Source organism: Leisingera sp. SA32 (assembly GCF_056033425.1).
In genome coordinates this window covers 1-113,608 of the sequence record NZ_JBVYHB010000004.1, presented here as the reverse complement: position 1 = coordinate 113,608, position 113,608 = coordinate 1, and the positions used below count along the sequence as shown (strand labels likewise).

The following is a 113,608-nucleotide window of genomic DNA, read 5'->3' as shown; positions in this document are numbered from 1 at the left end:
CATCCCGATACGTTCGGCGAGCTTCGCATTGGTCATTCGACCGTCGTCTTGCAGCAGGGTCAGAAGCTCGGCATTGACGCCGTCAATCGCGGGCATGGGGAGGATTCCTTCTGGCTTCGGGCCGTAAATGGGTGGTCCTGCCCCAATTATTGCCAAAGCGAAGTAGAATGGCGAAGATGTTTCACCGGCCGCGGGTATTCTTTCCACCAAATCGCCCCAAGCTGAAAGGCCCTGCGATGAAAGCCGTGCTTTTCGAGAAGTTCCAGGAAGCCCCCAAGCTCGTTACCATCGACGATCCGACCCCCGAGCCGCATGGCGTGGTGCTCAAGGTCGCCGCGACCGGGGTCTGCCGCAGCGACTGGCACGGCTGGATGGGGCATGACAGCGACATCGCGTTGCCGCATGTACCAGGGCATGAGCTGGCGGGCGTGGTCGAAGCCGTGGGCAAGGACGTGAAGAACTGGAAAAAGGGCGACAAGGTCACGGTGCCCTTCATCTGCGGCTGCGGCAGCTGCTCGGAATGTCACTCCGGCAACCAGCAGGTCTGCCTGCATCAGGAACAGCCCGGGTTCACCCACTGGGGGTCGTTTGCCGAATACGTGCCGATCCACCAGGCCGATCTGAATCTTGTCGCACTTCCCGAGATAATGGATTTTGCCACCGCCGCCAGCCTCGGCTGCCGCTTTGCCACCTCATTCCGGGCAGTCATCGACCAGGGCCGCGTCAGCGCGGGCCAGTGGGTGGCGGTGCAGGGCTGCGGCGGCGTGGGCCTCTCGGCGGTGATGATCGCGGCGGCTGCGGGGGCGAACGTGATCGGCGTCGACCTTGACCCGGCGAAGCTGGCAATGGCGAAGGAACTTGGTGCCGTGGCGGTCATAGACGGCAAGGAAGCCGACGTGCCCGCCGCCATTCATGAGATCACCAAGGGCGGTGCGCATGTCTCGCTCGACGGGTTGGGGCACCCCGTGACCATGACCAACTCGATCCTCTGCCTGCGGCCGCGTGGCAAGCACGTGCAGGTGGGGCTGATGCTGGGTGAGCACGCCGCCCCCGCGATCCCTATGCCGAAGATCGTCGGGCAGGAGATCGAACTGCTTGGTTCGCACGGGATGCAGGCACACCGCTACGGCGCGATGCTGGACATGGTGGCGCGCGGGCAGCTCGATCCGGCGCGGCTGGTGGGGCAGCAGATCAGCCTTGCGCAGGCCCCGCAGGCCCTGATGGAGATGGATAAATTCCAGTCGGTCGGCGCCACCGTCATCACCCGGTTCTGAGCCATGGAGACCATCGCATCCATCGGCGGCGGCAATATGGCCTCCGCTATTACCTCGATGCAGTAGGATGGCTTGGCGGACTTGAACTCACGCGCCATGCCGACGATCAGCAGTTCTCGGATATATCGATCCCCCCTTACTTGGGGATGCGGCCGAGCTGTTTTTTGCCACCACCGGATTTGTTCAGCAGTGTCCGTCCCAGCCGCGCGGCGAGATCATGCCCTGCTTCAGATTGTTTTGCGTCGCAGATGGTGCAGTCGAAGTCTACTGCACTTTGGCACGTTCGATGCCGGTGGAGGAGGAGCCATCCACCTCATCCGCAAAGGGCCGAAAGCGTTCGTATCTGCAAGAGGGCACAGCGGCTGCGGCTATCCGTGTGGTAGCGAGGTGGAACGGTTGCAACCATTCGCCCAGGTCCACAATTGCTCGCCTCGTAGGTCGAAAGTACACGGGGCCAAGCTGGGAGGACACCGCGCGGCGGGGTTCTCACATGCTCGCGTCTACGGGCACTGAGTTTACTCGCTCATGTCTCTCCGTGCCCCAGGTCTCGCCACTCGCGCGGTGAACCCGAAAGGTGACATAGGTGTCATTCAAGGGGGGGAGCATGGTCGGCGCTGTCGGAACGCAGGTAAGCATCATTGTATGGTGCTTGCTATTGGCGCGACGGAGCCATGACGCAAGCACACTATACCCGGCAAATTGTTCTTTATGCAGTGAATTTAGGGGAATAGTGGCGGAGAGACAGGGATTCGAACCCTGGGTGGGCTTGCACCCACAACGGTTTTCGAGACCGCCCCGTTCGACCACTCCGGCACCTCTCCGCGGGGGGTGAGGGGCGGTTTAATGTTGATTCCGACAGCGTGCAAGACAGAAATTGCGCTTTGACAAAAAAAGCCGGGATTCCCTTTGCCTGCCACAGGTTTTTGCCTAAGTTCCCTGTATGTCGAGGATCCTGCACTTTTCCGCCGCACCCCGCCTGATGCTTGCCGGGCTTCTGACTCTGCTCAGCCTTTTGGCCAATCCGGTGGGGGCTGCGGACCGGCAGCGGGTGGCGGCTTTTCTGAACGTCACTGGATTTGACGTGGCGCTGGACAGCATTGCCCTGTCGGCCGCCTCCGCGCCGGAAATGCTGGGGCTGGATGCCGGCGCCTTTGGCACCAACTGGCGCCGCATGTCCGAGGAGGTTTTCGACACGACCCTGATGCGCGGCATGGCGGAGGAGATCCTTGTCGAAACGCTGGATGATGCAGCGCTGGACCATGCCGCAGGCTTTTACGCCAGTGACCTGGGGCAGCGGCTGGTGCAGGCGGAGAACGCCGCCCACATGATTGCCGATGAGACGGTCAAGCAGGAGGCCGGCAGCCGTATTATCGCTGATCTGGTAAAATCCGGCAGTGAGAGGGTGGCGCTGTTTCAGCGGATGGGCAGTGCCATCGATAGCGCGGATACGGGCGTCCAGGCACTGCAACAGATCCAATTCCGTTTCCTGATGGCCGCGGCGGCGGCCGGGGTAATTGATCTGGGGCTCGACGCTGAGGACCTGCGTGCCTTGCTGAAAGAGCAGGAGGGCACGCTGCGGCTGAACCTGCAAATCGCCGGCATGGCGGCCTCTGCTTATACGTATCAGGGGTTCGATGATGCGGAGCTCGAACGGTATGTCGTGGCGCTGGAGCAGGAACCAATGCAACAGGTGTACGAGCTGCTGAATGCGGTGCAGTATGAAATCACCGCCAATCGGTTTGAAGAGCTCGCCCGGCGCATGGCAGAGCTCAAGCCCGGACAGGATATCTGAGGCCGCGTAGGCGCTGGTATTGGACCGCGCCGCTTTGGCCGCGGGAAAACCGGTTGACAGACTCACCAATCCACCGCATAAGCCCGCAATCCCGGCTCGGACTCTCTGTGCCGGGATTGCTTTTGTAATACGTCCGCACCGCGGGCGCGCTGTCCGAGGCGGCATTTGCCGAAACACCCGAACGGGGGCCGAAGGACGCGGTTGAAAAAGGAAAGACGCATATGTTTGCGGTCCTCAAGACTGGCGGCAAGCAGTACAAGGTTCAGGCGGGCGACGTGCTCCGCGTTGAAAAATTGGCTGCTGATGCTGGCGAAACCATCCAATTCGACGAAGTTCTGATGCTGGGCGGCGACGCACCGGTTGTTGGCGCTCCGCTGATCGAAGGCGCGGCCGTCAAGGCCGAGGTCATCGACCAGATCAAGGGCGACAAGGTCATCAACTTCGTCAAACGCCGCCGGAAGCACTCCTCCAAGCGCACTGTCGGCCACCGTCAGAAACTGACCCTGGTGCGGATCACCGAGATCCTGGCATCGGGCGCTACCAAAGCTGCGCCGAAAGCCGCTGCCAAAACCGCGCCTGCCGCGGACGCATCGGACGACCTGACCCAGCTGACCGGTGTCGGCCCTGCCGCTGCCAAGAAGCTGAACGAAGCCGGTCTCACCAGCTTTGCCCAGATCGCAGCCTTGTCCGAAGACGACATTGCTGGTATCGAAGCAATCAAAGTGAAGCCCGAGTGGGTTGAGCAAGCCAAAGATCTGGCTAAAGGCTAAGGAGAGACAGAATGGCACATAAAAAAGCTGGCGGTTCCTCCCGTAACGGCCGCGACTCCGCGGGTCGCCGCCTTGGCGTGAAACTCTTCGGTGGCCAGGCGGCCATCGCGGGCAACATCATCATCCGTCAGCGCGGCACCAAGTTTTGGCCGGGCGAAGGCGTGGGCATCGGCAAGGATCACACCCTGTTTGCCACCACCGATGGTGCTGTAAACTTCCGCAAGGGCCTGAAAGGCCGCACCTTCGTATCGGTTCTGCCAGTGGCGGAGGCCGCTGAGTAAGCCGACCCGAACGGTTCTAAAATCATTGGGGGATCGGCTGCACAGCCGATCCCCTATTTGTTTCCAGATGCGAGTTCGCAATGACTTTTTCATCTTGGCCACACGCCAGAGCGGCGCTGTGGTGCATTGCAGTATATCCCGGTGGAGCCACTTGCCGCCACGGCAGGGCGATCACATCTGAGGAGGGCGGCACCCCCCTGCGGGGCCAGCGCCGCCGCAGGACGTTGCGCAGAGGAGGATGACACCCATGAACCTGGAACAGATCGTGTGCCAGCAGGTAATCGAAACTGATCGGTTTGTGCTGCGCCCGCTGCGAAAATCGGACGCCGGACTGATTGAACATTACGTAAGCGACGAACGGGTTGCACGGATGACGCGCTCCGTGCCGCACCCGCTGCCGCCCGGCGCCGCGGAGGCTTTTGTCGCGCGGGCCATGGCCGAAGAGCGCGACGAGGATGTCTGGGTGATCGACGGCACCGTCGAGGGGGACGCCGAGCTGAAGGGCGTAATCGGCCTGAAACGGATGGACCGCAACCAGTCCGAGGTGTCGTTCTGGACTGCGCCGCCATTTTGGAACACCGGCCTGGCCTCTGCCGCGCTGAAAGCCTTGGTGGACGCCAATCCGCAGCGTAACGCGGCGATGTTTGCGGCGGTGTTTCAGGACAACCCGGCCTCCGCCAGGGTGCTGACACACTGCGAGTTCACCTACCTGGGCGATGCCGAAAGCTATTCGGTCGCCCGTGACGCCACCGTACCAACCTGGACTTACAGCCGAAAACTGTGATTGGCGCGGCGCGCGCTTTGCGGTAAGGCAATCTCAACATTCTCGCAGGCGCATCCGGCGCTTGCGGGAATATCTGTAGTGGGCGGACGCGGCGCAGAACCGGTCCGCATTAAGGAGCTGTCATGAAATTCCTCGATCTGGCCAAGGTCTATATTCGCTCGGGCGCAGGCGGGAACGGCTGTGTTAGCTTTCGCCGCGAGAAATACATCGAATACGGCGGCCCCGACGGCGGTGACGGCGGCAAGGGTGGCTCCGTTTGGGCAGAAGTCACCGACGGGCTGAACACGCTGATCGATTTCCGCTATCAGCAGCATTTCTTTGCCAAGAACGGCCAGTCCGGCATGGGGCGCCAGCGCACCGGCAAGGACGGCGACGACATCGTGCTGCGGGTGCCGGTGGGCACTGAGATTCTGGACGAGGACGAGGAAACCGTGCTGGCGGATCTGACCGAGGTTGGACAGCGGGTGCTGCTGGCCAAGGGCGGCAATGGCGGCTTTGGCAACCTGCACTTCAAATCGGCCACCAACCAGGCGCCCCGCCGCGCCAACTCCGGCCAGGAAGGTGTTGAACGCACCATCTGGCTGCGGCTGAAACTGATCGCCGACGCCGGCCTGCTGGGCCTTCCGAATGCGGGCAAGTCGACCTTCTTGTCCGCGACCTCCAACGCGCGGCCCAAAATTGCTGACTACCCTTTTACAACGTTGCATCCGAACCTCGGCGTGGTGGGAATCGACAACACAGAATTTGTGGTGGCGGATATTCCCGGCCTGATTGAAGGCGCCCATGAGGGAAAGGGCATTGGCGACCGTTTCCTGGGCCATGTGGAACGCTGCGCGGTGCTGCTGCATCTGGTTGATGGCACATCGGACACCGTGGTGGAGGATTACGAGACCATCATCGGCGAGTTAGAGGCTTATGGCGGCGTGCTGGCCACCAAGACGCGCATCACCGCGCTGAACAAGGTTGATGCGCTCGACCCGGAAGAGCGAGACGAGAAGCGCGCCGCCCTGGAGGCGGCCGTGGGTGGACCCGTTTTGATGATGTCCGGCGTCAGCCGCGAAGGTTTGAACGAGGTTCTGCGCGCGGTGCGGGCGGAGATCGACGATGACCGGGTGCGCCTGAAACCCGTCGAGGAGGAAGAGACGTGGCGGCCCTGAGTTCTGCCCGGCGGATTGTCGTCAAGATCGGCTCTGCGCTGCTGGTGGACCGCATCAGCGGCGAGCTGCGGGCCGGTTGGCTGCATTCCCTGGCGAATGACGTGGCCTGGCTGAAGTCGCAGGGCACCGATGTGGTACTGGTGTCCTCCGGCTCAATCGCGCTGGGGCGCGGTGTACTGGACCTGCCGCGCGCCGATCTGCCGCTGGAGCAGTCCCAGGCCGCCGCCGCGGTCGGCCAGATTCGCCTTGCGCGCGCCTATGAGGAAGCGCTGGCGCCGCACCGGATCACCACTGCGCAGGTGCTGGTGACGTTGGAGGACAGCGAAAACCGCCGTCGCTACCTGAACTCGCGCGCGACGCTGGAAACGCTGCTGGGTCTGGGCGCGGTGCCGATCGTCAACGAAAACGACACCATTGCCACCGACGAGATCCGCTATGGCGACAATGACCGGCTGGCGGCACAGGTGGCCGTCACGGTTGGCGCGGACGCATTGATCTTGCTGTCGGACGTCGATGGCTTCTACAGCGCCAATCCGGCCTTGGATCCGACGGCGCAGCGGTACGACCGGATTGAGACGATCACGCCAGAGATTGAAGCGATGGCGGGCGACGGGGTGTCCGGCCTGTCCAAGGGCGGCATGATTACCAAACTGCTGGCAGCCAAGATGGCGACCGCGGCGGGTTGCGCCATGGCAATCACAGAAGGTTCGCCTCTCAACCCATTAAAAACGCTGGAGGGTGGCGCGCCCTGCACCTGGTTTGCCGCGCAGGGTGATCCGCAAGCAGCGCGTAAGCGCTGGATTGCGGCGATGAAGACCCGCGGTGTTCTCACCATCGATGACGGCGCCGCCCGCGCGCTGATGTCCGGCAAAAGCCTGCTGCCCGCAGGTGTGCGTCATGTGGAGGGTGACTTTGGCCGCGGCGATCCGCTGGCCATCCTCGGCCCGGACGGGCGCAAACTGGGGCAGGGGCTGTCACGCTATACCGCAGACGAAGCCCGCGCCATTCAGGGGCGCCGATCGCAGGAGATCGAGGCGACGCTGGGCTACCCTGGTCGCGCCGCGCTGATCCACCGCGATGATATGGCGCTTTGACCCGACCTACTGATAGTTTATTTCAGCCGGCAGGCATGCAGTGCCAGACAGGGACCGGCAAGGGCACGGAACACTATGAACGATACTGACAACATTCCCGCCATGATGGCGGAGCTTGGCAAACGTGCAAAGCAAGCGGCGCAAACTCTGGCTACGGCCAGCGCGGAACGCAAACACGCGGCGCTGATTGGCGCCGCAGAGGCGGTTTGGAGCCGCCGCGCCGAGATCATCGCCGCCAATGCCAAGGATCTTGAGTTTGGCCGCGGCAAAGGCCTGTCCGATGCGATGATGGACCGGCTGATGCTGGACGAGCCCCGGATTCAGGGCATCGTCGATGGCTTGCGCGCAGTGGCGGAGCAGGCAGATCCGATCGGCGAAATCATGGAAGACTGGCGGCAGCCCAGTGGCCTGCATATCCAGCGCGTGCGCACGCCGCTGGGCGTCATCGGCGTGATCTATGAAAGCCGCCCGAACGTGACCGCGGACGCGGGCGCGCTGTGCCTGAAATCCGGCAATGCGGTGATCCTGCGCGGCGGCTCTGAAAGCTTTCACTCATCCCAGGCGATCCACGCCTGTCTGGCGGAGGGGCTGGAAACCGCGGGCCTGCCGGCGGACGCAGTGCAGCTGGTGCCGACCCGCGACCGTGCGGCAGTCCAGGAACTGCTGACTATGACCGACTATGTCGACGTCATCGTGCCGCGCGGCGGCAAGGGTCTGGTCGGTCTGGTCCAGCGCGAGGCGCGGGTGCCGGTCTTTGCCCACCTGGAAGGCATCGTCCACATCTATCTGGACAAAACGGCGGATCCGCAAAAGGCGCTGGATGTGGTGCTGAACGCCAAGACTCGCCGCACCGGAATCTGCGGCGCTGCTGAATGCCTGCTGATCCATCAGGACATTGCCGACACGCTGGGCAAGACCGTGCTGGAGGCGCTCGCGGCCGCCGGCGTTGAAATCCGCGCCGAGGCAGGCCTGCCGGGACCGGAGGGCATGGCACTTGCCAGCGCCGAAGATTGGGGCAAGGAATACCTGGATGCGATCATCGCGGCCAAGCCGGTTGCGGACATCGACGAAGCGCTTGCCCATATCCGCAGACACCATTCTCAGCACACCGATTGTATCATAGCCGAGGACGAGGCCGCGGTTCAGACGTTCTTTGCCGAGCTGGACAGTGCGATCCTGATGCACAACGCCTCGACCCAGTTTGCCGATGGCGGCGAATTTGGCATGGGCGCGGAGATCGGTATCGCCACCGGCAAGATGCACGCGCGTGGGCCGGTGGGCGCCAAGCAGCTGACCAGCTTCAAATACTTGGTGCGCGGCAGTGGCACCATCCGCGCCTGAGATCACGACAAACGCGAAACGCCGGGCAAACAGCCCGGCGTATTCAGATGGTTACAGTGCGATCTAAACTCTGCGATTTAGAATTGAAGGGTGATCTTCTGCAAATTCTGTTCCAGTCGCACGGTGCGCTCCGCCTCACGGGCGGCCTCGGGCAACAGCGCAAATTGCACCAGCGCGGGAGTGATCTCCGCATTGGACGTGCCACCGCTGACCCGTGCCCATAGTTCGTCATCCACGTTCAGCTTGCTGCCTTCACCCATCACGGTCCATTTGCCTTCGGCGCAGAAGATCTTGACCGTTCCGCCATAGGGCAGGGCGCTTTCGAGGCACAGCGCACACAGGAGCGCCAAACGCGCCTCGCTGCGGGTGCAGCCCTCCAACGGAGACCACTGGTATTTCACCCGGCCAGCCTTGCTGATGTCCTCCAGCACGGACACCACCTCGGCCCGCCCCATCTGCTGGTCCCCGGCCGAGCCGAATGCAATGCGGAAGAACCGGATACGTGCATTGGCATTGGAAACACTGTCGGAGATAAGCTCCAGTTCCGGGCCGGACATGCTGCCTGCCATGCCAAGCAGTTCCAAGCCGTTGTTGATGGCGCCGACCGGACTGATCAGATCGTGACAGATCCGTGACCCTACCAATGCAGCGAGATTGGCGTTATCTACAGCCATAACTTTTACTTCCTCCGAAATGGGCCACCCGCCAATGAATGACCTGAACGCTATTTTGGCCCCCGGCATGTTCGTCCGCCACCCCGACCACCCGGAATGGGGGCTGGGACAGGTGCAGTCAAACGCGGGCGGCAAGATCACGGTGAACTTCCCCGATCAGGGGAAACTTGTCATCGATGGGGCACGCATCGCACTTATCCCCGTCTTTGAGCCATAACCGTTTATGAAGGGTTAACAAACTCCCTCAAATGCACTCTAATCCTTGCGCTTTCTTTGCCGCATAAGTTAGGTGCGCTCAAGCCTGAAACACGCAAGGGATGGCAATGCTACAACATGCCCCTGAATTTTCAGTGAAACTGGCCTGTTGCGAGGAGGACCTGAAGGCCGCGCAGCGGCTGCGGTATGAGGTTTTCATACGCGAGTTGGGCGGTTCTGGCGACATGGTGGATCATGCCGCCGGGTTGGAACGCGATCGGTTCGACCCCTATTTTGACCACATGCTGGTCACTGATGAAAGCTGCGGCAAGCTGGTTGGTGTCTACCGTTTGCTGCGCGACGATCAGGCGGCCGCCATCGGTCAGTTCTACTCCGAGGATGAATATGATCTCTCGGCGCTGCGCTCCTCTGGTCGTCGCCTGCTGGAGTTGGGGCGCTCTTGCCTGCACGCGGATTATCGCGGTGGCACGGCGATGTATCACCTGTGGTCAGGGCTGGCCGCCTATGTCGCGGATCACGGTATCGAGGTGCTGTTTGGTGTTGCCAGTTTCCATGGAACGGATCCGGCGCGGCTGGCGCAGCCATTGTCCTTGTTGCACCACCGCCACCTGGCCCCAGACGGGTTGCGGACCCGGTCAAAATCGTTTCAAACCATGAACCTGGTCGACGAGGCTGAACTTGATCGGAAGGCTGCGATGACGGCGGTCCCGTCGCTGATCAAAGCCTATCTGAGGCTCGGCGGCTTTGTCGGCGAAGGCGCTTTCATTGATCGGTCCTTCAATACCACCGATGTCTGCCTGATCCTCGACACCGCCCGCATGAACGACCGTCAGCGCCGGATTTACACCGGAGCGCGTGGCCCGGCATGAGCATCAGCTGGCAGAGCAAGGAGCCGCCGGAGCGGATGCGGATCGGAACGTTTGGTTGGGCGCTGGTGCTGCTGCGGGGACCGGCCCTGGCGGGATTGGTCTTTGGCGGACTGTTGCTTCTTATGACACTGCGCCTGCTGGAGCGGCCGCTGTTCGGGCTGCACCGACCGCTGTCCCCGCATCTGACGCAGTTTGTCTGCCGGGGTGCCCTATATATTCTGGGACTCCGGCTCACCATTTGTGGTGAGGTGATGCAGCATCGCGGCGCACTGGTGGCCAATCACGCGTCCTGGCTGGACATCTTTGCCCTGAACGCGTTGGCGCGGATCTATTTTGTGTCCAAGGCCGAGGTGGCTGGTTGGCCTGGCATTGGCTGGCTGGCACGCGCCACCGGCACCCTTTTCATTGAGCGAAACCGGCGTCACGCGCGCCAGCAGGCGCAGCTTTTGCAGTCCCGCTTGCTGGCCGGACATAGACTGCTGTTCTTTCCTGAGGGAACCTCGACGGACGGGTTGCGCGTTTTGCCTTTCAAGCCAACGCTTTTTGCGGCGTTCTTCGCAGATCAGCTGCGGGATGTGTTGCATGTGCAGCCCATCACGGTGGTGTATCACGCGCCATCAGCCGCGCCTGCACGTCATTACGGCTGGTGGGGGGATATGGATTTTGGCAGCCATTTGCTGAAGATTCTGGCCACCCCTCGCCGGGGCCAAGTCGAGGTGATTTGCCATGCGCCGTTGCGCGTTGCGGATTTTAGCTGCCGCAAGGCCCTCGCGGCCCACAGCGCGCAGATCGTCAAGGCGGGGCATGACGAGGCCCGACGCGGCCGGGTGGCCGTCTAACTGACCTGCCTGACTGGCTGAGGGTGCAAGAGGAGCGCAGATTTTCCACCCTGTGCACTTGCCAGCACAGGCATTCTGATCTATTAGCGCGCCTACGAACCCGCAGGCGGGGTTTGGTCCGATCAGGGGAGACATCCCTGGTGGACCGCCGGTTGGAGCATCCGCTCTATAAGACCCCCGCCGAGGATTGAAACCGGAAAAGGATATTATAGCATGGCTCTTCCCGAGTTCTCCATGCGTCAGCTGCTGGAAGCTGGCGTTCACTTTGGTCACCAGACTCAGCGCTGGAACCCGCGCATGTCGCCGTTCATTTATGGCGCGCGCAACGGCATCCACATCATGGATCTGACCCAGACCGTGCCGATGCTGGACCAGGCGCTGCAAGTGGTGCGTGACACCGTTGCCAAGGGCGGTCGCGTGCTGTTCGTCGGCACCAAGCGTCAGGCCGCGGGCCCGATCGCTGAAGCCGCCGAGAAATCCGCGCAGTACTACATGAACCACCGCTGGCTGGGCGGCACCCTGACCAACTGGAAAACCGTTTCCCAGTCGATCAACCGCCTGAAGGAAATCGACGAGAAGATGTCCTCCGGCGCCGAAGGCCTGACCAAGAAAGAGCGTCTGGGCATGGAACGCGACCAGGAGAAGCTGGAAGCCTCCCTCGGCGGTATCCGCGAAATGGGCGGCGTGCCGGACCTGCTGTTCGTCATCGACGTGAAAAAAGAAGCGCTGGCAATCGCCGAAGCCAAGAAACTGGGTATCCCGGTTGTGGCCGTGGTTGACACCAACTGCTCGCCCGACGGCATCGACTACATCATCCCCGGCAACGACGACGCCTCGCGCGCCATCTCGCTGTATTGCGACCTGGTTGCCCGCGCAGCGCTGGACGGCATGTCGGCGCAGCTGGGTGCCGCAGGTGTCGACCTGGGCGCTCTGGAAGAAGCCCCGGCAGAAGAAGCCGTTGCTGAAGAAGCCGCCGCTGACGCCTGATCCGTACCGTCACGGATTTGACATGCGGGGCAGGGTATCACCTGCCCCAAATCTGTTTTGAATTGAGGAGAGCCAAAGATGGCAATCACTGCAGCAATGGTGAAAGAACTGCGCGAATCCACCGGCGCAGGCATGATGGACGCGAAGAAGGCACTGGTTGAAAACGACGGCAACATGGAAGCGGCCGTTGACTGGCTGCGCACCAAGGGTCTGGCCAAAGCGGCCAAGAAATCCGGCCGTACCGCCGCCGAAGGCCTGGTCGCCGTGGTCGTCGAAGGCAACAAAGGTGTTGCGGTTGAGGTGAACTCCGAGACCGACTTTGTCGCCAAGAACGGCGAATTCCAGGACATGGTTGCCGCCATTGCCAAGGCCGCGCTGAACGCAGACGATGTCGAGGCACTGGCTGCGGCGGACCTGGGTGGCAAATCCGTTGCCGACACCCTGACCGACAAGATCGCAACCATCGGTGAGAACATGTCGCTGCGCCGCATGGAGAAGCTGGAAGGCGAGACCGTTGTGTCCTACGTTCACAATGCCGCAACTGCGGGCATGGGCAAGATCGGCGTTCTGGTCGCGATGACCGGTGGCGACGAAGCCATCGGCAAGCAGATCGCCATGCACATCGCCGCTGTCAACCCCGCCGCCCTGTCCGAAGCGGACCTGGACGCCTCCGTGGTTGAGAAAGAAAAGCAGGTCCAGATGGACATCGCTCGCGAATCCGGTAAGCCGGAGCAGGTGATCGAAAAGATGATCGTCGGCCGGATGAAGAAATTCGTCGCCGAGTCCACGCTGCTGAACCAGCAGTTCGTGGTGAACCCGGACCTGACCGTCGAAGCGGCCGCCAAGGAAGCTGGCGCCACCATCACCGGCTTTGTCCGTGTCGAGGTTGGCGAAGGCATCGAAGTCGAGAAAGAAGACTTTGCAGCTGAGGTTGCAAAAGCCGCACAAGGCTAAGCTGACCAACAGACTGCGAGATGACTGCGGCGGGCCACCTTGGTCCGCCGCATTTTTTTTTACCCGACAACACGTGGGACCGAATGCGGAACGGCCCCACGGTGCGCTCCCCAATGATATCGGCGAGGCGCGATCTATGTACGCTCATAGATTGATGCAGCAGAGCCGTAGTGCAGTGAGAAAGAGGCGTTTCAGAGAGAGAAGGCGAGGGGCCCCACTGATGGGGATGGGTGAGACCCCTCTGATATCCGAAACCGACAACGGAAGAATACGTGCCCGTCTCTGATCAGGTATGAGAGCCCTGAAATTGCAAGGGTCGTTACCTGCAGTTCCTTGGCTAAAGCCACCACTCACGGAACATGTGAAAGATGCAGTGAATTATACTTTTGCGGTAGTATAGTATTCCATACCTTCCGTCGCATTCCGAGGTCATACCGAGGGTTTGCGGCATCGCCGCCTAGGCGTCGGTCAGATACATCTGATTGTGTAGTGCGGCCTTCAAAACTGCCTGTGCGGTGGTTTCCACGGACAGGGATTCCCGGGCCAGACGCAGATGTTTTTCGATCGTGGCCGGTGTCAGCCCCATCAAAAGTGCGATGTCCTGTGTGGTCTTTCCATCGCCAACCCATTGCAATACCTCGCGCTGGCGTTTTGTCAGGCTGCGGTTGGGTCCGGCATAGGGCAGGGTGAGGATCTTAAGGTGAACCACGTTGTTCATCAACAGGATCTCTTGTCCGTGATCCTGCCAAACGGCGTCTACCTCATCCTGGGTCAGCCCGGACCTGGCCGCCAGGGAGATCGCGCCCTTATAGCGGCTGCTGGCAGACGGAAAGCTGACCGTGTAGCCGGCCGTCAGGCCCAGCAAGTCATTGAACTCCAGAACCTTTTGTCCCTCAGCAGACAGTTTGCCGGAACTTGCCAGATCCCGGGCAATCCGCCAGCTCCCTGCGCCTTCGTTATCGAGCGCCCAGCGAAGCATCGGCGCGTGGAAATACAGCCCTCCGTGCAGATAGCCGTCCAGATAGGCGTCTTCGTGGTTCGTCAAGACGACGAAGTCATCCGGATCCCCGAGGGAATTGTCCGTAATGCATCGGGTGTAGCCGTAAATCAACTTGTCGAAACCAAACTTCTGCATCTGCGCGACATGACCGGCCCACAGATCGTCCAGATTTTGCGCGGTGCAGACAAAATCCAGATAACTCTTTAAACTCATCCTGTTTCAGCCTCTTTCAAATGTTGTGCCAGCGCCTCAATCGCCAGAATGTATCCCTTGGGGCCGAAACCGCAGATTTGCCCCAACGCCGCCTTGGCAATAAATGAGCCATGACGGAAGCTTTCACGGGCATGAATGTTGGACAGATGCACTTCGACGGTCGGGATTTCGACCGAGATCACCGCATCCATCAGCGCGATCGAGGTGTGCGTATAGGCGCCTGCATTCAGGACAATCCCGTGATACACGCCTTTGGCGGCGTGGATCGCATCAATCATAGCGCCTTCATGGTTCGATTGCAGGCAGCTGGCTTCCAGACCCAACGCCTTGGCATGGCTTTCGCAAGACTGTTCGATCATCGCAAGCGTCACCGACCCATAAACCTCGGGCTGGCGGGTTCCCAGAAGGTTGAGGTTGGGACCATTCAAAACCAGAATACGCTGTGTCATCGGCAGTCGTTCCTTGAGAAATCGCTTTGTGGACAGGAGGTCCCAGATGTACGCCACAGGGAATATGGCAAATGCCGCGCTTGTGCGAAAGCTGCAATTGCGGTCCAATCCGCAGACACGGCTCGCCCTAGCGGAGACCGTGGTTTTCTTTGCCGTCGCCATCGCTTAGTTGTCGCTGCGGCTGATGCGCCTTGCCGAAAGTTGACCAGATGACCGACACCGCCCAGACCCTTCTTGACCTTCTCGACCTTGAAACCCTAGATCGTCATCTTTTCCGAGGGTCAGGATCCGGCGGTGAAACACCAATTCGTATCTATGGTGGGCAAGTGATCGCACAGGCGCTAGCCGCGGCATATGCTACGGTTTCCAATCGTTTGTGTCATTCACTTCATGCGTATTTCATCCGCCCGGGAGACCCGTCCAGACCGGTGATCTATGAGGTTGATCCGGCCCGAGACGGCCGCAGTTTCACAACACGCCGGGTCGTTGCAATGCAAAACGGCAAGCAGATCCTGAATCTGGCCGCATCGTTTCACACGCCGGAGCCCGGTTGGAACCACCAACACGATATGCCGGATGTACCGCCGCCCGCCGGTCTTGAGCCGCGGCATGAAATCCTGCTGCGCAATGCTTTTCGTGTGCCACAGGACAAGCGCCAGGAATTTATCCGCGAACGCCCGTTCGAACTGCGGGAGGTCGAACCCCGCGATCCTTTGACACCCGAAAAGGCAAGCGACGTCAACCATATGTGGGTTCGAATGGAAGCGGCCAAGGGCGCCGGGCCGGCCTTGCAGCACATTCTGATGGCCTATGTGTCCGACTTCGGACTGCTTGGGTCGTCCATGCGGCCGCATGGGCTGACGTTTCACAGGCCCGACGCAATGACCGCAAGCCTGGACCACGCCATGTGGTTCCACGCTCCGGTGCATCTGGACAACTGGCATCTTTATACGATGGACGCGCCATTTACCGGCAACGGCCGTGGCTTCAATCGGGGGGCCATCTACACCGAGGATGGTCAGCTGGTCGCCAGTGTTGCACAGGAAGGTTTGTTGCGACCACTAAATCCCCAAGGCGGCAGTTAATCTGGCCTGCTACCTTGGTGTAATTAACATAATTCTGATTATAGGAGGTCTGTGTGTACGCGCAAAGCAGTAATGTCACCCATTGGCAAAGCAGAAGTGTCACTCTCCTTGCATAAAGCAGCGAGGGCGAGCGGAGATGGGATGGGTGATTATGAGCGAGCGCGAGCTGAATCGCGTGGAGGTTCTGGCGCAGGTCGACGATGGCCGGCTGACGGTTGATAATGCGGCGAACCTTCTGGATCTGACACGGCGCCAGGTATTCCGGCTGCTGAAGCGATACCGCCAGGACGGCGCATCCGCGATCCGTCATAAGGCGCGCGGCAAGCCTCCGAACAACCAGATTCACAAGGCGAAGCGCGACTACGCCTTGGCGTTGATAAAAGAAAACTATGTGGATTTCGGACCGACCCTGGCGGCCGAGATGCTCGGAGAACATCACGGGTTCAAAGTGTCCCGCGAGACGCTGCGCAAATGGATGATCGACGACGGCATCTGGCTCTCGCGCAAACAGCGCCGGACGTTCCACCAACCGCGTCTGCGCCGGGAATGTTATGGTGAGCTGATCCAGATTGACGGCTCCGACCACCGCTGGTTTGAGGATCGCGCGCCGCCCTGCACTCTTCTCGTGTTCATTGATGACGCGACAAGCACCTTGATGGAGCTGCGGTTTGTGAAGTCGGAAAGCACCTTCAGCTATTTCGAAGCGCTGGACAGCTATCTGGTTCAGCACGGCCGCCCGGTGGCCTTTTACAGCGACAAGCATTCGGTGTTCCGGATTGGCAAGGAAGACGCCAGAAATGGCGCAGGCATAACCCAGTTCGGGCGCGCGCTGAATGAGCTGAACATCGAGATCCTGTGCGCCAACAGTTCTTAGGCCAAAGGCCGGGTTGAACGGGCTAACCGGACGCTTCAGGACCGGCTTGTCAAAGAGCTGAGGCTGGCGGGGATTTCCGACATGGATGGCGGAAACTCCTTTCTCGAAGGCTTCAAGAACCGCTTCAATGCCAAGTTTGCGAAGGCCCCGGCCAAACCGGACAACCTGCACCGGGCGTTGAATGTGGAGCCGGACCGGTTGGCGGAAGTTCTGTGCTGGCGCGAGAACCGCTATGTCGGCAAGCAGCTCACATTCTCCTATGACCGCAAGCGGATCATGCTGGAAGAGACCGCGCTGTCACGCGCCCTTATCGGCAAATACGTTGATACCTATGCCTTTGCAGATGGGGGCTTCGAGGTGCGCTGGAAGGGCCAGGCCCTGCCCTACAGGATCTTTGATATGGACCAGCGTGTCACTCATGCGGCCATCACCGAGAACAAGCGGCTCAGCGCGGTCCTTGCCTATGTCAAAGAGATGCAGGAGAAGGCGCCACCAAAACCCAAGGTGCGGACCAACTCCGAGAAGATGGGGTATCAGCCCGGGCCTCACAAGCTGGGTATGCCAGAGGTGCCGGTCATCGATGATTGACCGGTTTGCGGTGGGCAAGTTACCAATAAAGGCGGCTCATAGTTCATTAAAAAAGAGGCGAGCAATCTGTAATGCTCAAGCGAGCGACATTCCTAACAGGTGCCATGTTGATCGCACTGATGGGATACCTGCCTTTCGAACTCTCGGAATGCAACGAGTTGATCGCGAGACATGGCGCAGTGTATTTCTGCGCGCTGATCATTGAGCTCGCAAGGTCAAAATCGCTATAGGCATCCCCTTTACCCACAAGGCTTTCCAGCCCTTCGATATTTGAGGTCTACGGGCTGCCAAGCCTTGTTCCTGTTGCGCTATGCGGTGACACGTCTGCTTTGCGCAGCCAGTGACATTTCTGGATGGGGTTTACACTATGCTGGGCGGGTCCACCCCCAGCCCAGTATCGCTCATCGACGCATCTAGATAACGGAGAACCTGTACAGAGCCAGACCCATCGGCGACCGGGGTTTGCGAGAAGATCCATAAGTGTCATTGGCTTGAGGCGTATGCCTCAGGCATCCAGCTCCGTGTCCCAATACAGAAAGTCCATCCAGCTTTCATGCAGATGGTTGGGTGGGAATTTGCGCCCGGTATTGCGTAGCTCCTCCGCGCCGGGGCGCCGTGGTGGTTTGCGCAGCGACATGCCCGCGCGGTGTAGCGACTTGGAGCCCTTTTTCAAGTTGCACGGGCTGCAGGCGGCGACCACATTTTCCCAACTGGTGACCCCGCCAGCGGCACGTGGCACCACATGGTCGAACGTCAGATCCCCTTTGCTGCCGCAGTACTGACAACGGAACTCGTCCCGCAAGAACAAATTAAAGCGCGTGAAGGCCACGCGCTTTTGGGGTTTCACATAGTCTTTCAGCACCACCACCGACGGTATTCGGATCGCGGTACTGGGGCTGTGAACAACCTCGTCATATTCGGCCACGATGGCCACCCGGTCCAGCCAGGCCGCCTTGACCGCATCCTGCCAGGACCACAGTGACAAGGGATAATAAGATAACGGCCGGTAATCCGCATTCAGTACCAGTGCCGGGTGCTGCTTGAGCGCGCCCGGAGATCTGACAAACTCTGCCCTGAAATCGCCATCCATGGTGAACGTCTTCCTCGCCCTGACTTTCCGTTTCCCGGAACCAGAGCGGGGAACCCGCCCCAGCTTAAGTTTGACTATATATCGTGGTTGGCAGCTGGCAAGCCCCAACGATCCACAATATGTCGCGAGCTGTGTGACGTGATTCCGTGACAGGCTCGTGACAGTTATCCACAGGCAAGGGTCTTGCCCCCACGCCTTTGCGCAACTATTGCCGCACCATGACCCGATTGATCCGCTTCAACAAGCCCTATGACGTGCTGCCGCAGTTTACCGACCGTGGCAGCCAGGATAGTCCGCGGCCCACGCTCAGCCGCTATATAGAGTGTCCTGGCGTCTATCCGGCCGGGCGGTTGGACCGCGACAGCGAAGGGCTGATGCTGCTAACCGACAGCGGCCGCCTGCAGGCCTGGATCAGCGACCCAAAGCACAAGATGGACAAGACCTACTGGGTTCAGGTCGAAGGCAATCCAGATGACGCAGCGCTTGCCGCCCTCGCTGACGGTGTTCAGCTGAAAGACGGCATAACCCGCCCAGCCAAGGTCAGCCGCATGGCAGAGCCGCCGGGGCTTTGGGCGCGCACGCCGCCGGTGCGGCAGCGCAAAACGGTGCCCGACAGCTGGCTTTGCCTGACCCTCCGAGAAGGCCGCAACCGCCAGGTGCGGCGCATGACAGCAGCGGTGGGCCACCCGACTCTGCGGCTGATCCGGTATTCCATCGGCGCTTGGACACTGGATGGCCTGCCCCAGGGCGCTTGGGCCGATCTGGAGCCGCCCCGTGTGCCCGGCCCACCAAAACCCTCGCAAAAGCCACCAAGGCGCGCCAAGAGTGCGAAGACCGCGAAACCTTCGGATAGCGCCACCCCAGGCAGCGGCCCGTCCCGCCGAAAACCGCTGAGTGACAGGCCGCGTCGCCGCTGATAGCCTGCGGTCATGCTGCCGAAAGCCCCTGCCCTGCACGCTATTCTCGAATCCGCCCTGTATGTCGATGACCTGGACGCAGCGGAGGACTTCTATGGCCGCATCCTGGGGTTGGAGCAGATTCAGCGGGTGCAAGGTCGGCATGTGTTCTACCGGTGCGGCAGCGCTGTTCTGTTGCTGTTCAACCCAGCTGAGACCACCAAGCCGCCCGGCAATCCGCAGCTCCCGGTGCCGCCGCATGGCGCGCGGGGATCGGGACATTTGTGCTTTGCACAGCCACGCGCGGCGCTGCTGCAAACGCGGGCGCGGTTGCAGGAGGCCGGGGTCGCCATCGAGGCAGAGTTCGACTGGCCCAGCGGCGCACGGTCGATCTACTTTCGCGACCCGGCAGGAAACTCCCTGGAAATCGCCGAGCCGCATCTCTGGGTCGGTTGATCCGGGGTGCAGACGCGCCCCGACGAGCTGGGCTTAGAGGCCCAGCTTGTCACGCATGAACGCCAGCGCCACGCTCAGCCCGTCGGGTGCGATGCCATGAGCAGTGCCTTTCTGGATGTGGGCAAAGACATCCTGAAAACCGGCTTCCTGCAGTGCCTCTGCGGCCTCTGGCAGCGATTGCACTGGCACCACGTCATCCTGATCGCCATGCACCAGAAGAATGGGCATTTTCGATTGCAACTCATCCTTCAGCAGTTCGGGCGACAACAACCGCCCCGAGAAGCCGACCACACCCGCAACGGCGTCTTCTCGGCGGGGCGCTACGTGCAGGCTCATCATCGTGCCCTGGCTGAACCCAAAGAGCACCACCTGTTCCGGCAGCACGTCCTCATCCACCATCAGCGCATCGAGAAAAGCGTTCAGGTCTTCAATCGCGGCCTGCATGCTGCGCATGCTTTCCTCCTCTGAGGAGCCATCGATCCAGGGAATCGGGAACCACTGAAAGCCCATCGGCGCCCCTGGGCAGGCCTCGGGCGCGTCGGGTGCCACAAACAGCGTATCCGGCAGGTGTTCTGCGAGCGGATCGGCAAGCCCCATGAGATCGGCGCCATTTGCGCCATAGCCGTGGAGGAACACCACAACCGAACGGGTTACGCCGGAGACCGGCTCTTTGCGGCCGGCATTGAGTACGCGAGTCATCGGATCCCTTCCCTGTCCTTTGCCACGTGGTAATAGGCCCACAGCAACCGCGCTGCAACCGACCGCCACGGGGACCAGGCCTCTGCCATCTGTCGCAGCGCGCGTTCTTTGGGTCGCTCGGACAGGTCGAACAGCACTCGCGCGGCTTCTTGCAGGGCCAGATCGCCAGGCGCAAAAACATCGGCGCGTCCCAGCGAGAACATCGCATAGATCTCTGCTGTCCAGACCCCGATGCCCGGCACCTGCACCAGTTCAGCCACCACCTCCGCATCAGGAAGATCACGCAACGCTTTGAAATCGATACGTGCCTCCGCTAAGGCACGGGCATAACGGATTTTCTGGCGGCTCAGCCCCGCGGAGCGCAATTCGTCATCGCTGGCCCAGAGAATCTTGCGCGGGCCGGTCAGCTGTGCGGCCTTCAGTCGGGCCCAGATCGCATTGGCCGAGGCGACGCTGACCTGCTGGCTGACGATGGCGCTCAGCAATTGCGCAAACCCGTCCGGCTTGCGCCGCAACGGCAATGGCCCGACTTGGTCAAGCGCCGCCGCAAACCGCGGCTCCTGTCTCGCCAACCAGTCTGCACCCTCCGCCACACAGGCGCCGCTGGTGATGATACGCCCAGGCGCACCCATCAAACGCAGCCCAACAAGGCGATTGAAAGAAACCGTGATCGAAGAACGGACAGCACTGGCTTGCTCCTTAACATATTCAAGGTTACGCATCCCACATGACCATGAGCATGACCACCCCCGGCGACGGCGTCGCCAAGAAGAACGTTGCCATCCTGGTGCTGGCCCAGGCAATCCTCGGCGCGCAGATGCCGATGATTTTCACCATTGGCGGGCTGGCCGGGCAATCGCTCGCTTCCAACCCCTGTTTCGCGACCTTGCCGATTTCTTTGATCGTCGGCGGTTCGATGCTGGCTGCGACACCCATTTCTGCAATCATGCAGCGCTGGGGACGCCGCGCGGGCTTCTTTGTAGGGGCAGGCTTTGGCGCGCTTGGCGGGCTGGTCGGCGCCTACGGGCTGTATCTGGGGTCGTTCCCTATCTTTCTGCTCGGCAGCCTGTTGACCGGCGTCTACATGAGCGCTCACGGCTTCTATCGTTTCGCCGCCGCGGATACGGCGTCTGAGTCCTTTCGGCCCAAGGCGATCTCCTATGTGATGGCAGGCGGTCTGGCCGCTGCGATCATCGGTCCGCAACTGGTCAAACTGACCAGCCAAGCTTTCGTTGTTCCCTTTCTCGGCACCTATATGGCGGTGATCGCGGTCAATGTATTGGGCGCATCCCTATTTTTATTCCTCGATATTCCCAAGCCGCCTGCGCCCAGCCAAGACAGTCCGCGCGGCCGCAGCCGGACGGAGTTGCTGAAGACACCGACAATCGCCGTCGCCGTGATCTGTGCCATGGTGTCCTATGCCCTGATGAACCTGGTGATGACCTCAACGCCGCTGGCGGTGGTTGGCTGCGGCTTTACCGAGGGCAACGCTGCCGACGTGGTTACCTGGCATGTTCTGGCGATGTATGTGCCGTCGTTCTTCACCGGCCATCTCATCTCACGCTTCGGGGTTGAGAAAATCGTGGCAGCAGGGCTGGTGATCTTGGCGAGCGCAGGCGCAGTGGCGCTGCAAGGCGTTGATCTGGCGAACTTCTTTATTGCGCTGGTTCTGCTTGGCCTTGGCTGGAACTTCGGCTTTATCGGCGCGACAACGATGTTGGCCGGCGCACATGACAGTCATGAACGTGGCCGGATGCAGGGACTGAACGACCTTTTGGTCTTTGGCGGTGTCACCGTGGCTTCGCTGGCGTCCGGCGGACTGATGAATTGCTCTGGTGGCAGTCCTGTCGATGGCTGGAACGCCGTCAACATGGCCATGGCGCCCTTTCTGGTTCTCGCCGGCGGTGCCCTGCTGTGGCTGGCGCTGCGCCCCAGAACTGCCTGAGCGATCGCCGCCACACCCGACCAGCCCAAAGAAAAGAGGCACCCGGTTGGGTGCCTCTTTTTCGTTTCCGTCCAACCTCTTGAAGCAATGCGCTGACGCGATTACCAGCGACCGGTTGCGCTTCGGTACATCAATGTTCCGCGCCTGCGGAACTCACTCAGCCCCAGTGCACCCTGCGCCACGCGTTCTGGCTCGCGGATGGCCTGTTTCAAAAGCTCCGCTGCTTGCCATCCCGGCATCAGAGCCGGCGCGGCCGCCGCCGGAATCTCAGCCCTCTGAGATCTGGCTTTATAGATACTTTCCAATCCTTTGCGCGCCAAACCTTGCACGCCTTCCAAGGTTCCATCCAGCAGCGGAACACGTTTTTGAGCTTCCAGCTGCGGGATCGCGCGCAACCAATTGGCAACCCCCGCCCCATAGGCAAAATCACGTACCACACGTTCCTGCTGCGCCCCCAACGAGGCTGCCGCCATCCACATCAGCGCACCGCTAGTGCGGTCGATGTATCTGTCAAAATCTGCCTCGTTTTCAAAGGCATCTCGGTAGATGTCCCAACGGCGCGCCTCTGCCATGCCGTCGATGCAGGTTGCCAGCTCCGCTCGCAGCAGGCGCGCCAAGGGGGTCACGACAAAATGCCGACGGGCAGGCCTGCGCTCGACAATCTCCGCCGCCACATCCCGCCACCACTGGACCCGCATTTCGGCGATCATGCTCTCCTGACTGGCCCAGGGCGCCCGCGCCAGTTCTGCGTTGAGCGCATATAGCGCAAACAGCAGTGGCCGCGCGGCAACCGGTGCCGCCATCGCGGCCAAGAACCGGTCCGGGTCGCTCTTCTGCACCAGCTCGGCGCACGCGGTCAGATCATCGTCGAATTGCATGCGCCTCGCCGTCGTGGATCAGTTTCCAGCGGATCGCATCCAGAAGCGCTTCAAACGACGCATCTATTATGTTCGCACTGACCCCGACGGTGGACCACCGGTGCCCCTGGCTGTCTTCGCTGTCGATGATGACGCGGGTCACCGCTTCGGTGCCACCCTGGGTGATCCGCACCTTGAAGTCCACCAGCCGCATGTCCGCCAACTGTGCGGAATAGCGACCCAGGTCTTTGCTCAAGGCCTTGGCCAGCGCGTTGACCGGACCGCGGTCGCTGCCAACTTCGTCCAGTGACTCACTGACAGACAAGCGTTTTTCGCCGTCGACCTTGACCACGACGACCGCCTCGGACAGGCTGATCATCTGGTTGTACTTATTCTTGCGCCGCTCCACCGTGACCTTGAACCGTTTTACCTCAAAGAACTCCGGCAGCTGGTTCAGCTCGGCACGCGCCAGCAGCTCGAACGACGCCTGGGCGGTGTCATAGGAATAGCCTTCCGCCTCACGCTGTTTGATCGCCTCCAGGATCCGCGCCAATGCCGGATTTCCTGGCTGAACTGTCAGCCCGGCATCTGTCAGCCGTTTTCTCAGGTTGGACTGGCCCGCCTGGTTCGACATCGGAATGACCCGCGCATTGCCGACCTGGGCCGGATCAATATGCTCATAGGTCGCGGGGTCCTTGAGGATCGCACTGGCATGCAAGCCTGCCTTATGCGCAAAGGCGGAGGCGCCGACATAGGCTGCCTGGCGCATGGGCACCCGGTTCAGAATGTCGTCCAGCGTCCGGCTGATCCGGGTCAGACCGGCAAGTGCGTCTTTGCTGATGCCGGTTTCATACGCGCTGGAATAGGGTTCTTTCAACAGCAGCGTCGGAATCAGCGCGGTCAGGTTCGCATTTCCGCAGCGTTCGCCCAGACCGTTCAACGTGCCTTGGATCTGCCGCGCCCCGGCATCTACCGCCGCCAAGGAACATGCAACGGCATTTTCCGTGTCGTTGTGGGTATGTATGCCCAGTTTCTCACCCGGAATACCGGCCGCGATAACGGCGCTGACGATGCGCTGAACCTCGCCCGGCAGGGCACCACCATTGGTGTCGCACAGCACGATCCAGCGCGCCCCAGCCTCCAGCGCGGCTCGGCAGGCGTCCAGTGCGTATGCAGGATTGGCCTTGTAACCATCAAAGAAATGCTCGGCGTCGAACAGCGCTTCCCGTCCCTGCCCCACGATATGTGCAATCGAGGCGCGGATGTTCTCCAGGTTTTCTTCCAGACTGATCCCCAGCGCGTGGGTCACGTGGTAGTCGTGGCTTTTGCCAACCAGGCAGACCGCCGTGGTCCCGGCATTTATCACCGCCGCCAGCACCTCGTCATTGGCGGCAGAGCGCCCGGCCCGCTTGGTCATGCCAAAGGCCGTCATTGTGGCGCGCAGCTGCGGTGCCTCGTCGAAAAAGGCGCTGTCGGTCGGGTTGGCGCCGGGCCAGCCCCCTTCGATGTAGTCGATTCCCAGATCGTCAAGCGCTTGGGCAATAACCTTCTTTTCCTCGGTCGAGAATTGAACCCCTTGCGTTTGCTGGCCGTCGCGCAGGGTGGTGTCGTATAGATACAGCCGTTCCTGCGCCATCACAACGCCTCCAACTTGGCTGGGTCGAAACCGGCGGACGCCAGCAAGGAGACGCCTGCCTTGCTCATACGCACTTCCAGCCCGGCGGCGATATATGCGGCCTTCAACCGGTCGACTTCGGAAAAGTCCTTGCTCGCCATTGCTGCTTCACGCGCCTCGAAAAGTCTCGCCTCATAGGCTGACAGATCCAGCTCCGGTCCTGACGCCCACGCGCCCAGCTCCTCGGTCAGTAATCCCAGCAGCTGCGCCGACGCGAGCAGCCCAGCTGCGTCGCCGGCGGATGCCAGTTTGTGCAGCTCAGCAATTGCACCCGCGGTGTTCAAGTCATCCGCCAGCGCCTCCAGGACCGCGGCAGCAGCGCTGACCGCGGGTTCGACGCCCGCAGTCAGCGCCCGCCACTTGCGCAACGTCGCTTCGGCTTCTTTGGCTTTCTTGTCGGTCCAGTCCATCGGTTTGCGGTAATGGGTCTGCAAAAACACAAGGCGGATCACCTCACCGGGATAGCCCTCATCCAGCAGGTCGCGCACGGTGAAAAAGTTGCCCAGCGACTTGGACATCTTCTTGCCTTCGACCTGCAGCATTTCATTGTGCAGCCAATACCGTGCAAAACTGTCATCCCCATTGGCGCAGCAGCTCTGTGCCACTTCGTTTTCGTGATGCGGGAACATCAGGTCATTACCGCCGCCATGGATGTCGAAACTCTTGCCCAGAAGATCGTCTGCCATGGCCGAACACTCGATATGCCAACCGGGCCGTCCGCGCCCCCAGGGGCTGTCCCAACCAGGCAGCTCCGAGTCCGACGGTTTCCACAACACAAAATCCATCGGGTTCTTTTTGTATGGCGCAACCTCTACCCGTGCCCCGGCAATCATATCATCGACCGAGCGGCCCGACAGGTTTCCGTAGCCCTGCTTCCAGCTATCGACGGCGAACAGAACATGCCCCTCGGCGGCATAGGCGTGGCCCTTGGAGATCAGGGTCTCGATCATCGTCACCATCTGCGGAATATACTGCGTCGCGCGCGGCATATGATCGGGTTCAAGTGCCCCCAACGCACCCATGTCCTCCAGGAACCAGGCTGTCGTTTCGGCGGTGATCTCGCCGATAGGCCGCCCGCTCTGCGCAGCGCGCGCATTGATCTTGTCATCAACGTCGGTGAAGTTCCTCGCGTAAGTCACAGCGTTTGCGCCATAAACTTGCCGCAGAAGTCGATAGAGCGTATCAAACACCACAACCGGTCGGGCATTGCCCAGATGCGCCCGGTCATAGACGGTGGGACCGCAGACATACATCCGCACATTGTCGGCCTCAATCGGCGTGAAAACCTCTTTCTTACGGGTTTTCGTATTGTGCAGTTTGATCGTGATGTCCGTGGTGTCCATACCCGGTTCCTTTTTCATGTCCATCCCCCGTTCCCTCGCCGTACGAAGCCCACCCGTTGCGCGCAACGCGGGCTTAGCAACTTGTCAGGAAAATGAAAACGACAGAAACCAGCCCGCTAATATGTCAGCAGGTAATGCAGCAGATAATGCGGGTGCATTTTTGGTTCATAGGATCCGATACCACGCCAACGAGGCTCCGCCAAGGGATTTGGCTATGCCCATGCAATATCCGAAAGATCAAAAGCGGAACGCGGCCCGTAAGGACAGGGTTTCCCCGGAACCAGTGGACACCCCGCGGCCACCGCTGACGTCATGGTGCAGGATTTCGCCACTCAGCTGCAAAGCCCGGTTCAAAGATACCTGCATGCCCAGCCCGACAACCGGCCGCAGCCTGGCGTTGGTCGCGGCCTGCGCCTGCGAGCCGCCGACCGTGATGTAGCCTGTTGCGGCACCAAAGGCATAACCCGCATTGACACGGAACTGCCGCCCGGATGGCAAGGTGGACGTATTGGCCTGCGATCCCGCCTGCCCCTCCAGAACCGCGCCGTGCCCCAGCACGTCAGAACTGCCGCCGCCAATCCCATAGAATAACACCGGCCCCTGCCCACTGGCAGGGCCGAGCGCGCCCAAGCCTTGCGTCGGCACACTTTGCGTCCAATCGTCAGCCGCTGCTACGGACATGCCGACCGCGAGCATGAGAGCGACGGGCAGGATCCGGATCGGAAATTTCTTTTCAGATTTCGGCATGTGGCTATGTCTTCTGTTGCTGCGCCTTTTCTTGCGCGCCATCCCCATTGCCCAATCATCTTTGAAAATGGTTAATATTCGGTTTTTTGCCACCTGTCTGACGGCGTGAAATCACTGCGAAACTGCCCGCTGTCCCGCCCGTCTTACGCCCCGGTCGACAGCCCGTTCCCGCGAGCAAAAGTGAAATTTATGTCGCAAAATTCACAGCTGTCGTATTTGCGATAGAAGTGCCGCTTTTGTCAGCTGACCCTGTTGGAAACGCACAGGAGCCCGCATGCAGGCCGAACGCAGCCTTGTCAGCCTGATTTGCCGCACGATCGGTGCAGCCCGAGGGCGCGCGGCGCGCGGACGGCCCGGTCAGATCAGAAAACTCGAACGCTCACTCGTTTTCTGAAAGGCCACGTCATGAACACTCAATCCCCGACTCCCCGTGCCACTCGCAGCGGCGGACGCACCGCGCGGCGTGCCGCGCGCGCCGCCGCCCTTCCCGAACACCTGCGTCCTGTCCGCGCCGGCATGGAATCCACAGCACTACGCATTCTCAGCCAGGCGGATATGGAGCGCATCCACCAAACCGCCCTCACCGCGCTGGAGGAGGTCGGTCTCGCGGATGCCCCGCCGAGCGGTATCAGCTTGCTGACGGATGCAGGCTGCATCTTGGGCGACGATGGCCGCATTCGGTTTCCCCGCGCCCTGGTGGAGGACACCATTGCCCGCGCCAACCGCAGCGTCGTCCTGCACAGCCGCGATGGCAAGAACGACCTGCAACTGTCTGGCGGACGAGTACATTTTGGCACCGCGGGCGCGGCTGTCAGCATGGTGGACGCCCATGGCCGCAGCTATCGTGACTCCACTGTGCAGGATTTGCACGACGCGGCGCGGATCTGTGACCAGCTTGACAATATCCACTTTGTCCAGCGCCCGATTGTTTGCAGAGACATTGCCGATAACCTGGAAATGGATCTCAATTCCATCTACGCCACCACGGTCGGCACCACCAAACACGTTGGAATTTCTTTTAGTGATCCCAGCTTTGTGCGGCCGGGGTTCGAGCTGCTGCACATGATTGCCGGTGGCAAGGATAAATGGCTGGAGCGGCCCTTCGTGTCGAATTCCAACTGCTTTGTAGTGCCACCGATGCGCTTTGCGACTGAAGCTTGCCAGGTCATGGAGGAATGCATCCGTGGCGGCATGCCCGTATTGCTGCTGTCGGCAGGTATGGCCGGCGCAACGGCGCCCTCCACAATCGCCGGGGCCATCGCACAGGCGGTGGCGGAATGTCTGGCTGGACTGGTTTACGTAAACGCCATAAGCCCTGGCGCACCCGCTGTTTTCGGCACGTGGCCCTTCGGTCTGGATTTGCGCACCGGCGCGATGAGCGTTGGGTCTGGTGAGCAGGCACTGCTGTCGGCAGGCTGCGCCCAGATGCATAAGTTCTATGACCTCCCGGGCGGCGCTGCCGCAGGGGCGTCAGATTCAAAACTGCCGGACATGCAGGCCGGGTGGGAGCAGATGTGCTCGGCGGTGATGGCCGGGCTTTCGGGGCTCAACATGGTTTACGAGGCGGCAGGCATGCACGCCTCCTTGCTGGGGTTCTGCCATGAAACGCTGATCCTGGACAATGATCTGCTCGGCCAGGCACAACGCTGCGTGCGCGGTATCGAGGTGACAGAGGAGACGCTGGCGCTGGACCAGATGCGCGCCACCTGTCTTGGCGGGCCTGGGCATTACCTGGGCGCGGGTCAGACGCTCAGTCGCATGCAGGTGGATTATGTCTACCCCGAGCTGGGCGATCGCACCTCGCCCAAGGAATGGGTGGAACGGGACAAACCCGACCTGATCCAGAAGGCCACGGCCAAGAAAGAAAAGCTGCTGGCACAACGTGCCACCGCGCGTTTCGATGCGCAAACTGACAGGGAAATTCGCGCGCGTTTCAACATCCACCTGCCCGCGTGAATAAACAATACAGCGGAGCGCCTAAATGTGTTCCGCTGTGGTCTTGTTGCCAAAAATTAAGATAACTTTAACAATGAGCTTCTCCCTCCGGCGGAAGCCTGATAACCTAATGTTAACAGGCCGATAAACTCAAAAAGAGCGCGCTGCGCGCGTGGTTTGCCTTGCAAGAATGCCCGGACATTTTTGCAATTTTATTTTGCGTGGACGCAAAGCGACGCCGCCCTAATGCGTATGGAGGCTATTGGGGGCTGCATTTCTGCAGAACGGCACCCCGTGTTGGGGCGCGGCTGTGTGCTTTGGTCTTGTGCAAAGTGCTGCGGTCAATATTGCGTCGCTGCCCGCACCTGTGCATAGAGGGTCGGTCTGCTTTTTACTCTTCTCGAAGGTCACCAGCGCAAGACACCAACGCATATGGCGCATCCCCATTTGACCCGTTAACGGGATTGGATCCCAACAGGCGGACAGAGCGCGCCTTCTACGGCGCCGTGTCTTTGCAATTTTTCAGGCGTACTGCCGGATTGCCGTATCGCAAAACGGAACTGCAAAAATGCAGCGCAAAGCCGGGCTCCGCGCTGCATCGGGAGACTTAGAAGAATGCCTGCAAACCGGTCTGGGCACGACCCAGGATCAGCGCGTGCACATCATGGGTGCCCTCATAGGTGTTCACTGTCTCCAGATTCACCATGTGGCGGATCACATTGAACTCCAGGCTGATGCCGTTGCCGCCGTGCATGTCCCGCGCCATTCGGGCAATTTCCAACGCCTTGCCGCAGTTGTTGCGCTTGACGATCGAAATCATTTCAGGCGCGGCGTTGGCCTCGTCCATCAGGCGACCAACCCGCAAGGAGGCTTGCAGGCCCAGGGTGATTTCCGTCTGCATATTCGCCAGTTTCAGCTGAAAAAGCTGCGTGTTTGCCAGCGGGCGGCCAAACTGGTTGCGGTCCAGGCCGTATTGACGCGCCGCGTGCCAGCACGCCTCTGCCGCGCCCATCGCACCCCAGCTGATGCCGTAACGTGCGCGGTTGAGGCAGCCGAACGGGCCTTTCAGACCTTCGACATGCGGCAGCAGCGCCTCTTCGCCAACCTCGACGCCATCCATCACGATCTCGCCGGTGATCGATGCACGCAACGAAGCCTTGTTGGCGATTTTCGGCGCGCTCAGCCCCTTGGCGCCCTTATCGAGCACAAAGCCACGGATCTTGCCGCCATGCGCCTCGGACTTGGCCCACACCACAAATACATCCGCAATCGGCGCGTTGGAGATCCACATCTTGGAGCCCGTCAGCCTATAGCCGCCTTCGGTTTTCTCGGCGCGGGTCTTCATGCTGGAGGGGTCGGAACCGGCATCCGGCTCAGTCAGACCAAAACAGCCGATCCACTCACCAGTGGCCAGTTTCGGCAGGTATTTCATACGCTGCTCTTCGCTGCCGTAGGCGTAGATCGGGTACATCACCAGCGAGCTTTGCACCGACATCATCGAGCGGTAGCCGCTGTCGACACGCTCAACCTCGCGGGCGACCAGACCGTAGGAGACATAGCCCCCGCCGAGACCGCCATATTGCTCAGGGATGGTGGTGCCGAGGAGGCCCATCTCGCCCATCTCGCGGAAGATCTCGGGGTCTGTTTCCTCGTTTTCATAGGCACTTAAAACGCGGGGCTGAAGTTTTTCCTGGGCATAAGCGCGGGCAGAGGCGGCGATCATGCGCTCGTCCTCGTGCAGCTGGTCCTCCAACCGTAGCGCGTCTTCCCAGTTGAAACGGCCCAGATCCGGCGCATCCTTGGCACGCAATTCGGGTTTCTCAGTCATAATCCTGCCTTTCACCTGTGTTCGCCCGGACCCTAACGGCAGGTAAACGGAAAAAACAGCGAGACTTTCGCAAAGATGTATGACATTCACTCATACATGGCTGTATCCAGAAGATTCCTGCCCTCAATCCCCTCCCTCCGTGCCCTAGAGGCTTTGGACCGGCTCGGGAGCGCCTCTGCCGCAGCGGCCGAACTTGCGCTGACGCAGGGCGCCGTCAGCCGTCAGCTGCAAACGCTGGAGCGGCAACTGGGTTTGGAGCTGGTACAACGGGATCAGAAACGGTTGCTGCTGACCCCTGAAGCGCAGGATTACGCGGCGGAAATTCGGCAGGCGCTGAACCAGATCGTCCAGTCCACCTTGCGTTTGCAGACGGCGCCTCTGGCCGGAACCCTCAATCTCGCGATCCTGCCGGCCTTTGGTATGCGCTGGTTGATGCCGCGGCTGCCCGAGTTTGCACGGCTGCATCCGGATGTTACGATCAATATGTCGACCCGGCTGGAGCCGTTCAACTTTGCCACGGAACCTTTTGATGCCGCGATACATTTCGGTAATGCGCAATGGCCGGGCACCCAATCCCTTCTGCTGAAGCACGAACAATTGCTGCCGGTCTGCGCGCCGGACCTTCTGGCTGGCCGCCGTATCACTGATCCACAGGACATTCTCGCGCTGCCGCTGTTACACATCCAGACGAGAACCACCGCCTGGGGTGACTGGTTCGCACAGAAGAACGTGCAAGTAGACGCGGAGCTGAACGGCACAATCTATGATCAATTCTCAACCATCACCCAGGCAGCTCTGCACGGGTTAGGGGTTGCCTTGATGCCGGATTATCTGGTGGAACAGGATGTGGCCACCGGCCGTCTGGTGGCGCTGGACACAGCGCCGACGGACAGCAGTGGCGCCTACTACCTGGTCTGGCCAGAGCGAAAAGGCGGCGATACTGCGCTGGTGAAGTTTCGCGATTGGCTGGCCGACAAGGCGCAGCCCGAGGATCCGCTGCCGCGCTGACCACAGCCAAAGCGTAGGGGACGGCCCTGCAACGCCCGTCCCCCTGTTCTTTCGCAGTTACGCAGGCTTATCCCAGTGCGTAACCAGCGCCGCGCACGGTGCGCACCGGATCACTGCCGCCGTGCTGGGTTAGCGCCTTGCGCAGCCGACCGATGTGGACGTCGACGGTGCGGGTGTCGACATAAATGTCGCGCCCCCACACACGGTCCAGCAGTTGCTCGCGACTCCAGACGCGGCCAGGCTTTTCCATGAACGTGGACAGAAGACGGAACTCAGTCGGGCCCAATTTCAGTGAGTGATCGGCGCGGCTGACCTTATGCGTTTCGGCGTCCAGCACGATATCGTCGAACTCCAGCCGCACCCCTACGGTCGAGGGCCGCACCCGGCGCAGCTGGGTGCGCACCCGCGCCATCAGCTCAATGACCGAGTACGGTTTCACCACGTAATCATCAGCGCCGGTTTCCAGGCCGCGCACCTTGTCCACTTCTTCGGACCGGGCCGACAGCATGATGATCGGAATGTTGCGGGTTTCGGTGCGGGTTTTCAGCCGTCGGCAAACCTCGATTCCGCTGAGGTTCGGCATCATCCAGTCCAGGATGATGATGTCGGGCATGTCCTCGTCGACCACCAGCAGCGCTTCTTCGCCATGTTCGGCGCGCAGAACACGAAAGCCGTCGGCCTCAAGATTGTAGGCCAGAACTTCCCGCTGGGCCAGTTCGTCTTCCACGACCAGGACGGTGGGCTGATCGGCTGCCATGGCTCAGATCTCCTGCGGTGTGGTCGAGGTGGTGTCAGCTTTCTGGCGGTCCTCCTCCGGCTTGTCTCCGGTCACCAGATAGATCACCTGTTCCGCGATCGAGGTCACGTGGTCGCCCATGCGTTCGGTATTTTTTGCGATGAAATGCAGATGCATACAGGCCGAAATGTTGCGAGGATCCTCCATCATGTGGGTCAGGAACTCGCGAAACAGCGCGTTGTACATCTGGTCTACGTCACGGTCACGCTCGATCACGTCTGCGGCCAGCTCGACATCGCGCTGGATGTAGGAATCCAGAGCATCCTTCAGCATCCGCTCCACTTCGCGCGCCATGCGGCGCAGCGCAGCGGTGCCTTCGCTGATGTTCGGACCCTGGGCCAGCACACCAGTGCGTTTGGCCATGTTTTTTGCATAGTCTCCAATGCGTTCCAGGTTGGCAGCGATCTTCATGACCGACAGCACCAGGCGCAGGTCGGATGCAGCGGGCGCGCGCAGCGCGATCAGCCGAGCAGATTCCTCGTTGATCAGCTCCTCCAGACCGTCGATGGCCTTGTCGCCCTGGCGCACGGTCAGCGCCAGCTCTTCATCCCGGGCTTCCAGCGCCCGTGCGGCTTCGCGGATCGCGCCTTCGACCAGGCCACCCATCTTCATGATCCGGGCTTGAATGGCTTCTAAATCACGGTCGAAAGCGGATGCAATATGTTGCTCTACCATGTTGAAATTCCTTAAAATCAGCCGATCCGGCCGGTGATGTAGCTTTCGGTGCGCGGATCTTCGGGGTTGGTAAAGATCTGTCCTGTCGGACCGAACTCAACTAGGTTGCCCAGATGGAAGAACGCGGTCTTCTGGCTGACCCGCGCAGCCTGTTGCATCGAGTGGGTGACGATCACCACCGAATACTGGCTGCGCAGCTCGTCGATCAGCTCTTCGACCTGGGCAGTGGCGATCGGGTCCAGCGCTGAACAAGGCTCATCCATCAACAGAACCTCGGGTTCCGTGGCGATGGCCCGCGCGATGCACAGACGCTGCTGTTGGCCACCGGACAGGCCGGTGCCGGGGGCATGCAGACGGTCCTTTACCTCGTTCCAAATCGCGCCGCGACGCAGGGATTTTTCTACGATTTCATCCAAGTCCGCCTTGTTCTTCGCCAATCCATGGATGCGCGGGCCATAGGCCACATTGTCATAGATAGACTTGGGGAACGGGTTTGGTTTCTGAAACACCATACCCACCTTGGCGCGCAACTGCACAGGATCGACGCGGCGGTCGTAGATGTCTTCGCCATCCAGCAGAATGTCGCCGGTGACACGGCAGATGTCGATGGTGTCGTTCATCCGGTTCAGGCACCGCAGAAAGGTCGACTTGCCGCAGCCGGACGGGCCGATGAAGGCGGTAACGGTGTTGCTCTCGATCTCGACGTTCACGTCTTTGATCGCGTGGCTGTCGCCGTAATGGACGTTCACGTCCCTGGCGGCGATTTTGGTTGGCTGTGTGTCCACGGAGTTTTCCATCAAGGTCATGTCGTTCATCAGTATGCCCCTTTACCAGCGGCGTTCAAAGCGGCGGCGCAGGATCACCGCGAGGGTGTTCATGGTCACCAGGAAGATGAGAAGGATGATGATGCCGCCCCAAGCGCGCTCATAGAACGCAGGGTCAGCACGTTTGGCCCATTCGTAGATCTGTGCAGGCATCGCGGAGTTCGGTGCCAGAAGCCCGTCGGTCAGGCTTTCAGGTGGGTTGGAGGCGATGAAGCCAACCATGCCGATCAGCAGCAGTGGCGCGGTTTCCCCCAGCGCCTGGGCCAAGCCGATGATGGTGCCGGTCAGGATGCCGGGTGCAGCCAGCGGCAGCACGTGGTGGAACACCGCCTGCATCCTGGACGCGCCAACTCCCAGCGCTGCATCGCGGATCGACGGCGGCACCGCCTTCAGCGAGGCGCGGGTGGAGATGATGATCGTCGGCAGGGTCATCAGCGTCAGCACCAGCCCGCCCACCAGCGGAGCCGAGGTCGGCAGATGCATATAGTTGATGAACACCGCCAGCCCCAGAATGCCGAAGACAATCGACGGCACCGCAGCCAGGTTGGCGATGTTTACCTCGATCATGTCCGTAAGCCAGTTTTGCGGCGCGAATTCTTCGAGATAGATCGAGGCGGCAACGCCGATTGGCAGTGCCAGCGCCAGCACCACCAGCATCATGAACAGGGAGCCCAGCATCGACACGCCCATGCCCGCGGCCTCAGGCCGGGCGTCAGACGCATCGGCCCCGGTGATGAAATCCAGATTGAAGGTTTTACCCAACACGCCCGCCGCGGCCAATGCATCAACAAGATCAAGCTGTTCCGGCGAAATGTTCTTGTCGTTTCCGATGGTATCACGATGCACGCGCCCCTTCAGGTAGCCATCCACCCGGCTGGAGGCCAGAAAGCGGAACTCCACAACCTCGCCGACCTGGTCCGGGTTCGCGATGACGTACTCGCGCAGCTGAGCCGCAGCGTTCTTGGACAGGATGCCCGCCAGCGCCTTGGGTTTCAGATCCGTCTCGATCCCCAGCTGTTCGACCACCTGGGCCATGGCGTCCTTGATGATCGGGGCATAGCCGAAGGTCGTGACCTTCTTGATGTCCTCCAGATCCCGGTTGCCCTTCTTGTCCAGCTTGCTTTCCAGCAGTTCGACGTTCAGCGTGACAAACGTCTGCTGAAAGGCGCCGGAGCCCTTGCCCACGATGGTGACAACCAGCACAGCCAGCATCACCAACCCTGCGGCAATGGCCGCGATGCCATAGGCACGAAAGCGTTTCTCGGCGGCGTTGCGCTTGCGGGTGCGCGGCGTTTTGGTCAGCAGCGAGCCACCATGTTTGCGCGGCTCCGGCGCGGCGCCCGGTGTGGAATGGGTGAGGTCAGTCATTAGTCATACTGCTCCCGGTATTTGCGCACGATATAGAGCGCCAGGACATTCAGGCCGAGGGTCAGCACAAACAGGCTGAGGCCCAGGGCAAAGGCAACAAGGGTTTCGGGGCTGGCGAAATCGGTATCGCCGGTCAGCTGGCTGACGATGCGGGTGGTGATGGTGGTCATCGAGTCCAGCGGATTGGCTGAAAATTTGGCAATAGCGCCTGCGCCCATCACCACGATCATCGTCTCACCGATCGCGCGACTGGCCGCGAGCAGAACCGCGCCAACGATCCCCGGAAGGGCCGCGGGCATTACCACCTGGCGCACGGTTTCGGATTTGGTTGCGCCCAGCCCCAGAGAGCCGTCGCGCATGGATTGCGGCACCGAATTGATGATATCATCGGACAGTGAAGACACAAAGGGGATCAGCATCACCCCCATCACCAGACCCGCGGTCAGAACCGAGGTGGCGCCCGCCATCCACTCAACACCCAGAAGACCGCCCTTGCCGAACAGGTCCACCAGCGCGGGCCCCACGGTCAACAGTGCAAACAGGCCGTAAACGATGGTGGGAATACCCGCGAGGATCTCCAGCAACGGCTTGGCAAAGGCGCGCACCGCACCGGTTGCGTATTCCGACAAGTAGATGGCGGCAAACAAGCCCACCGGCACTGCAACCAGCAGCGCGATGAAGGAGATATAGAGCGTGCCCCACAACAGCGGCAGGATCGACAGCTCGCTGTCCCCGCGGAAGTTGGGGGCCCAAGTGGAGCCAAAGAAAAAATCGGTCCAGCTGTGCAGGGCGAAGAAGTTCCTGGTTTCGAACAGCATGGACAGGACGATGCCGACGGTCGTCAGGATCGCCAGCGAGGCCGCGAGGATCAGCAGCGCCATCACCGCGCGCTCCACCACGTTGCGGGCGCGAAATTCCTTGTGGGTGCGTGCGTAGGCCCAGCTGAAACCGCCAAGCGCCAGCAGCGCGACAACCACTGTCATGGCGGTGCGCCCGGTGGCAGAGAGGTTGCGGTAGGCCTGCGCCGCGGTCAGCACCTCACCGCCGACGTCATCGCCGAGTGCCACGCCGACCTCGCCCAGCAGCGCCCGCACATCCCGGTTGCCACTGTCGAGATCACGGGCCTCGCCGCGCGACAACAGCCCGCGCTCCTGCGCCAGGTCCAGACCTTCGGCAACCCGGCGCACGTCACTCATCACCAGACCAAGGGTCGAACTCTCCGGCACGGCCTCCGCCGGGATCAGCGCGGAGATGCGGTTTTCGATCAGCAAAGGTTGTGCCAGCAGCCAGACCACCATCACGGTGATCGCGGGCACAAAGGCCGAAAGGGCAACATGGTAGCCATAGTAGGACGGCAGGGAATGCAGCTCTCTGGCATCCCCGCCTGCACTGCTGAGCGCGCGGGCGCGCCCCCAGTAAAACCCTGCTGCGGCCAGCGCAAGCAGGAGAACGACAAGCCAGATCGTAGGCATGGAGGGCTCCGTTGGGTGGTAGCGTAAAGGCAATAACAGTGCCGGGCAGGTAACAAGAACCGGGGCGGTCGGAACCGCCCCGGCGTCACTAGTTCAGTCGCGGGGCCGGATCAGGAATTGCCGCCCATCACGGTCTCTTGGCTCACGGCTTCCTGGGTGTCGGCCAGTTCCGGATCCGCAACCAGTCCGTATTCGGCCAGCGGGCCATCGGGACCGGCAACCTCATCGGCGACGAAGAACTCGGCATATTCTTTCAAGCCGGGGATCACGCCGATGTGGGCTTTCTTGACATAGAAGAACAGCGGCCGGGACACCGGGTATTCGCCGGTGGCAATGCTCTCGGTCGACGGAACCACGCCGGACATGGTCGCAACCTGCAGCTTGTCGGTGTTGTTTTCATAGAACGCCAGACCAAAGACGCCCACGCCGTCCTTGTTGCTCTCGATGCGAGCCAGGGTCTCGGTGTAGTCGCCGTCGATATCGACGGATTTGCCGTCGGTGCGCAGGGCGATACAGGCTTTTTCGGCTGCTTTCTTGTCGCCGCCGTTGGCTTCCTTGAAGGCGTCAAAGGCACCGGTAGCTTCGCAACCGGCCAGGATCACCTTGTCTTCGAACACTTCACGGGTGCCGTGCTTGGTGCCCGGAACAAAGGCCTGGATGTCGACAGCCGGGAAGTTCGGGTTCACATCGGCCCAGGTCTGGTTCGGGTTGTCGACCAGTTGACCGTCGACCAGCACCTTGTCGGACAGTGCCAGGAACCAATCCGTCGGGGTGTATTCGAAGGCGTTGGCATTGATGTCGGAGGCAAAGACGATGCCATCGTATCCGATACGCACCTCAATGATGTCGGTGACGCCGTTTTCGGCACAGACGGCGATTTCCTTGTCCTTGATCTTGCGCGAGGCATTGGCAACGTCGATGGTGTTCTCACCGACGCCTTCGCAGAACCGCTTGAGCCCCGCCGAGGAGCCGCCGGATTCAACAACCGGAGTCGGGAAGTCGAAGTTTTCGCCAAAGGCTTCGGCAACGATCGAAGCATAGGGCAGAACGGTGGACGAACCGGCAACCTGCACCTGGTCGCGCGCAGCGGCAGCAGTGGCGGATACAGCGGAAATTGCCAGGGCGGATGCGGTCAGTTTCACAAAGGACATCTGAGTCTCCAAGAGTTTCAATGGTCGATCACCCCCACGATGATCTTGTGGCCTCTCCTAAAAGACGCTGATGAGGCTTTTGTGACGCCTGTGTAACAGCTGTATGACAAGGGCCGCCCGCAGCGCAAAAAAAGTGATGCAATCCCGACAAAAGCGGCCACAGCAGTGGGTGGCAGCCTGATGTCGGCGGGTCGGACAGTCCGGTCCTTACCGGGGCAAAATGACTGTAAACGTCGCCCCGTGGCCCAAATCGCTCTCGACGCGCAGCCGACCGCGGTGGCGATTGACGATGTGTTTGACAATCGCCAGCCCGAGCCCGGTGCCGCCCTTTTCGCGCGAACGATGACTGTCGGCGCGGTAAAAGCGCTCGGTCAGGCGCGGCAGGTGGACCGGGTCAATGCCCGGCCCGTTGTCGATCACCTGAACGCGCGCGGCAGCGGCGCGCACCGCGGGATCGCGGTCGGCAAAGCTCAGCACGACCCGCACCCGGTCACCGCCATACTTGATGGCATTTTCCACGAGATTGGTGAAAACCTGCTGCAACTGGTCAGGATCTCCGGTGACGGGCGGACAGCTGTCCGGTGTGTCCAGCTCCAACGTGACGCCGCCGGCCTTGGCCAATGGCGCCAGGGTGCGCAGGGTCGAGCCCAGATGCGCTGCAAGATCAACTTGCGCCTTGGGCCGCACGCGTTCCTCGCTTTCGACCCGGTTCAGCGACAGAAGATCCCCAACCAGACGGTTCATGCGGCTCGCCTCGCCTGCCATGATGTCCAGGAACCGATCGCGGGCGGCGCTGTCCTCGCGCGCAGGGCCACGCAGGGTCTCGATGAAACCGATCAGCGCGGTCAGCGGCGTGCGCAGCTCATGGCTGACGTTGGCGACAAAATCGCGGCGCATCTGGGTGGCCTGCTCACGTTCTGTGGTATCCTCGAAACAGATCAGAACCGCGCCGCCATCGACCGCGCCCACCCCAGGTACATACCGCAGGTTCACCACAAAGGTCGTGTCCTGAGCGCCATCATTCGACAGGTGGCGCGCTTTGCGCGGGGCGCGGTCGCGCAGGCAGCTCTCGACGGCAGAGGTGACGCTGGGCTGACGCAAAATGGTGGCGAAATGGCGCCCTTTCACGCCTCCGCCCAGCAATGCCGCGGCTTCGGGGTTGAGGGCAATGAACCGTTCGGTCTGATCGATCAGCACCGCCGGGTGCGGAATTGCCGCCAGAAAGCCATCTATGATCTCAGGTGTCATCGGGTCCCCGCAGGTGAAGGTCCGGCCTGATTAGCGCCGCCATGTAAAACTGATGTGGCAGCGCGGGTGGCCCGGTGCCCGGAGGCGCAGCCGTGCTTATAATGGCTTCAGCTCGTCGCGAAACCGGCGCATGTTGTCCTGGTAGTGCCGCGCGCTTTCGCTCAGCTGTGCGGCCAGCGCATCGTCGACTTGGCGCACGACCTTGCCAGGGCTGCCCATCACCAGCGAATTGTCGGGGATTTCCTTGCTTTCGGTAATCAAGGCCCCTGCCCCGATCAGACAGTTTTTGCCGATCTTCGCCCCGTTCAAAATGGTCGCGCCCATGCCGATCAGGGTGTTTTCACCAATGATGCAGCCGTGCAGCATCGCCTTGTGGCCGATGGTGCAATTCTTGCCAATCGTCAGTGGATAGCCGGCATCAATGTGCATCACCACGTTTTCCTGCACATTGGTGCCTTCGCCGATGCGGATTTCCTCATGGTCGGCGCGAATGGTGACGCCGAACCAGATCGACGCGCCGGCCTCCATCACCACCTTGCCGACAAGATTTGCATCGGGGGCGACCCAGGTGTCGGCGTGGATCTGTGGCTTGTGTTCGCCCAGGGCATAGATCGTCATGACTGTTCCTCGAACTGGGTTTGCAGGGTGCGCACATGGTCCTGAAGCCGCGGTTGCTGAATACGACGCATGCGCTCGGCCTCGACGATGGTTTTCAGCTTGGCCTCGGTATCGTCCAGATCATCATTGACAAGCACATAGTCGTAATAGCCCCAGTGGCTGATTTCGTCCCAGCTTTTCATCATTCGCTTGGAGATGACATCATCGCTGTCCTGCGCACGCGTCTCCAGACGGCGGCGCAGTTCGGTGATCGACGGAGGCAGAATAAAGATCGACAGCGCGTGCTTGCCCAAATCCGAATTGCGGATCTGGATCTCCCCCTGCCAGTCGACGTCAAATAGAACATCCTGCCCGGATTCGATGGTGTCACGCACCGGGCCTGCCGGCGAGCCGTAGAAATTGCCGAAGACATGGGCATGTTCCAGCATCTCACCCTTGGCAACCTGCTGTTTGAACTCATCCTCCGACAGGAAGTAATACTCGCGCCCGTGTTCCTCGCCGGGGCGCGGGGCGCGGGTGGTCGCGGAAACCGAGAATTTCAGACCCGGATCCCAGGTCATCAGCCGACGCGCCAAGGTGGACTTGCCCGCCCCCGAAGGCGACGAGAGGATAATCAAAAGGCCGCGGCGATCCGCCATCTTGGCACTCCTTATACTTATTCGATGTTCTGCACCTGCTCGCGCATCTGGTCGATCACGGTTTTCAACTCCAGCCCGACCGCCGTCAAGCCGCTGTGCTGCGCTTTGGAGCACAGAGTGTTGGCTTCGCGGTTGAATTCCTGCATCAGGAAATCCAGCCGTCGGCCCACCGCGCCGCCCTTGCGCAGCAGATCGCGCGCAGCGGCCACGTGGGCTGCCAGACGGTCCAGCTCCTCGGTGACATCCGCCTTGACCGCGATCAACGCCAGTTCCTGCGCCAGCCGGTCTGGATCGACGCCCTCAGCATTGTCCATCACACGGGCCAGGTTGGACCGCAGGGTGTCGGCCATCCGGGTCTTGCGATCCGCGGCCTGCTCGCCCGCCCGACGGGTCAGCGCCGCAACCTGATCCAGCTGGTCGTTAAGGATTTGGGCCAGCGCCACGCCTTCGCCTTCACGCATTTGAACAAAATCTTGCAGAAGTTTTCGCAATTCCGTCTGCATCTGGGCAACCAGCGGCGCGGGATCATCATCGCCCGAAGCCTGTTCCAGCACACCGCGAAAGCCCAGCAAGTCGGCCGCCGATGTTGGGCCAAGATCCACCTGATTTTGCCGTGCGATGTCCTCGGCCTCGGCCAAGGCACGGACCAGCGATTGCAGCACAGGCGTATTGACTTGCATCTGCCCGGCGCCGTCTTCGGCCCGCGACACCCGAAGGGTCAGGGACACGCTCCCGCGTGTCAAAGCCGCACCCAAAGCCTTGCGCACATGGGCCTCCAGCCCATCCAGCCAGTCCGGCACCCGCAGGCGCAGGTCCAGCCCCTTGGCATTGACAGAGCGCAGCTCCCAGCTCCAGCTGTGCGGCCCAAGGTTGCCCTGGGCGGAAGCGAAGGCGGTCATGCTGCGGATGGTCATATGGGCAGGCCTTTCTCGTGGAAAACAGGGTTGATCCGGTCTACTGCCATGGCGCGACCGGGCGCAAGAGCTATCGCCGACACGGGCAAACTGGGCCGCGTTAACCATTGCTTAAAGATTTAGTCCAAATTTGATTTATATTGTGTCATCTTAACTTCAGGGTAACCAAGCTGGTCCTAAGTCTTAACGCAGCACGCTGCTGCCGGGGGGCAAAACAAGTGACCGGGGTTCTAGGGGATAATGAAATGACGTTTGGCAGTCGCAGTGGAACCAAGACCGACGGCAACCAAAAGAAGGTTGTATCGATGAACCGTTTCCGCAAGGGTGGCCCGCTGTCGCCTCTGCGCCAGGCAGAGGCCTATTGGACCGCGCTGCGCCGTGGCGACGATGTGCCGAGCCGCTCGCAGATTGATCCGCGCGGTCTGGAAAACATCCTGAGCAATACTTTCATCCTGGAACGTATCGCGCCCGGTATCGCGCGGTTCCGTCTGGCCGGCACGCTGGTCAACGAACTGGCCGGGATGGAGGTGCGCGGCATGCCCGCAACCGCCTTCTTCACCACCGACGCCCGCAAACAGCTCAGTTCCGCCATGGAGCATATGTTCGAGACTCCTGCAATCGTTGAACTCGGCCTTCAAATCGAAGCCCCCCGCCTGCGAACACCACGCACGGCCCGGATGCTGCTGCTTCCGCTGCGCAGCGACCTGGGCGACATCAGCCGGGTATTGGGGGTTCTGGTCGCCGACGAAGGCACCACCGTGACGTCTCAGCGTTTTTCGATCACCTCCATCGAAATGCGCGCGGTCAGCAGTGCGCCCGCCGATGATGCCGCACCGGAATTCAAGGCAAAACCCCGCAGCGAAGACGACAAGCAGCCGGTGGATGTCAACAGCCCGAACGAAGGCTTCGAGGAGGTGCAGGCTCGCTTCAAGCACGAACGGTCCATCCTCGACGAGGCCAAGGCTCTGCTGGACCGCAGCCGCCGCACACCGGCGCAGGACGCGGCTGCCCCGAGCGACAGCTCTTCTCGCGGCGGAAAGAAAGCTTCTCACCTGCGCCTAGTGGTCAGCCGCGACTGATCACCGGAGCAGACTGCTGCTGTCGGCCACCGGGGGGGGAGGCAGACACAGCAGGCCAAATACCGACGCGACAGCGTTCGCCCTAAAACGCGTCCGGTTGCGCCCTCAATCTACGATTCAAGTCTACGGTCATAGCACTTGAACGCACTACGCCCCGTGGAGAACTCCACGGGGCGTTTTTTTGATCCGGCAACAGTCGCGGACGGCGCGGCGGCGACAATGAAGCGGGGCCGCGCCAACGATCTTCGATCAGCCTGCCTGACGGGCTGCCTGCGCCGCTCGCAGGCTCGACAGCTCTTCAGCCACCAGGAACGCCAGTTCCAAAGATTGGCTGGCGTTCAGCCGCGGATCGCAGGCGGTGTGGTAGCGATCGCTGAGGTTCTCCTCGGTCACGGCGCGCACACCGCCGGTGCATTCCGTCACGTCCTGGCCGGTCATCTCGAAATGCACACCGCCGGGAACGGTGCCCTCGGCGCTGTGTACCCCGAAAAAGTCGCGCACTTCGCGCAGCACGCTGTCGAACGGACGGGTCTTGTACCCGGTCGAGGACTTGATGGTGTTGCCATGCATCGGGTCGCAGACCCAGGTGACATTGGCGCCCTCTTCCTTCACCGCCTTGACAAGCCGCGGCAGGTGCTCGCCGGCCTTGCCCGCGCCAAACCGCGCGATCAGGGTCAGTTTGCCCTCCTCGTTTTCCGGGTTCAGCTTGGCCATCAAGATCTTGAGATCCTCGGCGGTGGTGGTCGGGCCACACTTCAGGCCAATCGGGTTCAGCACGCCGCGGCAGAACTCCACATGCGCCCCGTCCGGCTGGCGGGTGCGATCACCGATCCAGATCATGTGGCCGGAGCCTGCCAGCCATTTGCCGGAGGTGGAATCCAGCCGGGTCAGCGCCTCTTCGTATTCCAGCAGCAGGCCCTCGTGGCTAGTGTAGAACTCGACGCTGGAGAATTCATGCGTGGTCTCGGCGTTGATGCCGGCCGCGCGCATGAAATCAATGGAGTCCTGAATCCGGCTGGCGATTTCGCTATACTTCTGGACCTCCTGCTCATCGGTGAAGCCGAGCGTCCAGGCATGGACCCGGCTCATGTCCGCAAAGCCACCAGTGGAGAAGGCGCGCAGGAGGTTCACCGTTGCGGCCGCCTGGGTATAGGCCTGCAGCATCTTCTGCGGATTGGGGATGCGGGATTCCGGGGAGAATGCCAGATCGTTGATGATGTCGCCGCGATAGCTGGGCAGCTCCACACCATCGATGATCTCCGTGGGTGCGCTGCGCGGCTTGGCAAATTGGCCCGCCATGCGGCCGACCTTGATGACCGGCACCTTGGCGCCATAGGTCAGCACCATCGCCATCTGCAACATCACCTTAAACGTGTCGCGGATCGCATCGGCGCTGAACTGGTCGAAACTCTCGGCACAGTCGCCACCTTGCAGCAGGAATGCCTCGCCGCGACCGGCAGCACCCAGATGCTGTTTCAGGCGGCGCGCCTCGCCTGCGAAAACCAGCGGCGGAAAGTTGGCAAGCTGGCCTTCGACGGCGGACAGCGCCGCCGCATCCGTATAGTCCGGCATCTGAACCCGCGGTTTCTGGCGCCAGCCCGTTTTTTGCCATTCGCTCATGACTTTACTCCGCTGAAGTGGACCTAAATATATAGTGGGGGCATCTATACGAAATCCGCGGCAGGGTGACCAGTTTAGAATTGCCGCCACTTGACCCTGGCAACAAGCTGTGAGCACGGTCTTGCGACCTGCCGCGGCGTCACACCGCGGACCGACTTGTTTCTTGAAGGACGCTCGCCATGCAGACGCAACGCAAGCCTGCTGATTCCAGACTTGAAGCCGGCCAGCCCAAGCGGTTCGTCTTTGTGCTTCTCGACAATTTCACCATGCTTTCTTATGCGTCTGCGGTGGAATGTTTGCGCATCGCAAATCGGATGAACGGCGGCGACACCTATTCCTGGTCGCTTATCGGCGAAGGCGGCGACACTGTAACCTGTTCGGCGGGAACGACTTTCAAGCTCGATAGCGACCTGATGGACCTGCATCGCGACGACGTGATGATTCTTTGTTCCGGCATCGATGTGCAGGACGCGACCAGCAAGAAACTGCTGTCCTGGCTGCGCCGCGAGGCCCGCAAGGGGCTGACCATCGGTGGGCTGTGTACCGCGTCCTACGTACTGGCCAGGGCCGGGCTGTTGGACGGAAGACGGGCGACGATCCATTGGGAGAACGCGGACAGTTTTGCCGAAGAATTTGACGAGGTCGAGCTGAGCAAGTCGGTCTTTGTGATCGACGGCAACCGGCTGTCCACGGCGGGCGGCACATCGTCCATCGACTTGATGCTCAAACTGATCGCCAATGACCACGGCGAGGACCTGGCGAATGCCGTAGCGGATCAGCTGATCTATTCATCGATCCGCACCGATCAGGATACCCAGCGGCTGTCGATCCCGACCCGGATCGGGGTGCGCCACCCGAAGCTGTCACTGGTGATCCAGATGATGGAAGCCAATATCGAAGAGCCGATCAGCCCTTCGATCCTGGCGCAGGATGTAGGCATGTCCACCCGCCAGCTGGAGCGATTGTTCCGGCGTTACCTGAACCGCTCTCCCAAGCGGTATTACATGGAACTTCGGCTGCAAAAGGCGCGAAATCTGCTGATGCAGACCGACATGAGCGTGATCAACGTAGCCCTCGCCTGCGGCTTTGCTTCGCCGTCGCATTTCTCCAAATGCTACCGCGCCCACTATGACACCACGCCTTACCGCGAGCGGGGCAGCAAGGCAGCTGCGGCGGCGCAAAAGGCGTGAGGCCGCTCAGCGGGACAGCCTGAAAATCGCGCCTTCGGTTTCCGAAGCGAACCAGATGCTGCCGTCGGCGGCCTCCTGCACGTCGCGGATGCGGCCCGTCATTGGGCCGCGCAACTGCTCAACCTCCCGCAGGGGCTGGCCGGACAGGCGGGCGATATAGTCAAACTTCAGCGAGCCGACAAAGATGTCGCCGCGCCACTGCGGCCACATCTTGCCGGAGTAAATCATCATGCCCGATGGCGCGATGGAGGGATCCCAGTACCACTCTGGCTGCTGCATGCCCGCCTTGGCGGTGCCCTCGCCGATCTTGCGACCTGAGTAGTGACGACCATATGAGATCACCGGCCAGCCGTAATTTGCACCGCGACGGATCCGGTTCACCTCGTCGCCGCCGCGCGCGCCATGTTCCGCGACCCATAGGTTGCCCTGCAAATCCAATGCCATGCCTTGCGGGTTGCGGTGGCCGTAGGACCAGATCTCGGGCTGGGCATCATTGCGATCCGCAAAGGGATTGCCGCCAGGGACGGCACCGTCGCGCATTATGCGCACCACCGATCCTTGATGCCGCCGCAGATCCTGCGCGCTGGGCCTGTCACCGCGCTCCCCTAGGGAGACAAACAGAGTGCCGTCGCGCGCCTCCACCACGCGGGCGCCGAAGTGACGGCCGCCCGTCGCACCCGGCGCCGCCTCGAACAGCTGTCGCACCCCGTCCAACCGGCTGTGATCGGCACTGAGCCGTGCCACCGCCAGCGCCGTGCCGGCCCCACGCCCTTGGCGTTTGCTGTAGGTCAGGAACACCTCGCGGCTGCTGGCGAAATCACGTGGCACCATCACGTCCAGCAGGCCGCCCTGCCCCTCGTCCACCACTTTAGGCCCGCCGCGCACCTTTTGTACGCGGCCGTCTTTAACGTAGTGCAAGCTGCCCGCGCGCTCTGTCACAAGCAGCCCGCCATTGGGCAGAAACGCCAGCGCCCAGGGCACCTCAAACCCGTCTGCCACCCGCGTCACGGTGAGCGCGCCGAGGCTGCTGCCCAAAGTTTCCGCTTGAACGGCTCTGAAAATAGCCAGAAAGACCAATAACATCGCTCCGAATGCCGCTTTTTGTCGCATTTCCAACTTTTCCTTTCTCCGTTTCCGCTGTAGAGCCAAGCGGCGCTGTCTCAGGGGAACTGACGGAGGGCCAGCGCACTGAGGACGGCCCTGGGGAGATGACGCCGGTCAATAAGACTTTTCTTTCTTTTCCGGCATGCCTAGGGTCCGATGTGAACATTCTTGTTCCAAGATGAGGGAGTACTCAAATGAAAAAGCTGCTTATGGCCACGGCCGCCGCCGCGCTGACCGCAGGCACCGCTTTTGCGGGTGGCCACGCCAAAGAAGTGAAACTGGGCCTTCTGTTCGGCTTCACCGGTCCGATCGAATCGCTGACACCGTCGATGGCGCAGGGCGCAGAGATGGCGATGGAAGAGATCACCAAATCCGGCAAGCTGCTGGACAGCGCCACGGTGACCCCGGTCCGCGCTGACACCGGCTGCATCGACAACGGCCTGGCCACCGCAAACGCGGAAAAGCTGCTGGCTGAAGGCATCAACGGTATCGTGGGCGGCGACTGCTCCGGCGTGACAGGCGCGATCCTGCAGAACGTGGCTCTGCCCAACGGTATGGTCATGATCTCTCCCTCGGCAAGCTCTCCGGGCCTGACCTCGATGGAGGACAACGGCCTGTTCTTCCGGACCACCCCGTCGGACGCGCGCCAGGGCCAGATCATGGCAGAGATCCTGAAGGACCGTGGTGTTGAATCGATCGCTCTGACCTATACCAACAACGATTACGGCAAGGGTCTGGCCGACTCCATTCAGTCCTCCTTTGAGGAATCTGGCGGCACAGTTACCATCGTGACCGCGCATGAGGACGGCAAGGGCGACTATTCCGCTGAAGTCGGCGCGCTGGCGTCGGCCGGTGGCGATGTGCTGGTTGTTGCAGGCTATCTGGACCAGGGCGGTCTGGGCATCATTCAGGGCGCGCTTGACAGCGGTGCCTTTGACACCTTCGGCCTGCCCGACGGTATGATCGGTGAATCCCTGCCCAAAAACATCGGCCCCGACCTCGACGGCTCGTTCGGCCAGATCGCAGGGTCCGACAGCAAGGGCGCCGAGATCTTTGCCGAAATGGCCAAGGAAGAGGGCTTTGACGGCACCTCCGCCTACTCGTCGGAATCCTACGACGCAGCGGCCCTGCTGCTGCTTGCCATGCAGGCGGCCAATTCCACCGATCCTTCTGACTACGTCGGCAAGATCCTGGACGTGGCCAACGCCCCCGGCGAGCCGATCAACCCCGGTGAGCTGGGCAAGGCCCTGGAGATCCTCGCCGAAGGCGGTGACATCGATTACCAGGGTGCCACCGGCGTTGAGCTGATCGGCCCCGGTGAGAGCGCAGGCTCCTACCGCGAGATCGAAGTGAAGGACGGCAAGAACGAGACCCTACGGTTCCGTTAATAAGCGCTTGAAACTTAACCAAGAACGATCAGCCCGGGTTTTGCCCGGGCTGTTCCAAATTAGAGGCCGCACAATCGCGGCAGGGGATGAATGACATGATCGTCGTCGAGGACTTGCATAAGCACTTCGGCGGGTTCCATGCGGTGGATGGCGCCTCGCTTGAAATCGCTAAGGGGTCCATAACCGGTCTGATCGGCCCGAACGGGGCCGGCAAGACCACTTTGTTCAACGTAATCGCAGGGGTGCTGGAGCCCACTTCCGGCCGCGTCACCATGGACGGTGAAGACATCACCGGCCTGCCGCCGCATGAGCTGTTCCACAAGGGATTGCTGCGCACCTTTCAGATCGCGCATGAGTTTTCCTCGATGACTTGCCGGGAAAACCTGATGATGGTGCCGAGCGCGCAGTCGGGCGAAAGCCTGTGGAACACCTGGTTCGGCCGCAAACGCATCGCCGACGAGGAACGCGCACTGCGCGCCAAGGCCGACGAGGTTCTGGAGTTTCTGACCATCAGCCACATTGCCGATTTGAAGGCAGGCCAGGTGTCCGGTGGCCAGAAGAAGCTGCTGGAGTTGGGCCGCACCATGATGGTCGACGCCAAGATCGTCTTTCTCGACGAAGTCGGCGCCGGCGTGAACCGCACTCTGCTCTACACCATCGCAGATGCCATCAAGCGTCTGAACGAAGAGCGCGGCTATACCTTCGTGGTGATCGAGCACGACATGGAATTCATCGACCGTCTTTGTGACCCGGTGATCTGCATGGCCGAGGGCAAGAAACTGGCCGAGGGCACCCTGGACGAAATCAAGGCCAACGAGCAGGTGGTCGAGGCTTACCTGGGCACCGGTCTGAAAAACAAAGACAAACTGGAGGCAGCCACATGAGCGGCACCCCCTACCAGGACGATCATGGCAACAAAGACGCCTCGATCACCAACCGGCATGGCGCGGGTGCGATGCAGCCCGCCCATCCCAAAAGCGGCCTCACCCGCAAGGTAGATGGCGGTCCATTCCTGATCGGCGACACCATGACAGGGGGCTATGGCAAGGGCCCCGACATCCTGCATGAGTGCACCATTGCCGTCGACAAGGGCGAAATCGCCGTCATCGTCGGCCCCAACGGTGCCGGTAAGTCCACGGCAATGAAAGCCGTCTTTGGCATGCTCGATGTGCGCGCGGGCGCGGTCCGGCTTGATGGCGAGGATATCACCCAGCTCTCCCCGCAGGACCGGGTGATCAAGGGCATGGGCTTTGTGCCGCAGACCAGCAATATCTTCACCTCGATGACGGTGGAAGAAAACCTGGAGATGGGCGCCTTCATCCGCACAGATGATTTTTCCGACACGATGGAGCAGGTCTATCACCTATTCCCGATCCTGAAGGAAAAGCGCAACCAGTCTGCAGGCGAGCTGTCCGGTGGCCAGCGCCAGCAGGTGGCCGTGGGACGCGCGTTGATGACCCAACCCAAGGTGCTGATGCTGGATGAACCCACCGCGGGCGTCTCTCCCATCGTGATGGATGAGCTGTTCGACCGCATCATCGAGGTGGCCCGCACCGGGTTGCCGATCCTGATGGTGGAGCAGAACGCGAAACAAGCGCTTGAAATCGCGGACAAGGGTTACGTTCTGGTGCAGGGGCGCAATGCCTACACCGGCACCGGCAAAGAGCTTCTGGAAGACCCGGAAGTGCGCAAATCCTTCTTGGGGGGCTGAGGCATGGATCTTCTTAACGCCCTTGTGGCGCTTACCAATTTTGTTGTGGTCCCTGGGCTCGCCTATGGCAGCCAGCTGGCGCTGGGTGCGCTGGGGGTGACGCTGATTTACGGGATCCTAAGGTTCTCGAACTTTGCCCATGGCGACACCATGGCGTTTGGCGCGATGCTGACGATCCTGGTCACCTGGGGGTTCCAGTCGATGGGCATCAGCTTTGGCGTGCTGCCGACGGCCCTGCTGGCGCTGCCTTTCGGCATCCTCGGGACCATTGCCCTGATGCTGCTGACCGACCGGACTGTCTATCGCTTCTATCGCCAGCAAAAGGCCAAACCGGTAATCTTTGTGATGGTCTCGCTGGGGGTGATGTTCATGATGAACGGACTTGTGCGTTTCATCATCGGACCCGGTGATCAGCGGTTTGCCGATGGCGAACGGTTCATCATCAAGGCGCGCACCTTCAAGCAAATGACCGGCCTGAGCGAAGGTCTGGCGATCAAGACCACGCAAGGGATCACCGTCATCACCGCGATCCTCGTGGTGGCGGCGCTGTTCTGGTTCCTGAACAAGACGCGCACCGGCAAGTCTATGCGGGCCTATTCCGACAACGAGGATCTGGCCTTGCTGTCCGGCATCAACCCGGACCGCGTGGTGATGTACACCTGGATGATCGTGGCGGCGCTGGCGACAATTGCCGGGGTTCTTTATGGCCTCGACAAGTCGTTCAAACCCTTCACCTACTTCCAGTTGCTGTTGCCGATCTTTGCCGCTGCCATCGTCGGCGGACTGGGCAGCCCTCTGGGCGCAATTGCCGGCGGGTTCATCATCGCCTTTTCCGAGGTGACGATCACCTACGCCTGGAAAAAAGTGCTGACCTATGGGCTTCCAGAGAGCGCCGCGCCCGATGGCCTCGTCCAGCTGCTCAGCACGGATTACAAATTCGCGGTCTCCTTCGCGATCCTGATTGTCGTCCTTCTGTTCAAGCCCACCGGTCTCTTCAAAGGAAAAGCGGTATGAGTGCGACCCTGAAACACACGCTTCTATTTGTCTTGGTCGGCGTTCTGATCCTGCTGGAAGGCGCCACCGACTTCTTGTTCTTCTCCGGCTCCTGGAACTCGGCGCTGGTGATCCTCAACATGGGTCTGATCTCAGCGATCATGGCGATCGGGGTGAACATCCAGTGGGGCTTTGCCGGGCTGTTCAACGTCGGGATCATGGGTTTTACCGCGCTTGGCGGTCTGGCCGTGGTCCTGATCTCAACGCCGGTTGTACCCGAGGCCTGGTCCGCGGGCGGTGTCGGTATCGTGATGGCATTGGTAATGGGCGCGCTGACGATTGCAGCGGCCGTGATGATCACCAGGTTCATGCCCGCGGGCAAACCGCGGGCGGCTGTGCTGGCGGCCGTTCTGATCGTCGGCTTTTTCGTGTACCGCGCAATCTTCGACCCCGCAGTGGGGGCCATCGAAGCAATCAACCCGGCGCTGCAGGGCAACATCGGCGGCCTCGGCCTGCCAGTCCTGTTGGCCTGGCCTGCGGGCGGGTTGCTCGCCGCCGGGGCCGCCTGGTTGATCGGCAAAACCGCGCTGGGCCTGCGCTCTGACTACTTGGCGATTGCCACGCTCGGCATTGCCGAGATCATCATCGCGGTTCTCAAGAACGAGGACTGGCTGTCGCGCGGCGTGAAGAACGTCGTCGGCTTGCCGCGGCCGCTGCCCTACGAGGTCGATCTCCAAAACGACCCCGGTTTTGTGGAAAAGGCCGCCGGCTTCGGTTTGGATCCGGTGGTGGCCTCGACCATTTACGTCAAGGCAGGCTATGCGCTGATGTTCACCGCTGTGCTGCTGGTCCTTTTGTGGATGGCACAAATGGCGTTGAAAAGCCCCTGGGGGCGGATGATGCGCGCAATCCGCGACAATGAAGTTGCCGCTGAGGCAATGGGCAAGCATGTTACCCGCCGCCATCTACAGATCTTTGTTTTGGGGTCGGCGATCTGCGGTATTGCCGGGGCGATGATGACGACGCTGGACAGCCAGTTGACACCGGGCACCTACAATCCGTTGCGTTTTACCTTTCTGATCTGGGTCATGGTAATTGTCGGTGGCTCCGGCAACAACTTTGGTGCCGTCTTGGGGGGCATGCTGATCTGGTTCTTCTGGATCAAGGTGGAGCCGATGGGCCTGTTGGTGATCGAAGCCATCACCGCGGGCATGGCTGACACCAACGCCATCAAGGTTCACCTACTGGAAAGCGCATCGCACATGCGGCTGTTCACAATGGGGCTGATATTGTTGCTGGTGCTGAGGTTCAGCCCACGCGGTCTGATCCCTGAGAAATAACACAGAACGCCGCCCGATCATCTCGGGCGGCGTTCTTGCTTCTTTCTGGCGCAAATATAGGCTCGCCGAAACCATGGGCTTGACGACGCCAAGCCCAATTCCCACCTCAGCGCCCCTTGAACAGGCTGCCCAGAATGCCACGCACGATGCGGCGGCCGGTGGTGCCCTTCAGCTCCTTTATCACCGCTTGCGACATTGCAGAGGAGAACGTGTCCGTCTTTCGAACCGGTCGCGATGTTGACCGGCTGACCCGCGCACCGCTGTAACGGCGGGCCGCGTTGAACTCCCGCGCCATCGGCTCGGCGTCGGCCTCGGCAGCAGTCTCCGCGGCCTCCGCTGCACCGGCCGCGGCTTGCGCGCGCTGCGCGAGAATTTCATAAGCCGAGCGGCGATCCAGCGGCTCGTCGTACTTCCCGGCCATATCCGAGCCTTGCAAAAAGGCGGCACGCTCCTGCGTCGTGATCGGCCCGAGTTGCGAACTCGGCGGGCGGATCAGCGTTCGTTCAACGACGCCCGGGACGCCCTTTTTCTGTAACATCGAGGTCACCGCTTCGCCGACGCCGACCTCGCGGATGGCGTCCTCCGTCGAAAACCGCGGGTTCTCGCGGTAGGTTTCTGCCGCCAGGCGCAGATTCTTGCGATCGCGGGCCGTAAAGGCGCGCAGCGCGTGCTGGATACGGTTGCCCAGCTGGCCCAGGATGTCCTCGGGCACGTCGGAGGGGTTCTGGGTGATGAAATAGATCCCGACCCCCTTGGAACGGATCAGCCGCGCCACCTGCTCGACCTTGTCGACCAAGGCCTTTGGGGCGTCCTCGAAAAGCAGATGCGCCTCGTCAAAGAAGAAAACCAGCCGAGGCTTGTCCGGATCCCCCACCTCTGGCAGCTCCTCGAACAGCTCACTAAGAAGCCATAACAGGAACGTCGCGTAAAGGCCCGGCGCCGTCATCAACCGGTCGGCAGCCAGGATGTTGACCATGCCGCGCCCGGCGTCGTCGTGGCGCATCAAATCTGTCAGCGCCAGCGCCGGTTCGCCAAACAACCCGGCACCGCCCTGGTTTTCCAGCACCAGCAGGCGACGCTGAATTGCCCCGATAGACGCGGTCGACACGTTGCCATAGCGCAGCGACAGCTGGTCGCGGGTTTCACCGATCCAGACCAGCAAGGCTTGCAGATCCTTGAGATCCAGCAGCGGTAGCCCCTGCTCATCCGCAAGCCGGAAGGCGATGTTCAGGATCCCCTCCTGCGCCTCGCTCAGCTCCAGCAGGCGGGACAGCAGCAGCGGCCCCATTTCGGCAACCGTGGTCCGCACAGGATGCCCCTGCACGCCATAAAGATCCCAGAAAGTGACTGGGCACGCGTGGTAGGTATAATCGTCAAAACCAATCTTGCCGGCCCGGTCTGCGAAAGCCTGGTGCAGCTTGTGGCCAGGGCTGCCAGACTTGGCCAGGCCGGACAGATCGCCTTTCACATCGGCCAGGATCACCGGCACCCCCGCATTGGAAAACCCTTCGGCCAGGATTTGTAGGGTTACGGTCTTTCCGGTGCCGGTAGCTCCCGCAATCAGCCCGTGCCGGTTGGCATACTTCAGCGCCAGTGCTTGCTGCTCCGCATAGTCCGGCCCGCCGCCGCCGAGAAAAATCGAACCCGTCATATGAAATTCCAATCTTGCTATGTCCTGCCCCATGTGGCGATCCACAAAACGTGCCGCCCCTGTGGATAATAATACAGCGTTAACTTTTTGGTGCCATAGTGAACAGGCCCGCTCCCGGTGGACGCGATTACCGGGGGCGGACATTTCCTCCCTGTCAGACTGGCCGTGCCTCGTGCACGGCCTTCTTTTTATGCGATCGACGTCGCGCTTCGCCTGAACAATGCCCACGTCCCGTTTGCGGACCGGAGAGGACTGTCGGTTTCAATTTTTTTTTGAAGTTGCATGTTGACCGATGCTCAGGCCTCTCGTAACGTCCTTCTCAATAACTAAGTCGGCCAGTCCGACGGGGAGACGCACATACGAAAAAGGGGGCCGTTCGGTTCCCTTTTTTGTTTATTGGCAGCGGCTTCTGCTGAAGAGCGGCTCGGCGGAAATCCTCCGTTGGGTCCTGTTATTGACCTGACACCCCTTGGGCTGCGTGTTAAACGCAACGGTAGCGTCCTTAGAAAAAAGAGGCATTCATGTTGAAGTCCCTGACCCCGATCACGCTGGCCGCGGTTCTCGCCCTTGCGGCACCGCTGAGCGCGCAGGAAGCCGCATCCGACGACACTGCAACGCCGGACACCGCGCAACAGAGCGAGCAGTCGGATCAAAGCGCCCAGACCGGCTCCACTGCCGACAATCTTCTGGATCTCGGCCAGCCGGTCGAGGACGGCCCGCAACTGGGTCAGCGCTACTCCAAGGAAACCCACGGCGACTGGGATCTTGCCTGTGTGAAGACCGAGGCGGAAACTGACCCCTGCTCACTGCTGCAAATCCTGTCCGGACCTGAGGGCAACCCGATTGCCGAGGTGTCCTTGTTCCGGATTGACCAGGAAGGCGGCCAGGCGGTCGCGGGTGCCACGGTGATTGTTCCGCTGGAAACCCTGCTGCCGGCGGCCCTGACCATTTCTATCGATGGCGCACCGGCGAAGCGCTATAACTATTCCTTCTGCAATCCGATGGGCTGCGTGGCGCAGATCGGCCTGACACAGGGCGATATCGACGCATTTAAGAAAGGCCAGAAAGCGGTGCTGTCGCTGCGCCCGGCGCCGGCACCGGACCAGGTGGTGCAAATGGATCTGTCGCTGAAGGGGTTCACCGCGGGCTATAACGTGGTGGACGTGGTCAAACAGTAACCTGCACATAGCACGTGCAGACAGAAAACGCCGCGGTCCCAAGGATCGCGGCGTTTCACTATGCGCGTCGTGGCCTCCGCCTCAGACCCGGCGCAGCGCCAGCACCGAATTCAATCCGCCAAAAGCAAAGGCATTGGACAAAGCAACGTCCACACGCGCCACCCGGGCCTCATTCGGCACGACGTCCAGCGCACACTCGGGGTCTGGCTCCTCGTAGCCGATGGTGGGGGCAATCACCCCGTCGCGCAACGCCATGATACAGGCCAGAAGCTCCACCGCGCCGGTGCCGCCAATCAGGTGGCCGTGCATCGATTTCGTCGACGAGATCATCAGCTGATCCGCGTGCGGGCCAAAAACATCCGCCACCGCGGCGCATTCGGTTTTGTCGTTGGCGGCGGTGCCGGTGCCATGCGCATTGATATAGCCGACCTCGGAGGCATCCACACCGGCATCGCGCAGCGCGCCCGCGATTGCCCGCGCCGCGCCCTGCTTGCTGGGCATCACGATGTCCGAGGCATCCGAGGTCATGGCAAAACCGATCACCTCGCACAGGATCTCGGCGTCACGCGCGCGCGCGTGCTCATATTCCTCAAACACGAAGATGCCAGCACCTTCGCCCTGCACCATACCATTGCGGTTGGCGCTGAACGGGCGGCAAGCGTCCTTGGACATCACCCGCAGCCCTTCCCACGCCTTGACCCCGCCAAAGCACAGCATGGATTCCGATCCGCCGGTGATCATGACCGGGCTCATGCCGGTGCGAACCATCTGAAAGGCCTGCGACATCGCGTGGTTTGACGAGGCGCAAGCTGTAGAGACGGTGTAGCTGGGGCCTTTGAGATTATACTGCATCGAAACATGGCCAGCCGCGGCGTTGTTCATCAGCTTGGGTACCACAAAGGGATGCACCCGGTTCTTGCCGTCCTCGTAAACACTGCGGTAGTTTTCATCCAGCGTTTGCATCCCGCCGCCGGAATTGCCCAACACCACCCCTGCCCGTGCCGACAGCTCGCCGTGGAACTCCAGCCCCGCCTGGCTGATTGCCTGCTGCGCGGCCGTCAGCGTAAACTGGGTGAACCGATCATAAAGGCTCAGCTGTTGACGGTTGAACCGGCCCTCAGCCTCATAGCCTCGGACCTGGCCGCCAATTCGGATCGCAAGGCGGTCAACATCGCGAAACTCCAGCGGCCCGATGCCACAACGGCCCTCGCGCATGGCTTCCATGGTGGCAGGCACAGAGTGGCCCAGGGCATTGATGGTGCCGGCCCCGGTGATCACAACGCGGTTCATCGCGGCCTATGCCTTTTCGCAGATTAGCTTGTTGATGCCAGCAACAATGGCACCGACATTGGAGATGTCAAAATCGCTTTGCTGCGGTTCGTTGGCGTTGAAGGGGATCGAGATGTCGAACTCTTCCTCAATGGCAAAGATGCACTCCACCACGCCCAGGCTGTCGATGCCGAGATCGTCCAGGGTGCTGTCCAGGGTCACATCTGATGGCTCAAGAACCGCCTGCTCGGCAATGATTTCGATAACCTTGTCCTGCGTGCTCATGTAGGGATCCCCGATCGTTAGGCTGCGGCAGATGTAGTAATTGCCGGGTTACTTGAAAACAGCCTTTTTTAACAATTCGATGTCACGCATCAGTCGTGGCAGGCGGCGCTGTGCCTTGTACATTTCGGTGTGCGTGTCCATTTTCACCGCCGGATAGCCCATGATCACACGGCCCGCGGGCACGTTGGACAGGATTTTGGTGCTGCCGCCGGCAATCACCCCGTCGCCAATAAAGATATTGTCGCCAACCCCGGTCTGCCCGCCCAAAACCACATTGTTGCCGATCTCGACGGACCCGGAAATGCCGGTCTGGCCGCACAGCAGACAATCATTGCCAATGCGGGTGTTGTGGCCAACGTGCACGAGATTGTCGAGTTTGCTGCCATTGCCGATCACCGTGTCGCGGATGGTGCCGTTGTCCAGTGTGCAGTTGCTGCCCAATTCGACATCATCCCCGATGGTGACGGCGCCCAATGAATGGATGCGCACCCAGCTCTGGGCTTTCGCCTCCCCCTGATCGCCCAGCGTCTTACGGGCCGTCTCGGCGCCCGATACCTCGGGTGTCACATAGGAGAATCCGTCGCCACCGACCCGCGCGCCCGGCTGGGCACGGAAGCGATCGCCGATGGTGGCGCGTGCGCCAATCGAGACCATTTCGCGCAGCTGGGCATCACAGCCGATCTTAGCATCGGTGCCGATGAAACACTGCGGACCGATCACGGACCTGTCCCCAATGCGCGCCCCTGCGCCGATAACGCAGAACGGACCGACCGAGACATCAGCGCCCAGTTCGGCCGTCGGATCGATCACCGCGCTGGGGTGAACGCCGGAGCCAAAGCCCTGGCCGGGGTCCAGCATGGCGGTCAGCCCCGACATCGCCATTCGCGGGCGCGGCGCAAAAATCGCGGCACGCAGCCCAAGCGCCTGCCAGTCGGCGCCCTGCCAAAGCATCGCAACCTGTGCGTCGCCGCTGGCCAGCCCCTCAGCGTATTTGGGCGCCATGGCCATGGCGATCTGTTCTGGCCCCGCGTCCTGCGGTTCGGCCGCGCCAGTGACTGTCAGCTCCAGGTCGCCCTGGGCGTCGGCCCCCAGGGCATCGGCAATCTGGCGGATGGTGAACATGGCAAGCCCTCTCGGAAAATCCTGTCTGGGCTTGGTATTTACCCCTGAACGCCAGGCAGCACCACCCCCGCCCGTTCCAGCGCCTCCCAGATCTTGGCGTCCCGACCGTAAACGTCACGGCGGAACTCCGCATGACCGGAGGTCGAGACCACAGCGGTCCGGTAAATGAGGTGCACCGGCACCTTCTGCTCCAGCTCCACCTTGGTTTCACGGCCACTGTTCAAAATGCGGTGAAAGAACGCTTTTGGATCCTCAGTCTGTTTGGCGAGCAGCGCATAGGCGAATTCAAACGGCTCCGCCAACCGGATGCACCCGTGCGAGAAAGCGCGGACTTCGCGGCCAAACAGGCTCTTCTGCGGGGTGTCGTGCAGATAGATATTATATTTGTTCGGGAACATGAACTTGACCAGTCCCAACGCATTTCTGCTGCTGGGCGGCTGACGCATGGCATAAGGAAAGTTGCGCGCGGTGTACTGCGAGAAATCGGCGTCGCTGCGGTTCACCACCCGGCCACGGCGGTCGGTGATTTCAATATGCCCAACCGCGTTCGGGTTGTTGCGCAGCTTGGGCAGGTATTCCTTGGTGATGATCGAGCGCGGCACGTACCAGCTCGGGTTGATCACCATATGCTCCATCTCATCCGAGAATTCGGGACTGCGCCGGTCATGGGTGTTCTTGCCGATCACCGAACGGGTTTCAAAGGTAACATCACCATTATCGACGATCTGGGCTGAAAAATCGGTCTGGTTGACCAGCACATGCCGCGCCCCCCGATCCGGGCTCAGCCACCGCTCGCGCTCCATCGCGACGATGACCGCTTTCAGCCTGTCGCTGACGGGCCTGTTGATCTCTGCCAGCGTGCCAGCCCCAGCAACGCCATCTGTTGCCAACCCGTGATCGGACTGGAAGGCTTGTACCGCACGCTCAAGCGCAGTGTCATACCTGCCCGATGCGCTGCGCCCGAGGTAGCCCATCGCCATCAACCGGTTGCGCAACGCCACCACGGCTGCACCCTGGTCGCCCGGCTCCAGCTTCTTGGCGTTCACCGTCGCGCCCCAACCGCCTGCGGCGATCAGCTGTTCCAGCCGCAGTTTTTCCCGTTGCAGAGCACGGTATTGTGACGACACGGGCACCAGATTTCGCATGAAGGCAAACGGCTGATTGTCGCGGATCCCTCGCAGGAACTGCCGCGCATCCACGCTATGCTTCTTCCGCACAATCCCATCGTCAATCCGGCGCGGCTCCAGAATACCGGTTTGCAAGTCGGTGGCGTAATCGACCAACGCCTGGCTCAGCGCAGCTTCGACCTCGCCGAAATCGCGAACTGTTCGCGCGTCACGCATCAGCTGCATCAGCTTATTCACTTCGGCAGACCGATCAGGCAACCCGTGCGCCGCCGTTTCTCCCATCGCTGCCAGCAACGCGCTGCGCCGCAGCCGCGCGGCCTGGTCCTGGCTGGTCCAGATCGCCTCGTAACCATTTTCACGATAGAAATCCGCGACGGAGGCATTTTCCGATGCGGCCTCGGCCACGGATTGGCGGAAAGCCGCCGATACATCGGCGGCCGCAGGCAAAGAAATGCCACCCGCAATTGCGCCGCCAAGCGCAAGGGCAAACACGCCCGCTTTGGCCTCCAGCATGATTTTCTCTGCAGCTGTGCGCATCATAGTGTTCTGGTCCTCGATCTGCCTAAAGCTCTATTCTGACTGTGCCTATCTGAAAGCTTGGTAAATGCCAGCCTCCAATGTCCATTCACAAATTCGAAAAATTAACCGTGATGCACAGCCGCCGCGTCTATGACACCCAACAGCAACATTCGCGGGGAAAACCGCCCGACATCTCCCCATTTGCGCGGGAATTTGCCGAAAAACGCGTTACTCACGAAGGTGCGGCAAAGAAATATTGGAACAAAACAGCAGCTGTGCCATACAAGCCGCACGTTAACCGCAGCAAGGTTAACGGGCCCGTAACATCGGGTGTTCAGGCAGGACTAAAAACGTACGGGACGACGTAGGAACATGACAGAAACCGCGGGCACGGGATTCTCCCGGCGTTCACTTCTGGGTGTATTTGCAGCAACCGCGGTTGCGGCCGCACCCACCTTCTCCAACGCAGCAGGATTTCTTCGCGGTGGCGGCGACATCCGTCGAATCCGCATGTACTCGGGCCGCACCGGCGAGCGGCTGGACATGGTGTATTGGATCGATGGAAACTACATCAAGGACGCCGTGCGCGAAGTGAACCACTTCATGCGCGACTGGCGCACAGATCAGGTCAAGGAAATCGATCTGCGCACCATCGACATCATGGCTGCGTCGCACAACCTGCTGGATGTGAACGAACCCTACCTGCTGTTGTCGGGCTATCGCAGCCCCAAGACCAATGCGATGCTGCGCAGCCGGTCGCGTGGCGTGGCGAAGAAATCCTTGCACATGCGCGGCCAAGCCGCCGACTTGCGGCTGGCGTCGCGCTCGGTGTCGCAGATGGCCAATGCTGCGGAAGCCTGCCGCGCGGGCGGTGTGGGGAAATACTACCGGTCGAATTTCGTGCATATGGACTGTGGCGCCGTGCGCAGCTGGCGGGGCTGAACCCAACCTTCTGTTCCTTCATTCGCCCAGTCTAGACAGCTGACCCGCATGGCATCCATGCGGGTCTTTTGCCACTTTCCAGCCAAGCGCCCAAGCCAAGAGGCAGGCACGATGATTTTGGAAAGCTGGTCTTTTTTCCCGTTGCAGCGGCGACCAACCGCAGTTATACCCCGATCCAACGACGCACCTGTAGCTCAGCTGGATAGAGCGCTGCCCTCCGAAGGCAGAGGCCAGAGGTTCGAATCCTCTCAGGTGCGCCATATCACATGCTCCGCTAAAGTTTGCAGCCAGATCCTCGAGAGTGAGCGCGGGATCGGGTGCATAAAGTCCTTGGCCCCCAATATGGCAGAGGTCGCATAATGCAAGCGCAAGCACGGGTTCTCGCCCAGTTTGGTCGAAAGTTCCCCAATTATACAGCGATTCTCCGGTGATCGGAGGGCGTGTGCGAACGATCCACCTTTCATACACTTCAGTTTGCCTCTACAACCCCGACTTGCCGCCGTTCAGAAAAGATCCCTTTTGACTTGCCCCGTGCGTGTCGTCGTTTCAAAATTCCGCCTTCCTGCACATAACTGCGGAACGCCAATATAGGAGAATGACCTAACGCTCGGCTACGCGTGATCAACGCGGCCATTGTCTGGACGCATCTGACTGTTCGCCTCAACGCGAAGTCGCGGCAGAGCCTGGGGGTATTCTTGCTGTAACCAGGCAATCATTTTCTCACGTATTTCGCAGCGCAGGTCCCAGGCCTTGGGTGAGGTGCGGGCGCTGACAAGGCCGCGCACGGCGATGCTGTCCTTTTCGGTGTCGGCCACCTGCAGGTTCACCACATTGCCATCCCAAAGATCCGAGGCTTTCGCCAGTTCCTCCAGCTTGGCGCGCATCTTTTCGACCGGCACGGTGTAGTCGAGATACCAGAACACCGAGCCGATGATCGAGGCACTTTCGCGGGTCCAGTTCTGGAACGGTTTCTCTATGAAATAGGACAGCGGGACCACCATGCGGCGCCAGTCCCACAGCCGAACAACGACATAGGTGGCAAAGATCTCTTCGACCCAGCCCCATTCATCTTCGACAATCACCACATCCTCGAGCCGGATCGGCTGGGTGATAGCGATCTGAAGCCCGGCGATCAAGTTGGTCAGCACCGGCCGCGCCGCCAAACCAACCACGAGACCCGCGGCCCCGGCAGAGGCAAAAAGCCCGGCGCCGTATTTCTGCACGCTGTCGAAGGTCAGCAGGACCCCGGCCACTGTAAAGATCCCCAGCACAATACTCGTCGTGCGGCGCAACACCCGCGCTTGTGTCACAATCTTGCGGGCCGCAAGATTGTCGTCCACGTCCAGCCGATGACGCCGCACAGCGCGATCCGCGACGTGGTTGGTCACGAGAATCAAGGTCCAGCCAATGAGAATGATCAGAAGGATCAGGAACAGATGCGCGACCGGCGCCTGCCAGCCATAAGGCAGCTGGATGTTCGGTAGCAGCCAGGCCAACGCGGCCACCACGGCGGCCAACCGAGAGGGGCGGCGTGCGCGACGCAGCAGCGAGTGCCCGGTGGCGTTCTCGCGCGACAGCCAGCGGCTCAGGACACGGTAGATGAGCCAATGCAGCACCAGCGCCGCGCCACAAGCAGCCAGAACCGCCAGCAGCGGGGCGAGGAAATCGGGTGCCGCGTCAAGCTGCAACCCCATTTTTTCGCCAAGGCGGTTTAGCGTCTCCATGGTTCAGGCCCACCAGATCACCATGACCGCGGTGGCGAGCACCAGCAACCCGGCCCAGACTGTGCGGTCCTGCCACAAGGGTTTTTCCCATTGCGTGAAGATTTCCTTGGCTTCATCTGCCCGCCAGACCAGCGCGTCGAGGTTCTCCTTCTCCTGGCGAGAGGTGGCATAGGAAATACCAAAATGCAGGAGGATCCCGATGGCCATCATGATCGACGACATCACCGTGTAATGGATCTCTGGCAGCCCCATGTAGGCCCAGTAATTGGTCACCTCTTTCAGCACAAAGAGCGGGATGCCGATCACCAGGCCGAAAATGATTGTCCAGAAGGCGCCATTGCCGTTGAGCCGCTTGGACATCAGCCCGAGGATGTAAACCACCACGATGGTCGGCACGATGTAGGAAAGCGAAGATTGGAAATAGCTGAAGAGGCTCTCGAACCCGGCGATCATTGGCGCGTAAATAGCCCCGAAAACCATGATCCCTGCGGTCACAAGCTTGCCCAGCCAGACCTGCTTGTCTTCGTCAACGTTGAACATCGGTTCGGCGAAATCCTTGACGACGAGGGTTGAGGCCGAGTTCAGCGCCGAGTCGAGCGAGGACATGATCGCAGCGATCAGCGCCGCCATGATCAGACCACGCAGGCCGATCGGCATCAGCTCGAACGCCAGCGTCGGAAATGCGAGATCGGGGGTTTCCAGATCGGGATAGAGCTTCAACGCGATGAGCCCCGGCAAGACCATCAAGAAGATGTTCGGCAATTTCAGGAAGCCGGCAAAGATAGCCCCGATCTGGCCCTCTTTAAGATCCTTTGCTCCCAGCGTGCGCTGCACGACGAACTGGTTGATCGTCCAATAGTAAAAGCCCAGAAGGACGACCCCCAGAAGCCCTGTCCAAGGCAGAAAGTCATCATCCGCCGGGAGAATTATATGGGTCAGTTCTTCCGGTGTACCGGTGAAGAGTTCCTGCCAGCCGCCGATTTCGTCGAGCCCGATCCAGAACAGGGCTGCGGCGCCGATGATCAGCAAGATCGCTTGAACCGTGTCAGTGACGACAACCGCTGACAGTCCGCCAAGGATCGTATAGATGCCCGCCACCAAAGCCAAAAGCGCGACGGCCGCCCACAGATTGAGGTACCCCGTCACATTCGAGATGACCAAGCCACCGGCATAGAGGGCGCCGGCGGTGTCGATGAAGAGGATGGCGAGAATGGTAAAAAGCGAAAACGCGCGCCGCGAGCGCACGTCGTAGCGTTCCTCCAGAAACCCAGGAACCGTGGAAATCTTGGCCCGCAGGTAGGACGGCAGGATGAAGATCGCAAAGAGGATCAGAACAAGGGCGGCTGTCCACTCATAGTTGAAGATCACCACGCCATTTGCATAGGCTCCGCCCATCAACCCAACAAAACTGGAGCCCGACATGTTGGAGGCGAAAAGTGAAAAACCGATCAGGTACCAAGGCAGGGAGCGCCCGGCGAGAAAATAGTCCTCCGACCCGCCGGATTGTTTGCGCGATATGTAAATGCCATGGGCAATGACACCGGCGAAGTAGATTAACACGATCACATAATCGATCAGGTGAAGGTCAAATTTCGCGCTCTCCATCGGGCTCTCCCGTCTGTTGATGTTTCTGACTCAGGGGTCATCACATTCTCGCGCCGAGGTGACGGCGGCGCGTGGCGTATTAGCTATCGTCGTCCCAAGGCTCCATTTCTTGCAGTTCTTTCTCGGTAGCCGACACATAGGCGCGCAGGTCATCGGCGCCAAAGCGGCGCAGTTCGATCATGTCGAGCGACAGGGCAATTTGGGTTTCGCCCAACCCCAGAAAGCCGCCGATATCCAAAATGACTTTGTCGATCTTTCCGTTCTCTGCGAATGTGACCTGAGACACTTCGCCGACCCAGTTGTCATTCTGGCCAAAGGCGGCAAGGCCCAGAAACTGTTCGGACCCCAGATCGCCGATCTTCACGATCTCGATCCTCTCTCCGTCGCGGTACATGTCGGCAGCGCGCAGCTGGACCTGTTTCTCGTCATATTCCGGGGCGGCCTTCAGCTGTTCCTCCTGGCCGACATAAAGCAGGAAGAACTCGTTGTCCTCATCCGCATCAGGCAAGAAACGCAGCTCATCCAGCGGCAGAACCCGCGTTGCCCCCGCGCCCAGCAGCCCCCCGGCATCGATCACGACGCCGCGCAAGATGCCGTCCCGGCTCATCACCAGTTCGGCGACACGCCCGACCATTTTCCAGTCTTCCAAAGGTTCCTTCAGCTCTTTCAGGTCGATGTCTTCAAGGGCTTCCCCCTCCTCCGAAACGAACAGCTTGTGGCCGTTCAGGCTCGACAGGGCGATCAATGTGTCATCTGGGGTGAATCTTGGCGCAACCGTCTCCGATTTGAGGGTGGTGGCGGCAAGGCTCCCGATCACGGTGATAGCGAGAAGCGGCGCATGTCTCATCTTCCATTCTCCTGCTGCAAAATCCGGTCGGCCAAAGCCCCGAGTATAGGAAGGGTAACGAAATGGTGATGAAAAGGTTCCGTCGCGATGGCCACCCTCACATGACTTGCAGCCCAAGTGCGCCGACATAGACGACCAGCAGACCGATGCTTTCCCAGCCGATCCCGCGCCGTTGGCGAAAGATCAGTCCGAGGCTCAGTATGGCGGTCATCATCATCGCCACGGTCAGCCAGAACAGGTCGTCGGCACCGATCGCATGATAGAGCGAGCCATCACGGTAGCCCACGTCCGACAGGGTCAGGAACAACGTGTCAAAGGTATTGCCGCCAATGATCCCACCGACCGCCAGTTGCAGCGCGCCACGGCGCACGGCGACCAGCGTCGTGACAAGTTCGGGCAGCGAGGTCAGCACCGCAGTCATGGTGGCCCCGACTACGGTATCCGACAGGTCCAGCCGATCCGAAATCTCTGCCGCAACCCGGGCGACACCCCAGCCCGCCACCGCCATGATGACAAGCAAGACAAGGAAAGGCACGATCAGCGCGGCTGCGGATTTCTCCGCCTCGCTGTCGCCATCAGGTTCATCGGTGCGGGTGTCGGACGTGGTCACCGGGTGCCACATCGGATCTACCCGCAACCGAGCTGTGGCACGCATCCCGTACACATAGATCACAAACAGCGCGATGCTGGCGGGATGGATCCCCCACCAAGCCACCTCCGGCGCGGTATAGGCCAACAGCGGGACGGTCAACAGCAGCAGTAGTAGCCCAGCTTGAAAGACATTCGCCAGATCCGCCGCCGCGTGTTCCAGATTGGCTTTTCGGTAGATCATGTCCGCCAGCGCCAGAAAGGCCGTCTGCGCCGCGATGCCGCCGATACCGTTTGAAAACGCGAGCGAGGCCCGCCCATCAAGTGCAGAGGTCAGCGAGACCACGGTTCCCGACATCGATGTGGCCGCGCCCAGAAGAGCCGCGCCCACCAGCGCCTCGCCCAGCCCGGTGCGATCGGCGATCCGGTCGCTGAGGCCGGTCATGCGGTAGCCGGTGACAAGAATGACAAGCGCGGCGAGGCCGCCAAGTGCAAAGAGGATCGGGGTGGACAGGCTTGCAAACATAGATAGCCAACGCGCAGTCGGCGCAATCCGTTCAAATTAAGGCGCAAAAATTGCAGAAAGTTCGGAACCACATGAAGGGTGCACCGTTAAAGTAGTGTCAGACTAGAGTTTAAAGCCGGAGCCGAATTTCATGGCAAGACGCTATTCTCGCCGGGCCGTTTTGGCCCAAATCGCCGTCGGCGCCGGTATCGCAGGGGCCGGTGCCCCAATTCCCCACGCTTTTGCCGCCAGTGATGAGCGACCTTGGGCTTTCTTCACAGATGACGAAGCCCGCTGGACCGCCGCAGTGGTTGACGTCTTCATCCCGCAGGACGAATTTCCCTCCGCCTCGCAGGCCGGAGTGGTGGATTTCATCGACCACCAGATGGCGACCGCTTACGGTTCCGGTGAAGGGCTTTACCTTGAACCGCCCTTTCCCACCGGGGTTCCCGAACAGGGGTACCAATTGGAATTTACCCCGGCTCAGCTGTTGCGCCAAGGGATCGAACAGGCCCGCCAGCTGGGTGAGATCGCCCCGATGGATGCCCCGACCCGCGCCGCGTTTGTCGAGGACGTGTCGCAGCGCGAGGACCTCACCGGCACCCTGATTGCGGAACTATGGAAGCTGACCAAGCAAGGCTATTTTGCCGACCCGATCTATTTGGGCAACCATGATTATGCTGGTTGGCGGATGGTCGGCTTTCCCGGTGCGCATGCCTATTACATCGCACGGGTGGATGAACACAGGCGCTCTGTCACGCCCCCCCCACGCGGCATTGCCCATGACCGCGGCGGCCCCCCCTTGCCGCCCCGGGCGATCGGCGGAGGAGCGGACTGATGGCGCGCAAGTCCCTTCCCAAGACCGACGTTCTCATCATTGGTGGCGGCTGGACCGGCCTGACAGCCGCTTACGAGTTGGCTCATGCCGGACAGCGCTGCGTGGTGCTTGAACGCGGCAAGAAACGCCATACCGCCACGTCCTTTGCCGCGCCCGCAGAACATGACGAGCTGAAATACGCCCATCGCTACAGCCACATGATGGATGTCAGGAAAGAGACCCTGACCATCCGCAACTCGCGCGACCAGCAGGCACTGCCGATGCGCCGCCTGGGATCCTTCTTGCCCGGTTCCGGCCTTGGAGGCGCGGGCATCCACTGGAACGGTCAGCTGTGGCGGCCGCTGCCGTCGGATTTACAAATGCGCAGCCATTACGAGGCGCGTTACGGCAAGGATTTTATCGGGCCTGACCTCAGCGTGCAGGACTGGGGCGTGACCTATGAGGAACTGGAGCCGCATTTGGATTTCTTCGAGAAGGTTTGCGGTGCTGCCGGACAGGCGGGCAATCTGGGGGGCGAAGCCCAGCCCGGCGGCAACATATTCGAAGGGCCGCGCAGCGCCGATTACCCTAATCCTCCGATGCGGCAACCCGTTTCCAACACGCTGTTTGGCGAGGCCGCAGCGCGCCTGGGGCTGAACCCCTTCCCGATGCCCTCCGCCAATGTCACCCAGGCCTATGTGAACCCCTATGGCGCGCAGCTGCATCCCTGCACCTATTGCGGCTTCTGCGAACGGTTTGGCTGCGGTTATTACGCCAAGGCGGATCCGATCATCTGCGTCTATGATCGGATCAAGGACCATGAGAATTTCGAGATCCGCTTCGACGCGCAGGTGCTGCGGATCGAGAAGAGCCCCGATGGCAAGACTGCCACCGGGGCCATCTACCTTGATGAGACCGGCGAAGAAGTTTTTCAGCCGGCCGATACGATCTGCATGAGCGCCTATGCCTTGTGGAACGTGCATCTGATGCTGGTCTCGGGCCTGGGCAAACCCTACGACCCGGAAACCCGCACCGGCGTGGTCGGGCGCAACTATGCCTATCAGACCATCGCCGGGGTTGATGCCTTCTTTGACAAGACCGTCGAGACCGATCCCTACATGGGCGCGGGCGCGCTGGGCGTGGTGATCGACGATTACAACGGCGACAATTTCGACCACGGCGAGTTGGGTTTCGTTGGGGGTGGCTATATCGCCTGCAAACAATACCACGGCCGCCCAATCGGCTATCAGCCCGTGCCGGAGGGAACGCCCAAATGGGGCGCCGAGTGGAAGCGCGCGGTGCGCGAGAACTACAACCATCACGCCGATCTGGTCGTGCATGGCTCCTCGGTTTCCACGCCTGAAAACTACCTTGACCTCGACCCCACCTGGACCGACGCCTATGGCCGTCCGCTGCTGCGGATGACCTTCGATTTCCCCGACAATGACCGCAAGATGTCGGACTACGTGATGCAGCGCGCCATAGAGGTGGCCCGCGAGATGGACAACGTAACCTCCGTCAGAGGAACCAATCTCGCCGGGGTCGACAAGCACTATGACATCGTTCCCTACCAGACCACGCATAACGTCGGCGGTGCGGTGATCGGCACCGACCCCGAAACCAGCGTCGTCAACCGCTATGGCCAGATGTGGGATCACCACAACGTCTTCGTCTTCGGCGCCTGCCTGTTTCCGCAAAACCTTGGCTACAACCCCACCGGCCCGCTGATGGGCCTCGCCTATTGGACGCTGGAGCACATGAAACGCGACTACCTGCCCAACCCTGCTCCCCTGATGGATGCCTGAAAGAGCCGTGACCGATCGAAAGGACCGACCCATGACAATCCGCACCGTTCTGACATCCTGCACCGCCATTGCGGTCCTGGGCATCTCAGCCGGTTTCATCCGGGCCCAGAATTACGAGGCCGCTCCGGGTATCGCGGCGATGGAGGACCGGCTGGAGGACGCGTTTCTGCGCTTCAACGCGACGGTCAATACCGAGGTGGACGACGATGTGCTGGAACTGGGGCGACTGGTGGCGATGGGCGGTTCCGAGGCGGGCGACAGCGGCATGGCCTGTATCACCTGCCACGGCGGTGATGGCACGGGGGACGGCTCGGGAGCCTTTCCGCGGCTGGCCGGTCAGGCGGGCTGGTACACCTACAAGCAGCTCAAGGATTATGCCTCTGGCGACCGGCAGAACCGGGTCATGTCGGGCATCGCCAAAAAGCTGACCGAGAAAGAGAAGGAGGCGGTCGCAGCCTATTACGCTACGATTTCAGCGCCCTACCCCCCACCCTTAGCCGATGTCGATGGCATGACTTTGCAATGGGGCGGACAATTGGGCGCCGTAGGCTCCGCCGAACGCGGCGTGCCGGCCTGCGTGAACTGCCACGGGCCAAGCGGCCTCGGCAACCCGCCATCGGTGCCCTATCTCGCCGGGCAATACGCCAGCTACATGGCGCATCAATTGCAGATGTGGAAAGAAGGCAAACGCGACAATGACGTCGATAATGTCATGTCCGCCATTGCCAAGAAGATGACCCAGAAGGACATCGAAGCCGTCAGCGCCTATTACAACCGCGTCCGCCCGACCCGGCCGTTGCCGCCGGAATTCTCGCCGCTGCTGACCCCCTCCACGGCGCCCTCGCAGTGAGCTGACGAATGCGTCTTTTCGCCATCATATCGGTTCTGCTGGTGATCGCCGCCGCGATGGTCTGGTCCGCCCTGCCTCCGCAGAGCAGCCTCGCCGCCGTGCTGGCCGACCCTGCCCGCGAAGCAAGTCGACAGGCCGCTGAGTGGTACCGGATCCACATCCGGCAGGGCCTGACCGAGCAGACACCGAACTATGACGTCGCCTCGCGCCGTTTCCTGAATGCCGACCCGCAGCGCGGCGCAACCCTAATCCAGCAATATGGCTGCGGAGCCTGCCACCAGGTCCCGGGCATCCGCGCAGCGCAGGGCACAGTCGGACCTGATCTGCACGACTTCGCCCGACAGTCCTATGTCGCGGGTGTGCTGCCGAATAGGCCCGGCGATCTGACCCGCTGGTTGATGAACCCGCCCGCCCATAGCCCCGCCACTGCCATGCCGAACCTCGGTTTGGACCACCAAGAGGCCCGCGACATCGCCGCCTACCTTCTGGGATCGGAGGTGCGCGAATGAGCGGTATCGCAAAGTCCACGCTAGGGGAATATGGCGCGCAATCGGCACTGGCACCCGAGGGCGTGGGTGCCACGGCGATCAATGGTCTGACCATCGGCATGACCGTGGCCTTTGGCGTGATCTTCGTGCTGCTTGTCCTCTTTGTCTGGGCCGTGCTTGCCGGTCGCCTGGCCCCGCACCGCTGGTGGATCTGGGCGGGCGGCATCGCGCTGCCGCTCGTGTTTGTAGGCGTGCTGATGGGATTTTCCACCGTGACGCTGCAACGCATCACGGCTGAGGAGCCGGACGCGCTGGTGATTGAGGTGACCGGCAAACAGTTTTGGTGGGATGTGATCTATGACCCCGAGGGGTGGGCCTTGCGCGGGGCCAATGAGATCGTCATTCCCAAGGGCCGTCCGGTCACCTTTCGCCTGAAGTCCGACAACGTGATCCACTCCTTCTGGGTGCCCAAGCTTACCGGCAAGATGGACATGATCCCGGGCCGCGTGAACACTCTGCCGGCGATGGCGACCCAAACCGGGCGCTTTCGCGGCCAATGCGCCGAGTTCTGCGGGCTGTCCCACCCCAAGATGGCCTTTGAGGTCGTCGTGCTGGAACCCGAAACCTTTGATGCATGGATGCAGCGCACCAGCGGCGAGGCGCGGGATGCTGCCCGGTCCGAATTGCTGCGCGGCCGCGACGTGTTCATCGAAGCGGGCTGCCCGGCCTGCCACGAAATCCGCGGTGTGGCCGAGGGCGGCGTGCTGGGCCCGGACCTCACCCGTGTTGGCGGGCGCGGCAGCCTCGGCGCAGGTATGTGGCGGATGAACCAGGGCACGCTGGCGGGCTGGATCGCGGATCCGCAAGCAATGAAGCCGGGCGCCAAGATGCCCTCCTACAACCACCTGCCGGGGCCCGACCTGCGCGCGCTTTCGGCCTATCTGGCAAGCCTGAAATGAGTGGCCTTGAATGAGCGAACGCACCGCATATGTCGTCGACCTGCCCGAGGATGAGACCTATTCCGGCAGCGCCAAGGGCGAACCGGACAAGGGGTTCGAGCGCATCTGGGACGCGCCGCCGGGCATCCGCTATTTGTCGTCGGTCAGCCACCGCGTCGTCGGCAAGCGCTTTCTCGTCACCGGTTTTGTCTTTTTCCTGATCGCCGGCGTTCTCGCTCTGTTGGTGCGCACGCAGTTGATCGTGCCCGACAACACATTCCTCGACTCCGAGACCTATAACCAGGTCTTCACCATGCATGGCACGATCATGATGTTCCTCTTTGCCATTCCGATGCTGGAAGGCTTCGCGGTGCATCTGATCCCCCTGATGGTCGGCGCGCGCGACCTGGTGTTTCCCCGGCTTGGGGCCTTTGGCTATTACTGCTATCTTTTCGGCGGCATAATCGTGCTGTCGTCCTTCCTGTTCGACGCCGCCCCGGCAGGCGGTTGGTTCATGTATGTGCCGCTCTCGACCAGCGTATATACGCAGGACTTGTCGGCGGATTTCTGGCTTATCGGCATCACCTTCGCCGAGATCGCCTCGGTCACCGCCGCGGTGGAGATCATCGCCGCGATCCTTTGCACACGCGCGCCGGGCATGAGCCTGACCAAGATGCCGATCCTGATGTGGTATCTGCTGATCACCGCCTTCATGATCGCCGTCGGCTTTCCACCGCTGATCATTGGCTCGATCCTGCTGGAGGCCGAGCGGCTGCTGGGCCTGCCCTTCTTTGACATCACGCTTGGCGGCGACCCCTTGCTTTGGCAGCACCTGTTCTGGCTTTTTGGCCACCCGGAGGTCTATATCATCTTCCTGCCCGCTGCGGGGATGGTGGCGACGATGCTGCCGACCTTCGTGGGCAAACCGCTTTTTGGTTATGGCTTTGCCGTCGCGGCGGTGGTGACCATGGGGTTCCTGAGCTTCGGTCTCTGGGCGCATCACATGTTCGCCACGGGCCTGCCGGTCATGTCCCTAACCCTGTTCTCGGCGGCCTCGACGATGGTGGCGATCCCCACGGGGGTGCAGATTTTCTGTTTCCTAGCGACGCTGGCCCAGGGCCGTCCGCGGATGGACGTGCCGATGCTTTTCATCCTCGGGTTTCTGTTCATCTTTGTGCTCGGCGGGCTGACGGGCGTCATGGTCGCCGCCGTCCCATTCAACCTGCAAGCCCATGACAGCTACTTTGTCGTGGCGCATTTGCATTACGTGCTGATCGGCGGCTTCGTCTTCCCGATGTTCGGTGCGCTCTATTACTGGATGCCGCAGTTCACCGGGCGGATGATGTCCGAGACCCTAGGCCGCTGGGTGTTCTGGTTGATGTTCATCGGCTTTAACCTGACCTTCTTTATGATGCACCTCACCGGCTTGCGCGGAATGCCACGGCGGATTGCGAGCTATCCGGAGGGGCTGGGCTGGGACCGGCTCAATATGCTGTCCTCGATCGGCTCCTATATCCTGGCAGCCGGCGTGGCACTCTTTGTATTTGACTTCTTCTGGCACAAACGCAATGGCCGACGGGCGAAGCGAAACCCCTGGGGGGCGGCGACGTTGGAGTGGCTGTACCGGCCAATCCCGCCGGGGTTTAACTTCCACGCCATCCCGGAGGTCCGCTCGCGCGAGCCGCTGTGGGACCAGCCGGAGCTGACGGACCGCCCGGGCCGCGAAGTCGAAGGCGCGCTGCGCCCCTGCACCGATCATCGGCGCGAAACCATGGGCAATGATCCGATCACCGGTGCACCCTTGCAGATCCTGCGGCTGCCGCACCCCACCTGGGTGCCGCTGATCACCGCCTTCGGTCTGGCGCTTGGCTTTGGTGCGACGCTGGCCTCGGCTTATTGGCTGGTGGCGGTCGGCTTTGCCATTACGCTCGCCGGGATCACCCGCTGGGTCTGGGAGCCTTCGGACAGCGGCGTGCTTCGTGACAGCGGGTTGCGCGGGTTGCGTTTGCCGGTCAATGCCGTCGATCCGCGCAGCCATCTGAACTTCGCGCTGATCGGCACAATGCTGATCTCCGCGGCGCTCTTTACCTCGCTGCTCTTTGCCGGGCTATACCTATGGAACACGCAACCGCACTGGGCCGAGATCACGCCCTCAGCCGAACCGCTTGCGGCGGGCGTGGCGCTGGCTCTGTCGCTGATGCTGCTCGCGCTCAGCTGGGCCAGCCGACGGGCGGCCTTCGGTGCCGCGGTCAAGCCGGTCATCGTCATTGATCTGGGCCTCGCGCTCAGCGCTGCCGCACTCGGGGCGCTGCTGTACCTGTCGATCCGCCCGATTGATCCCTACGGCTCTGCCTATGCTGCAGTGGGTTGGGCCCTCTTTGCTTTCGTGCTGAGTTACCTGGCGGTGCTGATCTACTGGTCGCTCGTCAATGCGCTGCGTAAGGCCGTGGGTGCTGTGAAACCGGGGCAGATGCTGCCGAACCTCTTGATTGCCACCTATGCGCGCGTTGTGGCGATCATGGGCGGTGCAGCAGCGGTCGCCTATCTGCTGGCTGGAGGTGCGGTATGAGGCAGCTGATCCATGGCATCGCCAAGCCCGTGCTGCTCTGGGCACTGCATTTCGCGGCGATCTATGCGTTGATCTCGGCTGCCTGCGCGCCGCGTGCCTTGCTCGCCAGCGAGCACCTTGTGATCGCCGCAACCGTGCTGACGGCGTCGGCCGCGGTCTTGCAGATCTTCTGGATGTGGGGGGCGTCTCACCGCAGAAGCCGCACGCGGCTGACCAGGGACGATTTTGCCCTGCTGCGCGCCGGGTGGTGGTCGGGGCTGATCTCGCTCATCGCGATATTCGCCAATCTCACACCGGTGCTGATCCTGCCCGGTTGTCACGGGTAGAAAGGAGCCAACATGACCCAGGACGCCTATACCCCCTTCTGTGGCACGCCGCCCCTGCCGGGCGATCTGCTGACCCGCTGGACACTGGACCCCTTCCTGCTTGCCGGCCTTGTGCTGTTTGCCGCCCTGCTCTGGCGGCAGGCCGAGCGCCGGGGGCACGCGATGGGCGCTGCGGCTCTGGTGGCGCTTCTCTTTGTCTCCCCGCTATGTGCGGCTTCAATGGCGCTGTTTTCGGCGCGGGTCGGGCAGCATATCCTGCTGACGCTGGTCGCCGCGCCGCTGATCGCTGCTGCGCTACCGCGACTGAGGCTGCCGGTCTGGCCTGTGGCCCTGGCCTTTGCACTGCTCTTCTGGGTCTGGCACAGCCCGCTGCCCTATGCCGCTACCTTGCAGTCAGATCTGACTTATTGGGCGATGCATTTGTCGCTCACCGGCACGGCCATCGCCCTGTTCATGGCCTTTCGCGCAAATGAAGCACGGGCGACGCTGCCGGCCGTCTTTACCGCGGCGCAGCTCACCGCATTTGCCGTGACGCTCACCCTGGCGCCCACCGCCTGGCACGATTGGCACGCGCTGACCGCCATGCCCTATGGGCTCTCGGCGTTGGCCGATCAGCAACTGGCTGGCGCACTCATGTGGGTTGCGGGCGGAGGGCTTTTTATGGTGCTGGTGGCCTTGCAGGTGCGCCATTTCCTGCAACAGGACGCCACCATCCAGGACGCGGCCTGAGCGGATCAGTCGGCGGCGAAGGTCTCCTGTAGGTCATTTTGCGCGTCACGGCGCAGGACCACGACCAACGTATCGCCTTCCTGAAGGGAAACCTCCCTGTCAGGCAATTGCTCCTCTCCATCCCGGATCAGCGCCACGACACGCCCGTCACCCGGTAGGTCCGGCACCTGCTCACCCGCCAGCCGCGCAGGGACGCTTACGCGGGTCAGCATGAGACCTTCCTGCAGCAGCGGTTCTTGCATCGCATCATCATCGCCGGTCAACACCTCCACAATGTCATCGGCCACTCTGGCATGGGGATTTATGACATCGTCCAGACCCAGTTCACCGCAAACGCGCAACAGTGCATTGGAGGTGATCTGTGGGATCACCCGCCCGTAGCCGATGGAGCGGGCGATGAGCGCGGCAAGAATGTTGATCTCAGAGGCGTTGGTCACGGCGATACAAACGTCTTCCTCGCCGCGGAACGCCTCCCGGAGCACATCGGGGTTACCGCCGTCGCCCTCCATCATGCCACAGTCGATCTCTTCGGCCGCCTCTTCCAGAAGCTCGCGAGACTTGTCGATCAGCACAACCTCGCGGTCGGTCTCGATCAGTTGCTTGGCGATGGCGAGGCCAAAGCTCGACGCGCCGACGATGATGATGCGCATGGGTGTTCTCCTATGATCCCCTGGCCCAACTGCGCGGCAGCAACAGCGCCAGCACGGCGATAAATTCCAACCGCCCCAACCACATCGCAAACGCCACCGAGAGCTTCAGATCGGTCGCCATGTCCGCGCTCACGGTGCCGGCCGATAAGCCCACCGTCGAAAGGGCCGAAATGCTATCAAACAATGCCGACAACGGGGCATAGCCGTGCACCACAAAGTGAAACCACAAAAGCCCCGCGCAAGAGAGGTAGATGAGGATAGTGGCCAGAAGCGACACAACCGCCCGGGTCGAGACCGGGTGCCCCTCGTGCCGCAGCGGGACGACGGCATGATCGGTTATGCGTACATGCTGGACCGCATGGACCATCACACCGATGCAGACGTGCAGCCGGGTCAGTTTGAGCCCACCCGCAGTCGATCCCGCATCGCCACCCCAGGCCATCGCCAACAGCAGGATCAGAAGCGCCGGACCAGCGTCATAGGTTGGCCCGGTGAAGAACCCGGCCGTGGTCAACCCCGATATCAGGTTCAGCGCGTGGGCATAGAGGGTGAGCTCTCGCTCCTGCGAGGTGGCCACCACGGCCACCAGATAGACCAGCAGCATGAACGCTATCGCCGACAGCACCCGCTGCACCGAGCCCAGCTCCCATGCGTCGCGGTGCCGCCCCTGCCCGATGTACACAAACACCAGCAAAGAGATCGCCCCCAGCACGGAGGAGAGGATCACCACCGCCTGCCCCAGGTGGGAATAGCTGGCAAGACTGTCGGCCCGCGGAGAGAACCCACCGGTCGAGATGGCCGAGAGCGTCAGCACCAACGCCTCGCGCCAATCGGGGATCACCAGCATGGTCAACACCACCATACCCAACGTTAGTGCGCCGTAGACCGTCAGCAATTGCCGCGCCTGCTGGCGGGTCGAGGAAATCCGGTCGCCCTGCTGAATATCGACCTGCCCAAGCCGCCGCGCGGGCCGCCCGCGAGGCAAGAGGAGCGCCAACACCGCCGTAGCCATGACCAGCCCGCCGCACCACTGCATCCAGCCGCGCAGAACATGGCCCGCGAAGGGCCAGCTTTCGGCCTCCTGTGCCAAGCTGAGACCGGTTGTAGTGATGCCGCTGACCGCCTCGAAAAAGGCATCAACGAAGGGCATCCCCAGCACGATAAAGGCTGGCATGGTCAGAAGGGCGGCGATCAGAAAGACCAGCGCCACGGTCATCATCGCCTCCACCCCGCGCAGGTCCTCTGGCAGTGGGCGCGCGCGCACGGAAAAATGTATCAGCCCCGAAAGGGCAGCTGGGGCAAGCAGGACCAGGGCCAATAGAAAGTCCCCCTCCACCAGCGCCCAAGCGCCTGGAGGCAAGCAGAGCACAGCGAAAATCAGGGCATGTTTGCCAAGAGTCAGCGCAATAACGTGCGGACGCGCCACGGTCATCACGGCCATAGACCCCGACCGAAAAAAGGAAGCAGGGCGGATGGCCATCAGGACCCAGCCTTCTGTTTCCGGGCTTTCGGCACCCTCGTTTCTGATGGTTTACTGGGCATCAGGCGGGGTCTGCTGGTAGTAAAGCGCCACGGCCTCAGTCTCTTCCGGAGTCATTGACTTGGCGATCTGCTTCATGATGTTGAGCGGGCCGTTCGCCCGGTCTCCCTCGCGCCATGCAACAAGTTGATCGGCAATATATTGTGCCGACTGCCCTGCCAGCCGCGGGATAGCCACGCCACTTGTATCACTGCCACCGTGGCATTGGTTGCAGGCCGTTACCGTTTCGCTGCCGGACGCCGCAAGCGCGCCGCCCTGTTGCACCAGATCGGTCGGCGCCTCGTGATCAAACTTGGAGAGTTTCGGCGCGACTGAGGCATAGTAGTCTGACACTGCCATGCGCTCCTGTTCGCTCAATTGCATGGCGATCGGCACCATGACGGGCGACAAGCGCGCGCCGGACATGAAGGCATCGAGCTGTGCAGCGAGATAGTCGGCGGGCAATCCAGCCAGCCCCGGCATATCACCCAAGCCCGCTCCGGCGTCATCCAGCCCGTGACAGGCCATGCATTTCATGCCGACCCCGCCCGATTGCGCGCCGCCAGAGGCAACGGCACGGCCCAGAGCGGTGTCGGGCGTCCGTTCGCCCCCTCCTTCGGCCCCGCCAAAAAGAGGCGGCGGTGTTTGTGCGTTCGCCGCACAGGCGAAGAACGCGGTGAAGGGCAGTAGAATGGTAAATCTCATGGCTCAGCCCTCCTCCAGATCAGCGAATTCGGCGCGCATGCGTTTCACCTCTTCGGCAGAAACATCGCCTTCGTAGTCATTGCCCAGATTGGTCTGGATGAAGGAGACCACAGCCGCAACCTGCGCGTCGTCCAGCCACTCGTCAAAGGCGGGCATAGCACCATTGCCCTCAAGGATCAGGTTGATCGGATAGCGTTTGTGAGCAAGCCGAGGATTGGACGCCAGGGCGGGGTATTTTCCGGCCCCGTGGGCTCCTTCGCCTTCGGGACCGTGGCAGCCGGAACAGGCGCGGCGGTACAGCTCGGCACCGTCGCTGTCGGTAAACTCATCTGTGGTCGAGCCAAGCGCGCGCCGCCCCGCGTCAACCTGGGAGTTGTCTTGTTGCGCCAAGGCCGGCTGGGCCAGCGCAAGAAACAACGGCAAGATCAGGTAACGCATGGCTCATCCCTCCTGCACGGCACGGTCGTGCACCTGTCGCACCGCATCCAGCGCCGAGAGCAAGGACCCCTCCTGCCAGCCGGGGAGATAGCTGATGTGTTCGCCCGCGCAGACCAGCCGGTTGTCCATCGTCGCCGCGATCTCATAGTCGCGACCGCGGTCATCCCAGTCGGAGTAGCAGCCCAGCATCCAAGGAACGCGGTGCCAGCTCAGGACCACACCATTGCTGAACTCATCACGGTACTGCGGGTGAATGCGCGCCCCCTGCTCGAGCACGGTCTTCAATCGCTCGTCAGGCGACATGGAGTTGAACGCATAGGCTTGCGGCCCGTACACATAGGCCCCCAGCAAGACACCCGGCCCGTCTGAATGCATTTCGGAGGAAGGATAGCTGATCTCAGCGATCGGCAGATCTGTCAGGGTGATGCCGCCGTAAATCTGCTCGTCCCGCTCCCAAAAGCGGCGCTTCATCTCCAGCCCGGCCTTAACGGCCTCATGGTAATGCAACGCCCGCATGACCCGGCGCAGGTCGGCCGAGACGTCGACGTCAAGCTGGCTGAGAATGGTGAAGGGGATCGTACAGATGCAGTAGTCCGCCGTCTCCACGCCGCCGCTGCCCTCGCCATCGGCACCGGAATATCGAATCTCGACGCCATCTTCGGTCTGAATGATGTGGTCGACCTTGGCGTTGTAAGTGATCACGTCCTCCACTTCGCGGGCAAAGGCATGGGCGATTTCCTCCATACCGCCCACTGGCTGGAACATCGGCGCATGGTGGCGATAGGTGGTGTGGTTGCGCATCTTCTCCCAGAAGCGCGATTTCAGAATGTCGGTCAGTTCAATCGGCTCGGAGGGTTCGGGTGCGGCATCATAGAGCCCCCCACCCGGTGCCCCGTAATCCGGGTAACCTCGGTACTCAGCGGTGTCGAGACTGGCCTCATAGGCGTAATCCTTGTTCAGCACGCCAAAGGATTTCAGCGATTCCAGCAGGATCTCAGTGTCTTCCTTAGCCAGGGCACTGTCGAGCCGCCCCTTGTCGACGGATTTTGCCAACAATTCAGTGATCTGGCCCACGTAATCGGCCCAGGCATGGCCGTAGCGGATCGGCTTGCCATCAAAGGCCGTCTGGGAGTGCAGATAGGCGTTGTGGTTTTCCTGAACAAAGACTTCGAGCGGCACATTCAACCGATGGCAATAGTCCAACAACGCCAGGTGGTGATGCGGAATCCGCCATGGTCCGATGTTGATATACTGCCCCTTGGAGAATTCGACCTTTTGTTTGTAGCCACCCAGTTCCTCGATCTCATCACCGCCTTTCAGGGTCCAGCAGCGACCGCCGGCGCGCTTCTGGTATTCGAGAATACTGACCTCATAGCCCGCGTTGCGCAGCTCTAACGCGGCGCACATTCCGGCAAGCCCCGCTCCCAGTACCACAACCTTTCGCCCCTGCGGCGCACCGGACAACTCGATGGGACCTTTATAGGGGCTTTGCCTGGCATGACCCAAGGACGACATCGCATGCAGCATGGTGGAAGACCCCGCGGCAAGGCCGATCATTTTGAGAAGATCACGCCGGGAAGGAGGCCGGGCATTGGAGGGTTGGGACATGAGAGACCGCTCCTCTGTAAGGTGAAATTTCACAGCAATGTGAGAAATAAACGCCTGCCATGTCTGCTTGGTTCCGAAGAAATGCGCATTTGGGGGCTGGCCCGAACCGCAGGTCCATTCTATCTGAACGGGTATCCTCCCGCAGGGCGTCGCGCACAAAAATGATCTGCAGCTCAGGTCCCTGCCCTTGCCCAACTGCACTGTGCTGCGCGACCGGATGAAAGACGGGCCAGCCCCGCGCAGCCTATGATCAAGATCCTAAAAGGAATGAACACTCGCCACACCGACCGACAGCCGTGAACGACGTGAATCACCCTTCCCGGCTCAGGTCTCCCTCCACCGGGTGCGCGGTTAGCGGCGGTGCCGCGTGGCGCTCGCGCGTTTCGGGATCGCTGCGCATGATGACCCTAAGCAGGCCCCAGCCGAAGATCGCCAATTGGAACACAGACAGCGCCAGCGGCAGGCCGCGCGGACCCATGAGGTCCAGCAGCCAGCCGGCAAAGAATGGCCCAACTGCGGCCCCGATCCCCTGCATCAACACCAGACCCCCCGACACTGCCAGAACCGCAGAACCCGGGGCTCGGTCATTCACATGGGCGATGACAATGGCCTGCGCCGGCAGGATCAGCCCGCCGATGGCAAAACCCAGAACCAGCAGCAGCATGCGCGACGGCGCGGAGAACGGGAAAGTCACCAGCATCAGCACCGCCCCGGCCAGCGCCAGCCCAATTCCGAGGCCACGGCGGCTGACACGGTCGGAGAGCCAACCAAGTGGAAACTGCAAAATCAGCCCGCCGATGGTGAACGCGGCAATCAACAGGGCAATCTGCGACTGGGCATAGCCGATCTGCTGCGCAAAGAGCGGCGCCAGTCCGTAAAAGGTGCCAATCGATGCGCCCACCAGCGCGGCCGCGACAGCCCCGTAGGGCGACAACCCCCACAGGCGTTTCAGCGACGGCGGCTCCTGGATCTCCTCCGTGCTTGGTCCGCTGATCCGGGTGAGCGAGATTGGCACCAGCGCCAGCGACATGACGATGGAAACCAGCACGAACAGGATGAATTCCGCGGGATCGCCAAGGTTAAGCAGGAACTGCCCCGCCGCACCCGCTGCCATCCCGACCATACCGTAGACCGCCAGCAGCCTGCCACGTTGCGCGGAACTGACTGAAGCATTGAGCCAGCTTTCCGTTACGATGATCAGCCCGGCAAAGGCAAAGCCTGTGCAGATCCGCACCAGGATCCAGATCCACGGATCAATGAAGGCCAGATGCATCAGCGCAGCCGCCGAGGCAAGCGACGCCAGACCGGCAAACGTGCGGATATGCCCGACCCCGTCGATCAACCGCGGCGCAGCAAAGGATCCTAGGCTCAGCCCCGCAAAGAATCCCGACATGATAAGCCCGGTGGTCGCCCCGCCAAAACCTTCGAGGCCGGCGCGCACCGCAAGAAGCGTTCCTTGCAGCCCGTTGCTCATCTGTAACAAAGAGAATCCCAGCAACAGGGTGAAAAGGGGCCATATTGTACCGCGCATGTCCTTCGTATCACCCATCATGGTTTGAACACTCGGAACGATGATAAAGTCGGCCGAACCAAGGGGGCTACGAATTTTTCCAAGCCCCCCGAGCCCCCCGGAGACGAGGTGCGTCCGCTATCTGTCTATGAAACCTTAGCGATTTTCCCATGGCCGATCAAACATCAGCGTAAATCGCCACAGGCGCTGACGCCGCACCTGTAACCACACACCCTGTCGTAATGGAGAACACGAACAAAGCACTGGGAGTCCGAGGGTTTTCGTGCAGGATCCGGTCCTACAACGCTGACCAGCGGACTGCCAGCTGGGGCACCGGGTTTCGAATGCTTGGTAAGCAATCGATGCAAGATGACGTTTTAAACTCAGCCAGAGTCTCAATCAACGCATTCAAATTCCCTGCGATGCGCCACATCTGTCGTCAACCAAGATTTACGCAGCGTTAAGATTTCATCAACCTTGCGTTGATAGTCTGCATTTCTGATTTGCATCATCATCGGAGCGGCGGAATGGTACGATCCAACTCGATCTTCCGAACGGCAGAACCTACCGAACCCCGACTCAGTCTTAATCTTCCCTGCGTCATTCACCTGGAAACGGGGGCAATCGCGGCAACGGTTTACAATATCAGCTACAGTGGGCTGGCGGTTCGCCTTCCGGCCGCCCAAAACCATTTCAACCTCGCAACGGTACGCGCTTTGGAGGTGCCTGACATCGGTGAATTTGCCCTACGCTCGCGCTGGCGGAAGGCCGATCAAATTGGGTTTGCTTTCGCCAGCAGACGCAGCGCCCGCCCGATACTGGAGGCCTATTTCACGCAGACAGGCCAATATCCGGATTGACCCCGCAGCGCGCCGCTGCGGGAGCTTCCCGTTCGACTATCCAGTCAGGGCCTCGACGAGAGCCTGCAACAGCCGCGCCTGCTTTTGCGTCGTTCCCAGGCTTGGCGGCCAGGTAAGCCAGTAGCCGTCCACCGTCGACATTTCCGGTGCCGGCACACAGCGCAGCTGGTCGTTCTGGAGAAGGCGGCGTGCCAACACACAAGACCCCAGCACCACACCCTGTCCAAGCCGCGCCGCCTCAAGCGCGTGGGACATCGAATCCACGGAAATCACACCGCGTGCGGGCACCTCTTCACCGGTGATCCGGGCCCATTCCGCCCACCCCGGCCGCTCGCCGCGCAGTTCAATCACCGGATGTTGCTGCCAGTCCGCCGACAGCGACGGCGCAACCATCGGCCGCATCACCTCGTTTGCCAGCAGCGCCACCTCCCGCCGCTCCCAGTTTCCGCGTCCATAGCGGATGTGCACCGCATCTTCGGCAGCGTCGAATTCCAGCCGCTTGGGGACGGTTTCCATGGCGATCCGCAAGTTCGGGTGCTCCGCTGAAAACCTAGCCAGACGCGGCAGCAGCAGTAGATCCAAGTGTCCGGGCAATGCCGCGATCCGCAGCTCACGTAGACTGTGGTCAAACAGGGTGCGAGTGCCTTGGGCAAGCGTCAGCAACGTGTCCTGCACCAACGGCAGGTAGCTCTCGCCATCCACCGTCAGCACGACACCGCGCGCCATTCGCACAAACAACGGCCGCCCCAGCCATGTCTCCAAGTTGCGTATGCGCTGGCTGACGGCCGCTTGGCTGGTGCCCAATTCCTCAGCAGCGGCAGTAAAGGTGCCATGCCGACCTGCCGCCTCAAACACTCTGAGCCAGTCAAGCGGCGGCAGCCCTGGCCGGGCGACACTGTCAGACATAAGATTTCCTTGCCCTAAGCCCCAAATATCCGTCGTTCTCTTGATGGCTTCATTCCGTTAGCCACACAAGCAGGAAACGGAAAACTGGAGGCCCGCATGCCCGCCATCCTCGCCACTGACACATCAGGACAATTTCTGACCCTGAATTTTGCTGACGGTAGCCAAAGCCGGTTTCACGCGATCTGGCTGCGCGACAACGCGCTGGACCCAGAGACCCGCGCGCCGGGCAATGGTCAGCGCCTGATAACGCTGTCCGACATACCCGAAGACAGTCGGATCCGCAGCGCCGAGCTGCGCGACCAGCATCTGGACGTGTGTTTCGATCCCGACGGAAAGACCGTGACCTTCCCGCTGACATGGTTGAAAGAACACAGCTACGACACGGAAAACACACGGGACTTCGGACGGCTCCCGCCGGAAGTCGAAACCTGGGACAGCACCAGAACCGCCCCCACCTTTGCCTGGCAGCAGGTTCAGGATGAGCCGCAGGTCAAACGCGACTGGCTGGACGCCGTCGCACGCTTCGGCTTTTCCAAGCTGACCGGCGGCCCAGTACGCGAAGGCGCGCTGGTGGACTGCGCGGCGATGTTCGGGTTTGTCCGCGAGACCAATTATGGCCGCTACTTCGAGGTTCGCACGGAGGTGAACCCCACCAACCTCGCCTTTACCGGCCTCGGGCTTCAGGCGCATACCGACAACCCCTATCGCGATCCGGTGCCCACCCTGCAGATCCTCTACTGTCTTGAGAACTCAGCCGAGGGTGGTGACAGTATCGTGGTGGACGGCTTTCGCGCCGCCGAACGGCTGCGCCAGGACAATCCCGAGGGTTTTGCGCTGCTGGCAGGCTACCCCGCACGGTTCGAATACAAGGGCTCTGACGGGGTGCACCTGCGCGCAAGCAGACCGATGATTGAACTGTCGCCAGACGGAGAGCTAATCGGCGTGCGTTTCAACAACCGCTCCGCCGCGCCGCTGGTCGATGTTCCTTTCGATCTGATGGAGGCTTATTACGCGGCTTACCGGCAGCTGACCAAGATCATCGATGATCCGGCGATGGGCATTGCCTTCAAACTGGAGCCGGGCGAAAGTTTCATCGTTGACAACACCCGTGTGCTGCACGCGCGGCTGGGCTATTCCGGCAGCGGCTCGCGCTGGTTGCAGGGGTGCTACGCCGACAAGGACGGGCTGCTGTCGACCCTGGCGGTGCTGAACGCAGAACGGAGGGGTTGAGCGATGAACAAACCGGATTTTAGCGTCCTCAACCGGGACAACATCGTGGCCTTCCTGGGCGACATCTTTGACCGGCGTGGCGACGAAGAATACCTGGGCGAGCCGGTGACCATGACTGAGCACATGCTGCAGGGCGCGACGATCGCCGAGCAGAACGGCCAGCCCGAGGAGATCATCGTCGGTGCGCTGCTGCATGACATCGGCCATTTCACCAGCGAGTTCGGAACCTTCAACATGGCCGACACAGAAGACCGCCACCACGAGGATGCCGGGGCCGAGGTTCTGGAGCGGTTCTTTCCCAGCGTGATCACCGACTGCGTGCGCTATCACGTGGCGGCGAAGCGTTATCTTTGCGCGACCAAGCCGGAATACTTCAAACGTTTGTCAGAGGCATCGATCCACTCGTTACACCTACAAGGTGGCCCGATGACCGCCGAGGAAGTCGCCGCGTTCGAGACCAATCCGAACCTGCCGCAGATTATAGCGGTGCGCTATCTGGATGAGGCCGGCAAACGCGCCGACATGCACACGCCTGACTTCTGGCACTTTGCGCCAATGGTGCAGCGGATGGTCGACAAACACGTGCAGACCTGACCATCTGCAAAAGCAAACGGCGCCCCTCCGGCGCCGTTTTCTGTTAGAATGCTTCGCGGGGTCGGATGCTGCGGATCAGGCGAACAACTCATGCGCCAGTTCCAGCGCCTCGATCAGAGTATCGACCTCAGCCTTAGTATTATAGAGCCCAAAGGACGCCCTGCAGGTTGCAGAGACCCCGAGGTGATCCATCAACGGACCTGCGCAATGATGGCCCGCGCGCACCGCGACGCCTTTCTTATCCAGGATCGTGGAAATGTCGTGGGCATGCGCGGCTCCCTCCAGCGAGAAGCTAAAAATTGCTGCCTTTCCAGGCGCTTGGCCTTGGATATTGACCCAATTCAGCCCAGCCAGGCGTGCCATGGCATAGTCGCGCAGCTCTGCCTCGTGGCGGGCGATGTTCTCCATGCCAAGCGCCATCATATAGTCCAGCGCGACGCCGAGGCCGATGGTCTGAACGATGCCCGGCGTGCCGGCCTCAAACTTCATTGGCGGATCGTTGTAGATCACCTGCTCCTTGGATACCTCGCGGATCATGTCACCACCACCGATGAAGGGCCGCATCTCCGCCATCCGCTCCGGCTTAATATAAATCGCGCCAGACCCGGAGGGGCCATAAAGCTTGTGCCCGGTGATCGCATAGAAATCGCAGCCGATGTCTTGCACATCTACGGGCATATGCACCGCACCTTGTGACCCATCGACCAGCACCGCCACCCCTTTGGCCTGGGCGGCGGCGGTAATGGCTTTCACGTCCACGACAGTGCCCAAGACGTTGGAGCATTGCGTCACCGCAACCAGCTTGGTGCGCGGGGTGATCGCCTCGATCATCTTTTGCGGATCCAGGCTGCCGTCAGCCTCAGTATCCACCCATTTCAGTACCACGCCCTGGCGCTCGCGGAGGAAATGCCAAGGAACGATATTTGCGTGATGTTCCATCACAGAAAGCACTATCTCATCGCCTGCCTCGAACCGCGGCATTGCCCAGCCATAGGCAACCAGGTTGATGCCCTCAGTGGTGCCAGAGTTCAGAACGATGCTATTTTCGTCGCCCGCGTTCAAAAACTGCGCAACGGTGCCGCGCACGGCCTCGTACTTCTCTGTCGCGAGGTTAGAAAGGTAATGCAAGCCACGGTGAACATTGGAATATTCCTCCGCATAAGCGCGGGTCACGGCGTCGATCACCACCTGCGGCTTCTGGGCCGAAGCGCCGTTGTCCAAATAGGTCAGCGGCTTGCCGTTCACCGTCCGCGACAGGATCGGAAAGTCGGCGCGGATTTTTTCCACATCATACATGTTCGGGCAATCCCAAATTGGTGGGGCCGATCAGGCCCAGCAGGAAAAGAAGGGCAAACACCAGGATCAGGCTGGCCATCAGCACAACTCCCAGCGCACGCCAGACGCTGTCAAACGCATGGGCGGCTTTGACAAAATGCAGCAGGATGAAGAAGACCAGAATATTGACCCCGATATTCGCCAAGGCCGCCACTGTCGGCGCCACGAGGAACAGCACGATAAGGGCCGCGTTCAACCCCGCCTGCATCAGCTGCAGCCAAGTCACCACCGCCAGCAGCGCCGCAAAATCGCCCTGCCCGCCCAGCCAGCGCCCGGTTGTCGAAAGCACAGCGATAAAGGCCACTTGCAGTGCCAGAACAACGGCGAAATACACGCCCGGGGAAAACCGCGGCAGAAGCAGGTCCGGCGGCAACGGAAACAGGATTTGCTGCAACGCATAGACACAGCTGTTCAGCACCACCGACAGCACAAACGCCGTCCAAAGCGCTTCGCGCGGCCAAGGTTCGGCCAAGATGCGGCTGGCAGCCAACTGCGGCGACCGCACCGTAACGACAGCAAAATCAAACAGCGTTTTCATCAACTTGCCCAGTATCCTTGAACCATTCCCGAGACGAAGAACCAACTAAAGGCTACACACCAGATGGCACCCACGATGTCGAGTGGCGCACCGGCTCCTATGAATCCGGCCACCAATCCATGCAGCAACAATACCGGGCTGGCGGCCAGGAAGGCCCAGAACAGCGCCAGCCGCGCCTTATGCGCCTCCCCGCGTCCACCTGACGCGCGGGCCAGCCAATGGGCCACCAACGCCAAGGTGTACAGCAGCAGCGGCGCAATAAAAACGATGCCCAACAGCGCCCCCCCCAGCAGCATGTTCAGCTCCTGACCGGTCAGATGCGCCTCTCGGGCCAGTTTCGGCATCTGCGCCACAAACGTCAGCACGCAACCGCTGAGCAGAAAAACCAGCAGCCGGTCTTCACGCGGCCCCATGCTGAGAAGCCGCGCAAAAACCTTGCGCGGCCCCAGGTAGGTTGCCGGAATGTCCGTCGTGACCGACATCAGTGGCGCCGGGCCAGCCAGCCCTCGAGCCGAGCGATAATGGCGTCCGCCACATCGCCGTTCTCGATCTCCTCGACCGCCTCGGCCAAGAAGGCCAGGGTCATCAGATCGGTCGCCTCGGCCTTGGACACCCCGCGCGAGCGCAGGTAGAACAGACCTTCCTCGTCGATCGCACCAGAGGTGGAGCCGTGCGAGCAGGCCACATCATCGGCGTAGATTTCCAGCTCTGGCTTGGCCAGGAACTGGCTGTCGCCGTCCAGCAGCAGCGACTGGGAGATCTGATAGCCGTCCGTCTTTTGCGCGCCTTCCTTCACCAAGATCTTGCCCTGGAACACGCCGGTAGCACCATTGCGCAGGACTTTCTTGAACACCTGGCGGCTTTCGCAGTTGACCGCGTCATGGGTGATAAAGACGGTGTCGTCGTGATGGAAATCCCCGTCGCCAACGCAGGCGCCGGCAATATGCGCAACCGCATCGTCGCCGGTCAGCTCCACCACGGCCTCGTCACGGGTCAGCACGCCGTTTACCGTCAGGGTGAAGGTTTTGAACACCGACTCCGTGCCCAGACGGGCAAACAAATGCGTCGCCGCGCGCCGTTCGTGGTCACGCCCTTGCGCCCGCACCAGATGCAAGCGGCCGGTGTCGGCAATGTCGATTTCCATGCATTTGTTGAACCGCGCCGCAGCGGGGCCGTTCTCCAGGAACGTCGCCTCAGCGCCTGCATCCACGCGGATCACGTGATGCAGGATCGCGTCGGAGGCCGCGTCGGTGTGGCGATAGATCAGGTTGATTGGCTTGGACGGTTTGCCGGTCACATGGACCACCACGCCATCTGTGGCAAAAGCGCTGTTCAGCGCCGCCAGCGGGCGCTGCACCGGGGTCTGGCCGCGGGCTTCAAGAACGCCATACAAGTCCTTGACCCAATGGATATCTTTCTTCTCCACCTCGGCAAGGCGTTCAATGCTGATGCCTTCCAGCGCCAGCTCGTCGGACGCCTCCGCATCAAACACGCCGTCGACAAAGACCACTTTCAGCCGGTCGAAGTCGTTGAACATCGGCGGCTCGCCGGTTTCAAAAACGGCGGCATGGGGGGCGTCGACCTGAACAAGGGTATCGGGACGCGTATACTTCCAGTATTCATCCCGCCGCCCCGGCAGGCCCATGGTCTGGACCCGCGACAGGGCCGCCTGGCGGGCCGTCGCAAGACAGCCGTCTTGCGGCAGCGACAACGCCGCCAGCCGCACCTCGGTTGCGGTTTGTTTTGCTTCTGCCAGTGCCATTACGCGTCCACCTCGGCCAGGATGCCAGCATAGCCGTTGTTTTCCACTTCCAGCGCCAGCTCGGGGCCGCCGGTTTTCACGATGCGGCCATCGGCCAGAATATGCACCACATCGGGTTTGATGTGGTCCAGCAGGCGCTGATAGTGGGTGATGACCAGGAAGCCGCGGCCCTCGTCACGCAGGGCGTTGACGCCGTCGGCCACCAGCTTCATTGCGTCTACGTCGAGGCCGGAGTCGGTTTCGTCCAGGATGCAGAGCTTGGGCTCAAGCATCGCCATTTGCAGGATCTCGTTGCGCTTCTTCTCACCGCCGGAGAAGCCGACGTTGACCGGTCGCTTCAGCATCTCGGCATCGATTTTCAGGGTTTTTGCCTTGGCGCGCACCTCTTTCAGGAAGTCGGAGGCGGACAGTTCGTCTTCGCCACGGGCCTTGCGCTGTGCGTTCATCGCGGTGCGCAGGAAGGTCATATTGCCGACGCCGGGAATTTCCACCGGATACTGGAACGCCAGGAACATGCCGGCCGCAGCGCGCTCTTCCGGTTCCATCTCCAGCACGTCTTCGCCCAGCAGCTCCGCCGAACCCTCGGTCACTTCATAGCCGTCGCGGCCGGACAGCACATAGGACAGGGTCGACTTGCCAGAGCCGTTCGGGCCCATGATAGCATGCACTTTCCCGGCCTCGACCTTAAGGTCCAGCCCTTTCAGGATCTGCTTGTCTTCGTCTTCAAGTTTGACGTGCAGGTTTTTGATTTCGAGCATTTTTTCCTCGTCTCATATTCTGGTACGGACGCCAGGTCCGCGTTATTCCTTGCCCCCACGGGGACGATTATTCCTGTGCCCGCGGGCGGTGGTCAGCCCACCGACCCTTCCAGCGAGATCGCAACCAGCTGCTGCGCTTCCATGGCAAATTCCATCGGCAGCGCCTGCAGAACGTCCTTGCAGAAGCCGTTGACCACCAGCGCGACCGCCTCTTCCTCGTCCATGCCGCGTTGACGGCAGTAGAACAGCTGGTCGTCATCCACCTTGGAGGTGGTCGCCTCATGCTCCACGCGCGAGGAGTTGTTCTTGACTTCGATATAAGGAACCGTGTGCGCCCCGCATTTGTCGCCGATCAGCAAGCTGTCGCACTGGGTGTAGTTGCGCGAATTCTTCGCCTTGGGGTGCATCGACACCAGGCCGCGGTAGGTGTTCTGCGCCTTGCCGGCACTGATGCCCTTGGACACGATCCGTGACTTGGTGTTTTTGCCCAGATGCACCATCTTGGTGCCTGTGTCGGCCTGCTGCATGTTGTTCGCAATGGCGATCGAGTAGAACTCGCCCTGGCTTTCCTCGCCGCGCAGGATGCAGGAGGGGTATTTCCAGGTCACCGCAGAGCCGGTTTCGACCTGGGTCCACATCACCTTGGCGCGGTCGCCGCGGCAGTCGGCGCGCTTGGTCACAAAGTTGTAGATGCCGCCCTTGCCGTTCTCATCGCCCGGATACCAGTTCTGGACGGTGGAATATTTTACCTCGGCGTCTTCCTCGATGATGATTTCCACCACGGCGGCGTGCAGCTGCGCGGTGTCGCGCTGCGGCGCGGTGCACCCTTCGAGGTACGAGACGTAGGAGCCCTTGTCGGCGATGATCAGCGTGCGTTCGAACTGGCCGGTGTTTTCCGCGTTGATGCGGAAATAGGTCGACAGCTCCATCGGGCAGCGTACGCCCGGCGGCACATATACGAAAGAACCGTCCGAGAACACGGCAGAATTCAGCGTCGCATAGAAGTTGTCCGACACCGGAACCACGGAACCGAGGTATTTCTTTACCAGCTCGGGGTGTTCACGGATTGCCTCGGAGATCGAGCAGAAGATAACGCCTGCCTCTTTCAGCTCCTTCTGGAAGGTGGTGCCGACGGAAACGGAGTCGAACACCGCGTCCACCGCGACCTTGCGACCTTCTTCGGGCGTCTCGCCTGCGCCTTCGACGCCAGCAAGAATCATTTGCTCTTTCAGCGGAATGCCCAGCTTTTCATAGGTCGCCAGCAGTTTGGGATCGACCTCATCCAGCGACTTCGGCTTCACTTCCATCGACTTCGGACGGGCATAGTAATACTGGTTCTGGAAGTCGATTTCCGGATAGCTGACCATCGCCCAATTCGGCTCTTCCATCTGCTCCCAGCGCTCAAAGGCCTGAAGACGCCATTCGGTCATCCACTCCGGCTCTTCGTTCTTTTCCGAGATCAGCCGGACGATGTCAGGGTTCACGCCCTTGGGCGCGTATTCCATCTCGATGTCGGTTTCCCAGCCGTATTTATAGGCGCCGCCTACTTCACGGACCGCATCCACGGTTTCCTGGTCAACACCTTCCTTGACTTGGGTCTGGTCCAAAGCGGCCATAGTCTTCTCCTCACTCACGCCGCGCGGGCGCGATGTTTCTTTTCTTTTTGCAGCCACGCCTCGGCAAAGCGCAGCACGTCGTCTTCTGTCGTCTGAGGCCCCAGCGACACGCGCACTGCGCCCTGTGCCGTGGCCTCGTCATATCCCATCGCGGTCAGCACCGCACTGGCGCGCACCTTGCCGCTGGAACAGGCGCTGCCCGCGCTGATGGCAAAGCCCGCAAGATCCATTTGCATGACCTGCGTTTCGCCCTTCCAGCCCGGTGTAGCAAAACACAGGGTGTTCGGCAGGCGCTTCTGGTCCTTTCCGACAAAAATAGTATGGCTTGCGCCAGACACAAGCGCCTTTTCTAGAATATTTCTAAGTTCCGCAACCCGGTCCCAGACACCATCTGCTAGATCCCGCGCCGCAGCTTCCGCTGCGGCACCGAAACCCGCGATTCCAACGGTGTTTTCGGTGCCGGAGCGACGCCCCATTTCCTGGCCGCCGCCCTTGATCTGCGCGGCCAGGTCGGTGCCGCGGCGCATCACCAGCGCGCCGATGCCCTTGGGACCGCCCAGCTTGTGCGCCGAGATCAGCGCCATCTGCGCGCCCAGCCAGTTGAACGCCACCGGCAACTTTCCAAAGGCCTGGGTCGCATCTGTCACCGCCAGCCCGTCGGGCAGCACCTGCACAATCCCGGTTTCCGAATTGGCCAATTGCACAGTCGCGCTCGCCGGATCCTGGATTTCCACCGCGCCATCGCCTGTGACTGCCAGATCCTCGACGGTCCAGGCCCGCACCGCGTCATGCTCCACCGGCGCGCCATGCAGGCCGCGCCCCGCCAGCGCCAGCGACGCCCCCTCGGTTGAGCCGGAGGTAAACACGATGTCGGCCCCATCCGCGCCAAAGGCGGCGGCAACCTGTGCGCGCGCCTTTTCAACCAGCGCCTTTGCGGCCCGTCCCTCGGCATGGACCGAGGATGGGTTGCCGCAGACATCCATGGCGGCAACCATCGCCGCCCGCGCCTCGGGGCGCAGCAGGGCAGTGGCGTTATGGTCCAGATAAACACGAGTCATGGAGTCATCTTTTCAAAGTGGTCCCGCCTCATACGCGGATTTACCGTCAGCGCAAAGCCCCGAGCAAAAACCGACCTGCACAGCCTCTAGTCATCCACGACCGCAAAGAGGTTCGGCACCGCCGGGCATGGAGCCAGGTCGTTTTCAATCACGTCAGACAGGCGGGTCTGGTGCAGGAACACATAGACATGCGCGCTCAATCCCTCCCACAGGCGATTGGTGAGCGATTGCGCCCGACTTCCGGAAAGGGCCCCGGAGGCGCCCGCGCCCTTGTGCATCGCGTCGACAGTTTCATCGACGGCTGACAGGATGTCGACCACCCGGATTTCGGCCGGCGGCATTGCCAGCCGGTAACCGCCGCCCGGACCGCGCACCGACTCAACCAGACCTGCCCGGCGCAGCTTCACGAACAGTTGCTCAAGATAGGGCAGAGAAATATCCTGACGGCGGGAGATGTCACCAAGCGGCACCAGATTGTCCTGCGCTTGCAAGGCTATATCCGCCAGGGCGACCATCGCGTAACGGCCTTTGGTGGAAAGTTTCATGTTTCATCCCTCGAAATCGCCTCGGACGTGCGAAAACATTGACCTTGTCGGCGTGTGTGCGTATCTCAGCCTGACGGTGCGTGGCTTGGCCTGCGCCCCTGATTAGAACTGTTCTAAGATGCCTGACGGAACCCGTCAAGTTTTCTGACGGCAGACCCGACAAACGACAGTAGGATTTAAACCGCCCATGCCCGAGGTCATCTTTCCCGGACCCGAAGGCCGCCTCGAAGGCCGCTATCACCCGCAAAAAGAAAAAGACGCCCCCATCGCCATCGTGCTGCACCCGCATCCGCAGTTTGGCGGCACCATGAACAACAAAGTCGTCTACAACCTGCATTACGCCTTCTACAACATGGGCTTCACCGTGTTGCGGTTCAATTTCCGCGGCGTCGGCCGCAGCCAGGGCGAGTATGACCAGGGCGTGGGTGAATTGTCCGATGCGGCCTCGGCGCTGGATTACCTGCAGTCGATGAACACCAACTCCAAACACTGTTGGGTTGCGGGGTTCTCCTTTGGCGCCTGGATCGGCATGCAACTGCTGATGCGGCGGCCAGAGATCACCGGCTTTATCTCGGTGGCGCCCCCGGCCAACATGTATGATTTTTCCTTCCTGGCGCCCTGCCCCTCCTCTGGTCTCATCATCAATGGCACCGCCGACCGCGTGGCCCCGCCCGCGGACACCGCCAACTTGGTGAACAAACTGCATGAGCAGAAGGGCATCACCATCACCCACAATGAGGTTGAAGGCGCGGACCACTTCTTCCAGGAGCCGCATATGGACACGATGATCGGCGATGTGACCGATTACGTGAAACGCCGCCTGACAGAGACCTCGCGCTGATGGGCACAATCGAGACGCTGGCGCAGAAACTGGCGATCGATACGCTCAAGGTGCAGGATGCGACCGGCGAAGAACGCCTGTATGTGGAGGTGGGCCAGGTGCTCGGCGCCGCCTCCCAATCGCTGGAAGAGGCTTTTCTGACCGAAATGCGCGTGCGCTTGGCGGAGCGCAAGGCGCGCGACTTCCTCAATAGCAGGATCGAACAGGTCAAGGCCCAGCTGGACGCGCAGGTTCAACCATGAACGCCCGCATGGAAGCGCAGTTTGCCTTCCTGCTGGAGGCCGACAAGTTGCGCCGGGTGGAACGCCAGAACCTGATCCTGGATTGCAGCCGCCCCGAGAACTCGGCCGAACACAGCTGGCACCTGGCGCTGTATGCGCTGGTGCTGGCACCCTTTGCCACGCCCGATGTCGATATCTTCCGCGCCATCCGCATGCTGTTGCTACACGATCTGGTGGAAATCGATGCGGGCGACCATCCGATAACAGATGCGGTGGATTGGGACGCCGTCGCCACCGCTGAACAGGCGGCGGCGAACCGTCTGTTCGGGCTGCTGCCGGCGGATCAGGCCGTGGAGTTCCAAGCGCTGTGGCAAGAGTTCGAAGCAGCGGAAACCCCGGATGCGCAGTTTGCCAAGCACGTGGACCATTGCCAACCGATGTTTCAGACCGTCTATGGCGCCAAACCTCTGGACTGGCATCTGGACGTGGTGCGCCAGAACCTTGATGGCGGCCGCGCGGCGGCGCTGGAACACAGCTTTCCCGAGGCCTACCACCACGCACAGGCAAAGCTCGGCCGCGCCAACGGGATGGACTGTCGCCAGTTCACGACGCGTCTGGCGTTTCTGAACGAAGCAGACAAGCTCAAACGCGTCACCCGCGCCTCTAAACTGGGCGACGGCTCCCGGCACGAAAACTCCGCTGAACACAGCTGGCACATCATGCTGTATGCGTGGGTCCTGTCGGAACACAGCTCCGATGCGGTCGACGTCGACAGAGTGCTTCAGATGCTGCTGTTACACGATCTGGTCGAGATTGACGCGGGCGATGCACCGATCCATGGCGTAACTGACCCAGCCGAACTTGCGGCACTGGCGGCCAGGGAACAGGCCGCGGCAGACCGCCTGTTCGGGTTGCTGCCCGCGGATCAAGGCACGTCGATGCGGCAAATCTGGGATGAATTCGAAGCCGCCGAAAGCGCAGACGCGATCTTTGCCAAATCCATCGATCGCGTGCAGCCCGTTTTGCTGAACCTACTGAACGGTGGCGGCAGTTGGCTCGACTATGACGTCCGTCTGCCCCAGCTTGACATGCGGGTCGGAACCAAAGTGCAGCGCGGTGCGCCCGACGTCTGGCATAACGTCCGAGCCCGGATCGAACCCTGGTTCCGGGAGACCGGGCGTCTTTGAAAGCGATCCGGGGGGCAGCCTTGCCGCCCGGATACTTGGCCCTCGGCCCGCAACCCGTTTCATCCCGCGGCGTCTAATAGCCGTGACGAAATGTTATGCCGAGCGGGCAAATGCCAGCACTGATATTTCACGCCTTCCCCGACGTCCCCGAATGCGCTAGGCGGGGCTGGCATGCCGTAGCCACCGGCGCGCCTGAACGGAGGGGATCGATGCCAGTCCACTATATCTATCTGATCGTTGCGGTCGCCGCTGAAACCATCGGCACTACCGCCTTGCAGGCCAGTCAGCAGTTCTCGCGACTGGGGCCGTCGCTGATCGTGCTGGTTGCCTACGGGTTTTCCTTTTACATGATGGGGCTGACCTTGAAATACATGCCGGTGGGCGTCGTCTATGCGATCTGGTCGGGACTTGGCATCCTGCTGATCGCGGTCATCGCCTATCTGGTTTTCGGCCAGCGGCTGGACCTGCCCGCTGTGCTCGGAATGCTGCTGATCATGGTCGGAATCATCATCATTCACCTGTTTTCCAAGACTTCAGGTCACTGATCGGAAATTGCCGCCGCTTGAGCGCGGTTTTTCTCTGGCCTTTGAGCGGGGTTCGGGCTATGCGCGGCGCAACTTCCTCACAAAGGCGAACTTCATGGACCTGCGCAACATTGCGATCATTGCTCACGTCGATCACGGCAAAACCACCCTGGTTGACGAACTCCTGAAACAATCCGGTGCCTTCCGCGAAAATCAGGCTGTGGCGGAACGCGCCATGGACAGCAATGATCTTGAGCGCGAACGCGGCATCACCATTTTTGCCAAACCCACCTCGGTGGAATGGAACGGCACCCGCATCAACATCGTCGACACCCCCGGCCACGCCGACTTTGGTGGCGAAGTTGAACGGATCCTGTCCATGGTGGACGGTGTGGTGCTGCTGGTGGACGCCGCCGAAGGCCCGATGCCGCAGACCAAATTCGTGACCTCCAAGGCGCTGGCCCTGGGCCTACGCCCCATCGTCGTGCTGAACAAGGTCGACAAGCCCGACGCCGAACCCGACCGCGCGCTGGACGAATGCTTTGACCTGTTTGCCTCGCTCGACGCGACCGAAGATCAGCTGGACTTTCCGCATATGTACGCCTCTGGTCGTAATGGCTGGGCGGACAATGAGCTGGACGGCCCCCGCAAGGACCTGAGCGCACTGTTCAACCTGATCGTGAACCACGTGCCCGAGCCCAAGCAGATCAAGCGTCAGGACGAAGATTTCCGGATGCTGGCCACAACCCTGGGCAGCGACCCCTTTGTCGGCCGCCTACTGACTGGCCGTGTCGAGACCGGGACCCTCAAGGTTGGCGCAACCGTGCAGGCCCTGACCCGCGTCGGTCAGAAAATTGAACAATTCCGCGTGACCCGTATTCAGGCGTTCCGTGGCCTGGCGCAACAGGACATCGAAGAGGCCCAGGCGGGCGACATCGTGTCTATCGCAGGCATGTCGAAGGCCACCGTCGCCGACACCATCTGCGCGCTCGCCGTGGATGAACCGCTGGACGCCCAGCCGATCGATCCGCCAACCATCACCGTGACCTTTGGCATCAACGACAGCCCGTTGGCTGGCCGCGATGGCAAGAAGGTCCAGTCGCGCGTGATCCGCGACCGCCTGATGAAAGAGGCCGAAAGCAACGTTGCGATCAAAATCGAAGACACCCCCGGCGGAGAGGCCTTTGAGGTGTCAGGTCGTGGCGAACTGCAAATGGGCGTTCTGATTGAAAACATGCGCCGCGAAGGGTTCGAACTTTCGATCTCGCGCCCGCAGGTGATCATGAAGGAAGTCGACGGCGTCCGCATGGAGCCGGTCGAGGAAGCCACCATCGACGTGGACGACGAATACTCCGGTGCCGTCATTGAAAAACTGACCGGCCCCCGCAAGGGTGAACTGGTCGAAATGAAGCAGGCCGGTGCGGGCAAGACCCGCATCATCGCGCATGTTCCGTCGCGCGGGTTGATCGGCTATCACGGTGAATTTCTTACCGACACCCGCGGAACTGGCGTTCTCAACCGCGTGTTCCACGGCTGGACTCCCCACAAAGGTCCGATCCCTGGCCGCCGCGCTGGTGTGCTGATTTCGATGGAGAACGGCACCTCGGTTGCATTTGCGCTGTGGAACCTCGAGGACCGCGGCAAGATGATGATCGGTGCGCAGGCAGACGTCTACACCGGTATGATCATCGGCGAACATTCGCGCGAGAACGATCTGGAAGTGAACCCGCTGAAAGGCAAAAAGCTCACCAACGTGCGCGCCTCGGGCACCGATGATGCGGTTCGTCTGACGACCCCCATGACATTGTCGCTGGAAGAGTCGATTGCCTATATCAACGACGACGAGCTGGTTGAGGTCACCCCGAACAACGTACGCCTGCGCAAACGCTATCTGGACCCGCATGAGCGTAAGCGGATGTCGAAGGCAAACCAGTAAGATACTGAGACAACTGAGAAATCAGGAGGGGGTGCCATTGCGGCGCCCCCTTTTTCATGTCCGCCACTTTCTCGTTTGGCCCGGTGACGCGAGGCAACCACCAGAACATCAAAGGGGCACCCAATCGGATGCCCCTTTGAACGTAGGTCTTTGCGTTGTTGCGGTGCGTTACTCGTTGGTCTCCACCACCATCAGCTCGCGCTCGGACGCATCACGTGCGTGGCTCAGCGCCTCTTGGTAGTCGGGGCTGTTGTAGCATTCCACCGCCGCCTCGACGCTGGGAAATTTGGCCACCACATTGCGCGGGCGTTCCTTGCCCTCCAGCTGCACGAATTTGCCGCCACGGGCAATGAAGCTGCCGCCATGTTTGGCAATCGCCGGGCCCGCCAGCTCGGCATATTTGCCATAAGCCTCGGCATCGGTGACGGTTACATGGGCAATCCAAAGTGCGGGCATTACAGCCTCCATAGTTGTTGGTCTTTCCGGCAGATTAGGGGTTTTGCCGGAAAGACCAAGCGTTTTTTGACCAAATGGTCAGGAAGCAAGTACCGCCTCAGCCGCCTTGATCGCCTCGTCCGCACCGGAGAAATCCTTGCCGCCGCCCTGCGCCATGTCGGGGCGGCCGCCGCCGCCCTTGCCGCCGACCGCAGGAACAGCGGCCTTGAGCACGTCAACGGCCGAAATCTCACTTGTCAGATCGTCGGTGACCCCTGCCGCCACGGCCACCTTGCCCTCATCCTCCGCGATCAGCAGGATCACACCGGAGCCAAGGTTCTGCTTGTGTGCGTCAATCAGGCCGCGCAGATCCTTGCCAGACACGCCTTGCAACGCCTGCGCCAGGAATTTCCTCCCGTTGATCTCCTTGGCCTCAGCGCCATTACCACCGGAGCCGCCGCCCATCGCAATCTGCTGCTTCAGGTTGGAAATCTCGTTCTGCAACGCCTTACGCTCGTCCATCAACGCCTTCAGCCGGTCCAGAACCTCCGCAGGCTGCGCCTTCAAAGCCGACGCGACTTCGGCCATTCTGCCCGCCTCGCGCTCCAGGTAGGCAAATGCCGCCGCCCCGGTCAGCGCCTCGATCCGCCGCACCCCGGCGGACGACGCGCTGTCGCCGAGCATCACAAACGTGCCGATATCACCCGTCTGCTTGACATGGGTGCCACCGCACAACTCGATCGAGTAGGTCTGGCCGTCATGGCCCTTGCCGGTGGGCGCGCGGCCCATCGAGACAACGCGCACCTCATCGCCGTATTTCTCGCCAAACAGGGCCTGCGCCCCCAAACCGCGGGCGTCGTCCGGCGTCATGATACGGGTCGACACCGGTGTGTTCTGGCGAATGAAATCGTTGACCTCTGCGCCGATGCGGCTCAGCTCCTCGGCGCTCAGCGCCTTGTTGTGGCTAAAATCAAACCGAAGACGGTCCGCCGCGTTCAGCGAGCCCTTTTGCGCAACGTGCTCCCCCAGCGCATTGCGCAGCGCCTCGTGCAGAAGGTGGGTGGCCGAATGGTTGGCCCGGATCTGGCTGCGCCGGGTGTGGTCCACCTCCATCGTGGCGCCGGTCCCGACAGCGATCTCCCCCTCGGTGACCTCGGCGATATGCAGGAACAGACCTTCGACCTTTTTGGTGTCGGTGATGCGCGCCGCGCCGCCCTCAACCGTCAGCGAACCGGTATCGCCGACCTGACCACCGCTTTCGCCATAAAACGGCGTCTGGTTCAGGACGATCTGGACGCTCTCACCCTTAGCCGCGGTTTTTTGCTGGGCACCGTCCTTCACAATGGCAACCACCTGGCCTTCGGCCTTTTCGGTTTCATATCCTAGGAAATCAGTGGGGCCGACCGCGTCGAGAATGTCGAAGTAGACCTTCACATCCGCCGCCTCTCCCAAACCGATACCACCAGCGCGAGACTGTTCCTTCTGCGCTTTCATGGCCGCATCGAAACCCTCGGTGTCGACCTCAATCTCCTTGGCGCGCAGGGCGTCCTGGGTCAAATCGAGCGGGAAACCGTAGGTATCATACAGTTTGAACGCAGTCTCACCCGGCAGCACGTCGCCCTTATCCAGATCGCTGGAGGCCTCGTCCAGGAGTTTCAGCCCGCGATCCAGTGTCTTGAGGAACCGGGTTTCCTCCTGCTCAAAGGTTTCCTCGATCAGCGCCTGGCCCTGGCTCAGCTCTGGATAGGCGGCGCCCATCTTCTGCACCAGCGACGGCACCAGCTTGTGCATCACCGGATCGCTGGCACCCAGCAGCGAGGCATGGCGCATCGCGCGGCGCATGATCCGCCGCAACACGTAACCGCGTCCCTCGTTAGAGGGCAGAACGCCCTCCGCAATCAAAAAGGAGCAGGAACGCAGGTGATCTGCAATCACCCGATGGTGCACGTTCTGATCGCCAAAGGGATCGGAGTTGGTGACATTGGCCGAAGCCTCGATCAGCGATTTGAACAGATCGGTCTCATAGTTGTCATGGGTGCCCTGCAGCAGCGCCGCGATCCGCTCCAGCCCCATGCCGGTGTCGATCGACTGCATGTCCAGATCCACCATGGAGCCATCAGCAAACCGTTCGTTCTGCATGAACACCAGGTTCCAGATCTCGATGAACCGGTCGCCGTCCTCCTCTGGAGAGCCGGGAGGGCCACCCCAGATGTGGTCGCCGTGGTCATAGAAGATCTCTGTGCAGGGGCCGCAAGGGCCGGTGTCGCCCATCTGCCAGAAGTTGTCGGAGGTGGCGATGCGGATGATCCGGTCCTCCGGCACGCCCATTTTCTTCCAGATTTCAAAGGCCTCGTCATCGGTGTGATAGACGGTGGTATACAGCCGGTCTTTTGGGATATCGAATTCCTTGGTGATCAGCTCCCACGCAAACGGGATGGCCTCATGCTTGAAGTAATCGCCGAAGGAGAAGTTGCCGAGCATCTCGAAAAACGTGTGGTGGCGCGCGGTATAGCCGACGTTGTCGAGGTCGTTGTGCTTGCCGCCGGCACGGACGCATTTCTGCGAGCTGGTGGCGCGCTTGTAGTCACGGGTTTCGACCCCGGTGAAGCAGTTCTTGAACTGCACCATGCCCGAGTTGGTGAACATCAGGGTGGGGTCGTTGCGGGGAACCAGCGGGCTGGAGTCGACCACCTCATGTCCCTGTTTGGCAAAATAGTTCAGAAAGGTCGATCGGATGTCGTTGAGCGTCGGCATATGCGGGATCTCTTCAGCTTTGTCTAAGCGTTCCGGGCAGGTGTAGCGCCCTGCCCGCGCACTGTCCACATCGACAGACCGGCGCGCCCACGAAAAAGGGCACAGCTGTCGCTGTGCCCTTTAGTTCCTGGCATTTGATCAGATATTTCGGCGCTCAGGCCTCCAGAATGTCGTCCGGATCGCCCGCGTCCGGACGGTCAAACTCCAAGCCATGCGCGGCGCGGATCTTATCCTCGATGTCATAGGCGATGGCGGTGTTTTCCTTCAGAAAGGTCTTGGCATTCTCCCGCCCTTGACCGATCCGTTCATCACCATAAGAGAACCAGGCACCGGATTTGTTGACAACGCCAGCCGCCACCCCAAGATCCAGCAGTTCGCCCATCTTGGAGATGCCTTCGCCATACATGATGTCGAATTCCACCTGTTTGAAGGGCGGTGCCACCTTGTTCTTAACCACTTTCACGCGGGTGGAATTGCCGACCACCTCGTCGCGGTCCTTGATCGCACCGATGCGGCGGATGTCCAGGCGCACGGAGGAATAGAACTTCAACGCGTTGCCGCCGGTCGTGGTCTCGGGAGAGCCGAACATCACGCCGATCTTCATGCGGATCTGGTTGATGAAGATCACCATGCATTTGGAGCGACTGATGGAGCCGGTCAGCTTGCGCATTGCCTGGCTCATAAGCCGGGCCTGCACGCCAACGTTGCTATCGCCCATGTCGCCCTCGAGCTCGGACTTCGGCGTCAGCGCCGCAACCGAGTCGACGATCACCATGTTCACGGCACCGGAGCGCACCAGGGTGTCGGTGATTTCCAGCGCCTGTTCACCGGTATCGGGCTGCGAGATCAGCAGCTCATCCAGATCGACGCCCAGCTTGGCCGCATATTGCGGATCCAACGCGTGTTCGGCATCGACAAAGGCGCAGACACCGCCTTTTTTCTGCTGTTCTGCAATGCAGTGCAGCGTCAGCGTGGTCTTGCCCGAGCTTTCCGGGCCATAGATTTCAATGATCCGCCCCATGGGCAAGCCACCGATGCCGAGCGCAATATCCAGCCCCAAAGAGCCGGTCGAGCTGGCCGCGATCTCCTGCATGGCACTGCCATCGCCGAGCTTCATGATCGAGCCTTTGCCAAACTGCCGCTCGATCTGGGCAAGCGCGCTGTCGAGCGCCTTCTGCTTGTCACCGCTTACTTTGTTCTTCATGGTCAAAAGATCCGCCATAGTCCCTTGTCCCTTTCTATGTGTCACACACCGGGGCGCGCGGCAATCACTGCTTTGTTCACCTCTTGTTCCTTATCGGATCAAAACAGGAACATTGCAACCGAAAACTGCTGTACCCACTGCACGGCCAAGATGTTAAAGATTCGTTGACGGTTAACGGATGCTAATAAAATTTACCGGGCAGTTTACGCTATGATGATATTTTACAAGGAACGGCTGGCGCTTTTGTCCGTGCCCAAAACTGGCACGACCGCCTTGCAGACAGCGTTGCGCGGTCGTGCAGACCTGGTGATTTCGGACCCGCCACAGCTGAAACATGCACCTCTCTATCGGTACAACCGCTGGGTCCGCCCGATGTTTGACAAGGTCTGCGACGCCGAGCTGGAGGTGGTTGCGGTTATGCGCGAACCGGTCAGTTGGCTGGGCAGCTGGTACCGATACCGCCAGCGCCCCGCTCTGGACGGGCAGGCCAATTCCACCCGCGGCATCACTTTCGAGGACTTTGTACAGGCCTATTGCAAGGGCAAGCCGCCTGCCTATGCCAACGTCGGCAGTCAGGCCAAGTTTCTGGAAGCCCAGCCAAACGGCTGCAAGGTCCACCACCTGTTCCGCTACGAAGACAAAGACGCGTTGCGGCAGTTTCTGGAAACCAGGCTCAAGCAGGACATTCATCTCGACCAGCGCAATGTCAGCCCCCGGGGCGACCTCAGCCTCAGCCCCGCGGCGCAGGCGCAGCTGCGACGTAAACGTGCGGCCGAGTTCGACCTCTACAACAGTATCCCGGCCAGCCCCTGACATCGGACGTCTTGCAACGGCACCCGGATGCCCGTCCGGTTCTCAGTGCAGCTGGGCGTGAACCGTTTCCGTCAACTGATTGAGCGAGAATGGCTTGGGCAGGAACACCGAGTTCGGAACCTCGGGATCTGCCTCGCCAAAGGCGCCCTCGGCATAGCCAGAGACGAAGACCACGCGGGTATCGGGGCGTTCCTTCAAGGCTTTGCGCACCCAACTGGGGCCATCCATACCCGGCATCACCACATCGGTCACAAAGACATCCACCGTCAGGGCCGGATCCTCCAGCGTGCGCAGCGCGTCCTCGGCGGATTCGGCCTCCAGCACGGTGTACCCCCGCATGCGCAGCGCCCGAGAGGCAAAGGCCCGCACCGGTGCTTCGTCTTCGACCAACAGAACAACGCCTTCGCCATGCTGGGCATTGCCGCCGCGCTCCGCGGGTTCCGCAGCGGGTTCCGCCGCCTTTGCTTCCGCCTGCGGCTTGTAGACCGGGAAGAACAGCGTGAACTGGGTGCCATGCTCCTGAACCGAGTCGACAAAGATATAGCCGCCGGTCTGCTTGATGATACCATAGGCTGTGGACAGTCCCAGACCAGTGCCCTCGCCGGTGCGCTTGGTGGTGTAGAACGGCTCAAACACCTTTTGCAGCTTGTCCGGCGCAATGCCGACCCCCTCATCCGAGACCTTCACGGTGACCCAGTCACCGGCCGGCACGGTGGCGCGGTTGCGCTCCAGTGGCTTGTCCAGCGACAGAACCTCTGTCTCAACCCGGATTTCGCCGCCCTGCGGCATCGCATCGCGGGCGTTCACCACCAGGTTCATCAACACCTGCTCCAGCTGACGTTTGTCAGCCCGAATAGATTTCATCACCGGATCATGGCTGAGCGTGAGCGTCACCTTTTCACCGACCAGCCGGTTCAGGAGGTGGGTCAGATCCGACAGCGTATCCCGTACGTCCAGGGTTTCCGGCTGCAACGTCTGCTTGCGCGAAAATGCCAGCAGCTGGCTCACCAGAGAGGCGGCGCGGTTGGCGTTTTCATGAATTTGGATCAGGTCGCCGTAATCCTGATCGCCCTGATCGTGGCGCAACAGCAGCAGGTCGCAATGGCCGGAAATTGCCGTCAGCAGGTTGTTGAAGTCATGCGCAACACCGCCCGCCAGCTGGCCGATGGCCTGCATTTTCTGGCTTTGCACAAACTGTGCTTCCAGGGTTTTCAGCTCGGTCGCGTCATTCAGAACCGCAATCAGAACCGGCTCCCCCTCCTCGACCGTGCGGGTCAGAGTCACCTGTACGAAGACCTCCTTGTCGCCGCGTGACAGGCGCAGAAACTCGGATTTGTGAGGGGCCAACCCGTCGGCCGTATCGCGCAGCCAGTCCGACATCGGCCTGCCCAACCCTTCCATCAGCTGACCCAGCTTCAGGTTGGCGCAGCTGTTCACCCCCAACAACCGCAATGCCATGCGGTTGGCCGTCAGGATCTCGCCGCTTGCGGCGACCTTGAGAAAAGGTACAGGAAGCGCCTCCAGCCCAGCCTGACTGGAGCTGAAGCCGCTTTCATCCACCTCCATCAGGAACAGCTCGCTGCGGCCCTGGGTGCGGTTCTTTTCGCTGACCAGCACGGGCACCGGCCCGTTCTTGGTGCTGAGCGTGTTGATCTGCCCCGGCAGCACTGGCAGCGAGGGAAACAAACGGTCGGTGGATTTGACCCGTTCCCCGATCAGCGTGCGGGCGGCCTCGTTCATGAACAATACCGCACCCGTACGGCCAACGGTGATCATCGGCACCGGCATCGAATCGGCACTGCGGCCGTTGCCGCCGCGCTCCTGGATGTCTTCCACCCGCCAAAGGAAACTGCCGCCTTTCATCTGGTGCACCGCCAGCCGCACATGGCCGCGCCGGGTGACGATATCCTCCCGCGCGGCGCCATCGACGCGGGAACGGCTTTGCAGCCGGTACAGCACCGCCGAAGGGTTCGCCAGAAGAGATCGCAGCGTGCCGGCCAGCGTGTCGCGACTGGCATCCTGAAAACGTTTCACCGCGGCGCCGTTGCAGGCGTGGATTGTGCCATCTTCATCCGTGACGAAACTGGGAGTCGCATCTTTCTCGATGAAACCGGTCAACAGTTCGGCCGCCATCGCCCGCGCGTTCAGGCGCAACCGGGTCTGCACCATCATCAGCAAAGCCACAGCAATCAGCGTCAGCCCGACCATGACGAATCCGCGGCCCATCCAATCGGGCAACGGCAACAGCCAGGGGCTGCCAATCAGCATAACCGCCAGCAGCAAGGTCGCCGCCAGCCTGGCATGTTCAGGCGCATGAATACGCAATTCCGGAACGGAGGTTTCTAGGCGACCGGGCATTAGGGCTCCGTTACTTGTGTAAAAGTGCCGCCATAACGCGGCAGTTCAGGTTAAAACCACGTTAAGAAACACAAAACTTTTCCGGCTTGAACCCTAGCAATCGCCGCTCTGGCGCGTCAACACGGCAACATGAAATCCATCTGTGCCGTCCTGGACCCGCCAACTGCGTTGCGCGCCCATCTGCCACCCCGCGTTGTCGCGCATAAAGGCCTGAACCTGTTCGGTGTTTTCCGTACGCAACATGGAGCATGTGGCATAGGCAAGATAGCCGCCGGGTGCCGTCAGACGCGCAGCATCCCGTAGGATTCCCGCCTGCACCTGGCGCAACTCATCCAGCCGTTGCGCGCTGAGCCGCCATTTACCTTCAGGCGCGCGCCGCCAGGAGCCGGAACCCGAACAGGGCACATCGCACAGCACCAGATCAAATGGTGCCGCAGCCCCCAGCGCATCGGTGCCGACGCATTTAACGGCGGCATTCGCCCGCGCCGCACGATCCGGCAGATCCTTCATCCGTCGGGGATCGGCGTCATGGGCAAACAGATGAATATCGGCACGGGCGGCCATGGCCAAAGCCTTGCCGCCACCGCCTGCGCAATAATCCAGCACCTTCATGCCATCGGACAACGGCAGCTGTTCAACCACGGCCTGACTGGCGGCGTCTTGCAATTCGACCAGCCCTGTCTTGTACGCGACGGCATTGCGGAGCCTGCGCGCGCCTTCGCACACCTCCAGTGCCATATCCGCAGCAGGGTGCGGCTGCGCCTCAATACCGTCAGCCTGCAAGCTCTCCAGCGCCTGCGCGATGGTCCCCCGACGAGGGTTCACGCGCAGATGCACCGGCGCCCGGCTGCGCAGCGCACGGGCCGCATCCGCAGCACCGTCCCCAAGGCTGGCGCGAAACTCAGGCCACAGCCAGTCGGGAATATCCAGCGCCTCGGCACTCTCCTCCACCAACGCCGCAGGCGCCGCGCGCTCTTCTGCGCTCAAGGGTGGCGGCGCGTGGCCCTCGCCAGTGAAGATGCTGTCAGCGTCGATGCCCGCCTCGCGCAGCCCCCCCAGGACCAGACCGCGGCCGCTGCGTGCGCCGCCTAATGCAGCGTGCGAGCGCAGACAGCGCAGGGCGGTGAACACATGGTCCCGCACCGCGGCGCGGTCCTTGGACCCGGCAAAGCGGCTGCGCCGTCCCCAGGAGGTCAGCGCCTTCTCAGCCGCCTCCCCCGCCAACACCTGGTCGAGGATTTCTATAGCCGCCTGCTGGCGGGCGGCGGGGGTCATGCCCCTGCCCCGAAATCACATGCGGCCATCATCGCCTCAGCCCGCCCGATAGTTCGGCGCTTCGCGGGTGATCTGCACGTCATGCACATGGCTTTCCTTCAACCCCGCACCTGTGATGCGGACGAAATTGCAGTTCTTTCGCATCTCGTCGACGGTGGCGCAGCCAGTATAGCCCATCGCCGCGCGCAGGCCGCCCACCAGCTGGTGCACCACCGCGCCGGCGCCGCCCTTGTAAGGGACCTGGCCCTCGATCCCTTCAGGCACCAGCTTGTCGCTGGCGGCGTCTTTCTGGAAATACCGGTCGGCAGAGCCGCGCGCCATCGCGCCCATCGACCCCATGCCACGATAGGATTTGTAGGACCGGCCCTGATACAGGATCACCTCGCCCGGCGACTCGTCGGTGCCCGCAATCATAGAGCCGACCATGGCGCAGGAGGCGCCGGCCGCGATCGCCTTGGCGAAATCACCAGAGAACTTGATGCCGCCATCGGCAATCACCGGCACGTCGCCGGCAGCGCCAGCGCAATCCATGACCGCGGTCAGCTGTGGCACGCCCACGCCGGCCACCATGCGGGTGGTGCAGATCGAGCCTGGCCCGATGCCGACCTTGATCGCATCCGCGCCGGCGTCAATCAGCGCACGGGTGGCCTCGGCCGTCGCCACGTTGCCCGCAATCACCTGAACCTGGCCGTATTTCGCCTTGATCCGCTTGACCGCATCAATCACGCCAGCCGAATGCCCATGGGCGGTGTCCACCACAACGATGTCGACACCGGCATCAATCAACGCCTCGGACCGCTCAAATCCGCTGTCGCCAACAGAGCTGGCGGCCGCAACCCGCAACCGGCCCAGGTCATCCTTGCAGGCGGTTGGGTTCAGAACTGCCTGCTCGGTGTCCTTCAGCGTCAACAGCCCGGTCAGCTTACCATCCTTATCAGTGACCAGAAGCTTTTCGATCCGCCGCGCCTTCATCAGCGACTTTGCTTCCTCCAGGTCGGCGGGTTCATGCAGCAGCGCCAGGTTGTCAGAGGTCATCATCACCGAGACAGGCGTGCTGTCATCCGAGGCAAAGCGCATGTCGCGATTGGTAACGATCCCAACCACGCGTCCCCCGTCGTCTACCACCGGAAAACCGGTGACCCGGTAGCGTTCCTGCAACGCCTTGGCGTCGGCCAGGGTCTGATCCGCGGTCAGGGTGATGGGGTTGTACACGATACCGGAGACAAAGCGCTTCACCCGGCTTACTTCCTGCGCCTGGTCTTCCACGTTCAGGTTCTTGTGGATGACCCCCATGCCGCCGGCCTGAGCCATGGCGATGGCCATGCGGGCCTCTGTCACCGTATCCATCGCCGAGCTGAGCAGCGGGATGTTCAGCATCACGGATTGCGTCACCCGTGTGCGGGTGTCGGCGGTGTTCGGCAACACGCTGGACGCGCCCGGAACCAGAAGAACATCATCAAAGGTGAGAGCCTCACGAATCTGCATTTGTCATCCCCATGCATAACCCCGTTTGGCGGTGACCCTATGGCACAGAACACCACCGGGGAAAAGGGGCGGCGGCGAGAATTCCTGCACCGCAGCAACACCGCGCGGAGCGGACGAGGTCGCGCCGGACCGCATTGGGTATAAACCCGCGCCGAAACCCGTAAAAATGCCGCCTGCGGTCAGGAAAATGCCGCGCCCTGCCTTTCGTCCGGCGCAAAAGCCCATATGCTCCGCCATAATAGCGGAAGTGAGAAGGCCACCGGCATGACTGACGAACCCCTCGTTGTGTTCACCCCCTCCGGCAAGCGCGGGCGTTTTCCCGTTGGCACGCCGATTCTGACGGCCGCCCGGCAGCTGGGCGTTGATCTGGATTCGGTCTGCGGCGGCCGCGGCATCTGCTCGAAATGCCAGATCACCCCGTCCTACGGTGAGTTTCCCAAACACGGTGTCACCGTGCAGGATGGCGCGCTGAGCGAATGGAACAAGGTTGAACAGCGCTACAAGGACAAACGCGGGTTGATTGACGGCCGCCGCTTGGGTTGTCAGGCGACAATCCAGGGCAACATCGTCGTTGACGTGCCACCCGAAAGCCAGGTCCACCGCCAAGTCGTGCGCAAACGCGCCGAAGCGCGCGACATCGTCATGAATCCCTCCACCAGGCTGTTCTATGTCGAGGTGGAAGAACCCGACATGCACAAGCCCTCCGGCGATATGGAGCGGCTGATAGAGGCGCTGGAAACCCAGTGGGAGCTGACAGGCGTCACGACCGATCTGCACATCCTGCACGTTCTGCAACCGGTGCTGCGCAAGGGGGGCTGGAAGGTGACCGTTGCGGTGCATCTGGGCGACGACAGCCAGCCGCCCAAGATTATGCACATCTGGCCCGGCTATTACGACGGCACCGTTTACGGGCTGGCGGTAGACCTCGGTTCCACCACCATTGCCGCGCATCTGTGTGACCTGAAGACTGGCGAAGTGGTCGCCTCCTCCGGCATCATGAACCCGCAGATCCGTTTTGGCGAAGACCTGATGAGCCGGGTCTCCTATTCGATGATGAACAAGGGCGGCGACCAGGAAATGACCCGCGCAGTGCGCGAGGGCATGAACGCGCTGTTCTCCCAGATCGCCGAGGAAGCGCAGATTGACAAAGCGCTGATCGTGGATGCGGTCTTTGTCTGCAATCCTGTGATGCACCACCTGTTCCTTGGCATCGACCCGTACGAGCTGGGTCAAGCCCCGTTTGCGCTGGCGACCTCCAACGCGATGGCGCTGCGGGCCACGGAGCTGGAGCTGAACATCCACCCGGCTGCCCGCGTCTATCTGCTGCCCTGCATCGCCGGCCACGTCGGCGCCGATGCGGCTGCGGTGGCCCTGTCCGAAGCCCCCGACAAATCCGAAGATCTGGTGCTGGTGGTCGATGTGGGCACCAACGCGGAGATCCTGCTGGGCAACAAGGAAAAGGTGCTGGCCTGTTCCTCCCCCACGGGACCGGCCTTTGAAGGCGCTCAGATTTCCAGCGGCCAGCGCGCCGCCCCCGGTGCCATCGAACGCGTCGAAATCAACCCGGAGACCAAGGAACCCCGCTTTCGCGTCATCGGTTCCGACATCTGGTCAGATGAAGATGGGTTTGCCGAAGCCATCGCCACCACCGGCATCACCGGCATCTGCGGCTCCGGCATCATCGAGGCGATTGCCGAGATGCGCCTTGCCGGCGTGCTGGATGCCTCGGGGCTCATCGGTTCAGCCGAGCAGACCGGCTCTTCCCGCTGTATTCAGGACGGGCGCACCAATGCCTACCTGCTGTGGGACGGTACGGCCGACGGCGGCCCGACCATCACCGTCACCAACCCCGACATCCGGGCAATCCAGATGGCCAAGGCGGCGCTGTACTCCGGCGCGCGGCTCTTGATTGACAAATTTGGCGTCAACACGGTGGACCGGGTAGTGCTGGCCGGGGCCTTTGGCGCACATATCTCTGCCAAACATGCAATGGTTCTTGGGATGATCCCCGACTGCGTTCTGGACAAGGTGACGTCCGCAGGTAACGCCGCCGGCACCGGCGCGCGGATCGCGCTGCTGAACACCGCCGCCCGCGCCGAAATCGAGGAAACCGTCCGCCGCATCGAAAAGATCGAAACCGCTGTCGAGCCGCGTTTTCAGGAACACTTCGTCAACGCCTCGGCGATTCCGAATTCGGCCGACCCCTTCCCGATTCTCGAAACCGTGGTGACCCTGCCGCAGGTGAACTTCAACACCGGCGGCGGCGAGGGCAGCGGCGCAAGCGGCGGCCGTCGACGACGCCGTCGCGGTTGAGGCCAAACACGCAAAAATTCGGCTGCACCGCCCTTGACCTCATTGGCGGTGCAGCATAATCCTGCATCCCACAGGCGGGTATGATGTAATGGTAGCCTGTCAGCTTCCCAAGCTGAACGCGCGGGTTCGATTCCCGCTACCCGCTCCAATATCTACACGAGATTTTCCAACTACATCTCAGGCTTCACGCCGGTGAATCGCATGAGATCCGGTTGTTGACCAATGATCGGCATGAGAAGCAACGGCATCAAAAAGCCGCTTCTGGCCCGTGAGACCCGACGGCTTCTCGTCGATCAGGACTGGTCACGCCCCACCCTGATCATACAGCGTTCCCGCGCCTGCTCTTACGGCCATTGTATAACGATCACCGACAAGCGTTCCGTTGTTCGGTTTTCATGCAATGATCGCTTGTGACATTGCGTATCGAATGCGGCCTGGAACATCACGTCCAGGCGGGTGCTACGCGGAGTACCGGGGTCAAGTCCATGGAAGCAGAACGAAGGATCGGCAACCGTAAGAGCAGAGAGACATGAGAATGCGCTAATTAGGCTCTCATTTCGAAAGACGTGCTCCCAGATCAGCGCCTGGAACCCTGAATTACCTGATCTCTCGTTAGTCGTAACCAGGAGGGGGCGCAGTTCGGATATTGCCAAGTCTGCCCACAATTTTTCAGGCCAACAAGCTGCGTATGCTAGCGCCCAGAGCGATTGATCAAGCGCCAGGCCCTACGCGGAATTCTCTAACCGTGATCGCAAGCAACATTGTATCTCTCCAACGAGACAAACACTTTTTTTTAGCGCTGGCTCCACTGACAATGGGATAGAGTGATGCGGGTTAAGGGACTTGCCCCCAAGCCTTGCGGCGCCAGAACCTAAATTTCACGAAAACATCGAAACTTCAGTAAGGTAAGATGATTTTTCCACAGGACATTTCCAAAACAAAGCGTGAAGCAGTAAAACAGGAAATAGCTCTTGTTCAGCCAATTGGCGAACCTTGTCTTGTGAACTTGATTTCGGATTGGCAGGCGTGTAGCAATTCTCGTAATTGAAGACTGACAGAGCTGATCCAACCTTTAGAAATGCCTGTTTAGATTTTGCTGGATCCCAACGCCTAGATCACGTGCGCGCCAAGTAACCGAGGTGCGATGGCGTCTTGAAGAACGATAACCTCTCTAAGCCTCTTGTTTCTGGCGAACTGTGTCGGCATGGGAGGCAACATTTTTTGCATTGGAGCACACTATGGCTATTGTGCCGTCGTCATTTAGGGCATTCATCGCAGATACCAGCACGCCAGTTGACTATTTTCAGCCTTCAGACCTTGGTTCGACATTTGACTTTGTTCTGACGTTTGCCGAGGGGATCCAGCTCAGCGGTGGTGGCGCGGCTATTTCTGGCAGCCTTCCTCGCTTGACCAATTCAGTGGGCGTATTCGATCCCGCCGGAGGCACAACCGTCACGGTCCGGCTAACGCTCAAAGCTGATCTTTCCCAGGATGTCGCGCAAGCAACTTTCGCACTCGCGAGTGGGTTCGAGGGCGTTTCCGGCGAACCGATCTCAACTACACCGGTAACGCTCACCGACCAAGCTGGCGCTCCTTTGGAATTCAGGATGGGCACCACTCCTGTCATCACTACTGGCGCCGGTCCTGTGGCATCTGTGACTATTGATGAGAATGACACCTTCGTGACCAATGTCGACACGATCGATGATGGCGCAACCGACCCATCCACACTCACTTACTCCCTTGGCGGCGCCGATGCGTCTCTCTTCACGATCGACGCATCCACCGGTTCACTTCGGTTTGCGTCTGCGCCAAACTTTGAATCGCCTCAAGATGCGAACGCGGACAACGTCTACGTCGTCACCGTGATCGCAACTGACGTGATCGGCCAATACGATTCCCAACAGATCTCCGTTACGGTTCAGGACATCAACGACCTCCCAACAGGCGGCGTCACGATCACCGGCACCGCGACCGAGGACCAGATCCTGAGCGCCGGCAATTCACTCTCGGATGAGGACGGCCTCGGCACCATCTCCTACCAATGGCAGCGCGCTGGCGTCGATATTGCCGGAGCGACCAACGGCACCTACACGCTGACCCAAGATGATGTCGGCGCAGTGATCACCGTGGCTGCCAGCTACACCGATGACTTAGGCACCGCCGAGAGCGTCACCAGCGCCGCGACCGCCGCTGTGACCAACGTCAACGACGATCCGACCGGCAGCGTCACCATCTCCGGCACCGTGGCCGAGGATGAGACCCTGACCGCTGCCAACACGCTCTCGGATGAGGACGGTCTCGGCGCCATCTCCTACCAGTGGCAGCGAGATGGCGTTAGCATCGCCGGGGCAACCGGCGGCACCTACACGCTGACCCAGGACGATGTTGGCGCAGTAATCACGGTGGCTGCCAGCTACACCGACAGCGAAGGCACCGCCGAGAGCGTCAACAGCGTCGCGACCGCCGCTGTGACCAACGTCAACGACGATCCGACCGGCAGCGTCACCATCTCCGGCACCGTGGCCGAGGATGAGACCCTGACCGCTGCCAACACGCTCTCGGATGAAGACGGCCTCGGCGCCATCTTCTACCAGTGGCAGCGCGACGGCGCTGACATCTCCGGGGCAACCGGCGGCACCTACACGCTCACCCAGGATGATGTCGGCGCAGTGATCACGGTCGCTGCCAGCTACACCGACAGCGAAGGCACCGCCGAGAGCGTCACCAGCGCCGCGACCGCCGCTGTGACCAACGTCAACGACGATCCGACTGGTGCGGTCACCATCTCCGGCACAGTGGCCGAGGATGAGACCCTGACCGCTGCCAACACGTTCTCGGATGAGGACGGTCTCGGCGCCATCTCCTACCAGTGGCAGCGCGACGGCGCTGACATCTCCGGGGCAACCGGCGGCACCTACACGCTCACCCAGGATGATGTCGGCGCAGTGATCACGGTCGCTGCCAGCTACACCGATGGCGAAGGCACCGCAGAAAGCGTCACCAGCGCCGCGACCGCCGCTGTGACCAACGTCAACGACGATCCGACCGGCAACGTCATCATCGTCGGCACTGGAACTGAGAAACAGACGCTCGCAGCCTCCCATGCACTCGCCGATGAAGACGGACTGGGTGCAGTTTCTTTCCAATGGCAGCGCGATGGCGTTAACATATCCGGAGCCACCGGCGTTACCTACACATTGACCCAAAGTGATGTCGGCGCGGTCATTACGGTGACCGCCAGCTATACGGATGGTGAAGGTACCGCAGAAAGCGTCACCAGCGCCGCGACCGCCGCTGTGACCAACGTCAACGACGATCCGACCGGCAGCGTCACCATCTCCGGCACCGTGGCCGAGGATGAGACCCTGACCGCTGCCAACACGCTCTCGGATGAAGACGGCCTCGGCGCCATCTCCTACCAGTGGCAGCGCGACGGCGCTGACATCTCCGGGGCAACCGGCGGCACCTACACGCTCACCCAGGATGATGTCGGCGCAGTGATCACGGTCGCTGCCAGCTACACCGATGGCGAAGGCACCGCCGAGAGCGTCACCAGCGCCGCGACTGCTGCTGTAAGCAACGTCAACGACGATCCCACCGGCAACGTCACCATTTCCGGCACCGAGGAGTTGGGCGAAACACTTACTGCCGCAATTCCGGCAAACCTCGACCCAGATGGCTTCGACTTGGCGGCAGTGAACTGGCAATGGCTGCGCGATGGAACAGAGATAGAAGGCGCCGTATCCAGCCAGTACGAATTGACAGAAGCGGACATCCACAGCCTGCTTACTGTGCGCATCAGCTACACCGACGCAGGCGGCACGGCCGAGACCCTTCTGAGCTCTGCCACCGGCGAGATTCGCTATGGCAATTTTGAGGTTGGAGGCACTTCCGGAGACGATGAAATACGTGGCCGCTACGGCGATGATCTGCTGACGGGCGGCGCCGGAGAAGACAGCATCATAGGCGGCTGGGGCCATGACACCCTTGAGGGTGACACCGGTTCCGACAGCCTGCGCGGATGGCGAGGTGAAGACCTTGTTTTCGGCGGGAGCGACGACGACTTCCTCTACGGTGGCAAAGGCAATGACACCCTGAACGGCGGTTCGGGAAACGACTTTCTTTTCGGGCGTATCGACGACGATTCCATCTCAGGTGGTAGAGGTCGGGACACACTCAATGGGGGAAAAGGAGATGATCTTCTCACCGGAGGATTTGGTGCGGACACCTTTGTGTTTGGTCGGAACCATGGAAATGACACGATCACAGATTTCGGCCGTGGGAACGATTTGATTGAAATCACTCGGGGTGCCAAATCCTTGCAGCAGATCGACTTCTCGCAAGTCGGTGATGATGTGTTACTCACCTTCGCCTCCACCACAGTACTGGTTGAGAACACTACCGTTGCCGAACTGAATGACGCGGATCATTTCCTGTTCACCTGAGCAACAACAGCACCTAAAGAACCAGCTAGCAAACCTTGCGTGTATTTACCTTCTCAACACCGCTCCGAAGGACCTGTTCGCCGACGGGGCGGTGTTGAGCCAGTTGGCCTAGGCTCAGGACCCATTGATTTCCGGTGGGTGGCGTGATTCACGGTTCGAAAAATGAGCGGTGATATGTCTGATCTTTTCTGGCTGACGGACGCGCAGATGGCCCGTCTTGAGCCTTATTTTCCAAAGTCCCACGGCAAGCCGCGTGTTGATGACCGGCGTGTTTTGAGCGGACTTATCTTCATCAATCACAATGGCTTGCGCTGGCGTGATGTGAACCGCACCGGGTTTGCCGGAGGCTTCAACTCCTGAGTAGGATGAAGCCACAATGAGCAAGACAACAAACAAGTATTCTTCTGAGGTTCGCGAGCGTGCGGTGCGCCTGGTGCTGGACAACCAGG

Annotated in this window: 102 protein-coding genes, 3 tRNA genes and 2 pseudogenes (1 of these 107 cut by a window edge); 52 read left to right on the top strand and 55 right to left on the bottom strand. The window is 61.2% G+C overall.

Going from position 1 to position 113,608, the window contains the following annotated elements:
* Positions 1 to 96, bottom strand: partial view of an Lrp/AsnC family transcriptional regulator gene (locus tag AC0IPL_RS07885; RefSeq protein WP_474273374.1) — the 5' end (the start) only. Its footprint begins 384 nt before the window's first position; the window shows 96 of its 480 coding nt (coding positions 1-96); the start codon lies at positions 94 to 96; its stop codon lies beyond the left edge, outside the window.
* 140 nt (positions 97 to 236) lie between these two features.
* Here AC0IPL_RS07885 and AC0IPL_RS07880 point away from each other — a divergent pair, with 140 nt between their 5' ends.
* Positions 237 to 1,274 carry a zinc-dependent alcohol dehydrogenase family protein gene (locus AC0IPL_RS07880; RefSeq protein ID WP_474273373.1) on the top strand — a complete coding sequence of 346 codons (1,038 nt, stop codon included), beginning with the start codon at positions 237 to 239 and terminating at the stop codon, positions 1,272 to 1,274.
* A 731-nt stretch (positions 1,275 to 2,005) separates the two neighbouring features.
* Here AC0IPL_RS07880 and AC0IPL_RS07875 read toward each other — a convergent pair.
* Positions 2,006 to 2,095, bottom strand: a tRNA-Ser gene (locus AC0IPL_RS07875).
* A gap of 158 nt (positions 2,096 to 2,253) precedes the next feature.
* Here AC0IPL_RS07875 and AC0IPL_RS07870 point away from each other — a divergent pair.
* The 7 genes from AC0IPL_RS07870 (at position 2,254) to AC0IPL_RS07840 (ending at position 8,493) form a co-directional block, all read left to right on the top strand.
* Positions 2,254 to 3,066 carry a DUF2059 domain-containing protein gene (locus AC0IPL_RS07870; protein WP_474273829.1) on the top strand — a complete coding sequence of 271 codons (813 nt, stop codon included), beginning with the start codon at positions 2,254 to 2,256 and terminating at the stop codon, positions 3,064 to 3,066.
* Between the two features lie 221 nt (positions 3,067 to 3,287).
* On the top strand, positions 3,288 to 3,836 hold the full coding sequence (rplU, locus tag AC0IPL_RS07865; protein WP_474273371.1) for a 50S ribosomal protein L21: 549 nt from the start codon (positions 3,288 to 3,290) through the stop codon (positions 3,834 to 3,836).
* 11 nt (positions 3,837 to 3,847) lie between these two features.
* Positions 3,848 to 4,117 carry a 50S ribosomal protein L27 gene (rpmA, locus tag AC0IPL_RS07860; protein ID WP_474273369.1) on the top strand — a complete coding sequence of 90 codons (270 nt, stop codon included), beginning with the start codon at positions 3,848 to 3,850 and terminating at the stop codon, positions 4,115 to 4,117.
* Between the two features lie 247 nt (positions 4,118 to 4,364).
* A complete protein-coding gene (locus AC0IPL_RS07855; RefSeq protein ID WP_474273367.1) occupies positions 4,365 to 4,901 on the top strand; it encodes a GNAT family N-acetyltransferase in 537 nt (178 codons plus the stop codon).
* A 122-nt stretch (positions 4,902 to 5,023) separates the two neighbouring features.
* Positions 5,024 to 6,058, top strand: coding sequence for a GTPase ObgE (gene obgE, locus AC0IPL_RS07850; RefSeq protein WP_474273366.1), 1,035 nt, complete (start codon positions 5,024 to 5,026; stop codon positions 6,056 to 6,058).
* Positions 6,046 to 7,152: a glutamate 5-kinase gene (gene proB, locus AC0IPL_RS07845; protein ID WP_474273364.1), complete on the top strand. Its 1,107-nt coding sequence runs from the start codon at positions 6,046 to 6,048 to the stop codon at positions 7,150 to 7,152. The genes obgE and proB overlap by 13 nt, the downstream gene beginning before the upstream one ends.
* A 75-nt stretch (positions 7,153 to 7,227) precedes the next feature.
* Entirely contained in the window at positions 7,228 to 8,493 is a 1,266-nt protein-coding gene (locus AC0IPL_RS07840; protein ID WP_474273363.1) for a glutamate-5-semialdehyde dehydrogenase, read from the top strand.
* Positions 8,494 to 8,570: 77 nt separating this feature from the next.
* Here AC0IPL_RS07840 and AC0IPL_RS07835 read toward each other — a convergent pair whose 3' ends face one another.
* The gene (locus AC0IPL_RS07835) at positions 8,571 to 9,167 is read right to left on the bottom strand and encodes a histidine phosphotransferase family protein (protein ID WP_474273362.1); all 597 of its coding nucleotides are present in this window, start codon (positions 9,165 to 9,167) and stop codon (positions 8,571 to 8,573) included.
* Between the two features lie 34 nt (positions 9,168 to 9,201).
* Between AC0IPL_RS07835 and AC0IPL_RS07830 the strand changes: the two genes are divergently transcribed.
* From AC0IPL_RS07830 to tsf, 5 genes are all read left to right on the top strand, one after another.
* A complete protein-coding gene (locus AC0IPL_RS07830) occupies positions 9,202 to 9,384 on the top strand; it encodes a DUF3553 domain-containing protein (RefSeq protein ID WP_474273360.1) in 183 nt (60 codons plus the stop codon).
* Positions 9,385 to 9,490: 106 nt separating this feature from the next.
* Positions 9,491 to 10,252, top strand: coding sequence for an L-ornithine N(alpha)-acyltransferase (gene olsB, locus AC0IPL_RS07825; protein ID WP_474273358.1), 762 nt, complete (start codon positions 9,491 to 9,493; stop codon positions 10,250 to 10,252).
* Positions 10,249 to 11,091, top strand: a complete 843-nt coding sequence (olsA, locus tag AC0IPL_RS07820) for a lyso-ornithine lipid O-acyltransferase (protein ID WP_474273357.1) — start codon at positions 10,249 to 10,251, stop codon at positions 11,089 to 11,091. Before olsB ends, olsA begins: the two co-directional genes overlap by 4 nt.
* 213 nt (positions 11,092 to 11,304) lie before the next feature.
* Positions 11,305 to 12,078 carry a 30S ribosomal protein S2 gene (gene rpsB, locus AC0IPL_RS07815; RefSeq protein WP_474273356.1) on the top strand — a complete coding sequence of 258 codons (774 nt, stop codon included), beginning with the start codon at positions 11,305 to 11,307 and terminating at the stop codon, positions 12,076 to 12,078.
* 78 nt (positions 12,079 to 12,156) lie between these two features.
* A complete protein-coding gene (gene tsf / locus AC0IPL_RS07810) occupies positions 12,157 to 13,032 on the top strand; it encodes a translation elongation factor Ts (protein WP_474273355.1) in 876 nt (291 codons plus the stop codon).
* Between the two features lie 457 nt (positions 13,033 to 13,489).
* On the opposite strand, the gene AC0IPL_RS07805 is transcribed toward tsf, so the two are convergent.
* Together AC0IPL_RS07805 and aroQ are read right to left on the bottom strand one after the other, a co-directional pair.
* Positions 13,490 to 14,245 (bottom strand): autoinducer binding domain-containing protein, encoded by a 756-nt coding sequence (locus AC0IPL_RS07805; protein ID WP_474273354.1) that lies wholly within the window; start codon positions 14,243 to 14,245, stop codon positions 13,490 to 13,492.
* Positions 14,242 to 14,694: a type II 3-dehydroquinate dehydratase gene (gene aroQ, locus AC0IPL_RS07800; RefSeq protein ID WP_474273353.1), complete on the bottom strand. Its 453-nt coding sequence runs from the start codon at positions 14,692 to 14,694 to the stop codon at positions 14,242 to 14,244. Before aroQ ends, AC0IPL_RS07805 begins: the two co-directional genes overlap by 4 nt.
* Before the next feature lie 209 nt (positions 14,695 to 14,903).
* Here aroQ and AC0IPL_RS07795 point away from each other — a divergent pair, with 209 nt between their 5' ends.
* On the top strand, positions 14,904 to 15,779 hold the full coding sequence (locus AC0IPL_RS07795; RefSeq protein WP_474273352.1) for an acyl-CoA thioesterase: 876 nt from the start codon (positions 14,904 to 14,906) through the stop codon (positions 15,777 to 15,779).
* Between the two features lie 136 nt (positions 15,780 to 15,915).
* A pseudogene (locus AC0IPL_RS07790) lies at positions 15,916 to 17,241 on the top strand (ISNCY family transposase).
* Between the two features lie 505 nt (positions 17,242 to 17,746).
* Here AC0IPL_RS07790 and AC0IPL_RS07785 read toward each other — a convergent pair.
* A complete protein-coding gene (locus tag AC0IPL_RS07785) occupies positions 17,747 to 18,331 on the bottom strand; it encodes an HNH endonuclease (protein ID WP_474273351.1) in 585 nt (194 codons plus the stop codon).
* A 218-nt stretch (positions 18,332 to 18,549) separates the two neighbouring features.
* On the opposite strand from AC0IPL_RS07785, the gene AC0IPL_RS07780 reads away from it, so the two are divergent.
* Both AC0IPL_RS07780 and AC0IPL_RS07775 read left to right on the top strand, forming a co-directional pair.
* Entirely contained in the window at positions 18,550 to 19,248 is a 699-nt protein-coding gene (locus AC0IPL_RS07780; RefSeq protein WP_474273350.1) for a pseudouridine synthase, read from the top strand.
* A 12-nt stretch (positions 19,249 to 19,260) separates the two neighbouring features.
* Complete coding sequence (locus AC0IPL_RS07775; protein ID WP_474273349.1) at positions 19,261 to 19,683, top strand: VOC family protein; 423 nt, start codon at positions 19,261 to 19,263, stop codon at positions 19,681 to 19,683.
* A gap of 33 nt (positions 19,684 to 19,716) precedes the next feature.
* Here AC0IPL_RS07775 and AC0IPL_RS07770 read toward each other — a convergent pair whose 3' ends face one another.
* Together AC0IPL_RS07770 and AC0IPL_RS07765 are read right to left on the bottom strand one after the other, a co-directional pair.
* On the bottom strand, positions 19,717 to 20,382 hold the full coding sequence (locus AC0IPL_RS07770) for an alpha/beta hydrolase (RefSeq protein WP_474273347.1): 666 nt from the start codon (positions 20,380 to 20,382) through the stop codon (positions 19,717 to 19,719).
* Positions 20,379 to 21,014 (bottom strand): DNA-3-methyladenine glycosylase family protein, encoded by a 636-nt coding sequence (locus AC0IPL_RS07765; RefSeq protein WP_474273345.1) that lies wholly within the window; start codon positions 21,012 to 21,014, stop codon positions 20,379 to 20,381. The genes AC0IPL_RS07770 and AC0IPL_RS07765 overlap by 4 nt, the downstream gene beginning before the upstream one ends.
* 95 nt (positions 21,015 to 21,109) lie before the next feature.
* On the opposite strand from AC0IPL_RS07765, the gene AC0IPL_RS07760 reads away from it, so the two are divergent.
* A complete protein-coding gene (locus AC0IPL_RS07760; RefSeq protein WP_474273343.1) occupies positions 21,110 to 22,327 on the top strand; it encodes an MFS transporter in 1,218 nt (405 codons plus the stop codon).
* 101 nt (positions 22,328 to 22,428) lie between these two features.
* On the opposite strand, the gene AC0IPL_RS07755 is transcribed toward AC0IPL_RS07760, so the two are convergent.
* The 4 genes from AC0IPL_RS07755 to AC0IPL_RS07740 all read right to left on the bottom strand — a co-directional run bounded on the left by AC0IPL_RS07755 (position 22,429) and on the right by AC0IPL_RS07740 (position 26,949).
* Positions 22,429 to 23,205 (bottom strand): squalene/phytoene synthase family protein, encoded by a 777-nt coding sequence (locus AC0IPL_RS07755; RefSeq protein WP_474273342.1) that lies wholly within the window; start codon positions 23,203 to 23,205, stop codon positions 22,429 to 22,431.
* Complete coding sequence (gene cimA / locus AC0IPL_RS07750) at positions 23,189 to 24,820, bottom strand: citramalate synthase (protein ID WP_474273340.1); 1,632 nt, start codon at positions 24,818 to 24,820, stop codon at positions 23,189 to 23,191. Before cimA ends, AC0IPL_RS07755 begins: the two co-directional genes overlap by 17 nt.
* A complete protein-coding gene (cysS, locus tag AC0IPL_RS07745) occupies positions 24,820 to 26,202 on the bottom strand; it encodes a cysteine--tRNA ligase (protein WP_474273828.1) in 1,383 nt (460 codons plus the stop codon). Before cysS ends, cimA begins: the two co-directional genes overlap by 1 nt.
* 237 nt (positions 26,203 to 26,439) lie before the next feature.
* A complete protein-coding gene (locus AC0IPL_RS07740) occupies positions 26,440 to 26,949 on the bottom strand; it encodes a hypothetical protein (RefSeq protein WP_474273339.1) in 510 nt (169 codons plus the stop codon).
* 405 nt (positions 26,950 to 27,354) lie between these two features.
* Between AC0IPL_RS07740 and AC0IPL_RS07735 the strand changes: the two genes are divergently transcribed.
* Positions 27,355 to 28,905, top strand: a complete 1,551-nt coding sequence (locus AC0IPL_RS07735; RefSeq protein ID WP_474273337.1) for a trimethylamine methyltransferase family protein — start codon at positions 27,355 to 27,357, stop codon at positions 28,903 to 28,905.
* A gap of 586 nt (positions 28,906 to 29,491) precedes the next feature.
* On the opposite strand, the gene AC0IPL_RS07730 is transcribed toward AC0IPL_RS07735, so the two are convergent.
* Positions 29,492 to 30,712 carry an acyl-CoA dehydrogenase gene (locus AC0IPL_RS07730; protein ID WP_474273336.1) on the bottom strand — a complete coding sequence of 407 codons (1,221 nt, stop codon included), beginning with the start codon at positions 30,710 to 30,712 and terminating at the stop codon, positions 29,492 to 29,494.
* Positions 30,713 to 30,808: 96 nt separating this feature from the next.
* Between AC0IPL_RS07730 and AC0IPL_RS07725 the strand changes: the two genes are divergently transcribed.
* Positions 30,809 to 31,720, top strand: coding sequence for a LysR substrate-binding domain-containing protein (locus tag AC0IPL_RS07725; protein ID WP_474273334.1), 912 nt, complete (start codon positions 30,809 to 30,811; stop codon positions 31,718 to 31,720).
* A gap of 67 nt (positions 31,721 to 31,787) precedes the next feature.
* On the opposite strand, the gene phoB is transcribed toward AC0IPL_RS07725, so the two are convergent.
* From phoB to AC0IPL_RS07675, 10 genes are all read right to left on the bottom strand, one after another.
* Entirely contained in the window at positions 31,788 to 32,477 is a 690-nt protein-coding gene (phoB, locus tag AC0IPL_RS07720) for a phosphate regulon transcriptional regulator PhoB (RefSeq protein ID WP_474273332.1), read from the bottom strand.
* Between the two features lie 3 nt (positions 32,478 to 32,480).
* Entirely contained in the window at positions 32,481 to 33,191 is a 711-nt protein-coding gene (gene phoU / locus AC0IPL_RS07715; RefSeq protein WP_474273330.1) for a phosphate signaling complex protein PhoU, read from the bottom strand.
* Between the two features lie 17 nt (positions 33,192 to 33,208).
* Complete coding sequence (gene pstB, locus AC0IPL_RS07710) at positions 33,209 to 34,006, bottom strand: phosphate ABC transporter ATP-binding protein PstB (protein WP_474273328.1); 798 nt, start codon at positions 34,004 to 34,006, stop codon at positions 33,209 to 33,211.
* Positions 34,007 to 34,018: 12 nt separating this feature from the next.
* The gene (gene pstA, locus AC0IPL_RS07705) at positions 34,019 to 35,383 is read right to left on the bottom strand and encodes a phosphate ABC transporter permease PstA (protein WP_474273326.1); all 1,365 of its coding nucleotides are present in this window, start codon (positions 35,381 to 35,383) and stop codon (positions 34,019 to 34,021) included.
* Positions 35,383 to 36,855: a phosphate ABC transporter permease subunit PstC gene (gene pstC, locus AC0IPL_RS07700; protein WP_474273325.1), complete on the bottom strand. Its 1,473-nt coding sequence runs from the start codon at positions 36,853 to 36,855 to the stop codon at positions 35,383 to 35,385. The genes pstA and pstC overlap by 1 nt, the downstream gene beginning before the upstream one ends.
* A 110-nt stretch (positions 36,856 to 36,965) precedes the next feature.
* On the bottom strand, positions 36,966 to 38,006 hold the full coding sequence (locus AC0IPL_RS07695; RefSeq protein WP_474273324.1) for a substrate-binding domain-containing protein: 1,041 nt from the start codon (positions 38,004 to 38,006) through the stop codon (positions 36,966 to 36,968).
* 207 nt (positions 38,007 to 38,213) lie between these two features.
* A complete protein-coding gene (locus AC0IPL_RS07690; RefSeq protein ID WP_474273322.1) occupies positions 38,214 to 39,254 on the bottom strand; it encodes a sensor histidine kinase in 1,041 nt (346 codons plus the stop codon).
* A gap of 96 nt (positions 39,255 to 39,350) precedes the next feature.
* Complete coding sequence (locus tag AC0IPL_RS07685; protein ID WP_474273321.1) at positions 39,351 to 39,872, bottom strand: gamma carbonic anhydrase family protein; 522 nt, start codon at positions 39,870 to 39,872, stop codon at positions 39,351 to 39,353.
* Positions 39,869 to 40,510: a guanylate kinase gene (gene gmk / locus AC0IPL_RS07680; protein ID WP_474273319.1), complete on the bottom strand. Its 642-nt coding sequence runs from the start codon at positions 40,508 to 40,510 to the stop codon at positions 39,869 to 39,871. Before gmk ends, AC0IPL_RS07685 begins: the two co-directional genes overlap by 4 nt.
* 17 nt (positions 40,511 to 40,527) lie before the next feature.
* A complete protein-coding gene (locus AC0IPL_RS07675) occupies positions 40,528 to 41,424 on the bottom strand; it encodes a YicC/YloC family endoribonuclease (RefSeq protein WP_474273318.1) in 897 nt (298 codons plus the stop codon).
* A gap of 245 nt (positions 41,425 to 41,669) precedes the next feature.
* Between AC0IPL_RS07675 and AC0IPL_RS07670 the strand changes: the two genes are divergently transcribed.
* Entirely contained in the window at positions 41,670 to 42,503 is an 834-nt protein-coding gene (locus tag AC0IPL_RS07670; RefSeq protein ID WP_474273317.1) for a PAS domain-containing protein, read from the top strand.
* Between the two features lie 249 nt (positions 42,504 to 42,752).
* Here the strand turns inward: AC0IPL_RS07670 and AC0IPL_RS07665 are convergent, their stop codons facing one another.
* Complete coding sequence (locus AC0IPL_RS07665; protein ID WP_474273316.1) at positions 42,753 to 44,123, bottom strand: class II 3-deoxy-7-phosphoheptulonate synthase; 1,371 nt, start codon at positions 44,121 to 44,123, stop codon at positions 42,753 to 42,755.
* Between the two features lie 179 nt (positions 44,124 to 44,302).
* On the opposite strand from AC0IPL_RS07665, the gene AC0IPL_RS07660 reads away from it, so the two are divergent.
* Positions 44,303 to 45,313 (top strand): GlxA family transcriptional regulator, encoded by a 1,011-nt coding sequence (locus AC0IPL_RS07660; RefSeq protein WP_474273315.1) that lies wholly within the window; start codon positions 44,303 to 44,305, stop codon positions 45,311 to 45,313.
* 6 nt (positions 45,314 to 45,319) lie between these two features.
* Here the strand turns inward: AC0IPL_RS07660 and AC0IPL_RS07655 are convergent, their stop codons facing one another.
* Positions 45,320 to 46,423 carry a PQQ-dependent sugar dehydrogenase gene (locus tag AC0IPL_RS07655; RefSeq protein WP_474273313.1) on the bottom strand — a complete coding sequence of 368 codons (1,104 nt, stop codon included), beginning with the start codon at positions 46,421 to 46,423 and terminating at the stop codon, positions 45,320 to 45,322.
* A gap of 188 nt (positions 46,424 to 46,611) precedes the next feature.
* Here AC0IPL_RS07655 and AC0IPL_RS07650 point away from each other — a divergent pair, with 188 nt between their 5' ends.
* From AC0IPL_RS07650 to AC0IPL_RS07630, 5 genes are all read left to right on the top strand, one after another.
* A complete protein-coding gene (locus AC0IPL_RS07650) occupies positions 46,612 to 47,805 on the top strand; it encodes an ABC transporter substrate-binding protein (RefSeq protein WP_474273311.1) in 1,194 nt (397 codons plus the stop codon).
* 95 nt (positions 47,806 to 47,900) lie between these two features.
* A complete protein-coding gene (locus AC0IPL_RS07645; RefSeq protein ID WP_474273310.1) occupies positions 47,901 to 48,689 on the top strand; it encodes an ABC transporter ATP-binding protein in 789 nt (262 codons plus the stop codon).
* Entirely contained in the window at positions 48,686 to 49,516 is an 831-nt protein-coding gene (locus AC0IPL_RS07640; RefSeq protein ID WP_474273308.1) for an ABC transporter ATP-binding protein, read from the top strand. Before AC0IPL_RS07645 ends, AC0IPL_RS07640 begins: the two co-directional genes overlap by 4 nt.
* A 3-nt stretch (positions 49,517 to 49,519) precedes the next feature.
* Positions 49,520 to 50,530, top strand: coding sequence for a branched-chain amino acid ABC transporter permease (locus tag AC0IPL_RS07635; protein WP_474273307.1), 1,011 nt, complete (start codon positions 49,520 to 49,522; stop codon positions 50,528 to 50,530).
* Positions 50,527 to 51,849, top strand: a complete 1,323-nt coding sequence (locus AC0IPL_RS07630; protein ID WP_474273305.1) for a branched-chain amino acid ABC transporter permease — start codon at positions 50,527 to 50,529, stop codon at positions 51,847 to 51,849. Before AC0IPL_RS07635 ends, AC0IPL_RS07630 begins: the two co-directional genes overlap by 4 nt.
* A 106-nt stretch (positions 51,850 to 51,955) precedes the next feature.
* On the opposite strand, the gene AC0IPL_RS07625 is transcribed toward AC0IPL_RS07630, so the two are convergent.
* Complete coding sequence (locus AC0IPL_RS07625) at positions 51,956 to 53,500, bottom strand: helicase HerA-like domain-containing protein (protein WP_474273303.1); 1,545 nt, start codon at positions 53,498 to 53,500, stop codon at positions 51,956 to 51,958.
* Between the two features lie 521 nt (positions 53,501 to 54,021).
* Between AC0IPL_RS07625 and AC0IPL_RS07620 the strand changes: the two genes are divergently transcribed.
* On the top strand, positions 54,022 to 54,678 hold the full coding sequence (locus AC0IPL_RS07620; protein ID WP_474273301.1) for an invasion associated locus B family protein: 657 nt from the start codon (positions 54,022 to 54,024) through the stop codon (positions 54,676 to 54,678).
* A gap of 81 nt (positions 54,679 to 54,759) precedes the next feature.
* Here AC0IPL_RS07620 and AC0IPL_RS07615 read toward each other — a convergent pair whose 3' ends face one another.
* Genes AC0IPL_RS07615 through AC0IPL_RS07600 form a run of 4 tightly spaced genes read right to left on the bottom strand, consistent with a single transcriptional unit; the run spans position 54,760 to position 59,021 of the window.
* Positions 54,760 to 55,968, bottom strand: a complete 1,209-nt coding sequence (locus AC0IPL_RS07615; RefSeq protein ID WP_474273300.1) for a beta-ketoacyl-[acyl-carrier-protein] synthase family protein — start codon at positions 55,966 to 55,968, stop codon at positions 54,760 to 54,762.
* Between the two features lie 6 nt (positions 55,969 to 55,974).
* Positions 55,975 to 56,232 (bottom strand): acyl carrier protein, encoded by a 258-nt coding sequence (locus tag AC0IPL_RS07610; RefSeq protein ID WP_474273298.1) that lies wholly within the window; start codon positions 56,230 to 56,232, stop codon positions 55,975 to 55,977.
* A gap of 48 nt (positions 56,233 to 56,280) precedes the next feature.
* Positions 56,281 to 57,354 carry a UDP-3-O-(3-hydroxymyristoyl)glucosamine N-acyltransferase gene (gene lpxD, locus AC0IPL_RS07605; protein ID WP_474273297.1) on the bottom strand — a complete coding sequence of 358 codons (1,074 nt, stop codon included), beginning with the start codon at positions 57,352 to 57,354 and terminating at the stop codon, positions 56,281 to 56,283.
* 38 nt (positions 57,355 to 57,392) lie between these two features.
* On the bottom strand, positions 57,393 to 59,021 hold the full coding sequence (locus tag AC0IPL_RS07600; RefSeq protein WP_474273295.1) for a L,D-transpeptidase family protein: 1,629 nt from the start codon (positions 59,019 to 59,021) through the stop codon (positions 57,393 to 57,395).
* A 77-nt stretch (positions 59,022 to 59,098) separates the two neighbouring features.
* Between AC0IPL_RS07600 and AC0IPL_RS07595 the strand changes: the two genes are divergently transcribed.
* The 3 genes from AC0IPL_RS07595 (at position 59,099) to AC0IPL_RS07585 (ending at position 60,202) form a co-directional block, all read left to right on the top strand.
* The gene (locus tag AC0IPL_RS07595; RefSeq protein WP_474273294.1) at positions 59,099 to 59,368 is read left to right on the top strand and encodes a hypothetical protein; all 270 of its coding nucleotides are present in this window, start codon (positions 59,099 to 59,101) and stop codon (positions 59,366 to 59,368) included.
* Positions 59,369 to 59,372: 4 nt separating this feature from the next.
* Positions 59,373 to 59,942: a peptidoglycan L,D-endopeptidase MepK gene (gene mepK / locus AC0IPL_RS07590; protein ID WP_474273292.1), complete on the top strand. Its 570-nt coding sequence runs from the start codon at positions 59,373 to 59,375 to the stop codon at positions 59,940 to 59,942.
* Between the two features lie 183 nt (positions 59,943 to 60,125).
* Positions 60,126 to 60,202 (top strand) — tRNA-Arg (locus tag AC0IPL_RS07585).
* Between the two features lie 351 nt (positions 60,203 to 60,553).
* Here the strand turns inward: AC0IPL_RS07585 and AC0IPL_RS07580 are convergent.
* The 4 genes from AC0IPL_RS07580 to AC0IPL_RS07565 all read right to left on the bottom strand — a co-directional run bounded on the left by AC0IPL_RS07580 (position 60,554) and on the right by AC0IPL_RS07565 (position 65,232).
* Entirely contained in the window at positions 60,554 to 61,666 is a 1,113-nt protein-coding gene (locus tag AC0IPL_RS07580) for a mechanosensitive ion channel family protein (protein WP_474273290.1), read from the bottom strand.
* Between the two features lie 3 nt (positions 61,667 to 61,669).
* Positions 61,670 to 63,271, bottom strand: coding sequence for a sodium:solute symporter (locus AC0IPL_RS07575; RefSeq protein ID WP_474273288.1), 1,602 nt, complete (start codon positions 63,269 to 63,271; stop codon positions 61,670 to 61,672).
* Between the two features lie 79 nt (positions 63,272 to 63,350).
* Complete coding sequence (locus AC0IPL_RS07570; RefSeq protein WP_474273287.1) at positions 63,351 to 64,118, bottom strand: hypothetical protein; 768 nt, start codon at positions 64,116 to 64,118, stop codon at positions 63,351 to 63,353.
* A 97-nt stretch (positions 64,119 to 64,215) separates the two neighbouring features.
* Positions 64,216 to 65,232: a sodium:calcium antiporter gene (locus AC0IPL_RS07565; protein ID WP_474273285.1), complete on the bottom strand. Its 1,017-nt coding sequence runs from the start codon at positions 65,230 to 65,232 to the stop codon at positions 64,216 to 64,218.
* A 130-nt stretch (positions 65,233 to 65,362) separates the two neighbouring features.
* On the opposite strand from AC0IPL_RS07565, the gene AC0IPL_RS07560 reads away from it, so the two are divergent.
* The 8 genes from AC0IPL_RS07560 to AC0IPL_RS07525 are packed head-to-tail and all read left to right on the top strand — an operon-like array spanning position 65,363 to position 73,733.
* Entirely contained in the window at positions 65,363 to 66,049 is a 687-nt protein-coding gene (locus AC0IPL_RS07560; protein ID WP_474273283.1) for a gluconate 2-dehydrogenase subunit 3 family protein, read from the top strand.
* Positions 66,049 to 67,833: a GMC family oxidoreductase gene (locus AC0IPL_RS07555; protein ID WP_474273281.1), complete on the top strand. Its 1,785-nt coding sequence runs from the start codon at positions 66,049 to 66,051 to the stop codon at positions 67,831 to 67,833. Before AC0IPL_RS07560 ends, AC0IPL_RS07555 begins: the two co-directional genes overlap by 1 nt.
* A gap of 31 nt (positions 67,834 to 67,864) precedes the next feature.
* Entirely contained in the window at positions 67,865 to 68,683 is an 819-nt protein-coding gene (locus AC0IPL_RS07550; protein ID WP_474273279.1) for a c-type cytochrome, read from the top strand.
* Between the two features lie 8 nt (positions 68,684 to 68,691).
* Positions 68,692 to 69,192 carry a c-type cytochrome gene (locus AC0IPL_RS07545; RefSeq protein WP_474273277.1) on the top strand — a complete coding sequence of 167 codons (501 nt, stop codon included), beginning with the start codon at positions 68,692 to 68,694 and terminating at the stop codon, positions 69,190 to 69,192.
* On the top strand, positions 69,189 to 70,130 hold the full coding sequence (gene coxB / locus AC0IPL_RS07540) for a cytochrome c oxidase subunit II (RefSeq protein ID WP_474273275.1): 942 nt from the start codon (positions 69,189 to 69,191) through the stop codon (positions 70,128 to 70,130). The genes AC0IPL_RS07545 and coxB overlap by 4 nt, the downstream gene beginning before the upstream one ends.
* A gap of 10 nt (positions 70,131 to 70,140) precedes the next feature.
* A complete protein-coding gene (gene ctaD / locus AC0IPL_RS07535) occupies positions 70,141 to 72,678 on the top strand; it encodes a cytochrome c oxidase subunit I (protein WP_474273273.1) in 2,538 nt (845 codons plus the stop codon).
* Complete coding sequence (locus AC0IPL_RS07530) at positions 72,675 to 73,004, top strand: hypothetical protein (RefSeq protein ID WP_474273272.1); 330 nt, start codon at positions 72,675 to 72,677, stop codon at positions 73,002 to 73,004. Before ctaD ends, AC0IPL_RS07530 begins: the two co-directional genes overlap by 4 nt.
* Before the next feature lie 12 nt (positions 73,005 to 73,016).
* Entirely contained in the window at positions 73,017 to 73,733 is a 717-nt protein-coding gene (locus tag AC0IPL_RS07525) for a cytochrome c oxidase assembly protein (RefSeq protein WP_474273270.1), read from the top strand.
* Positions 73,734 to 73,738: 5 nt separating this feature from the next.
* Here the strand turns inward: AC0IPL_RS07525 and AC0IPL_RS07520 are convergent, their stop codons facing one another.
* The 6 genes from AC0IPL_RS07520 to AC0IPL_RS07495 all read right to left on the bottom strand — a co-directional run bounded on the left by AC0IPL_RS07520 (position 73,739) and on the right by AC0IPL_RS07495 (position 80,184).
* Positions 73,739 to 74,383, bottom strand: a complete 645-nt coding sequence (locus tag AC0IPL_RS07520) for a potassium channel family protein (RefSeq protein WP_474273268.1) — start codon at positions 74,381 to 74,383, stop codon at positions 73,739 to 73,741.
* Positions 74,384 to 74,393: 10 nt separating this feature from the next.
* Positions 74,394 to 75,647, bottom strand: a complete 1,254-nt coding sequence (locus AC0IPL_RS07515) for a TrkH family potassium uptake protein (protein ID WP_474273266.1) — start codon at positions 75,645 to 75,647, stop codon at positions 74,394 to 74,396.
* Between the two features lie 267 nt (positions 75,648 to 75,914).
* The gene (locus AC0IPL_RS07510) at positions 75,915 to 76,607 is read right to left on the bottom strand and encodes a c-type cytochrome (RefSeq protein ID WP_474273264.1); all 693 of its coding nucleotides are present in this window, start codon (positions 76,605 to 76,607) and stop codon (positions 75,915 to 75,917) included.
* Between the two features lie 3 nt (positions 76,608 to 76,610).
* Positions 76,611 to 77,045 (bottom strand): c-type cytochrome, encoded by a 435-nt coding sequence (locus tag AC0IPL_RS07505; RefSeq protein ID WP_474273262.1) that lies wholly within the window; start codon positions 77,043 to 77,045, stop codon positions 76,611 to 76,613.
* Between the two features lie 3 nt (positions 77,046 to 77,048).
* A complete protein-coding gene (locus AC0IPL_RS07500) occupies positions 77,049 to 78,602 on the bottom strand; it encodes a flavin monoamine oxidase family protein (protein ID WP_474273260.1) in 1,554 nt (517 codons plus the stop codon).
* Between the two features lie 361 nt (positions 78,603 to 78,963).
* Complete coding sequence (locus AC0IPL_RS07495; RefSeq protein WP_474273258.1) at positions 78,964 to 80,184, bottom strand: MFS transporter; 1,221 nt, start codon at positions 80,182 to 80,184, stop codon at positions 78,964 to 78,966.
* Between the two features lie 506 nt (positions 80,185 to 80,690).
* Here AC0IPL_RS07495 and AC0IPL_RS07490 point away from each other — a divergent pair.
* Complete coding sequence (locus AC0IPL_RS07490; protein ID WP_474273256.1) at positions 80,691 to 81,023, top strand: PilZ domain-containing protein; 333 nt, start codon at positions 80,691 to 80,693, stop codon at positions 81,021 to 81,023.
* 36 nt (positions 81,024 to 81,059) lie between these two features.
* Here AC0IPL_RS07490 and AC0IPL_RS07485 read toward each other — a convergent pair whose 3' ends face one another.
* Positions 81,060 to 81,929, bottom strand: a complete 870-nt coding sequence (locus AC0IPL_RS07485) for a LysR family transcriptional regulator (RefSeq protein WP_474273254.1) — start codon at positions 81,927 to 81,929, stop codon at positions 81,060 to 81,062.
* Between the two features lie 96 nt (positions 81,930 to 82,025).
* Here AC0IPL_RS07485 and tmpA point away from each other — a divergent pair, with 96 nt between their 5' ends.
* Positions 82,026 to 83,159 carry a 2-trimethylaminoethylphosphonate dioxygenase gene (gene tmpA / locus AC0IPL_RS07480; RefSeq protein WP_474273252.1) on the top strand — a complete coding sequence of 378 codons (1,134 nt, stop codon included), beginning with the start codon at positions 82,026 to 82,028 and terminating at the stop codon, positions 83,157 to 83,159.
* A gap of 3 nt (positions 83,160 to 83,162) precedes the next feature.
* Positions 83,163 to 83,753, top strand: coding sequence for a (R)-1-hydroxy-2-trimethylaminoethylphosphonate oxygenase (tmpB, locus tag AC0IPL_RS07475; protein WP_474273250.1), 591 nt, complete (start codon positions 83,163 to 83,165; stop codon positions 83,751 to 83,753).
* 75 nt (positions 83,754 to 83,828) lie between these two features.
* On the opposite strand, the gene AC0IPL_RS07470 is transcribed toward tmpB, so the two are convergent.
* The 8 genes from AC0IPL_RS07470 to iscR all read right to left on the bottom strand — a co-directional run bounded on the left by AC0IPL_RS07470 (position 83,829) and on the right by iscR (position 91,365).
* Positions 83,829 to 85,049, bottom strand: coding sequence for a cysteine desulfurase (locus tag AC0IPL_RS07470; protein WP_474273248.1), 1,221 nt, complete (start codon positions 85,047 to 85,049; stop codon positions 83,829 to 83,831).
* Complete coding sequence (locus tag AC0IPL_RS07465) at positions 85,042 to 85,626, bottom strand: YIP1 family protein (protein ID WP_474273246.1); 585 nt, start codon at positions 85,624 to 85,626, stop codon at positions 85,042 to 85,044. The genes AC0IPL_RS07470 and AC0IPL_RS07465 overlap by 8 nt, the downstream gene beginning before the upstream one ends.
* A complete protein-coding gene (locus AC0IPL_RS07460) occupies positions 85,626 to 86,108 on the bottom strand; it encodes a YIP1 family protein (protein WP_474273244.1) in 483 nt (160 codons plus the stop codon). Before AC0IPL_RS07460 ends, AC0IPL_RS07465 begins: the two co-directional genes overlap by 1 nt.
* Positions 86,108 to 87,388, bottom strand: a complete 1,281-nt coding sequence (locus tag AC0IPL_RS07455) for a SufB/SufD family protein (RefSeq protein ID WP_474273242.1) — start codon at positions 87,386 to 87,388, stop codon at positions 86,108 to 86,110. Before AC0IPL_RS07455 ends, AC0IPL_RS07460 begins: the two co-directional genes overlap by 1 nt.
* Positions 87,388 to 88,146 carry a Fe-S cluster assembly ATPase SufC gene (gene sufC, locus AC0IPL_RS07450; protein ID WP_474273240.1) on the bottom strand — a complete coding sequence of 253 codons (759 nt, stop codon included), beginning with the start codon at positions 88,144 to 88,146 and terminating at the stop codon, positions 87,388 to 87,390. The genes AC0IPL_RS07455 and sufC overlap by 1 nt, the downstream gene beginning before the upstream one ends.
* Positions 88,147 to 88,238: 92 nt before the next feature.
* Positions 88,239 to 89,762, bottom strand: coding sequence for a Fe-S cluster assembly protein SufB (gene sufB / locus AC0IPL_RS07445; protein ID WP_474273238.1), 1,524 nt, complete (start codon positions 89,760 to 89,762; stop codon positions 88,239 to 88,241).
* Between the two features lie 14 nt (positions 89,763 to 89,776).
* Positions 89,777 to 90,820, bottom strand: a complete 1,044-nt coding sequence (locus AC0IPL_RS07440) for a cysteine desulfurase family protein (protein ID WP_474273236.1) — start codon at positions 90,818 to 90,820, stop codon at positions 89,777 to 89,779.
* Between the two features lie 86 nt (positions 90,821 to 90,906).
* Positions 90,907 to 91,365, bottom strand: coding sequence for a Fe-S cluster assembly transcriptional regulator IscR (gene iscR / locus AC0IPL_RS07435; protein WP_474273234.1), 459 nt, complete (start codon positions 91,363 to 91,365; stop codon positions 90,907 to 90,909).
* A 187-nt stretch (positions 91,366 to 91,552) separates the two neighbouring features.
* Between iscR and AC0IPL_RS07430 the strand changes: the two genes are divergently transcribed.
* From AC0IPL_RS07430 to typA, 5 genes are all read left to right on the top strand, one after another.
* Positions 91,553 to 92,206, top strand: coding sequence for an alpha/beta hydrolase (locus AC0IPL_RS07430; RefSeq protein WP_474273232.1), 654 nt, complete (start codon positions 91,553 to 91,555; stop codon positions 92,204 to 92,206).
* Entirely contained in the window at positions 92,206 to 92,448 is a 243-nt protein-coding gene (locus tag AC0IPL_RS07425) for a hypothetical protein (protein WP_474273230.1), read from the top strand. The genes AC0IPL_RS07430 and AC0IPL_RS07425 overlap by 1 nt, the downstream gene beginning before the upstream one ends.
* The gene (locus AC0IPL_RS07420; protein ID WP_474273228.1) at positions 92,445 to 93,614 is read left to right on the top strand and encodes an HD domain-containing protein; all 1,170 of its coding nucleotides are present in this window, start codon (positions 92,445 to 92,447) and stop codon (positions 93,612 to 93,614) included. The genes AC0IPL_RS07425 and AC0IPL_RS07420 overlap by 4 nt, the downstream gene beginning before the upstream one ends.
* Before the next feature lie 209 nt (positions 93,615 to 93,823).
* Positions 93,824 to 94,159, top strand: a complete 336-nt coding sequence (locus tag AC0IPL_RS07415; RefSeq protein ID WP_474273225.1) for a DMT family transporter — start codon at positions 93,824 to 93,826, stop codon at positions 94,157 to 94,159.
* A gap of 94 nt (positions 94,160 to 94,253) precedes the next feature.
* Positions 94,254 to 96,074: a translational GTPase TypA gene (gene typA, locus AC0IPL_RS07410; protein WP_474273224.1), complete on the top strand. Its 1,821-nt coding sequence runs from the start codon at positions 94,254 to 94,256 to the stop codon at positions 96,072 to 96,074.
* A gap of 168 nt (positions 96,075 to 96,242) precedes the next feature.
* On the opposite strand, the gene AC0IPL_RS07405 is transcribed toward typA, so the two are convergent.
* The 3 genes from AC0IPL_RS07405 to recA form a co-directional block, all read right to left on the bottom strand.
* Positions 96,243 to 96,530 carry a DUF1330 domain-containing protein gene (locus AC0IPL_RS07405; protein WP_474273222.1) on the bottom strand — a complete coding sequence of 96 codons (288 nt, stop codon included), beginning with the start codon at positions 96,528 to 96,530 and terminating at the stop codon, positions 96,243 to 96,245.
* A gap of 78 nt (positions 96,531 to 96,608) precedes the next feature.
* Entirely contained in the window at positions 96,609 to 99,263 is a 2,655-nt protein-coding gene (alaS, locus tag AC0IPL_RS07400; protein ID WP_474273220.1) for an alanine--tRNA ligase, read from the bottom strand.
* Positions 99,264 to 99,417: 154 nt separating this feature from the next.
* A complete protein-coding gene (gene recA / locus AC0IPL_RS07395; RefSeq protein WP_474273218.1) occupies positions 99,418 to 100,485 on the bottom strand; it encodes a recombinase RecA in 1,068 nt (355 codons plus the stop codon).
* 192 nt (positions 100,486 to 100,677) lie between these two features.
* Between recA and AC0IPL_RS07390 the strand changes: the two genes are divergently transcribed.
* The gene (locus AC0IPL_RS07390; protein WP_474273216.1) at positions 100,678 to 101,280 is read left to right on the top strand and encodes a gamma-glutamyl kinase; all 603 of its coding nucleotides are present in this window, start codon (positions 100,678 to 100,680) and stop codon (positions 101,278 to 101,280) included.
* Between the two features lie 42 nt (positions 101,281 to 101,322).
* Here the strand turns inward: AC0IPL_RS07390 and AC0IPL_RS07385 are convergent, their stop codons facing one another.
* The 3 genes from AC0IPL_RS07385 to guaB form a co-directional block, all read right to left on the bottom strand.
* Positions 101,323 to 103,638: an ATP-binding response regulator gene (locus tag AC0IPL_RS07385; RefSeq protein WP_474273214.1), complete on the bottom strand. Its 2,316-nt coding sequence runs from the start codon at positions 103,636 to 103,638 to the stop codon at positions 101,323 to 101,325.
* A gap of 93 nt (positions 103,639 to 103,731) precedes the next feature.
* A complete protein-coding gene (locus AC0IPL_RS07380) occupies positions 103,732 to 104,913 on the bottom strand; it encodes an RsmB/NOP family class I SAM-dependent RNA methyltransferase (protein WP_474273212.1) in 1,182 nt (393 codons plus the stop codon).
* 36 nt (positions 104,914 to 104,949) lie between these two features.
* Positions 104,950 to 106,398: an IMP dehydrogenase gene (gene guaB / locus AC0IPL_RS07375; protein ID WP_474273210.1), complete on the bottom strand. Its 1,449-nt coding sequence runs from the start codon at positions 106,396 to 106,398 to the stop codon at positions 104,950 to 104,952.
* A gap of 264 nt (positions 106,399 to 106,662) precedes the next feature.
* On the opposite strand from guaB, the gene AC0IPL_RS07370 reads away from it, so the two are divergent.
* The 4 genes and pseudogenes from AC0IPL_RS07370 to AC0IPL_RS07355 all read left to right on the top strand — a co-directional run.
* The gene (locus AC0IPL_RS07370; protein WP_474273208.1) at positions 106,663 to 108,711 is read left to right on the top strand and encodes an ASKHA domain-containing protein; all 2,049 of its coding nucleotides are present in this window, start codon (positions 106,663 to 106,665) and stop codon (positions 108,709 to 108,711) included.
* Between the two features lie 74 nt (positions 108,712 to 108,785).
* Positions 108,786 to 108,859 (top strand) — tRNA-Gly (locus AC0IPL_RS07365).
* A gap of 1,090 nt (positions 108,860 to 109,949) precedes the next feature.
* Positions 109,950 to 113,159 (top strand): calcium-binding protein, encoded by a 3,210-nt coding sequence (locus tag AC0IPL_RS07360; RefSeq protein ID WP_474273206.1) that lies wholly within the window; start codon positions 109,950 to 109,952, stop codon positions 113,157 to 113,159.
* Positions 113,160 to 113,333: 174 nt separating this feature from the next.
* Positions 113,334 to 113,480, top strand: a pseudogene (locus tag AC0IPL_RS07355) (transposase); the annotation flags it as partial.
* Between the last annotated feature and the right edge of the window lie 128 nt (positions 113,481 to 113,608).

Coding starts and splice junctions, on each gene's coding strand:
- AC0IPL_RS07880 (WP_474273373.1), top strand. CDS start 237: ATGAAAGCCGTGCTTTTCGAGAAGTTCCAGGAAGCCCCCAAGCTCGTT.
- AC0IPL_RS07870 (WP_474273829.1), top strand. CDS start 2,254: ATGCTTGCCGGGCTTCTGACTCTGCTCAGCCTTTTGGCCAATCCGGTG.
- rplU (WP_474273371.1), top strand. CDS start 3,288: ATGTTTGCGGTCCTCAAGACTGGCGGCAAGCAGTACAAGGTTCAGGCG.
- rpmA (WP_474273369.1), top strand. CDS start 3,848: ATGGCACATAAAAAAGCTGGCGGTTCCTCCCGTAACGGCCGCGACTCC.
- AC0IPL_RS07855 (WP_474273367.1), top strand. CDS start 4,365: ATGAACCTGGAACAGATCGTGTGCCAGCAGGTAATCGAAACTGATCGG.
- obgE (WP_474273366.1), top strand. CDS start 5,024: ATGAAATTCCTCGATCTGGCCAAGGTCTATATTCGCTCGGGCGCAGGC.
- AC0IPL_RS07840 (WP_474273363.1), top strand. CDS start 7,228: ATGAACGATACTGACAACATTCCCGCCATGATGGCGGAGCTTGGCAAA.
- AC0IPL_RS07835 (WP_474273362.1), bottom strand. CDS start 9,167: ATGGCTGTAGATAACGCCAATCTCGCTGCATTGGTAGGGTCACGGATC.
- AC0IPL_RS07830 (WP_474273360.1), top strand. CDS start 9,202: ATGAATGACCTGAACGCTATTTTGGCCCCCGGCATGTTCGTCCGCCAC.
- olsB (WP_474273358.1), top strand. CDS start 9,491: ATGCTACAACATGCCCCTGAATTTTCAGTGAAACTGGCCTGTTGCGAG.
- olsA (WP_474273357.1), top strand. CDS start 10,249: ATGAGCATCAGCTGGCAGAGCAAGGAGCCGCCGGAGCGGATGCGGATC.
- rpsB (WP_474273356.1), top strand. CDS start 11,305: ATGGCTCTTCCCGAGTTCTCCATGCGTCAGCTGCTGGAAGCTGGCGTT.
- tsf (WP_474273355.1), top strand. CDS start 12,157: ATGGCAATCACTGCAGCAATGGTGAAAGAACTGCGCGAATCCACCGGC.
- AC0IPL_RS07805 (WP_474273354.1), bottom strand. CDS start 14,245: ATGAGTTTAAAGAGTTATCTGGATTTTGTCTGCACCGCGCAAAATCTG.
- aroQ (WP_474273353.1), bottom strand. CDS start 14,694: ATGACACAGCGTATTCTGGTTTTGAATGGTCCCAACCTCAACCTTCTG.
- AC0IPL_RS07795 (WP_474273352.1), top strand. CDS start 14,904: ATGACCGACACCGCCCAGACCCTTCTTGACCTTCTCGACCTTGAAACC.
- AC0IPL_RS07785 (WP_474273351.1), bottom strand. CDS start 18,331: ATGGATGGCGATTTCAGGGCAGAGTTTGTCAGATCTCCGGGCGCGCTC.
- AC0IPL_RS07780 (WP_474273350.1), top strand. CDS start 18,550: ATGACCCGATTGATCCGCTTCAACAAGCCCTATGACGTGCTGCCGCAG.
- AC0IPL_RS07775 (WP_474273349.1), top strand. CDS start 19,261: ATGCTGCCGAAAGCCCCTGCCCTGCACGCTATTCTCGAATCCGCCCTG.
- AC0IPL_RS07770 (WP_474273347.1), bottom strand. CDS start 20,382: ATGACTCGCGTACTCAATGCCGGCCGCAAAGAGCCGGTCTCCGGCGTA.
- AC0IPL_RS07765 (WP_474273345.1), bottom strand. CDS start 21,014: ATGGGTGCGCCTGGGCGTATCATCACCAGCGGCGCCTGTGTGGCGGAG.
- AC0IPL_RS07760 (WP_474273343.1), top strand. CDS start 21,110: ATGACCATGAGCATGACCACCCCCGGCGACGGCGTCGCCAAGAAGAAC.
- AC0IPL_RS07755 (WP_474273342.1), bottom strand. CDS start 23,205: ATGCAATTCGACGATGATCTGACCGCGTGCGCCGAGCTGGTGCAGAAG.
- cimA (WP_474273340.1), bottom strand. CDS start 24,820: ATGGCGCAGGAACGGCTGTATCTATACGACACCACCCTGCGCGACGGC.
- cysS (WP_474273828.1), bottom strand. CDS start 26,202: ATGGACACCACGGACATCACGATCAAACTGCACAATACGAAAACCCGT.
- AC0IPL_RS07740 (WP_474273339.1), bottom strand. CDS start 26,949: ATGCCGAAATCTGAAAAGAAATTTCCGATCCGGATCCTGCCCGTCGCT.
- AC0IPL_RS07735 (WP_474273337.1), top strand. CDS start 27,355: ATGAACACTCAATCCCCGACTCCCCGTGCCACTCGCAGCGGCGGACGC.
- AC0IPL_RS07730 (WP_474273336.1), bottom strand. CDS start 30,712: ATGACTGAGAAACCCGAATTGCGTGCCAAGGATGCGCCGGATCTGGGC.
- AC0IPL_RS07725 (WP_474273334.1), top strand. CDS start 30,809: ATGGCTGTATCCAGAAGATTCCTGCCCTCAATCCCCTCCCTCCGTGCC.
- phoB (WP_474273332.1), bottom strand. CDS start 32,477: ATGGCAGCCGATCAGCCCACCGTCCTGGTCGTGGAAGACGAACTGGCC.
- phoU (WP_474273330.1), bottom strand. CDS start 33,191: ATGGTAGAGCAACATATTGCATCCGCTTTCGACCGTGATTTAGAAGCC.
- pstB (WP_474273328.1), bottom strand. CDS start 34,006: ATGAACGACATGACCTTGATGGAAAACTCCGTGGACACACAGCCAACC.
- pstA (WP_474273326.1), bottom strand. CDS start 35,383: ATGACTGACCTCACCCATTCCACACCGGGCGCCGCGCCGGAGCCGCGC.
- pstC (WP_474273325.1), bottom strand. CDS start 36,855: ATGCCTACGATCTGGCTTGTCGTTCTCCTGCTTGCGCTGGCCGCAGCA.
- AC0IPL_RS07695 (WP_474273324.1), bottom strand. CDS start 38,006: ATGTCCTTTGTGAAACTGACCGCATCCGCCCTGGCAATTTCCGCTGTA.
- AC0IPL_RS07690 (WP_474273322.1), bottom strand. CDS start 39,254: ATGACACCTGAGATCATAGATGGCTTTCTGGCGGCAATTCCGCACCCG.
- AC0IPL_RS07685 (WP_474273321.1), bottom strand. CDS start 39,872: ATGACGATCTATGCCCTGGGCGAACACAAGCCACAGATCCACGCCGAC.
- gmk (WP_474273319.1), bottom strand. CDS start 40,510: ATGGCGGATCGCCGCGGCCTTTTGATTATCCTCTCGTCGCCTTCGGGG.
- AC0IPL_RS07675 (WP_474273318.1), bottom strand. CDS start 41,424: ATGACCATCCGCAGCATGACCGCCTTCGCTTCCGCCCAGGGCAACCTT.
- AC0IPL_RS07670 (WP_474273317.1), top strand. CDS start 41,670: ATGACGTTTGGCAGTCGCAGTGGAACCAAGACCGACGGCAACCAAAAG.
- AC0IPL_RS07665 (WP_474273316.1), bottom strand. CDS start 44,123: ATGAGCGAATGGCAAAAAACGGGCTGGCGCCAGAAACCGCGGGTTCAG.
- AC0IPL_RS07660 (WP_474273315.1), top strand. CDS start 44,303: ATGCAGACGCAACGCAAGCCTGCTGATTCCAGACTTGAAGCCGGCCAG.
- AC0IPL_RS07655 (WP_474273313.1), bottom strand. CDS start 46,423: ATGCGACAAAAAGCGGCATTCGGAGCGATGTTATTGGTCTTTCTGGCT.
- AC0IPL_RS07650 (WP_474273311.1), top strand. CDS start 46,612: ATGAAAAAGCTGCTTATGGCCACGGCCGCCGCCGCGCTGACCGCAGGC.
- AC0IPL_RS07645 (WP_474273310.1), top strand. CDS start 47,901: ATGATCGTCGTCGAGGACTTGCATAAGCACTTCGGCGGGTTCCATGCG.
- AC0IPL_RS07640 (WP_474273308.1), top strand. CDS start 48,686: ATGAGCGGCACCCCCTACCAGGACGATCATGGCAACAAAGACGCCTCG.
- AC0IPL_RS07635 (WP_474273307.1), top strand. CDS start 49,520: ATGGATCTTCTTAACGCCCTTGTGGCGCTTACCAATTTTGTTGTGGTC.
- AC0IPL_RS07630 (WP_474273305.1), top strand. CDS start 50,527: ATGAGTGCGACCCTGAAACACACGCTTCTATTTGTCTTGGTCGGCGTT.
- AC0IPL_RS07625 (WP_474273303.1), bottom strand. CDS start 53,500: ATGACGGGTTCGATTTTTCTCGGCGGCGGCGGGCCGGACTATGCGGAG.
- AC0IPL_RS07620 (WP_474273301.1), top strand. CDS start 54,022: ATGTTGAAGTCCCTGACCCCGATCACGCTGGCCGCGGTTCTCGCCCTT.
- AC0IPL_RS07615 (WP_474273300.1), bottom strand. CDS start 55,968: ATGAACCGCGTTGTGATCACCGGGGCCGGCACCATCAATGCCCTGGGC.
- AC0IPL_RS07610 (WP_474273298.1), bottom strand. CDS start 56,232: ATGAGCACGCAGGACAAGGTTATCGAAATCATTGCCGAGCAGGCGGTT.
- lpxD (WP_474273297.1), bottom strand. CDS start 57,354: ATGTTCACCATCCGCCAGATTGCCGATGCCCTGGGGGCCGACGCCCAG.
- AC0IPL_RS07600 (WP_474273295.1), bottom strand. CDS start 59,021: ATGATGCGCACAGCTGCAGAGAAAATCATGCTGGAGGCCAAAGCGGGC.
- AC0IPL_RS07595 (WP_474273294.1), top strand. CDS start 59,099: ATGTCCATTCACAAATTCGAAAAATTAACCGTGATGCACAGCCGCCGC.
- mepK (WP_474273292.1), top strand. CDS start 59,373: ATGACAGAAACCGCGGGCACGGGATTCTCCCGGCGTTCACTTCTGGGT.
- AC0IPL_RS07580 (WP_474273290.1), bottom strand. CDS start 61,666: ATGGAGACGCTAAACCGCCTTGGCGAAAAAATGGGGTTGCAGCTTGAC.
- AC0IPL_RS07575 (WP_474273288.1), bottom strand. CDS start 63,271: ATGGAGAGCGCGAAATTTGACCTTCACCTGATCGATTATGTGATCGTG.
- AC0IPL_RS07570 (WP_474273287.1), bottom strand. CDS start 64,118: ATGAGACATGCGCCGCTTCTCGCTATCACCGTGATCGGGAGCCTTGCC.
- AC0IPL_RS07565 (WP_474273285.1), bottom strand. CDS start 65,232: ATGTTTGCAAGCCTGTCCACCCCGATCCTCTTTGCACTTGGCGGCCTC.
- AC0IPL_RS07560 (WP_474273283.1), top strand. CDS start 65,363: ATGGCAAGACGCTATTCTCGCCGGGCCGTTTTGGCCCAAATCGCCGTC.
- AC0IPL_RS07555 (WP_474273281.1), top strand. CDS start 66,049: ATGGCGCGCAAGTCCCTTCCCAAGACCGACGTTCTCATCATTGGTGGC.
- AC0IPL_RS07550 (WP_474273279.1), top strand. CDS start 67,865: ATGACAATCCGCACCGTTCTGACATCCTGCACCGCCATTGCGGTCCTG.
- AC0IPL_RS07545 (WP_474273277.1), top strand. CDS start 68,692: ATGCGTCTTTTCGCCATCATATCGGTTCTGCTGGTGATCGCCGCCGCG.
- coxB (WP_474273275.1), top strand. CDS start 69,189: ATGAGCGGTATCGCAAAGTCCACGCTAGGGGAATATGGCGCGCAATCG.
- ctaD (WP_474273273.1), top strand. CDS start 70,141: ATGAGCGAACGCACCGCATATGTCGTCGACCTGCCCGAGGATGAGACC.
- AC0IPL_RS07530 (WP_474273272.1), top strand. CDS start 72,675: ATGAGGCAGCTGATCCATGGCATCGCCAAGCCCGTGCTGCTCTGGGCA.
- AC0IPL_RS07525 (WP_474273270.1), top strand. CDS start 73,017: ATGACCCAGGACGCCTATACCCCCTTCTGTGGCACGCCGCCCCTGCCG.
- AC0IPL_RS07520 (WP_474273268.1), bottom strand. CDS start 74,383: ATGCGCATCATCATCGTCGGCGCGTCGAGCTTTGGCCTCGCCATCGCC.
- AC0IPL_RS07510 (WP_474273264.1), bottom strand. CDS start 76,607: ATGAGATTTACCATTCTACTGCCCTTCACCGCGTTCTTCGCCTGTGCG.
- AC0IPL_RS07505 (WP_474273262.1), bottom strand. CDS start 77,045: ATGCGTTACCTGATCTTGCCGTTGTTTCTTGCGCTGGCCCAGCCGGCC.
- AC0IPL_RS07500 (WP_474273260.1), bottom strand. CDS start 78,602: ATGATCGGCCTTGCCGCGGGGTCTTCCACCATGCTGCATGCGATGTCG.
- AC0IPL_RS07495 (WP_474273258.1), bottom strand. CDS start 80,184: ATGCGCGGTACAATATGGCCCCTTTTCACCCTGTTGCTGGGATTCTCT.
- AC0IPL_RS07490 (WP_474273256.1), top strand. CDS start 80,691: ATGGTACGATCCAACTCGATCTTCCGAACGGCAGAACCTACCGAACCC.
- AC0IPL_RS07485 (WP_474273254.1), bottom strand. CDS start 81,929: ATGTCTGACAGTGTCGCCCGGCCAGGGCTGCCGCCGCTTGACTGGCTC.
- tmpA (WP_474273252.1), top strand. CDS start 82,026: ATGCCCGCCATCCTCGCCACTGACACATCAGGACAATTTCTGACCCTG.
- tmpB (WP_474273250.1), top strand. CDS start 83,163: ATGAACAAACCGGATTTTAGCGTCCTCAACCGGGACAACATCGTGGCC.
- AC0IPL_RS07470 (WP_474273248.1), bottom strand. CDS start 85,049: ATGTATGATGTGGAAAAAATCCGCGCCGACTTTCCGATCCTGTCGCGG.
- AC0IPL_RS07465 (WP_474273246.1), bottom strand. CDS start 85,626: ATGAAAACGCTGTTTGATTTTGCTGTCGTTACGGTGCGGTCGCCGCAG.
- AC0IPL_RS07460 (WP_474273244.1), bottom strand. CDS start 86,108: ATGTCGGTCACGACGGACATTCCGGCAACCTACCTGGGGCCGCGCAAG.
- AC0IPL_RS07455 (WP_474273242.1), bottom strand. CDS start 87,388: ATGGCACTGGCAGAAGCAAAACAAACCGCAACCGAGGTGCGGCTGGCG.
- sufC (WP_474273240.1), bottom strand. CDS start 88,146: ATGCTCGAAATCAAAAACCTGCACGTCAAACTTGAAGACGAAGACAAG.
- sufB (WP_474273238.1), bottom strand. CDS start 89,762: ATGGCCGCTTTGGACCAGACCCAAGTCAAGGAAGGTGTTGACCAGGAA.
- AC0IPL_RS07440 (WP_474273236.1), bottom strand. CDS start 90,820: ATGACTCGTGTTTATCTGGACCATAACGCCACTGCCCTGCTGCGCCCC.
- iscR (WP_474273234.1), bottom strand. CDS start 91,365: ATGAAACTTTCCACCAAAGGCCGTTACGCGATGGTCGCCCTGGCGGAT.
- AC0IPL_RS07430 (WP_474273232.1), top strand. CDS start 91,553: ATGCCCGAGGTCATCTTTCCCGGACCCGAAGGCCGCCTCGAAGGCCGC.
- AC0IPL_RS07425 (WP_474273230.1), top strand. CDS start 92,206: ATGGGCACAATCGAGACGCTGGCGCAGAAACTGGCGATCGATACGCTC.
- AC0IPL_RS07420 (WP_474273228.1), top strand. CDS start 92,445: ATGAACGCCCGCATGGAAGCGCAGTTTGCCTTCCTGCTGGAGGCCGAC.
- AC0IPL_RS07415 (WP_474273225.1), top strand. CDS start 93,824: ATGCCAGTCCACTATATCTATCTGATCGTTGCGGTCGCCGCTGAAACC.
- typA (WP_474273224.1), top strand. CDS start 94,254: ATGGACCTGCGCAACATTGCGATCATTGCTCACGTCGATCACGGCAAA.
- AC0IPL_RS07405 (WP_474273222.1), bottom strand. CDS start 96,530: ATGCCCGCACTTTGGATTGCCCATGTAACCGTCACCGATGCCGAGGCT.
- alaS (WP_474273220.1), bottom strand. CDS start 99,263: ATGCCGACGCTCAACGACATCCGATCGACCTTTCTGAACTATTTTGCC.
- recA (WP_474273218.1), bottom strand. CDS start 100,485: ATGGCGGATCTTTTGACCATGAAGAACAAAGTAAGCGGTGACAAGCAG.
- AC0IPL_RS07390 (WP_474273216.1), top strand. CDS start 100,678: ATGATGATATTTTACAAGGAACGGCTGGCGCTTTTGTCCGTGCCCAAA.
- AC0IPL_RS07385 (WP_474273214.1), bottom strand. CDS start 103,638: ATGCCCGGTCGCCTAGAAACCTCCGTTCCGGAATTGCGTATTCATGCG.
- AC0IPL_RS07380 (WP_474273212.1), bottom strand. CDS start 104,913: ATGACCCCCGCCGCCCGCCAGCAGGCGGCTATAGAAATCCTCGACCAG.
- guaB (WP_474273210.1), bottom strand. CDS start 106,398: ATGCAGATTCGTGAGGCTCTCACCTTTGATGATGTTCTTCTGGTTCCG.
- AC0IPL_RS07370 (WP_474273208.1), top strand. CDS start 106,663: ATGACTGACGAACCCCTCGTTGTGTTCACCCCCTCCGGCAAGCGCGGG.
- AC0IPL_RS07360 (WP_474273206.1), top strand. CDS start 109,950: ATGGCTATTGTGCCGTCGTCATTTAGGGCATTCATCGCAGATACCAGC.